The organism is Ruegeria sp. H3 (assembly GCF_056533095.1).
In genome coordinates this window covers 115344-204526 of sequence record NZ_JBQFOD010000007.1, presented here as the reverse complement: position 1 = coordinate 204526, position 89183 = coordinate 115344, and the positions used below count along the sequence as shown (strand labels likewise).

75 protein-coding genes and 1 pseudogene (1 of these 76 only partly in view) are annotated in these 89183 nt (G+C 56.9%); 28 read left to right on the top strand and 48 right to left on the bottom strand.

The annotated features are described in order from the left end of the window. Window positions 1-70: 70 nt before the first annotated feature. From ACR0JE_RS10720 to ACR0JE_RS10710, 3 genes are all read right to left on the bottom strand, one after another. A complete protein-coding gene (locus ACR0JE_RS10720; RefSeq protein ID WP_480864153.1) occupies window positions 71-448 on the bottom strand; it encodes a hypothetical protein in 378 nt (125 codons plus the stop codon). Further along, a complete protein-coding gene (locus ACR0JE_RS10715; protein WP_480864152.1) occupies window positions 448-1632 on the bottom strand; it encodes a tyrosine-type recombinase/integrase in 1185 nt (394 codons plus the stop codon). The genes ACR0JE_RS10720 and ACR0JE_RS10715 overlap by 1 nt, the downstream gene beginning before the upstream one ends. Before the next feature lie 219 nt (window positions 1633-1851). Continuing rightward, on the bottom strand, window positions 1852-3939 hold the full coding sequence (locus tag ACR0JE_RS10710) for a beta-propeller fold lactonase family protein (protein WP_480864151.1): 2088 nt from the start codon (window positions 3937-3939) through the stop codon (window positions 1852-1854). A gap of 190 nt (window positions 3940-4129) precedes the next feature. On the opposite strand from ACR0JE_RS10710, the gene ACR0JE_RS10705 reads away from it, so the two are divergent. The 5 genes from ACR0JE_RS10705 (at window position 4130) to ACR0JE_RS10685 (ending at window position 13602) form a co-directional block, all read left to right on the top strand. Next, a complete protein-coding gene (locus ACR0JE_RS10705) occupies window positions 4130-7960 on the top strand; it encodes an Ig-like domain-containing protein (RefSeq protein WP_480864150.1) in 3831 nt (1276 codons plus the stop codon). Window positions 7961-8021: 61 nt separating this feature from the next. Continuing rightward, window positions 8022-8846, top strand: coding sequence for a SapC family protein (locus ACR0JE_RS10700; RefSeq protein WP_480864149.1), 825 nt, complete (start codon window positions 8022-8024; stop codon window positions 8844-8846). 61 nt (window positions 8847-8907) lie between these two features. After that, complete coding sequence (locus ACR0JE_RS10695; protein ID WP_480864148.1) at window positions 8908-10167, top strand: TolC family protein; 1260 nt, start codon at window positions 8908-8910, stop codon at window positions 10165-10167. Further along, window positions 10164-12308, top strand: a complete 2145-nt coding sequence (locus ACR0JE_RS10690) for a type I secretion system permease/ATPase (RefSeq protein WP_480864147.1) — start codon at window positions 10164-10166, stop codon at window positions 12306-12308. The genes ACR0JE_RS10695 and ACR0JE_RS10690 overlap by 4 nt, the downstream gene beginning before the upstream one ends. Next, the gene (locus tag ACR0JE_RS10685; protein WP_480864146.1) at window positions 12292-13602 is read left to right on the top strand and encodes an HlyD family type I secretion periplasmic adaptor subunit; all 1311 of its coding nucleotides are present in this window, start codon (window positions 12292-12294) and stop codon (window positions 13600-13602) included. The genes ACR0JE_RS10690 and ACR0JE_RS10685 overlap by 17 nt, the downstream gene beginning before the upstream one ends. Before the next feature lie 34 nt (window positions 13603-13636). On the opposite strand, the gene ACR0JE_RS10680 is transcribed toward ACR0JE_RS10685, so the two are convergent. The 6 genes from ACR0JE_RS10680 to ACR0JE_RS10655 all read right to left on the bottom strand — a co-directional run bounded on the left by ACR0JE_RS10680 (window position 13637) and on the right by ACR0JE_RS10655 (window position 20306). Further along, complete coding sequence (locus tag ACR0JE_RS10680) at window positions 13637-14338, bottom strand: response regulator transcription factor (RefSeq protein ID WP_480864145.1); 702 nt, start codon at window positions 14336-14338, stop codon at window positions 13637-13639. Then, window positions 14338-16233, bottom strand: coding sequence for a hybrid sensor histidine kinase/response regulator (locus tag ACR0JE_RS10675; RefSeq protein ID WP_480864144.1), 1896 nt, complete (start codon window positions 16231-16233; stop codon window positions 14338-14340). The genes ACR0JE_RS10680 and ACR0JE_RS10675 overlap by 1 nt, the downstream gene beginning before the upstream one ends. A gap of 56 nt (window positions 16234-16289) precedes the next feature. Further along, the gene (locus ACR0JE_RS10670; protein ID WP_480864143.1) at window positions 16290-17822 is read right to left on the bottom strand and encodes a sulfatase-like hydrolase/transferase; all 1533 of its coding nucleotides are present in this window, start codon (window positions 17820-17822) and stop codon (window positions 16290-16292) included. Window positions 17823-17894: 72 nt separating this feature from the next. Continuing rightward, window positions 17895-19730, bottom strand: a complete 1836-nt coding sequence (locus ACR0JE_RS10665; protein WP_480544094.1) for a carbamoyltransferase family protein — start codon at window positions 19728-19730, stop codon at window positions 17895-17897. A 4-nt stretch (window positions 19731-19734) separates the two neighbouring features. Then, window positions 19735-19884: a DUF5989 family protein gene (locus tag ACR0JE_RS10660; protein ID WP_353011336.1), complete on the bottom strand. Its 150-nt coding sequence runs from the start codon at window positions 19882-19884 to the stop codon at window positions 19735-19737. Window positions 19885-19901: 17 nt separating this feature from the next. Beyond that, window positions 19902-20306 carry an SxtJ family membrane protein gene (locus ACR0JE_RS10655; protein WP_353011338.1) on the bottom strand — a complete coding sequence of 135 codons (405 nt, stop codon included), beginning with the start codon at window positions 20304-20306 and terminating at the stop codon, window positions 19902-19904. A gap of 206 nt (window positions 20307-20512) precedes the next feature. On the opposite strand from ACR0JE_RS10655, the gene ACR0JE_RS10650 reads away from it, so the two are divergent. Genes ACR0JE_RS10650 through ACR0JE_RS10635 form a run of 4 tightly spaced genes read left to right on the top strand, consistent with a single transcriptional unit; the run spans window position 20513 to window position 24429 of the window. After that, window positions 20513-21637 (top strand): ABC transporter permease, encoded by a 1125-nt coding sequence (locus ACR0JE_RS10650; protein ID WP_480547942.1) that lies wholly within the window; start codon window positions 20513-20515, stop codon window positions 21635-21637. A 1-nt stretch (window position 21638) separates the two neighbouring features. After that, on the top strand, window positions 21639-22454 hold the full coding sequence (locus ACR0JE_RS10645) for an ABC transporter ATP-binding protein (protein ID WP_480864142.1): 816 nt from the start codon (window positions 21639-21641) through the stop codon (window positions 22452-22454). A gap of 5 nt (window positions 22455-22459) precedes the next feature. Next, complete coding sequence (locus ACR0JE_RS10640) at window positions 22460-23776, top strand: MlaD family protein (protein ID WP_480864141.1); 1317 nt, start codon at window positions 22460-22462, stop codon at window positions 23774-23776. Next, window positions 23773-24429, top strand: coding sequence for an ABC-type transport auxiliary lipoprotein family protein (locus ACR0JE_RS10635; RefSeq protein ID WP_480864140.1), 657 nt, complete (start codon window positions 23773-23775; stop codon window positions 24427-24429). The genes ACR0JE_RS10640 and ACR0JE_RS10635 overlap by 4 nt, the downstream gene beginning before the upstream one ends. Window positions 24430-24434: 5 nt before the next feature. On the opposite strand, the gene ACR0JE_RS10630 is transcribed toward ACR0JE_RS10635, so the two are convergent. Next, entirely contained in the window at window positions 24435-26015 is a 1581-nt protein-coding gene (locus ACR0JE_RS10630) for an FMN-binding glutamate synthase family protein (RefSeq protein WP_480547939.1), read from the bottom strand. A gap of 235 nt (window positions 26016-26250) precedes the next feature. On the opposite strand from ACR0JE_RS10630, the gene ACR0JE_RS10625 reads away from it, so the two are divergent. Together ACR0JE_RS10625 and crcB are read left to right on the top strand one after the other, a co-directional pair. Continuing rightward, complete coding sequence (locus ACR0JE_RS10625; RefSeq protein WP_480864139.1) at window positions 26251-26622, top strand: FluC/FEX family fluoride channel; 372 nt, start codon at window positions 26251-26253, stop codon at window positions 26620-26622. Continuing rightward, the gene (gene crcB, locus ACR0JE_RS10620) at window positions 26615-26977 is read left to right on the top strand and encodes a fluoride efflux transporter CrcB (RefSeq protein ID WP_480864138.1); all 363 of its coding nucleotides are present in this window, start codon (window positions 26615-26617) and stop codon (window positions 26975-26977) included. The genes ACR0JE_RS10625 and crcB overlap by 8 nt, the downstream gene beginning before the upstream one ends. An 18-nt stretch (window positions 26978-26995) precedes the next feature. Here crcB and ACR0JE_RS10615 read toward each other — a convergent pair whose 3' ends face one another. Genes ACR0JE_RS10615 through ACR0JE_RS10600 form a run of 4 tightly spaced genes read right to left on the bottom strand, consistent with a single transcriptional unit; the run spans window position 26996 to window position 30990 of the window. Continuing rightward, window positions 26996-27322: a cytochrome o ubiquinol oxidase subunit IV gene (locus ACR0JE_RS10615; RefSeq protein WP_353011352.1), complete on the bottom strand. Its 327-nt coding sequence runs from the start codon at window positions 27320-27322 to the stop codon at window positions 26996-26998. Beyond that, window positions 27315-27947, bottom strand: a complete 633-nt coding sequence (locus ACR0JE_RS10610) for a cytochrome c oxidase subunit 3 (protein WP_480864137.1) — start codon at window positions 27945-27947, stop codon at window positions 27315-27317. The genes ACR0JE_RS10615 and ACR0JE_RS10610 overlap by 8 nt, the downstream gene beginning before the upstream one ends. After that, window positions 27944-30031 (bottom strand): cbb3-type cytochrome c oxidase subunit I, encoded by a 2088-nt coding sequence (locus ACR0JE_RS10605; RefSeq protein WP_480864136.1) that lies wholly within the window; start codon window positions 30029-30031, stop codon window positions 27944-27946. Before ACR0JE_RS10605 ends, ACR0JE_RS10610 begins: the two co-directional genes overlap by 4 nt. Then, window positions 30028-30990, bottom strand: a complete 963-nt coding sequence (locus ACR0JE_RS10600; protein WP_480864135.1) for a cytochrome ubiquinol oxidase subunit II — start codon at window positions 30988-30990, stop codon at window positions 30028-30030. The genes ACR0JE_RS10605 and ACR0JE_RS10600 overlap by 4 nt, the downstream gene beginning before the upstream one ends. A 189-nt stretch (window positions 30991-31179) precedes the next feature. Between ACR0JE_RS10600 and ACR0JE_RS10595 the strand changes: the two genes are divergently transcribed. The 5 genes from ACR0JE_RS10595 to ACR0JE_RS10575 all read left to right on the top strand — a co-directional run bounded on the left by ACR0JE_RS10595 (window position 31180) and on the right by ACR0JE_RS10575 (window position 38108). After that, a complete protein-coding gene (locus ACR0JE_RS10595; protein WP_480864134.1) occupies window positions 31180-32409 on the top strand; it encodes a lytic murein transglycosylase in 1230 nt (409 codons plus the stop codon). Window positions 32410-32620: 211 nt separating this feature from the next. Beyond that, on the top strand, window positions 32621-33514 hold the full coding sequence (galU, locus tag ACR0JE_RS10590) for a UTP--glucose-1-phosphate uridylyltransferase GalU (RefSeq protein ID WP_480864133.1): 894 nt from the start codon (window positions 32621-32623) through the stop codon (window positions 33512-33514). 72 nt (window positions 33515-33586) lie between these two features. Next, complete coding sequence (locus tag ACR0JE_RS10585; protein ID WP_480864132.1) at window positions 33587-35023, top strand: mannose-1-phosphate guanylyltransferase/mannose-6-phosphate isomerase; 1437 nt, start codon at window positions 33587-33589, stop codon at window positions 35021-35023. 204 nt (window positions 35024-35227) lie between these two features. Then, window positions 35228-36307, top strand: a complete 1080-nt coding sequence (locus ACR0JE_RS10580) for a DUF2793 domain-containing protein (protein WP_480864131.1) — start codon at window positions 35228-35230, stop codon at window positions 36305-36307. Window positions 36308-36803: 496 nt separating this feature from the next. Next, entirely contained in the window at window positions 36804-38108 is a 1305-nt protein-coding gene (locus ACR0JE_RS10575; protein ID WP_480864130.1) for a UDP-glucose dehydrogenase family protein, read from the top strand. A gap of 18 nt (window positions 38109-38126) precedes the next feature. Here ACR0JE_RS10575 and ACR0JE_RS10570 read toward each other — a convergent pair whose 3' ends face one another. The 4 genes from ACR0JE_RS10570 to ACR0JE_RS10555 form a co-directional block, all read right to left on the bottom strand. Then, window positions 38127-38996 carry a phytanoyl-CoA dioxygenase family protein gene (locus ACR0JE_RS10570; RefSeq protein WP_480864129.1) on the bottom strand — a complete coding sequence of 290 codons (870 nt, stop codon included), beginning with the start codon at window positions 38994-38996 and terminating at the stop codon, window positions 38127-38129. Between the two features lie 207 nt (window positions 38997-39203). Beyond that, window positions 39204-40283: a helix-turn-helix domain-containing protein gene (locus ACR0JE_RS10565; RefSeq protein ID WP_480864128.1), complete on the bottom strand. Its 1080-nt coding sequence runs from the start codon at window positions 40281-40283 to the stop codon at window positions 39204-39206. A gap of 45 nt (window positions 40284-40328) precedes the next feature. Continuing rightward, window positions 40329-41075, bottom strand: a complete 747-nt coding sequence (locus ACR0JE_RS10560) for an anti-sigma factor family protein (protein ID WP_480827163.1) — start codon at window positions 41073-41075, stop codon at window positions 40329-40331. Next, window positions 41072-41638 (bottom strand): RNA polymerase sigma factor, encoded by a 567-nt coding sequence (locus ACR0JE_RS10555; RefSeq protein WP_480544112.1) that lies wholly within the window; start codon window positions 41636-41638, stop codon window positions 41072-41074. The genes ACR0JE_RS10560 and ACR0JE_RS10555 overlap by 4 nt, the downstream gene beginning before the upstream one ends. A 54-nt stretch (window positions 41639-41692) precedes the next feature. Between ACR0JE_RS10555 and ACR0JE_RS10550 the strand changes: the two genes are divergently transcribed. Beyond that, complete coding sequence (locus tag ACR0JE_RS10550) at window positions 41693-42634, top strand: c-type cytochrome (protein ID WP_480864127.1); 942 nt, start codon at window positions 41693-41695, stop codon at window positions 42632-42634. Between the two features lie 992 nt (window positions 42635-43626). After that, a pseudogene (locus tag ACR0JE_RS10545) lies at window positions 43627-44533 on the top strand (IS481 family transposase). Here the strand turns inward: ACR0JE_RS10545 and ACR0JE_RS10540 are convergent. The 13 genes from ACR0JE_RS10540 to ACR0JE_RS10480 form a co-directional block, all read right to left on the bottom strand. After that, window positions 44530-46473 carry a vWA domain-containing protein gene (locus ACR0JE_RS10540; protein ID WP_480544765.1) on the bottom strand — a complete coding sequence of 648 codons (1944 nt, stop codon included), beginning with the start codon at window positions 46471-46473 and terminating at the stop codon, window positions 44530-44532. The pseudogene ACR0JE_RS10545 and the gene ACR0JE_RS10540 overlap by 4 nt on opposite strands. A gap of 10 nt (window positions 46474-46483) precedes the next feature. Next, the gene (locus tag ACR0JE_RS10535) at window positions 46484-47821 is read right to left on the bottom strand and encodes a serine/threonine-protein kinase (protein ID WP_480864126.1); all 1338 of its coding nucleotides are present in this window, start codon (window positions 47819-47821) and stop codon (window positions 46484-46486) included. An 8-nt stretch (window positions 47822-47829) separates the two neighbouring features. Then, on the bottom strand, window positions 47830-48090 hold the full coding sequence (locus ACR0JE_RS10530) for a hypothetical protein (RefSeq protein WP_170535048.1): 261 nt from the start codon (window positions 48088-48090) through the stop codon (window positions 47830-47832). Between the two features lie 17 nt (window positions 48091-48107). Continuing rightward, on the bottom strand, window positions 48108-49739 hold the full coding sequence (locus ACR0JE_RS10525) for a formylglycine-generating enzyme family protein (protein WP_480864125.1): 1632 nt from the start codon (window positions 49737-49739) through the stop codon (window positions 48108-48110). Continuing rightward, entirely contained in the window at window positions 49732-50922 is a 1191-nt protein-coding gene (locus tag ACR0JE_RS10520) for an ABC transporter permease family protein (protein WP_480864124.1), read from the bottom strand. The genes ACR0JE_RS10525 and ACR0JE_RS10520 overlap by 8 nt, the downstream gene beginning before the upstream one ends. Beyond that, window positions 50922-51653 (bottom strand): ATP-binding cassette domain-containing protein, encoded by a 732-nt coding sequence (locus ACR0JE_RS10515; RefSeq protein ID WP_480864123.1) that lies wholly within the window; start codon window positions 51651-51653, stop codon window positions 50922-50924. Before ACR0JE_RS10515 ends, ACR0JE_RS10520 begins: the two co-directional genes overlap by 1 nt. Further along, entirely contained in the window at window positions 51634-52836 is a 1203-nt protein-coding gene (locus ACR0JE_RS10510; protein WP_480544760.1) for a trypsin-like peptidase domain-containing protein, read from the bottom strand. The genes ACR0JE_RS10515 and ACR0JE_RS10510 overlap by 20 nt, the downstream gene beginning before the upstream one ends. Before the next feature lie 53 nt (window positions 52837-52889). Further along, window positions 52890-53978 carry a serine/threonine protein kinase gene (locus ACR0JE_RS10505; protein ID WP_480864122.1) on the bottom strand — a complete coding sequence of 363 codons (1089 nt, stop codon included), beginning with the start codon at window positions 53976-53978 and terminating at the stop codon, window positions 52890-52892. A gap of 14 nt (window positions 53979-53992) precedes the next feature. Beyond that, window positions 53993-55222 carry a PP2C family protein-serine/threonine phosphatase gene (locus ACR0JE_RS10500; protein WP_480827173.1) on the bottom strand — a complete coding sequence of 410 codons (1230 nt, stop codon included), beginning with the start codon at window positions 55220-55222 and terminating at the stop codon, window positions 53993-53995. 5 nt (window positions 55223-55227) lie between these two features. Continuing rightward, window positions 55228-55848: an FHA domain-containing protein gene (locus ACR0JE_RS10495; protein ID WP_480499025.1), complete on the bottom strand. Its 621-nt coding sequence runs from the start codon at window positions 55846-55848 to the stop codon at window positions 55228-55230. A gap of 32 nt (window positions 55849-55880) precedes the next feature. Further along, the gene (locus ACR0JE_RS10490) at window positions 55881-57398 is read right to left on the bottom strand and encodes an FHA domain-containing protein (RefSeq protein ID WP_480864121.1); all 1518 of its coding nucleotides are present in this window, start codon (window positions 57396-57398) and stop codon (window positions 55881-55883) included. 76 nt (window positions 57399-57474) lie between these two features. After that, entirely contained in the window at window positions 57475-57942 is a 468-nt protein-coding gene (locus ACR0JE_RS10485) for a hypothetical protein (protein WP_480864120.1), read from the bottom strand. 58 nt (window positions 57943-58000) lie between these two features. Further along, window positions 58001-58705, bottom strand: a complete 705-nt coding sequence (locus ACR0JE_RS10480; RefSeq protein ID WP_480544754.1) for a hypothetical protein — start codon at window positions 58703-58705, stop codon at window positions 58001-58003. Between the two features lie 162 nt (window positions 58706-58867). Between ACR0JE_RS10480 and ACR0JE_RS10475 the strand changes: the two genes are divergently transcribed. From ACR0JE_RS10475 to ACR0JE_RS10465, 3 genes are all read left to right on the top strand, one after another. Next, window positions 58868-59416: a hypothetical protein gene (locus ACR0JE_RS10475; protein ID WP_480544753.1), complete on the top strand. Its 549-nt coding sequence runs from the start codon at window positions 58868-58870 to the stop codon at window positions 59414-59416. Next, complete coding sequence (locus ACR0JE_RS10470; RefSeq protein WP_480864119.1) at window positions 59416-60159, top strand: FHA domain-containing protein; 744 nt, start codon at window positions 59416-59418, stop codon at window positions 60157-60159. The genes ACR0JE_RS10475 and ACR0JE_RS10470 overlap by 1 nt, the downstream gene beginning before the upstream one ends. A 134-nt stretch (window positions 60160-60293) precedes the next feature. Next, window positions 60294-63083, top strand: a complete 2790-nt coding sequence (locus ACR0JE_RS10465) for a bifunctional aconitate hydratase 2/2-methylisocitrate dehydratase (RefSeq protein WP_480864118.1) — start codon at window positions 60294-60296, stop codon at window positions 63081-63083. 52 nt (window positions 63084-63135) lie between these two features. Here ACR0JE_RS10465 and ACR0JE_RS10460 read toward each other — a convergent pair whose 3' ends face one another. Beyond that, the gene (locus tag ACR0JE_RS10460) at window positions 63136-64389 is read right to left on the bottom strand and encodes an aminotransferase class V-fold PLP-dependent enzyme (protein ID WP_480864117.1); all 1254 of its coding nucleotides are present in this window, start codon (window positions 64387-64389) and stop codon (window positions 63136-63138) included. A 263-nt stretch (window positions 64390-64652) separates the two neighbouring features. Between ACR0JE_RS10460 and ACR0JE_RS10455 the strand changes: the two genes are divergently transcribed. Further along, a complete protein-coding gene (locus tag ACR0JE_RS10455; protein WP_480549494.1) occupies window positions 64653-64907 on the top strand; it encodes a DUF1289 domain-containing protein in 255 nt (84 codons plus the stop codon). Between the two features lies 1 nt (window position 64908). On the opposite strand, the gene ACR0JE_RS10450 is transcribed toward ACR0JE_RS10455, so the two are convergent. The 8 genes from ACR0JE_RS10450 to ACR0JE_RS10415 all read right to left on the bottom strand — a co-directional run bounded on the left by ACR0JE_RS10450 (window position 64909) and on the right by ACR0JE_RS10415 (window position 73449). After that, window positions 64909-65379 carry a Dps family protein gene (locus tag ACR0JE_RS10450; protein WP_480864116.1) on the bottom strand — a complete coding sequence of 157 codons (471 nt, stop codon included), beginning with the start codon at window positions 65377-65379 and terminating at the stop codon, window positions 64909-64911. A 119-nt stretch (window positions 65380-65498) separates the two neighbouring features. After that, window positions 65499-65918, bottom strand: a complete 420-nt coding sequence (locus ACR0JE_RS10445) for a hypothetical protein (protein ID WP_480549498.1) — start codon at window positions 65916-65918, stop codon at window positions 65499-65501. 134 nt (window positions 65919-66052) lie between these two features. Continuing rightward, window positions 66053-66793: a maleate cis-trans isomerase family protein gene (locus ACR0JE_RS10440; RefSeq protein ID WP_480864115.1), complete on the bottom strand. Its 741-nt coding sequence runs from the start codon at window positions 66791-66793 to the stop codon at window positions 66053-66055. Then, on the bottom strand, window positions 66790-67857 hold the full coding sequence (locus ACR0JE_RS10435) for a pyridoxal phosphate-dependent aminotransferase (protein ID WP_480864114.1): 1068 nt from the start codon (window positions 67855-67857) through the stop codon (window positions 66790-66792). The genes ACR0JE_RS10440 and ACR0JE_RS10435 overlap by 4 nt, the downstream gene beginning before the upstream one ends. Further along, on the bottom strand, window positions 67854-69506 hold the full coding sequence (locus ACR0JE_RS10430) for a hydantoinase B/oxoprolinase family protein (protein ID WP_480864113.1): 1653 nt from the start codon (window positions 69504-69506) through the stop codon (window positions 67854-67856). The genes ACR0JE_RS10435 and ACR0JE_RS10430 overlap by 4 nt, the downstream gene beginning before the upstream one ends. Then, window positions 69506-71599 (bottom strand): hydantoinase/oxoprolinase family protein, encoded by a 2094-nt coding sequence (locus tag ACR0JE_RS10425; RefSeq protein ID WP_480864112.1) that lies wholly within the window; start codon window positions 71597-71599, stop codon window positions 69506-69508. The genes ACR0JE_RS10430 and ACR0JE_RS10425 overlap by 1 nt, the downstream gene beginning before the upstream one ends. 216 nt (window positions 71600-71815) lie before the next feature. After that, on the bottom strand, window positions 71816-72787 hold the full coding sequence (locus ACR0JE_RS10420; protein WP_480864111.1) for a pyridoxamine 5'-phosphate oxidase family protein: 972 nt from the start codon (window positions 72785-72787) through the stop codon (window positions 71816-71818). A gap of 38 nt (window positions 72788-72825) precedes the next feature. Beyond that, entirely contained in the window at window positions 72826-73449 is a 624-nt protein-coding gene (locus tag ACR0JE_RS10415) for a glutathione S-transferase family protein (RefSeq protein WP_480864110.1), read from the bottom strand. Between the two features lie 104 nt (window positions 73450-73553). On the opposite strand from ACR0JE_RS10415, the gene ACR0JE_RS10410 reads away from it, so the two are divergent. The 4 genes from ACR0JE_RS10410 (at window position 73554) to ACR0JE_RS10395 (ending at window position 76912) form a co-directional block, all read left to right on the top strand. Beyond that, entirely contained in the window at window positions 73554-74441 is an 888-nt protein-coding gene (locus ACR0JE_RS10410) for a LysR family transcriptional regulator (protein WP_480864109.1), read from the top strand. A gap of 140 nt (window positions 74442-74581) precedes the next feature. Next, window positions 74582-75250: a cupin domain-containing protein gene (locus tag ACR0JE_RS10405; RefSeq protein ID WP_480864108.1), complete on the top strand. Its 669-nt coding sequence runs from the start codon at window positions 74582-74584 to the stop codon at window positions 75248-75250. A gap of 13 nt (window positions 75251-75263) precedes the next feature. Next, window positions 75264-76352 (top strand): flavin monoamine oxidase family protein, encoded by a 1089-nt coding sequence (locus tag ACR0JE_RS10400; RefSeq protein ID WP_480864107.1) that lies wholly within the window; start codon window positions 75264-75266, stop codon window positions 76350-76352. Further along, window positions 76352-76912 (top strand): TetR/AcrR family transcriptional regulator, encoded by a 561-nt coding sequence (locus ACR0JE_RS10395; protein WP_480544737.1) that lies wholly within the window; start codon window positions 76352-76354, stop codon window positions 76910-76912. The genes ACR0JE_RS10400 and ACR0JE_RS10395 overlap by 1 nt, the downstream gene beginning before the upstream one ends. 20 nt (window positions 76913-76932) lie before the next feature. Here the strand turns inward: ACR0JE_RS10395 and ACR0JE_RS10390 are convergent, their stop codons facing one another. The 3 genes from ACR0JE_RS10390 to ACR0JE_RS10380 form a co-directional block, all read right to left on the bottom strand. After that, on the bottom strand, window positions 76933-77766 hold the full coding sequence (locus ACR0JE_RS10390) for an HTD2 family dehydratase (protein WP_480864106.1): 834 nt from the start codon (window positions 77764-77766) through the stop codon (window positions 76933-76935). A 99-nt stretch (window positions 77767-77865) separates the two neighbouring features. After that, window positions 77866-78969, bottom strand: a complete 1104-nt coding sequence (locus tag ACR0JE_RS10385; protein ID WP_480864105.1) for a mandelate racemase/muconate lactonizing enzyme family protein — start codon at window positions 78967-78969, stop codon at window positions 77866-77868. A gap of 1 nt (window position 78970) precedes the next feature. Beyond that, entirely contained in the window at window positions 78971-81457 is a 2487-nt protein-coding gene (locus ACR0JE_RS10380) for an FAD-dependent oxidoreductase (protein WP_480864104.1), read from the bottom strand. A gap of 154 nt (window positions 81458-81611) precedes the next feature. Between ACR0JE_RS10380 and ACR0JE_RS10375 the strand changes: the two genes are divergently transcribed. Further along, complete coding sequence (locus ACR0JE_RS10375) at window positions 81612-82700, top strand: aromatic ring-hydroxylating oxygenase subunit alpha (RefSeq protein WP_480864103.1); 1089 nt, start codon at window positions 81612-81614, stop codon at window positions 82698-82700. A gap of 79 nt (window positions 82701-82779) precedes the next feature. Continuing rightward, window positions 82780-83163, top strand: a complete 384-nt coding sequence (locus ACR0JE_RS10370; RefSeq protein ID WP_480544732.1) for a carboxymuconolactone decarboxylase family protein — start codon at window positions 82780-82782, stop codon at window positions 83161-83163. A gap of 12 nt (window positions 83164-83175) precedes the next feature. On the opposite strand, the gene ACR0JE_RS10365 is transcribed toward ACR0JE_RS10370, so the two are convergent. From ACR0JE_RS10365 to ACR0JE_RS10345, 5 genes are all read right to left on the bottom strand, one after another. After that, window positions 83176-85194, bottom strand: a complete 2019-nt coding sequence (locus tag ACR0JE_RS10365; RefSeq protein ID WP_480864102.1) for a CocE/NonD family hydrolase — start codon at window positions 85192-85194, stop codon at window positions 83176-83178. A gap of 128 nt (window positions 85195-85322) precedes the next feature. Next, on the bottom strand, window positions 85323-86330 hold the full coding sequence (locus ACR0JE_RS10360) for a LacI family DNA-binding transcriptional regulator (protein ID WP_480864101.1): 1008 nt from the start codon (window positions 86328-86330) through the stop codon (window positions 85323-85325). Between the two features lie 5 nt (window positions 86331-86335). Then, window positions 86336-87505: a dihydrodipicolinate synthase family protein gene (locus tag ACR0JE_RS10355; protein ID WP_480864100.1), complete on the bottom strand. Its 1170-nt coding sequence runs from the start codon at window positions 87503-87505 to the stop codon at window positions 86336-86338. A 4-nt stretch (window positions 87506-87509) separates the two neighbouring features. Further along, a complete protein-coding gene (locus ACR0JE_RS10350) occupies window positions 87510-87818 on the bottom strand; it encodes a Dabb family protein (RefSeq protein ID WP_480544728.1) in 309 nt (102 codons plus the stop codon). Next, a protein-coding gene (locus ACR0JE_RS10345; RefSeq protein WP_480864099.1) for a GMC family oxidoreductase crosses the window boundary here: on the bottom strand, window positions 87815-89183 show its 3' portion. It continues 224 nt past the right edge of the window; 1369 of the gene's 1593 nt are visible here — the last part of the coding sequence; its start codon lies beyond the right edge, outside the window — the gene reads right to left on this strand; the stop codon is at window positions 87815-87817. Before ACR0JE_RS10345 ends, ACR0JE_RS10350 begins: the two co-directional genes overlap by 4 nt.

The window sequence follows — 89183 nt, the reverse complement described above, 5'->3', positions numbered from 1 at the left end:
ATAGATTACTCATGTTATACCCCTGAAACTCAGGGGTTTGAATCACGCAGCCGAGATGACGGCAACCAAATTAATGGGTCCAGAACCTAGTGCCGAATTTAGACGCATGGTATTGAAGCCGACCCCGTCTCGTCTGAGTCTTCAGCCAAGCTCTTTCTTTCTGACGACGTGAGAGGCTTCGCACCAGACCCGTAGTGATGGAGAACAGTTCATGGCTCCTGCCATCAAATGTGAATCTGTACAACAGTTGCGGTCCAATACGAAACAAATTGCCGTTCGAGCGCAAAGCACCGGCGTCTTCTATTGAACCAACAAATGCTCTAAAATCACTGCGTGTTTTCTCGACAACCAACTCAGATACGGGTTCACCCTCTGAATCGATCCAATTCTGCTTGTAGAGGGCAACAAATACATCAGGTGCCGAAATCCAACCATCCGTGGCAAACATCAGCCGATCCTCACAATATCTGCTTGCTTTATTGTAACGAAATCTGCCCACCGCTGCATAAGGATCCGCCTTTGCTCCAAATGATCCGTGCGTCTATAGGCCCGTTCTACTGTACTTCCGACAACATGACCCAAGCAGGTTTCTGCAACCTCATGCGGTGTGTTTGTCGTTTCGGCTACCCAATCTCGGAAGCTCGACCGGAACCCGTGAGGTCGTGCATCCATCTCCCTGCGCTCCATCAAGCGGGACATTGTCGCGTCGGAGATGACGCCCTTGCGAACGCTTGGAAATAAAAATCCATCGCGCGACTGCTTCTTAGCTGCTTCGATCACGTCCAGCGCAGCATCCGATAAAGGCACCCGAAAATCCTTAGTTGCATCCCTACGGCCCTTTATGATTTCTGCAGGGATCGTCCAAACATCGTCCTTGAACTGGTCTTCGTGAGCCTTACGCACCGGACCAGAACGAACCGCCGTCAGGATCAACAAGCGCAATGCAAAGTGTGTGGTCGTGCCTTCGGTCAAGCTGGCATAGAAAACCGGCACGTCAGGCCAAGGAAGGGCAGGGATGTTCTTAGGTTTGTGGCGCTGCTTTCCCAATAGCGCCCTAGCTTTCATCGTCGCCTGCAAATCCACGTCTAAACCCAGAGCGGCGGCATGCTTGAGGCAAATGCCCAAGCGATCCATCGCCTTACTGGCGGTCTCCGCCTTTTCATGCCAAATTGGGGCTAGCGTGTCTCTGATGTCTATCTGGTCGATATCGGCAACCGGCACTTTCCCCAGCTTCGGCAAGACGTGCAGCTCCAATGGAGAAAACCAGCGCCCGGCCTTTCCATCACCTTTTAATTCGGCCTTGCGGGACTCGAATGCATCTAGAGCAATGTCTTTGAGTAGGTTCATATTGCGCTCTAGTTGTCTGCGTTCGCGTTCACGCTCTTTGATTGGGTCCAGGTTTCGCCGAACGACTGCCCGCCATCTTTCGGCTGCTTCGCGCGCTTCTTTCAGCGATACGTCTGGATAAGCACCAAGACCCATTTCCCTACGGCGACCGTGTACGGTGACCAGCAGCACCCACTTGCCTTGCTTGGCATCACGCTTGTGCAGCCACAGTCCGCCACCATCGCCGTACTTACCGGCTTGGGCGGTTCTGACTTTGGCTCCACTGAGCTTGTTGATTTGGCGCATGATTGGCAGGGGCTTTCTTATGGTCCAACTTATAGTCCCACTTCTATATCTTGTATATCATGGAGCGCTTCGGAACAACTTGGAAGGAAAATATTTAATATATACAGCTAACTACGACCTTTAGCAGATATGCTGGAGCAAATAAGCACGTTACGGAATGCTTGTTCAATGCCCTCCACCCGCACCAATTATATTTAACATAATCATCATTATGAGTATTTATACAGCCTCGAGGTTGCCCAAAAGGATGGATGTCATGTCCGCTTCGATCACGCCATCGATTGCGACAACATCTATTCCCGTATCATAATCGACATTGGACGCGGTGATCCCTGACAAATCTGCACTAGCGTCCAGAAAAACCCATTCGGCTTCATGTGTGGGCGTCTGCCCAACGGCCACTTGCAAGATTGCCAATGCGTCTAGTGCATTGATTCTACCGTCTTGCGTAATGTCCGCAGCGATAAGGTTTTCCGGCGCAGCGGGCCCGAAGGTCGGGTCCAACCCAACCGCGATCCGCAACACTTGCAATGCATCAAGTGCGGTGATCTCGGCACTTGCCGTCGAATAGGATTTGGTGATGTCGAGATGCCCGGAGTAAGTCCCCGAGGGCAGGCCGAGATCGAAATTTCCGTCTTCGTCTGCGGTTGTGGTAATCGGGCTGTTTCCGTCAGGTGTGAATTGAATTTCAGCATCCCCTAGACCCGGATTGCCGGTCTCGGAGCTGATCGAGATATCGCCTTGTATCCCTCCTGAACTGGGTGGTTCGGACACACCAAAATCACTGAAATCAACAGGGATATGGTCGGGGCCGCCAAATCCTGTGCCAAAGATCTCGGTGCTGGTCAGAGGCCCTCCGGTCGAAGAGGTGATGTGGATGACTTCGCCTCGATAGGTGATATCCGCACCGTCTGCCGTGCTGGTAACGATCAGCTGGGTCGGCGATCGCAGCAGCAAGTAGTCAAATAAATCAAGCCGGTCTGTTCCCGCCTCAAAATCTGTGATGGTTGTAACGCCGCTGCCGGATTGCATCACGAATATATCCGCCCCTGCCCCCCCCGTCATCGTAGTGGCTCCTTCCCCTGCAATCAGGATGTCATCCCCTGCCCCGCCCAGCAGGTTTGCATTCAACACGCCACCGCTGAGCATGTCGTCCAAAGCAGTGCCAGTGACGGTGCCGAAGCCTTCCCGGACATCGCCCAGATTTGCAACGTCGACGGTCAGAAGGTTCACGCCTGCATCAATCTGGCTGGTCGCCAAAATCTGCAGCTCACCCCCGACTTGGGCCACGCTCAGGTTTTCGACATTTTGCAACCCGCTCAGCACCGTGTCCGCGAAACTGTCCATATGGATCAGTTGTCCGTTTGGGCTCATGGTGAAAAGCGTGATGCCATCATCGCCTCCGCCAGCGACCACAAAGACCCGCCCGTCGACTTCTATAACCGCGATGTCTTGTACGTCTTGGAACCGGGTGTCCAACGTATCCAGCACATGATCGGACGGCGAAAGTGTACCATCACTGTTCACTCGCATAACGCTTAGCGAGTTGCTGCCCGATCCGGCGACCACGATCCAGGATTCGCCATACGCCTCGACAGTTTCAACCGCAGTTGGAGTCGAAATGCCAAGGGTTGCAATGGCGTCGCTGTTGTCGACCGCACTGAGCGTCCCGTTTGCCGGATCGATGTGATACACAGTGATGCCGTCGCCTGTTGCATCTGTTCCAACAATAAACTGCCCGGCACCAGACTGAATTGCCTGCATCGAATCGGCTGTTCCGGTGATGAGCCCGGCTAGCGACAAGCTGCCGTCACCGTTGACGATATAGGTTCCGATTTGGCCGGTATCTTCATGCGCGAGCGCCAGATAGTTGGACGATGCGACAGAAAACTGGGTCACGGCAGACAGATCGCCACCGCCGCTCAACGTTCCGGTTTCCTGCAAATCTCCGACCGTGCCGTCGGTGTTCAGATCATAACTGACAATCCCGGTGGCCGTATCGATATCAAGTACCAGATGATCTGTGCCCGCCAGCGAAACAGGCGTTCCTGTGCCGCCCACCTGAAACATGATCGACCCGCTGTAATACTGGGTATCCACCAGTTGTGGGATTGCGCCGTCAACCAGCCTCCATACCGCGATGCCCCCGGTTGGGCCGGTCAATGTGTAGAGATACGTGTCCCCGTTAAACGTTTTTAAAGCCGTATCGCCGATACCTGAATCGAGCGCCGTGCTTCCCGTTGCAACCAATGTTTCGAATTGCAGCATCATAGTCATCACCCCACCGCCACCCCTGGCGTTGAGCACAAAGATGATCCGATGCCCAGACCGAAACCATAGCAAGAATGTGGTGAAAACGAGGAGTTCGGCTTGAGTTTAGTTCAATTTTTTCGGGTCCGATCGCCGACGCAGTCAAAGGGTAAGACAGATGAGCAAAAGCCTAAACGGTGCGGATTGTCCCCCTTCCAAGATCGCCGGCAATACATGTGAGGGTAAGATGACCAAAGCACCTGAGACCAATACGAATCCTGCAGCGGATCAATCAGAAACGGACCGCTCGCGCCGGATTCGCCAGTGGATAGATGGCAAAATGGGCCGCTGGGTAGGGCGTGGTTTGGCAGGTGGGCTGGGGTCCTCTCTGTTGGCGCTGCCCGCGTTTGCTCAGGCCACGATTGAAGAGCTGTATGCCTACCAGTTCGCTGAAACCATTCCCGGCGTGCAATCGGCCAAGCTGCTGAAAAATGGAGATGTTCTTCTCAAGATGACCGACGGGCGCAGCATGATTGTTGCCGCCGAGAATATTCAGGTTCTGGACAGCGGCGCCATCATGATCGCCGAAGCGGCGGTTGCCGAGATCGCACAGTTCAGCCTGGCTGAAGCGGGCGCTGCTGCCGCAGGCGGTGTCAGTGGGGCTGGGGCGGCCTTGGGCGGTTTGGGCCTGGCGGGGGCTGCCGCCGCTGCTGGTGGCGGTGGTGGTGGCGATGATGCCAGTCCTGCGTCGACGCCAACACCTCCGCCAGCTCCAAGCCATCCGGGCCTGAACCTGGCTCAGTTACAGGGAACAACGCTTAGCAGTTCGACCATCAATTCCGTGGCTCCAGCGGGCACCGACAGTGTCGAGATTACCATTGGATCAGTGGTCAAAACCGTGACCCCGGACTCAGATGGGAACTGGAGTGTCTCTTTGACCCCGTCAGAGGCCAGCGGCGTGCCTCAGGGCGTGACGGATATCACCATTCGACATCTCGATGACATGGGGGATGAGCTGTCGGTTGAAACTGTTACATTCGACATTGATACAGTACCCCCGACCCTGGCTATCACCAGCTTCTCGGATGGGGCGGTGATGAACACTGCCGAACAAGCAACGGACTTGATCGTCACCGGAACAACCAATGCCGAGGACGGGCAAACTGTCACGGTATCGCTCAATGGTCAGACCTATACAGGCACTGTCTTGGGCGGCAATTGGAGCGTGACTATCCCGGCTGCTGATCTTGCCTCATTGCCGGATGGCACAACCATATCGGTAACTGCCGATGTTTCGGATGGGGCCGGCAACCCTGCCCCTCAAACAAGTAGCGGTTTCGATACCGATTTCAGCGCTCCGACCATTTCATTGGACCCGGTCGCTGGCGGTTCGATCGAGCTTATTGATGTCAGTGGCGATTTGATCCTGACCGGCAACACCAGTGCCGAAGATGGCCAAACCGTTACGGTTACGATGGATGGCCAAACCTATTCGGGCACCGCCTCGGGTGGCAGTTGGAGCGTGACAGTCCCGAACGCTGATCTTTCGGGTCTCACAACCGGAACGCCTGCGGTGATCAGCGTCACCGTTGAAGATTTGGCAGGAAACTCGGCGGTCGCTGCGACGGCTTCGGTACCTGTCGATCTGACAGGCCCGTCGATCAGCATCGCACCTCTTACAATAGGTTCGGTGCTGAATGCGGCCGAGGCCGGGTCGGATTTGACCATCTCCGGCACGACTGGAAATGTGCAGGACGGTCAAGCCGTCACCGTCACGCTCGATGGGCAAACCTACGCCGGCACCGTCTCGGGCGGCAGTTGGAGCGTCACTGTTCCAGCTGTTGATCTTGCGGCCCTTGCTGATGGAGGCAGCTTTTCTATCACGGCGGACGTTTCTGATGTTGATGGGCTTGCTGCTCCTCAGGCAGATACGCCTCTCACCAAAGATGCCAGCGCACCCACACTCAGCATCGATAGCTTCTCGGATGGCGCTGTCATGAATGCTGCCGAGCAAGCGACTGATCTGACGATTATCGGCGCAACGTCGGCTGAGGATGGGCAGGTCGTTGCGGTCGAGCTGAATGGTCAAACCTATACCGGAACCGCCAGCGGCGGCGTCTGGAACGTCACTGTCCCCGCTGGCGATCTGGCAGCATTGTCAGATGCGTCCACCATATCGGTGACAGCTGACGTGTCAGACGCTGCAGGCAACCCGGCCATTCAGGCAACGAACAGCTTTGATACCGATTTCACCGCACCCAGTGTCGCTATTACCAATCTATCGGATGGTGCGGTGATGAATGCGGCTGAACAGGGTACGGATCTGACCATTTCAGGCAGTTCAGATGCACCAGACGGGACGGTTGTAACGGTCGAGATTGCGCGGCCCGATGGAACGGTGGATGTCACTGGAACTGCAACCGTCTCCGGTGGCAACTGGACCCTTACCGCACCATCGTCTGACCTAAGCGGGCTACAGCATGACGTCACATATGATGTCACTGCATCCGTAGCTGACAGCGCAGGCAATAGCGGTCAAACAAATACCAGCTTTGACACCGACTTCTCCGCACCATCCATCACAATCGATGCCTTGCCTGTGGGAGCGGTTCTAGATGTCACCGAACGTGACAGCGACCTTGCAATCTCTGGAACCACAACCGCCGGGGATGGGCAAACCGTATCCGTCATATTCGGCGGGCAGACCTATGTCGCCACTGCCTCAGGTGGGACTTGGACAGTCACTGTCCCGACATCTGATCTGGCCGCATTGTCAGACATGACCAGCTATCCAATCTCGGCCACCGTTCCGGACAGCGCTGGAAACATTTCTCCTGCGGCAACCACTTCGGTTACGACGGATTTCCGGCCCACGCTGAGCATGCGCGCAATTGGAACGAATGAAGCGATAGCCCTAAGCGATGCGCAAAGCTCTGGCGTGGTTGTCAGTGGCAGCTCAGCGGGTCTTAGCACAGGCCAAGCCGTTGATGTTCTGTTGAACGGCAACTCGGTCGGTACTGCAACTGTTGGCCCGGATGGAACATGGTCGTTGACAGTTTCGGCGTCTGAATTTGCGGGTGCCGAAGCGGGTGATGATCTCGACTTCACGGCGCAAGCCACCGTCTCGGGTGGGCCAGATCCGCTGCCTGTCACAACAGAAACAGCAGCCTATGTGCCTGCAGCCTATGTGATTTCCGAGATTGCACAATCCGGCTCGACGATCACCTTCGCAATCCACGCGGATTCTGATCGGGACATCTCATCTGGTTTGGCCATGACAGCTGAGTTGGAATACGACTCCTCCGTGGTCACGTTCGATGTGAATTCTGACACAGAAAATGGCGAATTCGATCTCTTCTTAGCCAACACCGGACCTGGCGATGTCGTCAGTTTTGCGGGTGCGGCGACGACCTTCACAGACCTGTCCCAACCTTTGGTCACATTCACGATGACTGTACAGGATCCCAACCAGCCCATTGTTTTGACGATCAAGACTCCGGATGGAGGGCCAATGGTGCTGCACCTGGGAACGGATGATGATGACACGTTGACGGCGTCTGATGTCGATACGCTGGTGCGTGGTGGCGAAGGGGATGACGCGATTGACCTGAACACAGCCGGGCGCGATGTTGTTGTCTTCGAAGCTGACCCGACAACAAACGGCGTCGATACGATTACCGGGTTTACACTTGGTCCGGCATCAGATGTGACGGATGCGCTGATGTTCAGCGGGTTAGATGTCAGTACATTGCGAGGCGATGGAACCGGATTTGAAACCCTGGCGGTTGGTGATGCGTTGGGTCTCGGCACTGGTTTTGTCGGGTTGACGACGGTGCTGACCGATCTCACGGCAGCGTCGCTTGAAACGGCTGTCGAAAGTCTCACAGGCGCACAATCTGGCGATGCGCTCTATGTACTGGCGACTGACGGTACAGACAGTGCGTTGATCAGGGTGGATTATTCAGGATCGAGTGACGCGAGTGTTGAAACCGTGGCCATCTTTGATGGACTCGATGATCTAAGCGCGCTGTCCACCGACAACATCCTGCATACCGATCCAACGGGCGCGACGGCGTAACCCGCCTCGCGGTCATATACTTGGATTCGACTTCACAATCAGACAGCGTAAGGGGAACGCTATGCTACAGAACGGCCTGACACCGGTCTCTTTCGAACGGCATGGACATCGCTTTTGGCGGCGGTTCACATCTTTCGAGTTTGCTCGACATCTGACGGAGTGCGCTGTTGTAGAAGCGGAAATCCTGCAGGTCGCCGCCATGTTTCCGATCGCTTTCCGAATGACCCCGGTGGGTTGCCAACCCGTTGCTCTGCTGTCGATGCAGGTCGATTCCACTACACCTTTTGTCGCTGCAAACGGCACTTGGTTGGCGCGATATTTGCCAACTGCGCTACGTTGTCCGCCTTTTGGGGCGGGGCGCGCCGCTTCAGCGTCAGGACAACAGTTTCATTTGCTGGTTGATGAAGCGATCGGGCTGGTCACCGATAACCCCGATGATGTTCGTTTCTTTGACGACGCAAAGAGGCTGAACTGCGATCTCATCAAAGCAAAATCGTTTCTCTTTCAACGCGCCGCAGCTGAGCATGAAACGTTGGGGCTGTGCCGCCTGATCCGTGACTTGAATCTACTCTCGCCGCTGAGCGAGGTTTTGAAGGCTGATGGCCCACATGGTCTTTTTGGCATTCATCTGCAGGCGATACATGGTCTGCGGTCATCCCATCGGGCGCTTTTGACCAATAGTCAAGCTATGCGACTGATTCATGCGCATCAGGTTTCACTGTCGCACGTGCAGTGGTTGGCACAAATACAGGATCAACTGACCGATAGATCGCAGCTCCAAACCTCCTCGGATGTCTCTGGGTTTCTGGATGCTGTCGTGAACGCGCAGCTTGAAGAATTACCATTCAACTATGATAAGCAAGGGGGCGCTTATGCATATGCTTAAGGCTTTCGCATGCATTTTGGTGTTCGTGCTCCTGGTTTCAGGGTGTCAGCAACCGCCCGGGTTGTCCGGAATCCAGGTTTCATTCTCCAGCGGAACAGCTGGTGCCGGCGCAGCGCCGCCTGCTCAAACGCTGACACAAAGTGCATTCGGCCGCAAGATCCGTCAGGCCGTTGAAACAAGCCCGAACCTTGCTCAGAGTGAAACAAGATTGGAGGCTGCAGCGGCAGACCAGGATGCTGCCAAAGGCGCTTTTCTGCCGCAGGTCTCCCTGGGCATCAACGCCCGGTCTGAGCGCGTAGACTCCGATGTCTCAGATGTGTCGCCCTACCTTCGCGTTTCGCAACTGGTCTACGATGGCGGTGCGGCATCAGGTGAACTGGCTGCCGCCGAAGCCCGTGTTTATGAAAGCCGAGGGGATCAATTGCAGACTGCGGCCGCAACTGCATTATCCGCGATCGAAGCTTATGTCGTTGTGTTGGACAGACGCAAGATCCAAGGGATCAACGCGCAGAACGTAGCAGCGCATGAAAAGCTGGTACGGCAGATATCGGATCGAACTGCCAGCGGGGCAGGCTCAAATGCCGATCTGCTGACTGCACGCTCACGCATGGCGGATGCTCAAACCCGTTACGCCGATGCGATTGCGCAGGTCGACCGCGCCGAAGCGCGCTATCGCGAAGTGTTTGATTCCGCACCAGACGCCCTTCCGCAACCAATCCCTGCTCCGAACCTGACCCGAAGTGATGCCCAAATCGTCATGAGCAGCCCTCAGGTGCGTCGCGCTGATGCAAGCCTGGTGGCTGCAAAGGCTGAATGGAGCGCAGCTCAGGCCCGCAGGCAGCCTGATATCCGAGTGGCGGCTTTCGCCAATCAAGATACTGATCGGGATGCCAATTTCGGTGTGGACTTGTCGTTTAATTACGAACTTGACAGTACCGGCCAAAGACGCGCGGCAATCGCCGCCGCGCACGCGCGGGTGAAGGACGCCCAATTCTCCCGCGAGGCGCTGATCCGCGAAATAACCCGAGAGCTTGGGTTTATCCGTTCTGATCAAAAAGCCGGTGCTGAAAGACTTCGGGCCGCAAAATTGGCAGTGCAGGCCAACGCTGAAAGTGTCGAAGCCGCTCGTGCACAATTTACTATCGGGCGGCGCAGCCTGATTGAAATTCTGGACGCTCAACGGGACTTTGTGAACGCGCAGGAGAGGTTAATCTTGGCTGAACAGAGCTTTTTTCTGACCAACTATGCCGCATTGAGCCTGACAGGTGATATCCTTGATCTGCTTGGCTTGTCGGTCGGCACCTGGAGCGCCCAGCAATGACGGCAGGTTCCCCATCTTCCGATATTCAAATCTCAGCCTATGAAGCCTGTTTTTTGAACATCGCCAGCAGTCTTGAACGGCCCGTTACGCTCGCCACTTTGCAGTCTGCTCAGTCGGGTGTGGATGGAGATTTGACCGTTCGGGACATTCTTGCGTTGGCCCAACACACGGGGTTGCGGGCCGGATATGGCGCACGACCGTTGAAAGATTTTGACGATGCTCTGGTTCCCGCGATGCTTTTGCTGGATGGTAGTAAGGCCGTCACTTACCACGGGCGCGCACCCGATGGAGAGATGTTGATCTTTGATCCCGAGATCGGCGGTGGGCTTTGCGAGATGTCTGAAACAGAACTTAGCGAAGTCTATGCGGGCTTTGCGATCCTGTTTCGCCGAGATCATAAGGCCGAAGTCACTAATGATGGGCAAGTTCGAAGCGGCCACTGGTTTTGGTCTGCGCTATCCGCCAACCGCTGGTCCTATGTCCAAGTGGCACTGGCCGCCGCGCTTGCCAACCTGCTGGGCCTTGCGACATCCGTGTTCATTATGGTGGTTTATGACCGCGTCCTTCCGAACGAAGCAACCGAGTCTTTAATCGCTCTGACTTTTGGCGTTGGTATTGCTCTTGTCTTCGATTTTATACTCAAGCTTCTGAGGGCTGGCTTTATCGATCGCGCGGGTCAAAACGCTGATATGTTCATGGGGCGCCGTGTCTTCGATCAGTTGCTGAATATTCAGATGAAATCGCGCACCGGCTCGACCGGTGCGATGACCAGCACGGTACGTGAATTTGAAACCCTCCGAGAGTTCTTTACCTCGGCAACATTGGTTGCCATCGTAGATTTACCCTTTATCGCGCTGTTCATCTTCGTGATTTATCTGGTCGGCGACGATTTGGCCCTGGTCCCGGCCCTTGCTGTACCGGTTGTTTTGCTGGCTGGTCTTGTGGTTCAGCCGATCCTGTCGCGTATGGCTGAGAAAAGCCTGGCGGATGGTCAATCCAAACAATCGGTGTTGGTTGAGGCGGTTTCGGGCCTCGAGACGATCAAAACAACCTCTGCCGGTCGACAAATGCGCAATCGGTGGGAGCAGGCGATCGAACGACAATCCGCCCATGGCGCGCGCAGTCGCGCCGTGACCCAGTTTGCCTTGAATTTGACAGGCTTTACGCAGCAGGCAGCGCAGGTTCTGATAGTATTCTATGGCGTGTTTCTGATCACCGAAGGTCAGGCCAGCATGGGTGCGCTTGTGGCTTCGGTCATGCTGACGGGGCGTGCTTTGGCCCCGTTGGGACAGCTGGCCCAAACCCTGACCCGCGTCAATCAGGCACGCAGCGCCTATCGCAATTTGGATGCCTTGATGCAGGCTGAAAGTGAGCGTCCTGAAGGCCGAAGCTGGATCACGAGGGCGGGTTTCAAGGGGGCCATTTCGTTCAGCAACGTGCACTTCACCTATCCAGATCAGAATGAAGACACTCTGAACGGTGTATCTTTTACGATCAAACCAGGTGAAAAGGTGGCTATCCTGGGTCAAATCGGATCGGGCAAAAGCACAATCGCCAGGCTGTTGTTGGGGCTCTATTCGCCGCGGGTTGGGTCGGTTATGCTGGATGGGCTGGATATTCGCCAGATTGATCCGGGCGACCTGCGGCGTAATATCGGCTCAGTCCTTCAGGATATCTGGCTGTTTTCAGGCACTGTTCGGGATAATATTGTCAGCGGTGCGATTAGACCACGTGACGAGGACTTGATTGCGGCTGGGCGCGCCGCAGGCGTTGAAGATTTTGTTGCCCGACATCCCAGTGGCTACGATCAACAATTGGCTGAACGAGGCGAAGGGCTGTCGGGTGGTCAAAAACAGGCGATAGCGTTGGCGCGGGCCCTGATTGGTCGGCCTCCGGTTTTGTTGCTGGATGAACCAACCAGCGCGATGGATGTCAAAACCGAAGCGCAGGTGATCCAGCGTTTGAAGGCGGCAACGACAGACACCACAGTCGTGGTGGTGACCCATAGAACCAGCCTGCTGGAACTGGTTGACCGTGTCATAGTGATCGAAGGCGGGAAAATCGGTGCGGATGGCCCCAAAAGCCTGCTGACCCAACACGCGCGCAGATCAGGAAGGCATCTAAATGTCGCGGCATCCTGATCTGAGCCAGCTTGCACGTGAGATGCAGGGGCGGGCACCGCTGCAAGGTTCGCTGTTGTTGCTGGTTATTTTGGCCTGTTTGTTGAGCGCGGGTGCTTGGGCCTACCTTACAGAACTGGATGATGTTACCCGCGTGGATGGCCGGATTGTGCCGTCGGGCGATGTGCAAGTGATTGAAGCGACGGAACCTGGAGTTTTGCAGGTGTTGCATGTGCGCGAGGGTGAGTTGGTTGACCAAGGTGCTGTGTTGATGGAGCTGGATACCACCCAGATTGACAGCCAATTGAGCCAGGAACAACAAAGGGCCTACGGTCTCATGTCGCGGGTTCAGCGCTTGCAGGCTGAAATTGATGGAACGGAGCTGAGCTTTGACACAACTCTGATCAAAGGCGCGCCAAATGTCGTGCGTTCGGAAACTGCGCTCTATCAGGGGCGGCAAGCTGAACTCAGCGCCGAGATTGCAATTCTGGAGCGGCAGAGACAGCAACGGCAGCGGGAATATGAAGAGGGGTTGGTTGATCAGGTTACCGCTGATGAAACTCTGAAGGTGCTGGCTGAAGAGCGGGCCATTATGGCTCCGTTGGTTGAACAGCGCATGGAACCCGCGACCACACTGTTGGCCTTGCGCCGTAGCGAGGCTGAGTGGCAAGGCCACAAGGTACGTGCCGAGGCCGTGACCAACCGCTTAAAGACGGGCCTCGAGGAAATCGATGACCGTATAAAGGCCACACGCAGCCGTTTTCGGACCGCCGCATTGACGGATTTGGCCCTTGCGACCGCCGAGCTTGCGGCACTTGAGCCTGCCCTGCCCGCTTTGCGCGACCGCGCCCTCCGCGCGCAGGTGAAATCGCCGGTCCGGGGAATAGTGAATCGGATACATCGAACAACAATTGGTGGGCTGGCCCGAAGTGGCGAAGACCTGATTGAGATTGTGCCATTGGACGATAGTTTGCTGGTCGAAGCCTATGTCAAACCTGAGGATATCGCCTTCTTGCGTGCGGGCCAGCCGGTAAAGGTGAAGATCACAGCCTACGACTTTGCGCGTTATGGTGGGTTGGACGGAGAAATCCTACGCATCGGCGCAGATTCCATCACCCGGTCCGAAAGAAATGATGAAGAGGTATTCGTCGTTGAGATACGCACCAGCAATACCATGCTCGACGGGCAAGGAATTGCAGTTGAAATCATTCCAGGCATGATCGCAGAGGTGGATATCTTATCCGGCAAGAAATCGGTGCTGGACTATATCCTACAGCCCGTTGTGAAGATCAAAGACCAGGCCTTACGAGAGTAGCGGGGGCTACCTGATCGACCAACCCGTACGCAGCCTATTTCCAAGCGACATCGCCGAGAAAGATGTAGCCCGCCCCGTATATCGTCTTGATCAAGCGCGGGTTCTTGGGGTCTTCACCAAGCTTGGTTCGTAGCCTTGAGATGCGCACATCCATGGCGCGGTCGAAGCTGTCCCCGGCTGCGCCACCCAGAGAATCCTGCATTTGTGCGCGGCTGATCAGGCGTTTGGGGCTTTCCAGAAACAGGCGTAAAACCTCTCCTTCGGCGTGGCTGAACGGTGTTTCGGCCCCCGATTTGTCCTTCAGAAGATAACGATCAAAATATGCCGTCCACCCGTTGAACTCGGCGATATTGGTGTTCGAGCTTTGACCGCGCGGCGCGCGTAGCCGAGCACGAATACGCGCCACAACCTCGGTTGGATCAAAGGGTTTGGTGATGTAGTCATCCGCTCCCAATTCCAGACCGGCCACGCGATCCTGAACTTGCGCGCGGCCCGACACAATGATCACGGCCGCACCTTGTTCCAGCGCCAGTCGGTGTACCAGGGCCAGGCCATCCGTATCCGGCAGGGATAAATCCACCAAGCAGACGTCAGGTGTGATCTGGTTCAGTGCGGCCTCGAACTCGCGGGCCCGGGAATAGCTTTGGGTTCGAAACCCAGCCTCTTCCAAAGCATCTGTCAGGATATGCCGAATCTCGGGTTCATCATCCAATATGGTTACCAATGGCTGGGTCATCAGGCGGCCTCGGTTCGGACAAGGGCGGATAACTGTGCCTTGGAAAAGGGTTTGCTCAGCACAGGCGCCATGGCCAATGCCTGTCGGTGCAGAGGATCGGTATAGGGTAGTGATGTCATGAGTATGCAGGGCAAGCGAGATTTGAGTTGCGATAACAGATCAAGCCCGGTCGCCGTGCCCTCAAGTCGAATATCGGACAGCACCATGACAATCCCTTCCACGGTCTCAGTCAGAGCCAGTGCTTCATCTGTCGAGGTCGCCTCGATCACCGAAAAGCCAAGGTCGATCAGCATATCCCGAAATTGGCCGCGCAGATCGTCGCTGTCTTCGACCAATAGCACAAGCCCTTCTTGTGCGGGGGGCGCGGGGCGATAGGGCAAGCGCAAGATCACCGATGCGCCTGAGGGCGTATTGCGCAGGTTCAGGTCACCGCCCGCCAGCTTTACGGTGTCATAAACCATCGGCAAACCAAGGCCCGATCCATCACTGCCTTTCGTTGTGAAAAAGGGGTTCAAAGCCTTCTCCAGTGCCTCAGACGAAAAGCCAGAACCGGTATCGGAAACTGTGATTTCGATCCAGATATCGCCGATTGCATGTGCACTGATCGTCACCTGCCCGGTTGTGCCACAAGCATCGCGTGCGTTCAGAACAAGGTTCAGCAGCGCATCCTGAAGCATCCCGGGATCAAGCATAAGCGCCTGATCCGGCAAAGTATTCACAACAGACAGCCCAACGCCACGCGGTAAGGACGGGGTGGCCAATATCCGCAAATCCTCGAGCAAGCGGCGCAGATCGGTGGCTTTTGGTTGAGGTGTGCGATGGCCGGTCATATCCGCAATCCGGTTCAACAACTGACCACCACGCCGCGCTGTTTTTTGGGTTGCCGCGATCAGCGCGTGTGCGTCTTCTGGCAACGCCATCTTGTCGAGCTGGGATTGCATGCCCAGGATGATTGTCAGCAGGTTGGAAAAGTCATGCGCCAGGCCATTTGTCATCTGCGCAGCCATTTCACGGCGGCGGGTTTGTTGCAGGGCGACACGGGCTTGGGTTTCTTCGGTGATATCTACCGACATCACATAAACGCCCCCTGCCCCGTCAGGTGTGAAAGACACGCGGATGCGGCGCGAGTCTTGATCTTCAGTGAACTCGAACACCGATGTTTTGCCATTATAGGCGTTTTGCAGATGAGCACTGACCCGGGCAAAGGCGTTTGACCCCAGCGCTTCAGATATGTGCAGGCCCAAAATCTCAGATGGTCGCCCCGGCATGACAGAACTGAGCCGCCGGTTCGAATAATCGTATCGCCCCTCGCTGTTCAGATGCGCGATATGGGCCGGCATCATCTCGGTTGTCAGACGGGTCCGGGCTTCGATCTCGGTCAGCTCGCGCTTGGCCTCTTCCAGCGCGGTGATGGTTGCTGCCAGTTTCCGGTTGGTGGCCGAAAGCTCTTCGGCATGGGTAAGCAGCTGGCCTGACAATTCCTCAGATCGCGCGCGCAGCAGGTTTTCGGCGCGTTTTGCGCTGGTTATGTCTGTATAGACTGCCACCCAACCACCCTGAGGCAGCGGTGCGCCTTCGATCGAGATCACCTGACCATTTGCACGCTCGCGCTCCATGTAATGTGGCTCGAACGCCAGCGCCTGTTCGACACGCACTTCGACCATGTCATCGACACTTCCCTCGTCACCGTACTCTCCACGGCTCGCCAGAAAGTGGATCGTGTCCCGAAACAACGCGCCGGGTTGCACCAGTGCATCGGGAAGGTCGAACATTTCTTGAAACCGTCGGTTGCTAAGGACCAGGCGCAACTGGCTGTCATAGATGGAAAGCGCCTGGCCGATCAGGTTCAGCCCGGCGGTTGTCATCGCCTTGATCCGTTGTTCGGTGATGCGCAAATTCACCCTCCCCTATTCTACCCGTAGCACCTGACGACCAGCAGGTGTAGAGGGGATCAATGCCGCATGCGCATCTTGGGCCCATCGGGCGTATTGGAATGCAGTGACAGTGTGTGGTCCATGTTCCGCATCCGATGGCGCAACATCTGCCTACAAAGGCGCGCAAGGTCAGCCGCATAGGTGGGATTTTCTGCGACGTTCTCGAATTCACCTTTCCCTTGATGATCGAACAAAAGCGGCGGCAAATCGGCGGCAAATTCAACCAGGGTAAAGCGGTCATCGCGCAGGATACCCAGACAGGACTCGCTGTTTTTGGTGCCAAGACGTTGTTGCCATAGGGTCGGGTTTTCCGGCTCAGCAAAATCCAGTTCGCTGAATGAGTAACCCCTCCAATCTTTGGGCACTTCGCCTTGCAACAGGGGGGTCAGAGACCGGCCGTCCATCTCATTTGGGATCGATTGCCCAGCCCAATGCAGGATCGTTGGTGTGATGTCGATGGATTCCGTTGGCACGGTGATTTCGGCCCCAGCCTGCGCCTGATTGCCGGGCATCCGGATCATCAGCGGCGTATGATACGCCGCATCATAGACAGTCATCTTGCCCCAACTGTGACGGTCGCCCAGCATCTCACCATGATCAGCGGTGATAACGATCAGAGTGTCGTCATATTGCCCGCTGTCTTTCAGATACTGAACGACGCGGCCAATATGATGGTCGACCTCGGTCGCCAACCCAAAATAGATCGAGCGCAGGATCTGAATATTCTCGTCTGTCGACTCGACCTCATCGAAACCGTGAACAAAATCAACTGCTTTGTAGAGGTCGAGATTCGGATCAAAAAACGGGTGATGCGCTTTTTCGGCCTCGGGTGTCCCCAATCGCCGCGGCAAAGGCAAAGTGACGGGGTCATACATCCGATTGTAGGGTGCCGGTGCAACAAGCGGTGGATGCGGGCGGATATAGGTTAGATGCGCAAACCAGTTCTGATCTTGGTAGGGCGCGATGCCGTCGAGAAACGCGTCGGTCAGAAAGGCAGTGTCGCTGTCCTCAGCGCGATAGAGCGCTGGGTCATTCAGCTTTGGCGCCTCCCCAAAGGGTGAGACCGGTTTATAGACATCCATATAGGTGTCGAACGCATAGCCTTGTTTCATCAGATGCGCGCGCCAAGGATAGGATTCCTCCAGCCGCATCTCGATGACCTCAAGAAATCCATCCATTGATTGCTCATAGGATGTTAGCACGGGGTCATTCAAATCGTGAACACGTGGGTCTGCCGAGGTGTCGGTGTAGCCAAACAGCATTGGCATATAACCTGCTTTGCGCATCTCGGAGGCGATATTGGGAATGTCATGGCGCAACGGCGTGCCATTGCGGACGGATCGGTGGTTCATCGCATATTGGCCGGTCAGCAATGAAGCGCGCGAAGGACCGCAGGGATTTGTCACAGAGTAGTGACGTTTGAACGAGACAGATTCGTTCATGAACGCGCACAGATGCGGTAGATCAACATGATCTGCCAACGCGCCGAACAAGCAATCTGCCCGTAGCTGATCGATGATAATGAACAGAACTTTTCCGGCCTGGCCCATGTCGCGCACTCCGAATCCGCACCCGAGTTTCAGGTGCGGACTGTGTCGCGGAACGGCTACCCTCGCAAGGGTTTAGTCCAGTTCGTACTTGGTCTCGTAGTTTTCCTTGAGCGCGGGGTCCTGATCTTCTTTGCGCAACAGGCAGTTGCCGATCGACAGGACCTCGATATCGGTGCCCATGAAACAGCGGAACGCATCCGTGGGCGTGCAGACAATTGGCTCACCCCGCACGTTGAACGAGGTGTTCACCACCAGCGAGCATCCGGTCAGGTCTTTGAACTTCGAGATCAGCGCGTGATAGGCCGGGTTCGTGTCTTCATGCACTGTTTGGATACGGGCAGAATAGTCCACGTGCGTCACAGCCGGAATATCCGACCGTTTGACGTTCAGCTTGTCGATGCCAAACAGGGCATTTTCCTCATCCGTCATCTTGCGGCGGATTTTGTCCTGAACATCGGCCACGATCAGCATATAGGGGCTGTCGCCATCCAGCTCGAACCAGTCGGCTACGTCTTCGCGCAGAACAGATGGTGCAAATGGGCGGAAGCTTTCGCGGTATTTGACCTTCAGGTTCAAGGTCTTCTGCATCGACTCGGATCGTGGATCGCCTAGGATTGAGCGCGCGCCCAAGGCGCGTGGTCCAAACTCCATCCGGCCTTGGAACCAACCAACAGCCTTACCGTCCGCCAATGCCTGCGCGGTTTGGTTAACCAACTCACCGTTTTCGTAAGTGGTGAATTTGGCTCCGACACGGGTCAGTTCATCGGCGATTGCGCCATCTTCGTAACGCGGGCCAAGATATGACCCCTGCATCTGATCGCCAGGGGTGACCTGACGCGGATTGCCCAGCTCCTGGTGCCAGGCGGCATAGGCCGCCCCCAGTGCCCCGCCTGCATCACCGGCAGCAGGCTGCACCCAGACATTGTCAAACGCACCATCGCGCAGGATTTTGCCATTGGCCACGCAGTTCAGTGCTACGCCGCCCGCCATGCACAGATTACGGATGCCGTGTTCTTGCGCCAGATTGCGGGTGATGCGCAGCATGATTTCTTCGGTCACGGCCTGCACGGATGCGGCGATGTCCATATGGAACTGTGTCAGCTGATCGGTTTCAGGTTTGCGCACGGGATGGCCGAACAGGTCCTCCAGCGCTTTGTTGGTCATGGTCAGACCGGCTGTATAGTTGAAGTATTTCTGATTGAGGCGGAATGAGCCGTCCTCTTTCAGGTCGACCAGATGTTCAAGGATCAGGTCCTTAAATTGCGGCACGCCATAAGGTGCCAAACCCATGACCTTGTATTCACCGGAATTCACCTTGAAGCCGGTGTAGTAGGTGAAAGCAGAATAAAGCAGCCCCAGCGAGTGTGGGAAGTGCAGCTCTTTCACCATCGTCAGTTCGTTGCCGCGCCCAATCCCGACGGTTGTGGTGGCCCATTCGCCAACACCGTCTACGGTTAGAACAATCGCTTCGTCGAAGGGCGAGGGATAATAAGCGCTGGCGGCATGGCTGACGTGGTGTTCCGAAAACAAAATCTTGTCGACGGTGAAATCGGGATCAATCCTACGAAGCTGTTTGTTCAGCAAATCCTTCAGAAACAGCTTTTCCCGCAGCCAGACCGGCATCGCCATTCGGAACGAGTTGAAACCGCGTGGAGCAACGGCGATGTAGGTTTCGATCAGGCGTTCGAATTTTAGAAACGGTTTGTCATAGAAGACAACATTGTCCACGTCCGCCAGGGTGATCCCTGATTCGGCCAGTACGTATTCAATCGCCTTTTCCGGGAATCCAGGGTCATGTTTCTTGCGGGTAAAGCGTTCTTCCTGCGCGGCGGCAATGATCTTGCCGTCGCACAGCAGTGCTGCTGCGCTGTCATGATACAGCGCGGAAATGCCCAAAATGTAGGTCATGTGATCAGAACAGCGTATAGATGAACGGCGCGATTGCCGAACCTTGGCTGAGAACGATCAGGCCACCGAAGATGCCCAGCACCACAAGGATGGGCAGTAGCCAGAACTTTTTTCTGACCCTCATAAATGACCAGAGCTCGGAAACGAATGTCACGTCTGGTACTCCCTTCTTTAAAACTGTTGTTTCATGCTGCCGGGCTGATCCTTGCGAACAACCCAATAGCTTTCTGCGGAACTGTCTAATTTCTCAGACAAAAGATCTTTTCCCAACAGGCGCGCCACCAGTCCGAAGGGCACGAATGTCGTGATGAAAACCAGAAACATGACGATGGGTGCTACGATGGCCCCCAGCAACATTCCAAATTTGAACCAAAGCCGATTGGGCTTGGTCAGAACCTGCGGCGCAAGGAAGGTTACCGCAAGAATGGCCCCCGCGATTGCCAGGGGTATCCACCGCACAGAACCGCCGCCCCAAAGGGGCCAGAGTGCGATGATCAGAAAGACTGCCGTGAAGACAAAACCGAACCCTCGTTCAGACCCGATTTCGACATCAACATTGGCTTGATGGTCAGACATGAAACACAACCGAATAACAACAAACAATTACGTCCATAAAGATACCATTACCTTTGGTTGAAACAAGTGAATTAGGTCACTCACCTTCGGGAAATTCGCCCATTGGCGCTAACCAGTGTCACACGGGTGCCATTCCGACCGGTCAAATCAGGGCGCAAATACACAAACCCGTTGCAGCCGATCTTCTTTTTCCGTCACATGCAGGCATGACTCCGCCTCAGATATCGTCTTCGCAGGAAAGCGACCGTACGGTTGTGCATATCTCGGGCGCATTGCTCACGCAGTCAGTGGAACACGTTGAGCGTGGCTTTAGCGCCATTCAGCCCGTTGGCGGCGATGTGACGTTCGACCTGACCGAGATGGAAGCGCTGGATACCAGCGGCGCGTGGCTCGTGGCAGACTTGTCACAGCGGTTCACCGCTCAGGGCGCGCAGCTCCAGTTTCTGGGCCTTAAGCCTGCGCATGCCGCCTTGATTGATACTGTGTCGCATAGCATCCCCGAACAGCCCGGTCGGCTGGACCCGCCCAGAACCTTTGCAGATTGGGTCGAAAGTGTGGGTCGCGGCACATTCGGGGCGTGGCAGGACACAATGTCGATCCTTGGGTTCCTAGGGCTGACCCTGCACCGTCTGGCCCGAACCGTCGTTATGCCCTGGAGGCTGCGCCGCGCCGCGCTTGTGACACATATGGAGGAAACCGGCTTCAAGGCGTTGCCGATTGTGGCGTTAATGGGGTTCCTAATCGGCGTTGTGCTGGCTTTTCAAGGTGCCACGCAGTTGAAACAGTTCGGGGCCGAGATTTTTGTGGTCGAGCTGATCTCGATCTCGATCCTACGTGAACTGGGTATTCTGCTGACCGCGATCATCGTTGCGGGCCGGTCCGGATCGGCCTTTACCGCCTCAATCGGTTCGATGAAAGTTCAGGAAGAGATTGACGCCATGCGGACCCTAGGCCTGGACCCGATTGAGGTGCTGGTGATCCCGCGCGTTTTGGCCCTGTTGATCATGTTGCCCATTCTGGGTTTTGTGGCCGACATGGCCGGATTGTTCGGCGGCGCATTGATGAGCTGGATTGATCTGGGGATAAGCCCGGGCATGTTCCTGACCCGCCTGAACGAAAGCACGGGGGTTTGGCAACTGGCCATCGGTCTGATCAAGGCGCCGTTCTTTGCTCTGGTCATTGGTGTGATAGCCTGTTGGCAGGCGATGCAGGTCAAAGGGTCGGCCCAAAGCGTCGGGCAACGCACGACCGCGTCGGTGGTGCAATCGATCTTCATGGTAATCGCCATCGACGCCTTGTTCTCGATCTTCTTCTCGCAGATGGGGATCTGAGATGGACGGTACGGTGCAGCATCAATCAGCCCCGGCAGACACGCAGCGAGAGGCCGTGATCCGAGTGCGCGGATTGCGCAATCAGTTTGGCCCACAGGTGGTGCATGACGACCTAAACCTCGATGTTTGGCGCGGCGAAGTTCTGGGCATTGTTGGCGGCTCGGGTACCGGCAAATCTGTATTGTTGCGGACTATCGTGGGTCTGAACAAACCGGCTGCTGGCAGTATCGAGGTTCTGGGCGTTGATGTCTTGAACGGCCCCGAACAGGATCGCCGCCGCATTGAACGCCATTGGGGCGTGGCGTTTCAGGATGGAGCGCTGTTTTCATCGCTGACGGTGTTGCAGAACGTAATGGCCCCGTTGCGCGAGCATACGGGGATCAGCGAAAAACTAATGGAGTCGCTGGGCGGCCTCAAGATCAGCCTTGTGGGATTGCCGCAGCTGAGCTGTGGTAAGTTCCCATCGGAATTGTCAGGCGGTATGCGCAAACGGGCAGCGTTGGCGCGGGCTTTGGCGTTGGATCCTGAGATTGTGTTTCTGGACGAACCCACAGCTGGGTTGGACCCGATCGGGGCCGCCGCCTATGATGATCTGATCCGCGAATTGCAGCAGGCGCTGGGATTGACCGTTTTCATGGTGACGCATGATTTGGATAGTCTTTATGCGATTTGCGACCGGATCGCCGTGCTTGCAGAAAAGCGCGTGCTGGTTGAAGGTGCGATAGAAGAGATGACCAAGGTCGATCATCCTTGGGTGCAGGAGTATTTCACAGGCCCCCGTGCCCGCGCGGCGCAAGACAAAGGGCAGGACAGGTAGAGGCGATGGAAACCCGAGCGAATTACATTCTGATCGGCGCATTCACTCTTGCGGGGATATTGGGTGCTTTTGGCTTTTTCCTGTGGCTCGCGAAATTCGAAGTGACCCGCCAGTACGCATATTATGACGTGTTGTTCGAAAATGTGTCGGGCCTGTCTGCGGCGGGTGGCGTAAGCTACAATGGCCTTCCGGTCGGGCAAGTGATCTCGTTGAATCTTGATGAAGATGATCCATCGAAAGTTCGGGTCCGGATTGAGGTCGACGCCGACATCCCTGTCACAAAGGAAACCATCGCACAGCTGCAATCTCTGGGCGTGACCGGCGTTGGCTACGTGGAATTGAGTGGAGGGTCCAGCACGGCTGAGCGGTTGCCCAATAACAGTGTCATCAAAAGCAAACGCAGCACCATTCAATCCCTGTTCGAAGGGGCCCCAAAAGTTCTGGACGAGGCCGTCAGCCTGCTGCAGGAGCTGAACTCTATCGTTGATGAGAAGAACCAAAAGGCAGTCTCTGACATTTTGGCCAATCTGGCTTCGGCCACGGGACGACTGGACAAGACACTTTCAGACTTTGAATCCGTCTCAGGCAATATTGGAGAGGCCGCCAAGCAAATCGGTGATTTTACCACAAAGCTGGATCCGCTTATCAGCGCTGCGGAATCCACGTTGCAGACGGGTAGTGAGACGCTGAAATCCGTCAAATCAGCGTCCGACACCGCCAAAGAAGCGCTGGAAGAGGCCAAGGTGACACTGGCAACCACGAACCGGACCATCGAAGAAGATGTGCGCCCGTTTATTCAGCGCGGGTCCAACCTTGCGGATCATCTGACGCGGTTGTCGGAAGAAGCCAGCGTGTCACTGGGCGTGATCACAGAGACAGTTGTCAATGCGAACACAACGCTGGGTTCGATCACCGCTGCGATGGATTCAACCAAAGGGGTTTTGGCCTCGGCCGAGCGCGCCTTTGACTCGGCCAACCGTATAATAGAAACACAAGTCGGCCCGGTTGCCCAGGATATCAGCCGCGCTGCCAATCAGGTGACCGAAACCGTCTCGCGCATCACCGTCAAGATCGACCAGATTTCGGATGATGTGCTCAGCGCGTCGAACTCTGCGAAAGAACTGCTTGGAACCATCGACGGCATCGTCCGAGACAATCGTCGCCAGCTTTCGGATTTCCTGCGGGTCGGTTTGCCGCAATTCGTACGCTTTGTTGAAGAATCTCAGCGCCTGGTTATCAGCCTAGACCGCCTTGTCGACAAGGTTGAGCGCGACCCGGCACGCTTTTTGTTGGGCACCCAAGCATCGGAGTTCCGTCAATGATCAGGCCTTTATTTCTTACTCTGATCGCGGTGGCCCTTGGTGGCTGCGCGGGATTGGGTACATTGAAGCAAGCATCCAAACCCAATGACCTGTATCTTTTGACTCCCAAAAGTACGTTTGCGTCTACGTTGCCGCGTATCCAGATGCAGATCGTTGTTGAAGAACCCACAGCAACCGCCGCGGTGAACACCGACCAGATCGCAGTTCAGCCGACACCGCTACAGGTTCAGTATCTGCCTCGCGCCCGGTGGGTGGATCGCGCACCGCTGATTGTACAGGCTCTGTTGGTCGAAAGCTATGAGAACTCGGGCAAGGTGGCCGCAGTCGGGCGGTCGACCGTAGGCCTGCGCGCAGACTATATCATCGTGCCGGATTTGCGTGAGTTTCAGGGCATCGTGACTGCCGAGACTGAAAACTCAAAAACCGTGCGTGTTGACGTTCGGATGAACATCAAGATCGTCGATGCGTTCGAGGACAAGATCATCGCCTCCAGTTCGTTCCAGGAAAACGTGGTTTCAGCCAGCGATCAGACACCGGATCTGGTCAATGCGTTTGACCTTGCCCTGGGTCGAGCAATGCGGGATTCAGTGGAATGGAGCGTGCGTCGGATCAATACGCATGCCAATAGTCAGCCCCGATCGACGATCAATTGATGCCACTAGAAATGCGCGGCTGACGCGCGATCCCATTCTGCTGTGTAGTTGTCCGGCGCTTTGCCAGACAAAAGTGCGCCTTCGTCGACGAAAGTGTAGATTTCGGCATAAGAACGCTCAGTCTCATCTGCCATGCGACGGCGGATATCGCCGGGATGCAGATCCGAGACCGTGGCTTTGCCCATTGCGCCCAGCAGTTCCCGGAAGCTTTCGAGTGTGGCATCGTGATACCGGTGCACCCGCTGACGTTTTTGCGGTACGTTGACCGCCCTGCCCCGGATCGAGTCCTGGGTGGCCACGCCTGACGGGCATCGGTTTGTGTTGCAGTGCAAGGCCTGAATACAGCCAACGGCAAACATCATCGCCCGGGCGGCATTGCACATATCCGCACCAAGGGCGAACTTTTCGATCATGTCGTAGCCTGTGGCCACTTTGCCTGCGCAGATGATCCGTATTTTGTCACGTAGCCCAACCCCCAGAAGGCAGTTATTCACGAAGACCACTGCCTCATTTACGGGTAAGCCCAGGCGGTTGGTGAACTCGACCGGGGCGGCGCCAGTCCCTCCTTCGGCCCCATCGACGGTAATGAAATCGGGCAGAATACCGGTTTCCAGCATTGCTTTGCAGATCGCCATGAATTCGGATGGGTGGCCGATGCACAGTTTGAAACCAATGGGTTTACCACCTGACATTTCGCGCAAGTGCTGTACAAACTCCATCAGCCCGGTTGGACCGTCGAAAGCCGAATGAATGGGTGGTGAGATCACGTCCTGATGCTCGGGCACGCCACGGATTTCGGCGATTTCTTTGTCGACTTTTGCGGCGGGTAAAACGCCGCCGTGCGAGGGCTTCGCCCCTTGGGACAGCTTAATCTCTATTGCTTTGACAACATCCTTCTTGGCCTTTTCGGCGAACAGGTCTTTGTCAAAGCCTCCGTCCGGTGTACGGCAGCCGAAATAGCCGGTACCGATCTGCCAGATAATATCTCCACCCTCGGCGAGGTGATGTGGGGACAATCCGCCCTCACCTGTGTTATGCGCAAAACCGCCGTCCTTGGCTCCGCCGTTCAGCGCTCGGATTGCATTGGCGCTGAGCGCACCGAAGCTCATGGCCGAAACATTCAAGCGCGATGCGTTATAGGGCTTTTCGCATTGCGGGCCGCCCAGCATCACCCTTTCTTCGCTCTTGTCCACTTCTTTTGGGGCCAGAGAGTGGTTGGAGCGATGATAACCTACGGTCGTGATATCGTATTGAGTGCCAAACGCCTGTGTGTCGACCTGGCCCTTGGCACGGGAATAGACAAGGCTGCGAATGATCCGATTATACGGCCGCCCGCTTTCGTTGGTTTCGACGAAATACTGGCGGATTTCGGGGCTGACAAATTCCAGCATATAACGGAAGTGCCCCAGCACTGGGTAGTTGTTCAGCACGTTGTGCTTAGTAGTCAGCATGTCATACATCCCAACCACGGCGTAAGGGATCAGCAGAACCAGAAGCCAATGCGCGGGAGACCAAAAAAAGCCCCAGACAGCCACCAAGGGCAGACAGACGAAACTCAGAAAGTAATAAAGCCTGCGTACAACCATTTCTGATCTCCGTGGGTGAAGTATGTACCAAAGGTGTTGAAGCCAAAGTGAAACAGCTTGGCTTTTGATTGCAAGCCCTTCGGCCCATTGAAATCAAACCGGACGCGAATGTGAAACCTTGTTAAGGCGTTGATTGATCCCGCGTTTCGCAGGCGGTATTCGGATCATACCAAAGCAAAAGGCAGCTAACTTGACGAGACCAGACACCAAACGCGGACTACACGAACAAGCCCTGATGTTTTTTTCTGTGTTTGTTGGCGGCGCGCTGGGGTCGTTACTGCGTGAGGCGTTCGCATTCGAGGTCTCTGGCGCGCCTGTGCTGACCGCAACATTTGGCATAAATGTGTTTGCGTGTTTCGTGTTGGGCTGGCTCTATGCGATCCGCCACCGGGTTCATGCCCATGTTCTACATCTAGGGGCGGTTGGGTTTTGTGGTGGCCTTTCGACCTTTTCTTCTTTCGTGGCCGAGCTTGAGCGTTTGGCCGAAACCACGTTTTGGACTGCACTTGCCGCTGCGGGGCTGGAGATTGCATTCGGTCTGGCCGCAGCCTTGGCAGGCGAAGCGCTCGGCCGACGGTTTCATGCAGGAAGGAGCGGTAGTGACTGATCTCTACCTGCACGCAATGTTTGCCCTGGGTGGTGGTCTGGGCGCAGTGTTGCGCCATTGGCTTGCATTGCGAGTTACGCATGCGTTGCCACTGTCGACCCTGATGGTGAATGTAATCGGCAGCCTGTTACTGGGCCTCTGGATCGGCTATTTGGGCGGTCCTGTTGAGATGGGGGAAGAGCAGAGGCGCCTGGTTTTTGGCTTTTGTGGTGGGTTCACAACATTCTCAAGCTTTGCCTATCAAACGCTGGAATTGCGCCGCGAACGCACGCTTGCACTGGCGGCTGGCAATATCATGGTCAGTCTTGTTCTGTGCTGGGGTGCTTTGTGGCTGGGGTTGGAGCTGATCCGATAGCCGAACGGGCCACGTTTCCTACATCGGATGCATGTGCATGCGAACCGCGAGGTTGCCCAAAATCCAGACCGTGCCGAGGATGATGATCAATAAGACAAGAGTTGAGAACAGGATCAGGTCCAAATCCTCTCGGCTGCTGCGTCTGCGGTCGATATGTAAGAAATAGACCAGTTGAAAGATCAGCTGAGCGAGCCCAAGCAGGCCAATGGTTAGATAAACACCGGTTGTTTCAATCCCCCAGCGATAGGCCACTCCGAACATCGCGAAAGTCAGCAGTAACGAACCGCCATAGCCGATCACGTAACGCCGCCGCTCGCGCCGGTGCATTTCAGAGCGTTTATCCATAGGTTAGCCCTCCGAAATAGACGATCGTGATGATGCCAATCCAGATCAGGTCAAGGAAGTGCCAGAACAGCGCCAGCCTGACCACACGTGATTTGACGACATCGGTCATGCCCATAACCCGCAGTTGGATACCCAGCACAATCAACCACACGCATCCCCCAGCAACATGCAGACCATGTAGTGGCACGAGGCCGTAGAAGGCTGAGAGGAACCCGCTGCGCTGCGGGATGCCGCCCTTTTCGGCCATGGCCATAAAGTCTCGGATCTCCAATACAAGGAAACTGATCCCCAGCAAGAGAGTCACTCCAAACCAAAGGATGATCCGTGGTCGCGGCAGATTGTACTTCAGGGCCAGCATCGCCAATCCAACCGTCAGGCTGCTGGTCAGCAGGATCATGGTTTGCACAAAGATGCTGGTCAGGTCGAACAGCTCATGTGGCCCTGGCCCGCCTGCCTGAGCGTCGATCATGGTAATATAGATGGCGAACATCAGGCCGAAATAGACCAGATCGCTCATCAAAAAGACCCAGAAGCCGAAAGTTACGACCTCAGAAGCCTTATGGGCGCTGGCATGGCGGTCACCGAGATTTATGCCCGGATAGCTGTGGGTTGGAGCACGTTTCATGTCACCGCCTCCATGTCTGGGCGCGCAAGGCCGCGGTTTTCCGGGGCCGTCTCATGGTCGCGGTCCACAGCGGATTCGCTATGTACCAATGCCAGCCAAGCCTCATGTTCGCGCTGGACTTCTTCTGCCGGGATGGTGATTTCGGTACTGGTGTCGAAGGTCCAGAGGATGAAGGCCAGGATCATCACAACGGTCATCAGCGCGGCCAGCCACCAAATCCACCAGACCAATGCAAACATCCAAATTCCACTGGCCACACACAGGATAAATCCGATGCCGGTGTTGCGTGGCATTTCGATATCCTCATAGGCATCAGGGGCTGGATAGGCCGCGCCGCGTTCCTTAGCGGCAGCAAAGTTGTCGCGGTCAGTGACCTGCGGGATGATGGCGAAGTTATAAGGTGGCGGTGGTGCTGGGATAGACCATTCCAGCGTGCGCGCATCCCATGGATCACCAACGGGAACACGGGTTTTATCGCGGTTGCGGATGCTGACCCATAGCTGCACCAGAACTGAAAACAGCGCTGCGGTGATAACCAAGGCTCCGATGACGGCGACGATCATGTAAGGGTGAAAGCTTGGGTCCTCCCAGCTATAGGATCGTCGGGGCATGCCCATCAGGCCGACAAAGTAAAGCGGCATGAAAGTCAGCATAAAACCAATCGTCCAGAGCGCGACTGTTACCCTGCCCCAGCCTTCGTGCAAACGGAACCCGAAGGCTTTGGGGAACCAGTAGTTATAGGCGGCCAGCAAGCCGAACAGAACGCCTGGCAACAGGACATTGTGGAAATGCGCCACTAGAAACAGAGTGTTATGCACTTGGTAGTCAATGGTTGGATTGGCTAGGATCACGCCGCTTAGGCCACCGATAACAAACAGCATAAGGAAGGCGAGACCATACAGCATGGGAACTGAGAACCGGATGCGTCCCCGCCACAGCGTCGCCATCCAATCATAGACTTTCACGCCCGTCGGGATGGCGATCAGCATAGTTGCGATGCCGAATACTGCATTGATCAGCGCGCTTTGGCCCATGGTGAAGAAGTGATGCAGCCAGACAGTGAAGGACAGCACCGCAATCGACATTGTGGCGATGACCAATGAGGTATAGCCATAGAGCCGTTTGGCCGAGAAGGTCGCGAAGATCTCGGAATAGATACCATAGGCGGGCAGAACCAGCAGATATACCTCGGGGTGGCCGAACAGCCAGAACAGGTTGGCGTAGTTCATCATATTGCCGCCAAGGTCGTTGGTGAAGAAGTGGAAGTCGAGATAGCGATCCGCTGCCAGCAACAGCGCTGCTACGCCCAAGGGCGGCATGGCGAAGACTATCAGGATGGAACTGCAGATGATCGTCCAGCAATACATCGGCAGACGCATGAACGTCATACCCGGCGCGCGCAGCTTGTAGATCGTGACGGCGAAGTTAATCCCCGTCAGCGTTGTTCCGATCCCTGAGACAACGATGGCCCAAATCCAGTAATCTGGCCCAACACCGGGGTTGAACGCAGCCCCCGTGTAGGGCGGATAGGCCGTCCAGCCCCCGGTCGAGAACTCTCCGACCACCAGCGAGACCATCAGCATCATACCGGACGATACCGTCAGGCCGAGGCTGATTTGGTTCATCACCGGAAAAGCCACATCCCGAGCGCCGATCATCAGCGGAATAACATAGTTGGCGATTCCGAACACAAAAGGCACGGCGACGAAGAAGATCATGATCGTGCCATGGGTGCTGAACAGTTCGGCAAAGTGTTCGGCCTCGAGGAAACCGTCGCCCGGTCCGGCGGCTTGCTGGGCGCGCATAACAACGCCCTCCAGAACGCCCCGCGCGAGCATCACGATGGCGAAGACGATGTACATGATGCCGATTTTCTTGTGATCAGCGCTTGTTAGCCAATCGCGCCACAAGGGCCCCCAAAGCCGAAACCAGGTTAGCAAACCAACTACGGCGACTGCCCCTACGATGACAATACCTGCGGCGGCATTGGCTACAATCTCATTAGCGTTGGGATCCTGAATCAGGCCGGTGATCGGCAATGCATCCCAGCTCAGGCGACCAAAAAAACCGCTTTCCGATGTCATTGGTCGACCTCCTGCCCATATGCAGCTGTTCCGGGTTGTTGATCCAGTGGCAGTGCTTTGCCGCCATGGTATCGGTGGAGAATGGTATGGAACAGATCCCCGTCATCCAGTTTGAAATACACGGCACGGTCTGGCATCTCGGGCGTGCCAAGCGCGGCCTGAACCTCATCCCGGTCGGTGCGCATGGCAAGGGTTTTATACGTTTCCGCGTCAAGCACGATACCGCCCTGACGGACCTTGTTGACCCAGGTCTCGAAATCATCTGGGCTCATCGCAAGCGTTTCGAACTTCTGCTTGGTAAAACCGCGCCCGTTATACTGGGTGTTTTCGCCTTGCATTACCTCGGGTTGGTCCGCGACCAGATGCAGCTTGGTTGTCATACCCGGCATTGCATAAATCTGCCCCGCCAAAGCTGGGATCATGAAAGATTGCATCACCGTATCGGTGGTCAGTGTCATGGCGATCTGTTGTTTGGTGGGAATGCCAAGCTCTCCGACTGTGGCGATGCCAAAATCGGGATAGATGAACAACCATTTCCAATCCAGACCAACAACCTGCACTTGCACGGCAGGCTCGTCACCAAACGGGGCTGAATACGGATCAAGCCGATAGGTTGTTTTCCACAGATAGAAGGACAGGATTGCGACGATGGCCACCGGTACGCCCCACATCAGCATCTCAAGCCGGGCGGAAAAATCCCAATTGGGCCTGTACGCCGCGTTCCCTCCTTTTCGACGTCGATAGCGCAGTGCGATCAATGGAACCAAAACCAGGACAGGAATAACGGCAATGAGGATCAGCGCTGTTGCGCGCAGAAGATGCGTTTTCTGCACTGCCGCGATAGGGCCCTGGGGGTCCATGAAACTGTCACTGGCCCCTGCCATATGCGTCGACGCGACCAGAATTCCGAGGGCTACCAGAACCACATTTGCCACAAAGGACGCTCTGTTCGTGGTCATGCCTGCTCTCTTTCGCTGCTACATTGGTCACAACTATCGGCAGAGACCGCGCATTTCTCAAGGTTTTTCGACCGCAAGGCGACATGTCGCAGAGGCGATTCAATCCGATGGATTTTGATTCGGGTTTCGGTCATCCTCAGATTCAATGACAACGAATTACCCAAACAGGCTCAGAGCAGGTGATTTCAGATGCGCAGGGTGCTTTTTCTTCTATTTTGCCTAAGTTTGGCCAGCGGCGTGGCCGCACAGGATCGCGCATCAATCGAACGGCAGTTCCAATCCTGGCTAGATCAGACCGTTCGGCCACAGGCTCGCGCTAAGGGTGTGTCGCGCAAAACTATGAACGCGGCCTTTCACGGTGTAACATTGAATTGGGACCTGCCCGATCTTGTCCCGCCAGGAAGCAGAGCAAAGACACCCAAAGCCCAAAGGCAGGCAGAGTTTGGCTCTCCCGGGAGGTACTTTAATGTGGGGTCCGTTCAGGGGGCCACATCCGTGGGTCGGCAAATGGCGCGCCGCCATGCGGCTACCCTGTCTCGTTTCGAGGCGCAAACAGGGGTCCCAGCCCGCATCATCTTGGCGATCTGGGGCCGCGAAAGCGGGTATGGTCAGGTTCCAATTCGGCATGATGCGTTTCAGGTTCTGGCGACCAAAGGGTTCATGAGCACCCGATCTGAGTACTTCACAACCGAGTTGATCGCTGCGCTGCAAATCGCCGAGGCGGGTCATGTGCGCGAAATGAAAAGCTCTTGGGCTGGTGCTTTGGGGCAGCCACAATTTATGCCGACCAACTTCCTGACTTATGCAGCAGATGGAAATGGAGATGGGCGGGCTGATATCTGGGGCTCCGCCGATGACACGATCGCGTCGATTGCCAACTATTTGGACCGGCACGGCTGGGTCGCGGGCCGGGACTGGGGGTTCGAGGTGACGGTGCCAACCTCGCTATCCTGTGCGCTTGAAGGACCAGACCAAGGGCGTCCCATACAGGATTGGGCCGCACTAGGTGTCAGTCGCGTTTCGGGCAAACCCTTCCCGAACCATGAGCTCAAAGGTGAGGGTTATCTGATGATGCCAGCTGGTCGCAACGGTCCAGCGTTTCTTGTGACACCAAATTTCTACGTTCTGAAGGAATACAATAAGAGCGATCTTTATGCCCTGTTTGTGGGCCATGTCGGAGACCGGATTCAGTATGGTGTCGGAGACTTCCAGGGCCGTTGGGGCGCGGTCGGGGGCCTTTATCGATCAGACATCGTAGCAATGCAGCGAGCGCTGGAACAACAGGGGCACGATGTCGGCGGGGCCGACGGGCTGCCGGGGTTCAAAACCCGCCGATCAATCGGGCGATGGCAGGAGGCCACGGGCCAAGACCCTACCTGTTTCCCCGAGAAAACTATGAAATCGCGTCTGAAAAACTGACAGTGATCGGGATTTCGCCCATTCGGTGAACAGTGCGTGACAATTCAGCCAGATAGTAGATCGGATTTTGACTCTGCTTCCACAAGATGGCACGATTTGACCTATTAGTACCCGAATTGTTGGGCGTTATTGATTGATCCGGTTTCGCAGCATATGAGGACACACCGTTCGGGCTGCAATCTTCCGGGTAAGTTACGATTTGAGAGGCACCATGACACGCAAGGTCACCAAAGCGATTTTTCCCGTTGCCGGGCTGGGCACACGATTCCTGCCTGCTACGAAATCTGTTCCCAAGGAAATCATGACCTTGGTTGACCGGCCTTTGGTGCAATATGCCATCGACGAGGCGCGTGCCGCCGGGATCAAGGAATTCATCTTTGTTACCTCGCGCGGGAAATCTGCGCTTGAGGATTATTTCGATCACAACCTGGTTCTGGAACAAGAGCTTAAGAACAAAGGCAAAGATGAACTTTTAGAAACGCTGAACGCGACCAATATGGAAAGCGGTGCAATTGCCTATATCCGTCAGCACAAGGCGCTGGGACTGGGGCACGCTGTTTGGTGTGCGCGTCGTCTGATCGGAGACGAGCCCTTTGCCGTGATGCTGCCAGACGACGTGATCGCAGCCGACAAACCCTGCCTGCAGCAGATGATCGAAGCTTATGAGGAAACCGGCGGTAACATGGTTGCCGCGATGGAAGTTCCGCAGGAAAAAACAAGTTCCTATGGTGTGCTGGACGTGGGTGACAACGTGGGCACCGTGGTACGCACGCGTGGTATGGTGGAAAAGCCCAAAGCGGATGAGGCGCCTTCGAACCTAGCCGTCATTGGGCGCTATGTTTTGGGTCCGTCGGTGCTTTATAATCTGAACTCGATGAAATCCGGCAGCGGTGGCGAGATTCAGCTGACCGACGCGATCGCCGAAGACATTCAGAACGGTGTCCCGGTATTTGGTTACAAATTCGATGGTCAGCGCTTTGACTGCGGCTCAAAAGCTGGGTTCCTGCAGGCTACTGTAGCCTTTGCACTGGCGCGTGACGATTTGCGCGGCGATCTGAGCCAGTATCTGAATGACATCGTTGCCACGGGAAAAGCGGCTCAGTAGGCGCTGGCCCTTCCCCTTAACGGCGAATAAGGCGATACATTCAGATAGCTGAAGCTCAAAGGCATGCGCATCATGAATACCGTCTATCCCGTCATTCTCTGCGGTGGGTCAGGAACCCGTTTGTGGCCGCTGTCCCGCAAAAGCTATCCCAAGCAGTTTGTGCCGTTGGTGGGTGAGACCAGTTTGCTGCAGGATTGCGCGGTGCGGCTTCGCGGGCCGAAGGCTGCGCCCTATGCTAACCCCTTGATACTAACCAATGAAGCCTTCCGCTTTGTGGTGCCTGAACAGTTGATGGGCGTGGGTGTTGATCCTGGCCCGGTCCTAATCGAACCCGAAGGGCGCAACACCGCGCCTGCCGTTCTGGCCGCCGCCCTGCAGCTGTCAGACAGTGACCCAGAGGCCATCATGCTGGTGGCCCCGTCTGATCATGTGGTTCCAGACAAAACCGCCTTTCACGCCGCCGTTTCGCGCGGGATCGAAGCGATTTCTGCACGCAGTGATCTGGTCACGTTCGGCATCACGCCCGACCGACCTGAAACCGGGTATGGCTATTTGAAACTCAGCCAAACGCCGGACGCCTCTGGTGCGGCTATTCCCCTGGACCGGTTCGTCGAAAAACCCGATCTGGACCGCGCCAAGACGATGCTGGCGGATGGCAGCTATCTGTGGAATTCGGGCATTTTCCTGTTTGCCGTGCGAGACATCATCGGGGCCTTCGAACAGTACGCGGAAGAACTGATCGAGCCGGTCCGGCAAGCGGTGGAGCTGGCCCAAAGCGATCTGGGCTTTTTGCGCCTGGACGCCAGTGCCTGGGCCAAGGTCGATGATATCTCGATTGACTATGCGGTGATGGAAAAGGCGGCAAACCTGAGTGTTGTCCCCTATGCCGATGGCTGGTCCGATGTGGGCAGCTGGACCGCCGTGCATGAGCTGAGCGAACCCGACGCAAGCGGTGTGGCCACGACAGGTGAAGTTACAACCATCGATTGCCAGAACGTTCTGATTCGTTCGGAATCTCCGGCGCAAGAGGTGGTTGCCATGGGTTTGGAAAACATCATCGCAGTCGCCATGCCTGATGCGGTTCTGGTGGCGAGCATGGACCGGGCGCAGGATGTCAAACAGGCGGTAAGTGCGCTGAGGGCCAAAGGTGCAAGGCAGGCGGAATCTCTGCCTGTCGACCACCGTCCTTGGGGGTGGTTCGAAAGCCTGGTGATTGATGATCGGTTTCAGGTCAAGCGCATCCATGTAAACCCTGGTGCAGCGCTGAGCCTGCAGTCCCACCACCATCGCTCGGAACACTGGATCGTGGTCAAGGGCACGGCCAAGGTTACGATTGATGATGAGGTTCAGCTCGTCTCGGAAAACCAGTCGGTTTATATCCCGCTAGGTGCGGTTCACCGGATGGAGAATCCAGGCAAAGTGCCCATGGTTCTGATCGAGGTGCAGACCGGCAGCTATCTGGGTGAAGATGACATCGTCCGGTACGAAGACATCTACGCGCGCAATTAAACATAACCCGTCGCGCGGGGCGGGGAATCACGCCTGCAACCTCTGTTTCGTGAACGTGCTGCACCATATCGTACTATTGTCCATGTTTTGGCAACAAAGGCCTAACATTGGGTAAATCGGGCGATCTGCCCGGTCAGACAGGATTCATGCGCATGACGGCAGGGTGGCGCGCAACAGAAATGTCTGGCCGACAGCTACAGGAGGATGCGCCCCGTGTCACAGAACTCACCCCGATTGAACCTTCCTTTCCTGCAACCCTCTCAGGCGCAGAAACACGTCACCCACAACGAGGCACTACGCCGTCTGGATCTTGTGGTGCAACTGACTGTTGCCTCGACTGATGCAACCACGCCTCCGGCGGTGCCGGAACAGGGCGAGTTGTATGCATTGGGGGCAAGCCCATCCGGCGATTGGGCTGGTCACGGCGGAGAGTTGGCAGCCTGGCTGGACAATAGCTGGCATTTCGTCTCGCCAGATACGGGTTGGCGCGCCTGGGACTTGGCGGCTGACTTACAGAAGGTCTGGGATGGTGGGGCTTGGATTACCCCTGAGGTCCCGACGCAGAATCTGGATGGGGTTGGTGTGGGCACCAGCTCAGATGCTACCAATCGCCTGTCCGTGCGCAGTCCGGCCACATTGCTGAACCACGATGGTGGCGGTCATCAGTTGAAAATCAACAAATCCGGTGCTTTAGACACCGCGTCGCTGCTGTTTCAGTCCAACTGGACCGGTCATGCCGAGATGGGATTGAACGGTAGCACGGGTTTCTCGATTAAGGTTTCCACGGATGGCGGCAGTTGGACGGATGCGCTGAGCATTGACCCCGCCACCGGCACCGCCACAGGCGCGGCGGTCCAGACCAGTGCGGACGACACAACCGCCGGACGCCTGATGCGCGCCGATTATGGCTATGGCCCGGGCAATTTGTTGGGGGCTGTTTCCGAGGTTTCGGGTACCCCCACAGGGGCCGTGATCGAACGGGACAGCACCGCAAATGGCGACTACATCCGCTTTGCCGATGGCACGCAAATCTGTACCGCCGCCTTACCCGCAACGGATTGCACAAATGCCGAAGGTGCGCTGTTTTCAAGCGCCGTTGCCACCTGGGCCTTTCCTGCCACATTCGCTGATACCCCAGCCCTCAGCGGTAGCGGCGGGGCCACAGCGCGCTTTGTCGGATTTGATGCGCCGTCCACATCTCAGGTCAGCTATAAGATGCTATCGGCCACCTCTGACGCTTCGACACTATCACCGACGGTTACCGCGATAGGCCGCTGGTTCTGATTGAAATACCGGGCGCGTAGGCCAGATAGCGGAGGGCAAGCGCCGGTGTTTTAGAGCGTCAAAGACCAATCGGACAAGGTCCCGACGTCAGAGCGCGCCTTGTCCGGTTGCCGTTGCAGGCCGATTCGAGGCAGGTCAGCAATGTCCGCCGGATGGCGATAATACAGGCAGAGACTCAGGTTTGTTTCGCACGCTTCCTGAGAGATGCAACGCAAGCGGTTCGTGCCAAACGATGGAGCTTGCTATTTGAAACCACGCATCCACGCTTCTGTTCCAACGGGAATTTGGCCAGATGGGCCCTACCCTTCTGTATTTCCGCTCATTCACGCGAGCTGTCTACAGTGGCCAAAAGGGTCGCATTCTCAGATTCTGTCTCAAAAATCAGCAAGAAACTGTGCAATCCAGGCGTAGGCTCGAGTCAGGCATTGAATCCCTTCGCAGTTTCTTTGATTGTATGCGCGCCGCAGGCGGTAATTGGTGAGAAGGATTTTTTAGAATGCGTATTGCGATGATCGGCACTGGCTATGTGGGCCTGGTGTCGGGCGTGTGTTTTTCGGATTTTGGCCATGACGTGATCTGCGTGGACAAGGCCGAAGCAAAGATCGACATGCTGAAGGCGGGCGACGTTCCGATCTACGAGCCGGGTCTTGATGTGCTGATGGCCAAGAACGTGGCCGCCGGACGGCTGAGCTTTACCACCGATCTGGCGGCCGCCGTTGACGGTGCGGATGCTGTGTTTATCGCTGTGGGCACCCCGACACGGCGCGGCGATGGCCATGCGGATCTGACCTATGTGATGGCCGCAGCGGAAGAGATCGCTCAGGCCGTGACTGGTTACACCGTCATTGTCACCAAATCGACCGTGCCGGTAGGCACAAACCGCAAGGTGTATTCGGTTGTTTCCGCAGCCAATCCCGATGCGGATTTCGATGTCGCCTCGAACCCGGAATTCCTGCGCGAAGGGGCCGCAATCGACGATTTCATGCGCCCTGACCGCGTCGTGGTTGGCGTTGAAAGTGACCGGGCGGCTGAGGTAATGGCCGAAATCTACCGCCCCTTGTATCTGCGTGACTTCCCGATCCTGACCACTGATCTGGAAAGCGCCGAGATGATCAAATACGCAGCCAACGCGTTTTTGGCGACCAAGATCACTTTCATCAACGAAATCGCAGGATTGTGCGAGCGGGTTGGCGGCGACGTGAAAGAGGTCGCACGCGGCATTGGTCTAGACGGTCGTATCGGCAACAAGTTCCTGCATGCCGGTCCAGGCTACGGTGGGTCGTGCTTTCCCAAAGATACTGCCGCGCTGGCGCGGATCGGGCAAGAGCACGCGTATCCGATGCAGATCACCGAAACCGTCATTCGCGTGAATGACGAGATCAAAAAGCGCATGATCGAGAAAATCCGCGAAGCCTGTAGCGACAGTTTCAACGGTAAAACCGTTGCGATGCTGGGTGTGACGTTCAAGCCTAACACCGATGACATGCGTGATGCGCCATCGCTGACCATCGTCCCTGCCCTGATCGGCGGTGGGGCCAAAGTACGTGTGGTGGATCCTCAGGGCAAATCCGAAGGTGAGGCCCTGTTGCCCGGCGTTGAATGGTCGGATGATCCCTACGCCGCGGCTAAAGGCGCCGATGTGGTCGTTCTGCTGACGGAATGGAATGAATTCCGGGCGCTGAATCTAACGGATCTGGCAGAAGCGATGAACACACCCCACATGGTCGATCTGCGCAATATCTATACTGAAAGCAAAGCGCTGAAATCTGGCTTTAAGACCTATGTAGGTGTCGGGCGCTAAGCGCCTGACCCTCCTAGCTTACATCTTGATATAAAGCGGAACGGAGCTGTCCGCCCCTTCGGCCAACGCTTTGCTTTGGTCCAACCGCACTTGTTCATACAGCGCCAGGGCTTCAGAAGAAAAAAGTGCGTCTGGGGCCTGGATGGGTACGAAGTTGCTGTGCGCATCCGATCCCCGCGCCAACATGGCATAATCACGATCTGCCACCAGTTGCTGTGCCCCGGGGCTGAGATAGCGGATCGCCAATCCGATCCGCCGATCGTTTGATGCGTTCGGGCCAGAGCCATGGATTGTCAGCCCGTGATGCAGTGACATCTGGCCGGGTTTCAGTTCGATATGAGTTTTGTCGTCCTCAGAAACGTCGACGGCCACCTCCTGACCGCGCGACAACAGGTTTGTCTCGGAATAGGTGTCGGTATGCGGCAGGATCGGGTTCTTGTGGCTTCCACGTACGAAATCCATGCATCCGCTTTGAACGGTGGCGGGTGACAGCGCGATCCAGGCCGTCACCTGATCAGGCGTCTCGCCCATGCCCCAATAGGTTAGGTCCTGATGCATGCCAACCGTTTGCGTGGTCTGTGGCTCCTTGATAAAAAACTCGGCGGACCAGATCATGATATCAGGGCCCAGAACACCTTCGACCGCGTCCAGAATACGCTTGTCTTGAGCGATCCGGGCTGCCAGTGGGATCACCAGATGGGCGTTGACCCGTTTATAGGTGTTCAGCGGCAATGGCAGCTCTGCCGCCAGCCAGTCTTTTTCGATCTGTTCCAGTTCGGCGCGGAACTCCGCAGCTTCGTTTTCGGAAAAGACAGAAAGAGGGAACAGAAAGCCATCCTGCCAATACCGTTCAGACTGTTCTTGGGTCAGTTCATGCGCGTTTGACATCTAGGCACCTGTCGCTGTGTTTGGAAAGAAGCCACGCTGGGACATGGCCCAAAACAGTGCTTCTTGACTGTAAGGCTACGTTTGGTTTGGCCCATATGCCTAGCACTTCAGCGACATTAGTTTGGCTGTAACAACCACGTGCTTAGAACCGAAACTGTCTTTGTCACGGCGCGCAGTGGCCGCTTTCCGGCAGGAGTGGCTGTTGGATCACAGAGCCGCTGTCCAGACGCGATACCGCCCCTGCCCTGTCACTTCGCGCAGCAAACCGCGACGACTGAACCGGTCGATATTGCGTTGTACTGTTGCGCGCGACGCTTTTGTTAGTTCCTCGGCCAACGGGGCCGAAACCATAGGCCATGCAGTCAGGACATCAATCAGCAGAGGCGGGGTGCGACCTGATAAACCTTCTGTTGCTTCGCGGGCCCGCACCTCCCATGAATTGACCCGATCAAGATGCAGCAATGCGGCCAGGGCCGCCTGCCCCGCCCCGGTGATCCATGCCGCAAGTTTCTCTTCAGGTTCGCCCATCCCGCGCAGCGCGCCGGGCCCTGATAAAGCCAGTGGCATGAACATGGCCCCGCCACGACCCATTGAGGCCGCATGGCGTGCGGCGATAATCGCAGCTTCGGTATCCTGCCCGATCCCGTCCGAGACGGCGCGCCATGCGTGAAAGGAAATCGCGGCCTGTGTCACCGGATGCAAACCTTCGACATTGCCCATGACCTCGGCCAAATCGGCCACGGCCTCGGGTACCTCTTCGATCCCCTGCGCCATTCGGTCCAGAAATGCGCCTAACCCGGCCTGCCATCCACCAACCGACGGACCCGCGCCCGAAGTCAGGCGGCGCACGGCCCACCCCGCCCGGTACAGGGCTTGTGCGTCATCGCTGGTCGCCCCAATGCGCAAACCTGTCCACAGGGCCAGTCGGTCGACACCGATCCGGTCGCCCGTCCACCAGCCCAGATCCGAGACGTCCATCAATGCCAGACGGTGGGTCCACCCATCGGGTCCCGCCCGCAAGCGTTCATCTAGCGCGCCAAAGGTTAGGGCCAGATCGGCCAGCTCAGCGGAGAGTGCCGCCTGCGCCGCCCGCCAGTCGCGCGGGTCGAACAAAACCCGATTGTCCTGCCGGGGGCCGGGCGGCAGAAAATCCTCTGCTGCGTCCTCGTCGTCAGGAGACAGAAACCAAAGGTCATCTTCGTCGGATGGATCAGAGTCATAGATGCTTGGCGGTGTGGCCTCTTCGGCCTCATCCTCGGGCAGCGGTATGACAGACTTGGACTTCATGCCCGTATTCTTTGGACATTTCGGGCGGTTCACAAGTGGATTTTTCTAACCCGTAAATGTCTGGGACAGAGCGTCCAGTTCACCACTCAGATCGGTTTTTGGATTGCTGCCCAAAAGCATGTAGCCAAACCCATCCTGAGCCCATGTTACTGTGGCCAAACCGCTTAGAACCGCCGATTTGGCTGGTTTATTCGGGGCATCAGGTCCTTGACGGATCACGCAAAAGGCCAAGGGTTGCCCTTGTTCATCTGCAAAGACGATCTGGATCAGCGGCTTACCTTTGAACGACAACACCTGCGCCCGCCTCAGCTCAAGCCCCGGCAATGCCTCCAACGCATCTCGGTTCAAGGAACGGCCCAGCTGTTCTTCGGCCATCGCAAACTGCTTATCCAAAGTTTCGGTCGACGCATCCAGCGGAGCGATTGTGTCTGGCACATAGAGTGACTGATAAATCGCGGCCTGTTGCGCCCAGCCCAAAGGTGCGGGTCGCATGGTCCACCAGGTCGCAGACGCGGCGATAACCGCAACACTGGCTGCTACAGCGGCAAGCCGCATCAAACCTATGCCAGCAGGCCCGGAGGTTTGAGCGGCGAGCTCAGGAAGAACAACTTCGGGCGCTTGCGCGGGAATGGCTTCGAAAACCCCCTGCACCATACTGGCAAACGGGTCCAGCGCCATCACACGCTGTTCAAGCTCTGGGTCCGCCTCGACCGCCTGCTCGATCTGACGGGCCTCGGCCTCTTCCAAATTGCCTTCCAGATACGCCAGAAGCGTCTCGTCGGAAAACGTCATTTGCCACTCCGTTGTGCGGCGTTTGCCGCATCTTGCTGCATTACGGTTTTCAGTTTTTGCCGGGCGCTGGACAGCCGACTCATGATTGTGCCGATGGGAACCTCCAGCAACGCGGCGGCCTCGCGGTAGCTGTAGCCTTCGACAAACACCAGCATGACCGTTTCCCGCTGCGCTTCTGGCAGTTGCATCACTTGGGTAAACACTTCAGTGGCGAAAATATTCGTTTCTGAATCCGGACCTGTTGCAACCAGTTCGGATTCGGGCGTTACCGACAGCGCCTGTGCCTTGCGTACAGCGCGAGATCGGATCTCGTTCAACCAGATTGATCGGCAGATTGTCATTAGCCACGAATCCAGTCGATCGTGCGATGTCACCTGATGATGACGCTCAAGCGCGCGCAGGCATGTGGCTTGAACCAGATCATCGGCCACGTCCGACGCACCCGACAGCGCCAAAGCAAAACGCCAGACGCGTTTGGAATGCGTCTGCACTGCGGTTCTGACCGCCTGTTCCGAGCTTATTTCACCCGCCATCGAATAAAATACGACCTGTGTGTGTTTCATGTTCACGGACCGAGCCCGCGCGCTCAGGACTGGCATAACCCGAGGAGGAATGAAATGAAACATCTGATACATGCGGTCACGATCGCGTCGGCAATTATTGCAGGCCCTGCCCTGGCCGAAGGCTGGACTTTGGTTCCAGACGGCTCGCACCTCGCTTATGGTAGCATCAAGAAAGACAGCGTGGGTGAGGTCAACAGTTTCACCTCACTGAGTGGGACGGTTAACCCAGACGGCCAGGCAATGATTGAAATTGATCTGTCTTCGGTCGAGACCAATATCGATATCCGCAATGAACGCATGTTCGAATACGTCTTCCGCAAAGCGGGCACTGCGACATTGACGGCTGAGATCGACATAAGCGAATTGAGCGCGCTTGAGGTCGGGCAAACCGCAACGGTTGATAGCGAAGCGGTGCTTTCCCTGGCTGGTGCAGATGTTGAATTTGACGCTGAACTGTTCGTGGCTCGCCTGTCGGAAAAGTCGGTTTTGGTTACAACCAATGATATGGTCTTTATCAGCACCGAAGATGCTGGTGTGAATGCCGGGGTCGACAAGTTGATGGAACTGGCCGAGCTGCCAGGTATCACCCGCACCGTCCCTGTCACCGCGCGGCTTATGTTCGAACTGGAGGGTGAACAGGCGAGTGTGGCACCCGAGGCTGCAACCGAGGTAGCCGCAGTGGCCGTGGACGGAGATGCTAAGGCTGGTAAGAAAGTCTTTCGTAAATGCAGCGCCTGCCACAAGTTGAAAGAAGGGCGCAACGGTGTTGGTCCGACACTGTTTGGTATTCTGGGGGCGCAGGCAGGACAGGTCGAAGGATTCAAATATTCGGCGGCACTTAAGGACTCTGGTATCACATGGGACATCCAAACGCTCTCTGGGTTCCTTGCCGATCCACGCGGCACGGTTCCAGGCAACAAGATGCAATTCCCGGGCCTAAAGAAGGACGAAGACATCGTGAACCTGCTGGCCTTTTTGCAGGAAACGCATAGATAAGGGTCGAAAAACACCCGGCTTGTTTCAACTTGGGGCTGAAACTACCCGTCAGCGGCATTTTAATTATGTAGCTCAAATGGCGGAGAACTTGTGCCCAGCCAGTTTTTGGTCGGTCGCGCAAGGGGTGTAACGCACATAGCTCTCACGTCAGTTTGTCGAGGCAACGGCTGCTGTTGTGCAAAAACCGAATGACTTCGCTGACGAGGATTGCGATCAGTGTTGTCTTCCCTAGTATAGTCCCCTGAAAGTGGTCCACCAACTGGGATAGGTTATCACTCAAATTGGAGGATCAGCGATGGCTGGAAACCGAGAGAAGCCAGAGGAGATTGTGCTGAAGCTTAGGTAGATTGAAGTTCTGCAAGTACATGGCGAGACGATTGCAGAGGTGGTACGCCTGATTGGCGTGACGCACGAAACGTTTTATCGATGGCAAATGCTGTATGCTGGGATGCAGCGATTCCAATTGGCGCCAGCATTTCGGGATGATCTTCGGGACTTGCTCGGTCGGGCGATTCAAAGACTTCACTTAGAACGCGACAGGCGAATGCCACTAGCTCAGGCTGAACCGGTAATTGGAATCTTTTCTATGGGCTAGCCCCTCACATTCGCCGACAGGTGTTGCAGAGCCGATTGTGCGGCCTCTCAGAGTCGAAAATTTACAGTTCATGCAGGGTCTGCGTATGCTAATTCGCTGTTTCTCGAACCGATCCGCCGTCTTCAACGCGGTTTCTTCGTTCCAGTAAACTCGAGTAGTCTTTTGGCCGTTCACATAGCCAGCGAACGACAGCCCCGATCCCTTCACCTCAATCATGCCTGCTTCCTATTCTTGGTTTCCAGGTGTTTGATCTCACGGTTTGATGGTGCGATTCATTAGCTGGAATGGAAGGAAGCATTAAGGGATAAGCTCGTCATGGCAGCGCCACGTACTCTTACCCGGCAGGCTCTTGTCGTAAAAAAGGTGCCGGGAGGGCACGCACGCCGTCAGAGCAGCAATACAGCGATCGCAAGATTCGATCTCGGAACTGAGCAGAGTGCTTGGGATCAACCCCAAGACGGTCGCGAAGTGGCGCAAACGCCAATCTGTCAGAGGCCAGAAGACTGGGCCGCGAGAGCCGCGCTCAGCCATTCTTAGCCAAGACGAGATCGCTATGGTCGTTGTGTTCCGGCGGGCGCACCCTGCTGCCACTGGACGACTGTCTCTATGCTTTGCAGCCATCAATTCCACATCTCACACAGTCTTCTCTGCATCGCTGCTTGTAGCGTCACGGGATATCAAGCCTTCCAGACATGGATGGGGACAAGCCCAAACGGTAGAAGTTCAAACGATATCCCATTGGCTATTTTAATATCGATATCGCCAAAGTCAGAACCGAAGAAGGAAAGCTATTTCTTTTTGTGGCCATTGACCGATCCAGCAAGTTTGCGGTGGCGCAACTAGTTGAGAAGGCCAATCGTAAGACGGCGTGTGAACTCCTTGAGCATCTTCTGGAAGCCGAACCTTACCGTCTCCACACGATTATGACGGACTACGGTATCCAGTTCGCCGAGCAGCTTCGCAATCGCAACACAATCTATTCCCGGCCCATGCGGTTCAACATGATTTGTGAGGCCAACGGCATCAAGCATTGGCTGACCAAGCCAAACCATCCGTAGACCAATGGCCAGGTTGAGCGCATGCACAGCACGATCCAGGACGCAACCGTCAAACGATACCACTATGAAAGCCACGATCAGCTTCGCGCACATCTGGCCGACTTCCTCGATGCGTACAACTCCGCTCGTCACCTCAAGACGCTCTCTGGTCTCGCGCCCTAAGGATATATCTGCAAAATCTGGAAATCAGAACCAGATCGATTCATCTTAAGTCCGATTCATCAGATGCCGGGACTGAACACTTAGGGCAGATCGTCCAGCAACATGGGATACAACAGATTGCCCGCTTGTGGCCCAGCACCCAGATAATCGACCCACTGATCCGTCGATTCATTGTAGCGGCGATAGCGTTCGATCTTGTCATAAAGGCCATTTACGATGGTCTGCTGTTCCGAAATGGGCAGGCGCACCCAATCATCTTCGGTAATGGCCATGATCTGTGATTTATAAGGTAGGTCCGCCAGATACTCGTCCAAGGCCACAGCCTCGGCCAGGCTTGGATCTGACTGGCGTGACACCTGGTCGGGTCGACGGCTCATATCAGCGGCCACACCAAGAACCTGAGTAAAGAACTGATCAGGATTCACCACGTTCCGTTCAGCCTGATCCACGATGATCCGCAACGCCTCTTCCAGATTGCTCAGGTCGGCTTTGGAGATCAGTAGACGGATAGACAGTGGTTTCAAACCGGTGCGATCAAAATCCCGGTCGGCCACATAAGCCTCGAACAGATCGGGCGCCTGCGCGCCTTCGGTCCGGCCCAGATAGGCCAGTTGCATGGTGCGGCTGGCGGTATTGAGCCCGCTGAACAACCCGCCTTCGGCCTCATCGACGATGGCATCTTCATCCAATAGGGCGTCGCCGTCGCTGCCGCGATAAGACGACGCCTGTTGCGCCACGAACTGACCCAATTGGCGAGCTGTGTCCTTGTAGATGGTGGGATCGCCGTTCTCGATGGGAAAGTACAGCGGCGCCGAGTTCGGAAATGCTGTTAGTTGCTTATAGGCCGCCTCGGCCGAGGGGTGATCCTTGGCTCCGCGTGCGGTGCGCAGATGCATGACGGCCATAGCGCCCCCGATCCGCTCGCGAATAAGGCGGTTCAGGCTTTCAGCGCTTAGACCGGTCGAGGAATATTCATCATCAAATTCGCGCGGGCCCGCATCGGTTACCAGAACGATGAACCGGCTTCCGAAATCGCTCCAATCCATATCCTGCAGGGCATGTTCGATCCCGCGATAACTGTCTTCGCGGAAGTTCTTACTGCTGGCCTTCGCTTCCTGCATCTGGTCGATCCCGGCCAGAAAATTCTCGACATCCAGCCCCTGCTGCAAATCCACAAAGGTCTTAACGTCATAACCCAGATCAGGCGCGGCTTGCAGGCTGTCACGATAGCCCACAAGGGCAAAGCTGACCGCATCGGCTGCATCCGAGGAGGCTGCCTCGCGGTACACTTCCTGCAGCGCATCGCGGGTGGCGCGAATGTAGGGCTCCATGGAAATGGTCGTGTCGACGACAAAAACCACCCCAGTTTTCAGATCACCCGCAGCCTGACCACTTGGGGCGGCTGGTGGGTTCGGTGCGTTGGCGCTGGCGACGGCGACTTGCAATAGATTGACAAAGGGCCCGATGTCGAACACCGCCTCTTCGGTCGATAGGATCGGCATGACGTAGAGGTTCTGCCGTTGATCAATAGTCTCACGCGGGCCAAGGGCGATCACGGTTTCCGATGGGTCTCCCCCCTGCTCAGCCGCCAGCGCTTCATCCCGCGCATCCGCAGCCAGATCCGCGGGATTTTCGCTTTCGATGATGTCGTAAATCGGGTCGATATCGTTGAAGAACAAAACCCGGCCCACATTGTCACTGCCTTCTAGCGTCGCAACGATGTTTTGGTTCCAGTCGACCGTCGCGGCCTGAGGCACCCACATCAGGTCGTCTCCCTGATCAGTGGCGCCAATCTGCATCCAATCGCCATTGCGGTCATAGACAAAGAACACCTGTAGCGGAGACAGGGCCGTGCCGGGGCTTTCGCTTTCCGGCTCAGCGCGCGCTTCGATCCGTTCCCGGATCAGCACGCGCTGGAACAGGCTGGTTTTGCCCTCGATAGGCAATGGTGATTTCGATTGCGCCAGCAGCGGCCCGGCCAGCACCAGCGCCGTTACAAGAAGGAGTATCCGTCTCAACATCATATCCGTCTCCTCACTCGCCCAATCTGTTCAGGGCTTCGCGCGCCGGGTCTGATCCCAGATCAGCTGCGCGCTGATAGTATCGCCGCGCCGCCGAGGGGTTGGGGCGCGGAAAAGGGGAAGTCACTGTACTATGGGTTTCAGGGTCATACATTTCAGCAATCAGGATATTGGCGTCTGCCCGGTCCTGTTCCGACAGTTCTTGATCATTGCTGATGGCAATCAAAGCGCCCAGGGCCGCATCCAGATTCTGAGCCCCACCCGCCGCCAGCAAATCGCGCGCCGCGGTCAAGGGATTGTCTGCTGCGACCGCCTCTTGTGCAACGACAACGGATTCATTGACCTTGGCCGACTGACCACCGGGGCCGACAAGAAAATACCACGCAGCGCCTACTATGACGGCCAGAGCGACGATTCCAGCCGCGATCATGGGCATATTGTTGCCGCCAGAGCTTTCCTCGGACGGCACTGCATCTTTAGGCTGGGCAGCGCCTGCTGAGGGCTTCTTTTTTACCTCGCCGTTCAGCGCTTGACGGAACAATCCGGGCAGGTCGGAGGGGCGATCTTTTGGGTTGGCTTTCAGCAACTGCTCCAGCGCCCATTTCAAACCGGGTGCAACCTTGGGATCGGTGATTTTGACATCCGCCTTCCGGTCTTCAACGGCAGCGAACCCTTTGCCTTCACCGGGTAGCTCCAGCCCCGCGGTCCGCATTAAGACCAGCCCCAGCGCATAGGCGTCTGTGGCGGTAGACACCTCATTGCCGAACAGGCCCAACTGTTCCGGCGCGCAATAGAGCAGCTTACCTGCAAAACTGTCGCCGATGATGGACTTGTCCGTCCCAACACTGTCTGAGGCCAACCCAAAATCGATGAACTTGGCCTGATTGATATCATCATGCGAGATCATCACATTATCCGGCGCCACATCGCGGTGCACGATGCCCAGCTTGTGAATGGCTTCAAGCCCTTGCGACAGGCGCAGACCCAGTTTCAACACATCATCCGAGGACAGCCTTGCCCCCTTTTTCAGGTAGTGCGCCAATGGGTGACCGGGCACAAATTCCATCACCAGGAAAAGACGACCATCCTTGTCCAGCATCGAGGTTTCGAACCGTACCACGGCATCACTGCGCACGGTGCGCAGCAGGTTCGCTTCGCGCCGGAACAGATCAACGGCCTTTTGGTTCTTGGCAAAGCTGGGCGTCATGACCTTGATCGCTACCTCATGCCCGCTCGCCCGGTTCAGGCCACGAAAGGTGGCTCCCATGCCGCCCTCGCCCAGCAGGGATTTGATCTCGTACGTATCCTGCAGAACGCTGCCGGGTTTCAGGCCAAGTACCGAGTGTTCCATGGGTGTCCTTACCTCCGGTTTTTCAGGCTGATGGCGCTGTGCTTGCTAAAGGTGCGGATATCCATGATTTGAAAGCAGATGCCCGCAAATACCAGCGAGGATGTGATCCCGAACACCACCGTCAGGAAGGCGGCGATGATCGTGGTTGTATCCGGACCCAGCGGCGACAGGCGCAGCATGGTCACAGCGGTGAAACAGAAAAAGATAATCGACAGCGCGGTGGTGATCCAAACCAGAACCTCCAACGATTTGTTCAATACATCCCGCATTCTTCAACCTTTCCAAGTCAGTCTTCCATGAACGATAGAGCCAGCCCCTGAATATCGTCCGCGATTTGATCCAAATCCGAATATCCCGCGACGCTGCGCGCGCCGATGTGATCTTGCACCAGCGCCAGACAGTTTGCTCGCTCGCGCCCCCGGCTTTCTTCAGTGGGGTAAATGAAATCGATCTGTTTGCGCAGCAGCACGGGCGAGTATTGATCGACCAGCCCCTCGATCAGATTGGCATATTCAACCACATCCGCCTTTGCTTTCTCTTCGATTTCCTTGAGTTTTGCGGCGGCCTCTTGCCGGGCAATCTCGATTTCTTTCAGCAGTTCCTGATCCCCGGCGGCGCGCGCCTCGCGCTCGATGGCATCAAGCTCGGGTTGGATTGTCAGCATCGAGATCAGAGCGTTCAGATAGCGGCGCAGAGCTTGACCGCAGACCAGAACGCCCGAGGTGAGGATCAGGCGGACCGACTGATCCCTTTGTGCGTTGCGCTCAACTCGCCCCCGGTTCAGCGTGTCCTTGATCACCGCCAATTGCGTCTTGGTGCGGTCCGACAGGGTTTCCGCTGAAATCTCATCCAGCAGTTCCATCGCCTCTTGCTCGCTGGCGGCCGAGGCCAGCCCTTCATCTGGGCGCGCCAGTTGGTCCAGCCCATCCTTCAGTGCCTGATCCTGATCAGCCGAGGTGATGGCCAGGCCTTGAAGTACCAACCGAGTACCCGTGAACCGATCCGCCGAGGCGGTATTGGACAGGATGTCAAAGGGCGGAACCTCGAACCGGGTCGAGGATGTGATGTCTGCTAAGGGCGTCCGCGCGTCGCCACCGCGTTTCACGAACCCCCCTGCCTGACCGTGCAGTCGCCCGTGACGGACCAGAGCGAACGGATCTCCTACGATCTCGGCCGCGTTGCCTAGCATGTCATGCAGACCCAACGGGTTGGGCTTCAGAGAACCAACCACCTGCAATTTCCCCCCCGCAGAAGCCGTGCCGCCATGGGCAATGTATTCGTCCTGTGGCGTACCCTCTGGCACCGGTGGCATTGGGGCACGGAACAACGCTTGGTCCACCGCCAGACCACCACGGGCGGAATACTCCCATTCCTCCTCGGTCGGCAGGCGCAGATAGGCCCGCGTATCGCCGACGCGGGGCAGGCTGTCGGGTGCATTCTCCATCAGCCACAGGGTGTAGGCCTCTGCAAAGCGCTGATAGTCCAGTTTGGTATTCCCAACCGCCGGAACAAAGCCACGGCGACGCGGCTCCTTGTCGGGGCAGCCAACCATGACCACATCCCACTGTGCCTGCGCCAGCTCATACTTGGCCATGTAGAAATAGCCCTTGGCCGCACCTTCGGGATCGGCAAACGCGCCCGAGACAAAGGCGCGGCGCAGGCCGTTCAGATAGGGTTGATCGCTGCCCTCCTGCCCCAGCACGACCGAGACATCTCCGATCACGCCATCGGTGTTGGGCGTCGCCACCTTGCGGAAGGTCATCGCCCCACCACAGGGCATTGGCAGGGACAGATCGCCATCCGCAGGCTGCGGATTATAGTATTTCTCGCGCCATGTGATCTCCTGCGCCTGTGCGGTTGCGGACAAGCTCAGAAGACCAATCAGCGGAGCCAGGGCAAGGCGGGTCAGTTTAGGCATGGGTCAAGACCTCCTGAGGTTCGACATTGCGCACGGCAAAAACAGCCCAGATCGCTGCGGTCACCGCCGTCACGGCGCCCAGAACCAGTGTTGCAAACACATCGCCCGCATAAAGGCGCGCAACAGATTCCCCGGGAGCGGTTTCGAACGTGGCGTTGATGGCCAGCAGGAAGGGCAGGATGATGATCAGCGTTGCGATCACGCCGCCCAGCACCAACGCAAGACTTTGGACCACCGGGATTACACAACGCTGCCGGTCGGGCATGGTCAGCATGGAGAACAGACTGAAAATAACCCGCTGCCGCTCGACCATTCCGCGCAGGTTTGCAGACATCGCCGCCCAGAAGCCAAACATGGCCAGCGCTGCGATGGCGGTGAACAGAATGTTCAGGTTACGTCGGAAGGACAGCAGCAGGGCTGCGTTTTCAGCTCGAGGACGCGATTGCAGCCCCTGTTCAGCTAGATGAGCTGACAAGGTTCCGATATCTTCAAGCGAACGCGCATAGAGGCGGAAACTGGCATAGGTTTCGGGCTCGGCAACCGGATCGGTCCAGTTTGCGGGGTTCGAGGTCAGATCGTCGCGAAACCGCTCGACCGCCAGAAGATCGGGCAGCGACAGAAAGATGGCAGGACGCGGCCAAATTTCGGGGGGCAATACGCCAATCACCTGCAGATCGCGGCGGGCGTTTTCGCGTTGCCCATCCACTTCGCGCCCGATGATCATGTCAACTGTATCCCCGGCCGAGACCGAAAGGTCCTGCGCCAGCTTGTCCGAGACCCACACGCGACCCGGCGCAACCGCTTCGCCGTCGATCAGCGGATCACCCGCAGCCGAAGGGATCAGAGGCACCGCACGCTCCAACTTGCGCTGCGCCTCATGTCGCACCGCGTTGGCTGATGTGTTGATCGAGCGCGTAGCAGGCACGATGAACCCGACATCTTGCCGCGCGCCCAGGGCGGCGAAGAAGGCTGCATCATGCTGCTCGGCCCCGATGGCTAGGATTTCGCGGTTCGACGGGTTCTCGATCAATCGGCCTACCATGGTGCCGATGATCCCGTTCTTCAGCGCCAGAATGATCAGCAGCGGGCCCAGAACGCCCGCCAGCGCGGCGACAAAACACAATGCCGACTGCCAGTCATGGCGCAATTCGCGCAGGGCCAACATGGCTGGTATCCGAACCATCACGCCACCCTCGCCGCCGCGCGGCCCGCTGTTGAGAAGATCGAATAGGATTGCCCCTGATGATCCAGAAGTCGGTGATCGGCACGTGGGGTATCCGCAAACTCACCCGTTTGCGCCTGATGGCTGGCAAGCACGACGGCCGACCCGGCCTCGGCAGCAAGATGTACGATCAACCCTTCGACCTCGGCTACATTGGCGGGATCGAGGGCGGAAACCGGCTCGTCCAGTAACAGCAACGCGGGTCGTCCCAGCAAGGCTCGAGCGACCGAGGCGCGTTGGCGTTGACCCACCGATAACTGACCCGGTTTGCGGGCGGTCAGGTCCCTTAGCCCCATAGCGCGGATCAGGTGATCCTGCCATTCTGCATCCGCCACCTGCCCGGCGACACGCACGGGCAGTTCAATATTCTCCTGCAAGCTCAGATACGGCACCAGCGTATTGGTTTGCAGTACAAAGCCCAGCTTGTCGGGCCCGGCAAATTCGGCCCTCGGGGTGTCCGGCGTGACCGTCACCCCGCCGATCACATGCAGCATATCCGGCAGGTCCGTCAGCGGCAGCGCTCCGGCAATCAGCCCCAGCGCTGTGCTTTTGCCCGCCCCGCTGACCGCATCCAGAACGATAGTTTCGCCTGCGCTTAGCTCCAGCTCTTCGATCACCACGAAGAAACCGGGCGCGCGTTCGATCCCAAGGTTGCGGATCGACAAGACCGTATCACGGGCGTCTGAGGACAAGCGCAACCCCCCCAAGTTCGACCTTCGATTTGGTGTTGATCTGCACCGGTTCATTCGGTTTCAGACGGCGGCCATCGACCTTGGTGCCGTTGGACGAGCCAAGATCAGTCAGCATCATCTTGCGCCCCTGCAATGACAGGCTGGCATGGCGGCGGCTGAGATTGCGATCGGTGATGGTCAGCGTGTTCTCGCTGGCGCGCCCGATCGTGACACCCGATTGGAGTTGTGCGGCGCTGAACCGTTCGGATTTTCCATCCATGCTGACGGCCAGAATGGCCCGGCCCGAAGATTTGGCCGACCCACCCCTGCGCGCGGATTTTGATCCGCCATCGGCTTTGCTTTGCGAAACTACGAAATAGATACCGCCGATCACCGCTGCACTGGCGCCAGCCAGTACGGCCAGGATGATCAGCAGGCTGTTGTCTTTCGCACCACCGCCTACAAAGTCCGGGTTGTCTGGATCACATTCCTGCTGGTGCGCGTTAAAGGGAATGCCCGCATCCCGCAAAAAACCGGATATTGGGTTCGCTGACGAGGCCCAGAATGTGTTGTTCGTTGGCGTGCGACCATCCGAGTTCCAGACCGAGATGACGGTGTTGATACCCAGTACCGATCCGCAATAGTCGATCAATGGTCCGCCCGAATTGCCGGGATTGACCGATGCTGTGTGCTGCACAATTTCGAGGGTCCGCCCCGTTTCATTGAATGATCCCGGAGCAACCTTACTGATCGCACCCTGGGTCAACGTCGTTTCAAAAAAAGGCAACATATCCCGCCCGGCATTGATCTGGTCCGAGGAACCGGGATAGCCGATGGCAGCCACCTGTTCACCTTTCAGTGCCTTGCCTTCGCGCAGAGACAGAAATCCGGGCCTATGTCCGCTGGGTTCCTGCGGGACGATGCGCAGTACGGCCAAATCCAGTTCGCGCGAGGCATGCAGAACCTTTGCATCATATAAAAAGACCCGGTCATCCTGTTTGAACCCGACCTGTATGTTCAGGCCACCGTTAATCACATGATGGTTGGTGATGTAGTAGTAACCGCCACCTTCGGGCAGTTCTGACAGGACGAATCCTGATCCAGTTGCTTGCCCGCCGCTGACGTCCACGACCGCTCGTCCAACCGCCTTGTCGGTTTCTGCAACGATATCCGGCGCGATTTGCGCAGTGGCAGCGCAGGCCATACTGAACAGCCAGGCGGCTTTAAAACAAAGGGAACGAGTTAAATTTGCAATCTTCACATCAGTATTCCATATGCAATGACGGCCGCTGCCACGATCAGGATTAATAGCAACACCAGTATCGAAGCCTTGCGGCCTCCGGGTTTTTTCTTTGGGCGCGGCCTCGGGCGGCTAACAGGTTTAGCACGGGGCTCTCGTTCTGGCCGGTCAGGACCGGGCACTGCACCGCGCAGATCAATGCCCGCGAGCCGCGCATAGTCACGCGCTGTGCGGATGCGATCACGCGGCAATAACCTGCAGCCAAGATCGATAGCATTTAGCAAGGCATCATCATATTTTTCCTGAACACGATTGCGTTTCAGGTTGTGGCGCACCGGGACGTAAGGGTCACGACCTGTCGCCCGTTTTTCTTTCCAGCGTTCTTCGGCGTTGGGCGGAAGGCTTTGCGAAACCATTTCATACAGGATGACCGAAAGGGCAAACAAATCGCTCCACGGGCCTTCCTGCACACTGCCGGTCAATCCGGTTTTATCCGCCGGAAACTGCTCAATCGCCGCGTATTTGCGTGTGAACATTGACGCCAGACCGCTGGATTTGCCCATCAGGCGAGCAGCGCCAAAATCGATCAGAATGGGCTGCCCGTCTTTACGGATCATGACATTTGCCGGTTTCATATCGCGGTGGACCACACCGACATCATGCACGGCATCCAGCGCATTCAGCATCGAGTGCAGGAAAGTGGAGACCAGATCAGGCGGCACCGATCCGCGGGCATCAATCATGCGCGCCATCATCCGGTCCAGTGGATCGCCGTGAATATACTCCATCACGCAATAGGCTGTGCCGTGTTTGCGAAACGCAGCCCGTACGCGCATCAGGCCCTGTTGCTGTGGTAGATCACGCAACAGATTGGCTTCTTGCAGAAAGGCCTCTAATCCCATGTGAAACAGCTGCCGCCCCTCGGACCTGGGCGAAACAGCGTTGTTGGGACCTCGGTCCGCATAGTCAGCGGGGAAATACTCCTTGATCGCAAACCGCTCGCCGGTTTCGCGGTTGCGCGAACGGTAGGTGATGCCAAAGCCCCCCTGCCCCAATACGTCCCCGAGAACGTAACCGGCAAAGGTTTCTCCTTTTGGCAAATGCACCGACACCGTCAGAACTACCTTCCTTCGCCACTAGGATTTTCTACAGAAACATCATCTTCTTCCGGAGTTTGCGCAGGCGTTGCCGGCTCCACCGGCTCTGTGCTTTCTGGTTCTTCGGGCGCAGACGGTTCGGTGGGTTCTGGGGTCGTTTCCTCGGGTGCAAGGGGTTCTTCTGGCTGCGATTCTTCAACTTCTGGCACCTGGCCTTCAGGCTCTGTTAACGGCTCCTCGTCGCTATTGGGGTCGGACGCAATTGGGTCATCATCGACAGTGCTGTCACCAATACTGCGTTCTTCTTGTGATGGCGGATTTTGGACGGGCTCAGGCTCTGGCGTGACTTCGACTGGATCAGGCCGCAGCAGCCATGCGCCAGCTGCCGCAACAAGGGCCAAAGCTCCAAGACCAATCGCTGCAAATTTAAGCGTATTCCCATTGCCGCCGGTGTTGTGAAACGCCCATTGGCTTCCCCGCAGCATGCTGCTCATGCCGTCCTGGACATGAGCATAGGCGACGACGGTGGTGTTGTCTTGTTTCGGCTTTCCTTTCGCCTCGACCGCGTTCAACAGATCCGAGGCGACACCGCGCATATCGCGGCTTTTGCCACCTTGCAGGATATCCCGGATTTCAGGCTGCGACAGTGTATCCAGCCCGTCCGAGCAGGATAGAACCACATCGCCGGGTTTCAGGCTGATAGCGTTGACATCGGTCAGAGAAATCCGATCCCCCATCAACGCCGAGCGCAAGGCATTGCGACGCGGGTGGCTGTCCGCTTCTTCCTGCGTGATCTTGCCCGCAGCAACCATCTGCAACAACTCACCGTAAAGCGAGTGATCTGCGTTCAGCTTTTTCAAGCGTCCGTCGCGCAACAGAAATAGGCTGCTGTCACCAACTGAAACCCAAACCAGCCGATCCCCCAGCTTGAGCGCTGCGATCAGAGTGCATCCCATGCCTTTCAGGTCGGGCTGGCTGGCAATGCGCTGGCGTAAAGCATCATTTGCTGCCGTCAACGACTCCTGCAACCGGTCCCGCGGGCGCGGCGCCTCCGAGCCCCCGATGAAATGCTTCTTGAACGCCGACAGGGCCAGGTTGGATGCAACCTCGCCCCCTGCATGGCCGCCCATCCCATCGGCCACCAGCATCAGGATGTCGGATTTCGGGTCGCGTTCGTTTTGATAGACGAGATCGAACGCGTCTTCCTGATTTTCGCGCTGGCCCAGGCTTTGTTTGCCGCTGATGATTGTCATCGGGATCAGTCGTCAGAGCTTTCGGCCAGCTCCGACCAGTCAAAATCCTCGTTACAGAAGGCAACAAAGCGCACATGCGTCTGTTTCGACAGCTCGATCAGTGCGTAGTTTTCCAACGGCATGGTGGTGGCCACGATCTGACCGTTTATACGGCTGATATTGCGCCCCGTGCCGGGGGCAGCAAAGAACACGCGGTTGGCATCGTCAAAGATCACCCGCAGATGGTCCTTGCCGGAAATCATCTTGTCACCGAAATCCAGCGAAACACGCTCACCGCTGTCGCGGCCTAATGTGTTCATGCCCGAGCCCAGATTGACCGACTGGCCCAACCCCGGCCCTTTGACCACAACCAACCAGCCGGTAATCGGGTCGACCATCGGATCAAACTCGGCCTTGTCCGAGAAATTCTTGGACATCCCGCCATGGTAAATCTGTGTCTTTTCGTCTTCGACATATTCAGTCGGCGCTTCACTGAAGGATGATCCGCTTGGCATGGCATGCGTCGCCTCGTCATCCGAGGGCGAGATGCTTTCGGTGAACCCGTCATCTGCTCCAAAATCCAGATCGTCGTTCAGCTCTTCGTCGTCCTTGTCGAACAGCCAGCTTGTCTTGTTGTCGTTGCCCATGTCTTCACCTTTCCTGTGTGTATGGTCCCGGATTATGCCCGGACCAGTTTCAGGCGAACGGACCCAAGGCCCACTGTGTCACCCACATTTACTCTCTGCGCGCCTTTGATCTTGCGCTCATTGATCAGCGTTCCGTTCAGACTGTCCAGATCGCTGATGGTGAATCGTCCGTCTGGCGCGCCGCTGAGTTCCGCGTGCACACGCGACACACCGCCATCGGGGATGACCACCCCGTTTGTACTGCTACGCCCGATGGTCGAGCGTCCCGCGGGCACCGGGAAACGATGCCCGTTATCCACCCGAACCAGAAAGGCAATCGGGGGAGGGGCGGTTGCCACCGTACGTGTCTCATCTTGCGGTGGTGGCATACCTGTTGCGTCGCCATCGTCGAAATCGCCAGCCTCCAGATCATCCTCGGGCTCACCCCCCGAACCGCGCCGCGCCAGCAGCACCGCCAGCAGCAGAAGCAGCAGCAACAGAACGCCACCCGCGATGTAGACATAAAGCGCCGGGAAACCGAAAATCTCATCCTCCGGTTCTGGCGCGGGCTCTGGTTCCGGTTCTGGCGTCGGATCAACCACTGGCTGGAACTCGGCGGAATAGCTCTTGGTTTGGGTTTGTCCCGGTTGGCCGACAACCGGTTCGATCATTTCGATAGTAATGCGAGCGGGTGCTGGATCCCCGACCGGCACAATCAGGCCCGAGCCTTTGACAGAATTTCCATAGGATCGGATGAAATCTGACACCACGGTATTGGCGTCAGACTGATTTTGCAAAAAGACCTCTTCCATCAGGCCATTTTGCGGGTCCGTCAGTCGTTTCAGTACGTCAATGCCGCGCGTGGTGCGGGCGTTGCCCTGTGCCCGCCAGAACATTCCAAGGGCTGAGACCGAAACGCCTTCGCGCTCGGCGGCCTCGGTGATTTCTTCAACCGTGGCCAATCCCTCCTCATCCCCATCGGTGATCAGGATCAGGTTCTTTAGCAGGACATCATCTTGCTGGCTTAACAATTCGATCGCTCGGGTCGCGTTGGCGACCAGACGGGTGTTCTGTTCCTTAATCTCAAGATCCTCAACCACGTCTTCGGCCTGGGCCCGACTGGTCGAAAAGGGTGACAACTCAACGATGTCATTGCCGAACCCATAAATCGCGACTTTTTCATCCGTCGGTAGATTGGTCACGACGCGCGCAATCAGCTCACGCTCACGGTTCCAGCTGCGCACACGCGCGCTGCGCTCACCGACGGACAAGTCAATCAGAACCATTGTTGCCGAAAGGGTCAGGTCGCCTGGGATGTCGTCCAGAGATTTGACAAACTCGAAATCGGCCTGCGCGTCACCAAGCGAGCGGAAGCTCATATCGCCACGCTGATTACCGGACGGAACGCGAACGAGGCAGCTGTCCTCAGGTGCGGGATCGGCGGGCGCACAATCCAAGATTGCCAGCCCGGTGGCTGGCGCGCGGGTTTTCCCCTCTTGTGCGTGGGCTACGCCCGAAATGACCAAAGCGGCAGCAAGCGCCACCAATCTGCGTGAAAATCCGTAGGTCACGATCCCAAGACCCCCCTCAGGCAAGACGTCCCGGTCGTCGCATGTGCCGACAAGCGCCGACCTGACGTGATTAGAATTATATGGACAGCGCGCGATACGCCGACTTGATCCGGCTCAGTTCGGACGAGATGGCGGCGGAACTTGCACCGCTGTTAACGTCACGCTCGACCGCGTTCATCTGATTGTCCAGCGCCTGAACCTGCTGCAGTCTTACAGGGTCCGAGGCCGAGGCGGCACGCGCCTTCGCACCCTGAGCCTTTACGTCAGCAATCTGCCTGCGCAGCGAGTCGATTTCGGCTTTGTTGGCATTGCTTTGCGCCGCCAATTGCGCATTGCGCTGCTCGGCCGCTTTGTTCTGTGCAATAATAGCGTCCGCCTGCGCCTTATTATTTGCGATCTGGCGGTCGTATTCACCGGAATTCAGGTTAGCAATATTGTCAAACAAAGTTGCCGTTGTTGGATCTGTTGAACCAGTACATCCGGCAACAGTGGCAACGGCGACAAGGGCGAAAGGTCTTGAAAAACGAAGAATATCTGAAGTCATTTTCTCACTCTTACCAATTGAAAACCCGCGCCCAAGGTCAGGCGCGGGTTATTGAAACTTATAGCAGGTTGATGGATGCCCGCGTCCGTGCCAGCCGGTTCTTGTTGCTGACCGCTGCATTTGTTGCTCCGCCCAAGCCGGGTTGGCCTTTGCTTGAGGCTGTCTTCAGCTCCGAAATGGTGTTGTCCATGTTGTTTTCGCTGCGCTTCAGCTCGTTCGATACAACCTGACGATTGGATTTGATCGCGTTGACGCGCTGATTGTAAGCCGACTGAGACAGTTGACCGCCGTCCAGCTGACGGCGCAGCGATTTCAGTTCTGCATTTTGCGAGGCCAATACCGAACGCAGGTTTGCTTCGACCGAGCTCAGCTGTTTGCTGACATTCGACAGGTTTGCCAGAACCTGCTTGCTGTTGACGATTTCAACATTCTTAGCAGCGGCCTGACGGCCGACCTGGTTGCCGCCGACACCACCGATCAGGCCACCTGCGGCGGCACCAGCCGCACAATCCCCGGCGTCGCCGCCCAGCAACAGGCCGAGACCACAACCGACAACTGCGCCAGCCAGCGCACCCTGAACCGTATTGTTAACAATGATGTCCTTGGACACCTGATCCAGGCTTTTAACCTGCTTTTCCAGCTGTTTTTCCTGTTGGGTTTTTCCAGCTACTGAAGATGATGACGCAGATTGGAAAGCCTCATCGGTACATGCTGTCAGTAGAAGGGAAATAGCAGCAAAAAATGACACTGCAACTGTACGCATCTCGTTACTCCGTAAAACAATTTTTCTTCTTAGTTGATTAAGAACTCACATATTTTTTATTTTCAATCAACGATTCGCAAATGACCTGCAAAGATAGAATACTGATTCGATTGGCATTCGACCAAATACTTTTGAACATTCGATCATAGGATGAGTTTTAAGATGAGATTACCCTTTGGTTTACGGGACAAGATGGTTCTGGCGAATGAGGTTTTTGCATTTGCCGGAAATATCGGCGCCGGTATTGGCGCGTTATTGGCTATTCTGGGTGTTAGTTCCAATTTCGCGAACAATACCTCCAGGGTGGTCTTTAATGTTGAGGTGGCAACACTTTCGCTGCCCGTTCGTATGATTTTGGTGATTCTCATCGCCGCCGCATTGGGCTGGGGTTTGGGGGCGTTGGTAACTTGGCTCAGCCGTTCCCGGAATGAGGCGTTGAGCTTTGCTGTCTATGTTGTTGCCATTCTGTGGGGTGGATTGATTGTGGGTGCTGCCGACTGGTTGGCGGTTGCCATGAACCGGCAAATCCTGTCCGAGACCTTGCTGTTCACCATTGTCGGTATGGGTCTTGCCTTGTGGGTCGCCGGGTTTCATTTTCGCAACTCTAACGCAGCCGGGAAACATGCGCTGCGGCTTCATTGTGATGCGCTCATGCTGTGCTCAATCGGAGCAGCGCTGTTCATGATTCTGACGATGCTGGGGGCACGGTGATGGCGATCGGGGGCCCTTTGGACGACAAAAACGCCGCCCGCCTGCTCAGCGCGGCTGCGCTGTTCGATTTCATGTTTCTGGCATTTGTTTGCGCTACTATCGAACCCGTGTTGCGGCAAGAGCTTGGGCTGCTGCGTGCAGGCCCTGCCCTGACGGCGGGGCTTTATCTGGCGATGGTCCTCATCTACTGGCTGATCTGCGAAGGCGTGCTGAGCGGCGCAACTCTGGGTCGCTTTGTTCTACGCCTGACAATGCGCGACAAAAGAGGCAAGCCGGTTTCACCCGTGCGACGATCCACACGCGCCATGAAGAAGATCATGACGCTGGGAATGACGGGTCTGAACCCAAACACCGCCGCACGATATGACAGGGCTGCTGAAATCCGCTGGTTCAGCCCGATGGCCCCGCGACCGGTGCCTCTGTGGCGATTGGTTGTGCAATCCGGACCGGATCGTGGCAAGAGCCTGGTGTTCAATCAGGTCAAGGGTCTCAAATCCTCGCGGCAGATCAAAATCGGGCGCGATTCTGGCTGGGCCGATCTGGCATTGACACGCAGCAAGGGGGCATCTGGCAAGCACTGCATCTTGCAGATTGCCAAGGGCAACCAGCTTCAAATTCGGGATATGGGGTCTTCGAACGGAACCTGGGTGCGCGGGCGGCAAATTGCACCGGATAAACCAATGCGGCTTGGCTCTGTCAGTCAGTTCCGTGTTGGAGATGTCTGGATCGCGGTCATTCGTTAAACGACAAAGCCGAGACATGGCGCCACACCTGCTACTCTTGCAACTTGCGCGCTTTTCGTATACCGCCGCATACAAATTGAATGGCGAGGTAAAATTCACACCTCGCGCTCTCGCCCCAATCGTCGGAAAACGCCATGAGCCTCTATACAGATTACCTGAGTGAAATCGAAACCCGCAAAGAGCAGGGCCTTAGCCCCAAGCCTATTGATGATGGCGCATTGGCGAAAGAGATTATCGATCAGATCCGCGACCCTCAGAACGAATATCGCGCCGATTCACTGAACTATTTCATCTACAACACACTGCCTGGCACAACCAGTGCCGCCGGTGAAAAGGCCGGCTTTCTGAAGGAGATCATTCTTGGCGATGCGGATGTCGAAGAGATAACGCAGGAATTTGCGTTTGAGTTGCTGTCGCATATGAAAGGCGGCCCCTCGGTCGAGGTGCTGCTGGATCTGGCCTTGGGCGAAGATACAAAGATTGCTGGAGAAGCGGCTGAAGTTCTTAAGACGCAAGTGTTCCTTTATGACGCTGATACCGACCGTCTGAAGGCCGCCTTCGAGGCCGGCAATCCGATCGCGAAAGACATTCTTGAAAGCTACGCCAAAGCTGAATTTTTCACTAAGCTTCCCGAGATCGATGAGGAGATTGAGGTCGTCACCTATGTTGCCGCCGAAGGTGACATCTCGACCGATTTGCTGTCGCCCGGCAATCAGGCGCATTCGCGTGCTGATCGGGAACTGCATGGCAAATGCCTGATTTCCGAGGCAGCGCAGCAGGAAATCGAGGCGCTGAAGCTGCAACACCCAGGCAAGCGGGTGATGTTGATTGCGGAAAAAGGCACGATGGGTGTGGGTTCGTCCCGTATGTCGGGTGTGAACAACGTGGCGCTATGGACAGGCAAGCAGGCCAGTCCTTATGTGCCATTCGTTAACATAGCGCCGGTTGTGGCGGGTACCAATGGCATCTCGCCGATCTTCCTGACCACCGTGGGCGTGACTGGCGGCATTGGCCTTGACCTGAAGAACTGGGTCAAAAAGGTCGACGAAGACGGCAACGCGATCCTGAACAATGACGGCAATCCGATCCTTGAAGAGAAATACTCGGTTGCCACAGGTACGGTGCTGAAGATCAACACCAAAACCCACAAGCTGCTGAGCGAAGACGGTGAAGAACTGGTCGATGTGCCGGCATCCTTCACGCCACAGAAGGTCGAATTCATGAAGGCCGGCGGCTCTTATGCCATTGTCTTTGGCAAAAAGCTGCAGACCATCGCGACCGAGACACTGGGAGTCGAAGCCCCCCTTGTTTTTGCGCCGTCTAAAGAGATCAGCCACGAAGGTCAGGGCCTGACTGCAGTTGAAAAGATTTTCAACAAAAACGCACTCGGCACCACGCCGGGCAAGACCCTGCATGCCGGGTCTGATGTGCGCGTCCGGGTCAACATTGTTGGCTCACAAGACACCACCGGTTTGATGACCATGCAGGAACTCGAAGCGATGGCTGCGACAGTGGTCTCACCCAGCGTGGATGGGGCATACCAATCGGGCTGTCACACAGCTTCGGTGTGGGATGCCAAGGCACAGGCCAACACCCCGCGCCTGATGAAGTTCATGAATGATTTCGGCCTCGTCACAGGTCGTGACCCTAAGGGCGTTTATCATTCGATGACCGACGTGATCCACAAAGTGCTGAATGATATCACCGTAGATGACTGGTCGGTCATCATTGGCGGCGACAGCCACACCCGTATGTCCAAAGGCGTGGCTTTCGGGGCGGACTCGGGCACTGTGGCGCTGGCGCTGGCCACCGGTGAAGCCTCGATGCCGATCCCTGAATCGGTCAAGGTGACCTTTAAGGGCAACATGGCCGAGCATATGGATTTCCGCGACGTGGTGCATGCGACGCAGGCTCAGATGCTGGACCAACATGGCGACAACGTCTTCCAGGGCCGTGTGATCGAGGTGCATATCGGCACGCTGCTAGCAGATCAGGCCTTTACCTTCACCGACTGGACGGCTGAGATGAAGGCCAAAGCTTCGGTCTGCATCTCAAATGACGAGACCCTGATCGGTTCGCTGGAGCTGGCCAAGTCGCGCATCCAGATCATGATCGACAAAGGCATGGAGCATGAAAATGGCATGCTGCAAAAGCTGATCGATATCGCGGATGCACGAATTGCCGAAATCAAGTCGGGTGAACAACCGGCGCTGCGCCCTGATGACAATGCGAAGTATTTCGCTGAAGTTGTTGTCGATCTGGACCAGATCGTTGAGCCGATGATTGCCGACCCGGATGTCAACAACGCCGATGTGTCCAAGCGCTACACCCACGATACGATCCGCCCGATCTCGTACTACAATGCCGAAAAGCATGTGGATCTGGGTTTTGTCGGGTCGTGCATGGTGCATAAAGGCGACATGAAGATCGTCGCGCAAATGCTGCGCAACCTCGAAAAGGGCGCGGGCAAGGTTGAGTTTAACGCGCCACTGGTTGTGGCCGCGCCAACTTATAACATCATTGATGAATTGAAAGCCGAGGGAGATTGGGAAATCCTTCAACGCTATTCCGGGTTTGAATTCGACGATCTATTCCCCAAAACACAGGCCCGTACTGAATACGAGAACATCCTGTACCTTGAACGTCCGGGCTGTAACCTCTGCATGGGCAATCAGGAGAAAGCGGCCAAAGGCGACACGGTTCTGGCCACCTCGACCCGCCTGTTCCAGGGCCGCGTCGTGGCGGATGCGCCCGACAAGAAGGGTGAGTCACTGCTGGGCTCGACTCCGGTTGTCGTACTGTCCGCCATCCTTGGCCGGACCCCGACGCTTGAAGAATACAAGGCGGCTGTCGAAGGCATCGACCTGACCAAATTCGCCCCGCCGGTGCAAGCGCCAGCCGGAACGAAATCGGCCCACTTTTAAAGCCGCGATCCGATCAAACCAAAAGCCCGGCCTTCTGGCCGGGCTTTTTTGTTCAGGCGGCCATGTCTTTCACGGCAGTCAGCAACTGCGCCACCTCCTGCTCGGTATTGTAGTGGCACAGCGAAATGCGGATGCAATCCGACAGCCCCAGCGGCGTCAGCACATTGCCCGAGTAATGATCTGCCTTGCGAGTATGGGTGCGGATGCCCTGCTGGTTGAGTGTTTCGACGACTTGCTCGGATGGGACGCCATCCACCACAACCGACACCAGACCTTCGCGCGCCGCGTTGTCCGTTCCGGCCAGAATGCGAATGTGGTCCATATCACGTAGACCCGGCAGGTTGCCGACCCCGTTGATCATCGCGTTCGTCAGGTGGGTCTCATAGGCGTGGATTGCGCGGCCTGCCGCCTCGATCCGTTTGCGCGGCTCGGTTTCGTCGGACACCGCGCCACCCAGCCAGACGAAATAGTCGATCACATCAGACATTGTGGCGTAGGAACCGGCATCACGGGTGCCGAACTCCCACCCCGTCGCGGGCGCGTCGATCAGCATGTCATGGGGCAGCGCGCTCAGCTTGTCGGAAATCCACGCGATGCCGTAGCCATGGCGCGAGAACACTTTGTAAGGTGAGATCGCATAGCCATCGACATTATATGCGCCCAGATCCAACTGCCCGTGCGCCGCGTGCTGGATACCGTCAACGATGATCAGGCAGTCGGGCGAAACGGCCCTGATCGCAGCAGAGATCGCCGCGACATCCATCCCCATCCCCGTCACGGGCGAGGCATGCAGGATCGTAGCCACTGCCACATCTGGGGTCATCAGGTCGGTGTAGTCTTTGGCCGTGACCAGCCCGCTTGCATCGTCATGCTGGACGTTCACGTAGTCTAGCCCAGCGATCCCAGCCCAGCGACGCGCGGCACTGCGGGTGGCGGGGTGTTCGATCGAGGACCCGATCACCTTCGCTCCTTTCGGCGCAACCAAACAAGCAGTGCGGATCAGCCGGAACAGCAACTCGGTCCCGCTTTCCCCGGCAAAGAACTGACCGGTTGAGGCATTCATGAATACGCCCAGATCGGCCTTGGCCTTGTTGATCACATTCTGCGTGCCCTGCCCGGCCGGATTGATCCGCCCAGGATTGTCAGGGATCGCAGCATAAAACGCAGAGGTCTCAGCCACTTTTTTCAAAGTCAGCGCACCGCCTGCGTTTTCAAAGAAGATACGCTCTCCCTGAAACGGGCAACTCTCGACATGGGCGAAATGGTCGCGGATGGCCGCGATCAGATCGGGATTGTCTTTGATCATTTGGGGTTCCTGTCGCTGCTCATCGGTGGGCCCACTATGAACTAGCACACCAGACTTGTTTTAGCGGTTTATTCCACGACATTTTGCGCGGGGAAAGGGCCGCAATCAGTCTTGGATCAACTTAACAACAATGCTGATTGCCCGTGAGGCGCAATTTTGAACTGCATCTCTCGAAATCTGGAGCAGATCGCCTTATTTGGAACGTGACAACCACAAATCCAGCTAGGGGCGATTCCTTGGCCCCTATTCAATGAGTAGTCTTGATGAGCAAGAAAGTCCCTTCGCCCTGTATCGACGTCTGCAAATTCCGGCGCGAGGGTCATTGCATCGGCTGCTCGATGACCAAATCCCAGAAGAAGCTGTTCAAATCGATTAAACGAGCGGATCAGCAAGAGGCTTTTGTGCAGATGCTTGTCTGCCAGCAGGAAAAAATGGGCCGGTACACCCATTGGGGACCGGCCTATCTGAAAAAGCTAAAAAAGAAGAAGGCCAAGGTTGGTATTCCCCTGGCCAACTAACTTAGCGCAGCATGGCGCGCAGGAACCACGCAAATTTCTCGTGTGTCTGACCACGACCGATGCACAGATCCTCGGTCAAGGTGTCACCGTGCTCGGCCGCCAGTTCGCCTGCACCGGCCAGAGTGGCCGCCAGTGTTTCCTGAGCGTCCAGCATGAGCTTGATCATTTCTTTGTCGGTGGCCTGGCCGTCATGTTCTTCAACTTTCGAGCGCCTGAGCATCCCTGCCAGCGTGCCTTCGGCATGGGCATCCAACGCCTTTACACGTTCTGCCAGATCATCTTGTGCAACAAAGTGATCTTCGTAGATTTTCTGGAACAGTTCATGCAGCGGGCTAAAGGCCATGCCGGTTACATTCCAATGAAAATTCTGCGCCAACATGGTTGTTACGGCTGTTTCAGCAACTGACTGGTTCAACGCATCTGCGATGGCGGTGCGGGCGTCGGTGGTCAGATCAACGGCTGTTTGTGTCATGGAAGTCACCTTCTTTCCTGGGGTTCGAAATGTTTTTGTCGATCAAGAACAGGGATCTTACCCCTATCTAAAGGATCAGGCAGAGATTCCAAGACTTATTTAGAATAATTCTAAAAAGGTTAAAACTGGTCCGAGACAGCCCGAACCAGAAAAGCCAAGTTTCGTTGCCGCCAACGGGAAACGCGGGACTGGATCAGAAACCGGAAACTGTCATCATCCTCGCGCTCGATGGCATCGAACAACCGCGCCAGCCAGGCCTCATCAAAGGACAGTTCGGACGAACCCGGACGATGAAAGATGGGGCGTTTTTCAACCGCTTGACGGAAGCCACGCATCAAAGTTTCCGCATGCCGCATCTGTGCATCTGCAGGATCAGCCAACAGCAAGGCACAGGCCTGATCCAGATCGACCCGCGCAGCAGAACGGCAGCGCAGCGCAACCATTCGCAAGTGGTTGATGATCGCCAAGGGCCGATCCGCCATTTGCTGGGCTGGCGCAAGGTGCTGTTCTTCAACCGCATTGTAAACGACTGCGTGCATAGTTGCCTGAAACCTGTTCGTCTGCGTGAGTGAGTTGCAGATTTAAACCTGACAATAGTAATAAGGATTGCCGATCACAAGAGGTCCGACACTGACTTTTTGCCACATCTGCGTCAGAGTCGTCGCGTTTCCAATCAGATGAGATCGAACAAACGACCGGGAAGGCCGTGATGCCGTGGCAAATCCAATGCCCTGACAAGCGCAAACATCATCGCCTGGTTCGATGTGACCATTGGTTTGCCCAGTCGGTCTTCGATCCGCTCAACCGCCTCGACCGCGCGCATGTCGGTGCAGCTGAGCACGATGGCTTCTGCTTCGGGGTGATCTGCGCGACAAGCAAGATCATAGACTTCATCTGGCGTCAGCTCACCCTGACCATAGTTTCCCAACGCCCGCCCGATATCTGCAGAATGCACCGTCGTGATGTCATTCTGCGCCAGAAAATCTGCAGCCTGCGCGTTGATCTCACCCAAATAGGGTGAGGCGAACCCGACTTTGCCCACACCCAGTGCTTTGATCGCCTGCACCAGTGCCCCGGCTGCGGTGAAGGTGATAGCACCAGACGCGGCCTTGATATCGCGCACCAGTTGCGCGTCAAAAGATGGCCCATGGGTCAGCGTGGCCGAGGTGCAACCGTACAGAACCACATCAGGCCGAACGCCAGCGATCATTCTCATGTCATGGCTTATATCCGAGGCCCCCAGCCCCGCCATCTGATCAGAGCCGGGGATTTCGTCCACGTCATACCCCCCCATGCGCTGAAAATGCACTGTCGTATTCGGGCACCGCATCAGCATCATGTCAGCTTCCAGATTGGTGTTGGTGAAGGGCACCAAGACACCGATCTTTGCTCGTGTGCGGGTCTCGTGGGTCATGACGTTATCTTTCTGAGCACGGCCAAACAGCGATCCATTATCTCCTGCGGGCAGATCGTTGCCCGTAGACAATCGCCCAGCCCATAGCCGCCCATGCCCCGCATTAGCAAACCTTCGGCCAGTAGGGCGTGATCAACTTTCTGAGCGGTTTCGACATCTGCGAACCTGATCAGCACAAAATTCGTATGGCTGTGTGGCACAGCCAGGCCGAGCGCCCTGCACTCATTGGCAAAGCGATCCCGGATCGCAGCCGTTCGGTTCACCGTTTCCTGCATATGCGCCTGATCCCGCATCGCTGCCGCTGCCATGGTCTGAGAGGGAATCGATACGTTGTTCGGGTTCAGGACTTTCCGCACCTCAGATGCAATCTCTGGGGGAAAGAGCCCCCAACCCGCACGTGCACCCGCTAACCCATATGCTTTTGAGAACGTGCGCAAAACCACCGTATCACCACGTTTCGCCAAGGCGAAAATTTCAGCCGGGTTGTGGTCTGCATCCGCAAACTCTGCATAGGCCTGATCGATCACCAGCAGCACATCGTTTCGCAGGGCGTCGCGAAGACGGATGATTTCAGCATTCGGGATCAGAGTTCCTGTGGGATTGCCCGGGTTGCAAACAAAAACAATCCGCGTTTTGGGTGTGACAGCGGCCATGACATCATCGACCGAAACGGTCAGATCGACCTCACGTGCCTGCACATAATCCGCCTTCACCTGCGCCGTAGCAGACGCCACATAAGCATAGCCGTAGTCCGTGCCCAACACCTGATCCCCTGAATCAACATAAGCACTGATCAAGCAACTGATTAGTTCCATGGAACCTGCCCCACACAGGACCATTTCAGGGTCGAGGTCATGCACCTCGGCAATGGCTGCACGCAAATCAGACCAGTCCGGATCAGGATAAAGCGGCATCCGATCCATCGCCGCCTGCCCCGCTGCAACAGCCATTGGGCTGGGCGGAAAGGCGCTTTCATTCTGTGCCAGAGAAACGGTGCCTGCATTCCCAAGATCGGCCAAAGCGTAAGGAGCCATCGCACGGATATGATCGACCGCCCGGATCATGGCTTAACACCGTAGGCCTTGGCCCCTTCGGGTGTTATCAATCCGCGCTTTAGATCCAGCGCCAGCGCGTCCGGGTCCCGATCAGCCGGGTCTCCAAAGCCGCCGCCGCCGGGCGTGTCGAAGATCAGATAGTCTCCGCCTTCAACCCGTAGCTCGCCCTTGCCGGGGATGTCGCTGACCCCGTCCCGAAACCGGATACGCCCCGGCGCGCCGGGTTGGCCGCCCATCCGGCCCAAGGCGGGGAATTTCAGCCGCTCAACCGACAGGAACACGATGAACGGCGCACCATTGGACGAGGTCATCTCGATCCTCTGGCCCAGCCCGCCGCGATATTTGCCTGCACCGCCCGAATTCGGCAGCAATTCGCGTCGCCATATGATCACCGGGGCCACGCTTTCGGTGATTTCGACCTGAGAGCCAAAGACGCCTGACGGATAAGCCGTGGCCGATAAGCCGTCCGCGTGGGGTCTCGCGCCTGTACCTCCATTGTGCACGGGTTCAATGGCAAATTCGCGCCCGCCATTTGCCGCAACCTCGGGCGCGTGGCGCATGGGCAGGTCGAACATGCAGCTTGCACCCTCGGCCGGAACCTTATCGGGCAGCGCCTGATGCAGGCACCCCAATACCAGATCAGGCGTCACCTGCCCCAGCGTATGGCGCATCGCCACCGGCACCGGGCGCTGCGCATTGAGGATACAGCCCTTGGGACCATCAACCGTGAACGGTTCCAGCGACCCCGCATTGTTGGGAATATCCGGCCCGACGATGCAACGCAGGGCAAAGACCGTATAGGCCGTGGCATAGTTCAGCGGTACGTTGATGCCCTTTTTCGAACAGCCCGATGTGCCGGTGAAATCCACATGCATGCCGTCCTTGGTAACGGTCAGCGTGGCGTGTAGCTCTAGCTCATTCTCGTACCCGTCCATGCGCAGCACGTTCTTGTAGACGCCTTCGGGCACCTCGGCGATGGCCTCCAGCGCGCCTTTGCGCGAGGTGTCGATGATGTAATTGCCCAAACAGTCTAGATCGTCGATCCCGAACTCATCCATCATCGCCATCAGCCGGTTCACCCCAGCCTCACAACAGGCGATCAGGGCGTAGATGTCCCCCTCATTGGCAATCGGCTCGCGCGAATTGGCGCGGATGATGTCCATCAGCAGCGCATTTGGCGTGCCTTCTTCGACCAGTTTGCAAGGAGGGATCAGTAGGCCTTCGTCGTAAACATCCGATCCTTCTGGCCCCATGCCCAAGCCCCCCAAATCCACCAGATGAGAGGTGCAGGAGGTAAAGCCAACCACCCTGCCATCCTTGAACGCGGGCATCATCAGCAGGAAGTCGTTAAGGTGTCCCGAGGCCAGCCAGGGGTCATTGGTCATGTAGATGTCACCGGGCCTCATGTCTCGGATGGCAAAGCGCTGACACAGATGTAAAACCGCCTCGGCCATGGTGTTGATGTGGCCGGGTGTGCCGGTTACTGCCTGCGCCAGCATCCGGCCATTGACGTCGAAGATCCCGGCAGAGATATCGCCGCATTCTCTTACAATGGGGGAAAAGGCAGCGCGGATCAGGGTCTGTCCTTGTTCCTCGACGACGGCCAGCAGTCGGTTCCACATGACTTGCAGGCGAGCGGGAGAAAGCTCGGTTTTCATCATACGCCTCCTTTCTGATCTTGGATCAGCACTAGATTGCCAATTGCATCCATATGGGCTGAGAAATCTGCGGATACGAGCGTGGTGGTCTGAGGCTCATGGATCAACGCCGGGCCGGATACGTAGTCACCGGGTTCCAGATCGGCACGCGCGATGAATGCCGCGTCTTTTGTCGTGCCGTCCACATCGCAGGTGATCGGGCGTGTCTCGGTTGCGTTGAACATGGTGCGTTCGGGCGTATCGAGCACAGGTGCAACTGTGTTGTCCAACGACGCTACCCTAACGGCCCAGTTCAAGATCTCGATCTGCATCCCAGGTACGGGGCGCGAGAATTGCTTGCGGTACTCCTCCTCAAACGCGTTGGTCAGCGGGGCAATGTCTTCGAGCGTCACCGCACGGTCCGGCAGAGGAATTTCGATCTCATGACCTTGCCCGTGATAGCGCATGAATGCTGTGCGCCGGGTTTGAGTTTGCGCATCGCCCGCCCCTTTGGCCACGACTTCTTCCGCCTCGGAAATCATCGCATCAAACAAGGCGTTCACCCCATCCAGGTCCATGCTGTTCAGCAGCGAATAGTGTGAGCGCACAATCTCGAACGAGACCGGCGCGAACAGGAAGCCTACCGCCGATCCGACGCCCGGATTGGGTGGGATCACGATGCGAGACACGCCGGCAGAACGGGCGACGCGACCGGCGTGCAACGGGCCGTTCCCACCAAAGGCTATCATCGTGCGTGGGCCGAGGTCTTTCCCCGACTCGACCGCATGCATTCGCCCGGCGCTGGCCATGCTTTCATCGACAATGCGGCTAACCCCATCCGCGGAACCGACCGCATCCAAGTCCAATCGCTCCCCAATTGTACGGGCCAACGCTGCCTTGGCGCTAATCGCGTCTAACTGGATATGCCCTTCGGCAAAGGTATCCGGCACTATGTAACCCAATGTAATATCACTGTCGGTTACCGTCGGTTCCGTTCCACCACGCATAAAAGCCACCGGCCCGGGCTCTGACCCTGCAGATTGCGGCCCAACAGTCAGGCGGCCCAGACGATCCACCCCGGCAATCGAGCCGCCGCCCGCGCCAATCTCGATCATCTCGATCACCGGAATTCGCACCGGCATACCCGAGCCTTTGATGAAACGCGCGGCGCGCGCGATTTCGAAAGAACGTGAAGTCTGCGGCCGTGCATCGTCTATCAGGCACAGCTTGGCGGTCGTGCCGCCCATGTCAAAGGATAGAACTTGATCGAGTCCCGCTTGCGCGGCGATGCGTGCGGCCAGAATGGCCCCTCCTGCCGGGCCGGATTCGACCAGACGGATTGGAAAGCGGGCTGCGGTTTCGACCGTACACATGCCTCCGCCTGCCGTCATCATCAAGATCGGGCATGTCACACCTTCGGCTGCGAATTTCTTGGCGAACCGGGCCAGATAGCTTTGCATCAGGGGTTGGATGTAAGCGTTTGCGACCGTGGTGCAGAGCCGGTCGAACTCTCGGGCTTCGGGGCTAACATCGGATGAGATCGAGACGGTTAGGTCTGGGCGGCGCTCAGCCAGCAGATCCCGCAGGCGCCGTTCATGCGCCGGGTTGGCATAGGCGTGCATCAGGCAGATCGCCACCGCCCCGGCCCCACTTGCGTCCAGTTCGGCCAGCAAGTCATCGACCTGCGCCTCATCCAATGGGATCAGCACAGCGCCTTCGGCGGACATACGTTCGCGGATCACAAAAGACCGCTCTCGCGGGACAAGAAGATCAGGCTTTTCCAGATTGATATCGTATTGGGAATAGCGCCTCTCATACCCGATATCGAGGATATCACGGAACCCCTCGGTGCAGATCGTCGCCACCACGGCCCCGCGCCGTTCGATTAGCGCATTTGTTGCCAGCGTGGTGCCATGGATGAACCCCGTCACCTGCGGCAGAGATCGCCCGCTTGCGGCCATCACCCGCCGCGCGCCCTCCATCGCCCCATCTGCCGGGTTCTGATGGGTCGTCAGGGTTTTGGCCGAGGCCAGTATGGTCTCATCGCCTTCGACCAGAACCGTGTCGGTAAAGGTGCCGCCAATATCTATGGCCAGGCGCAGCGCATATGTCATGTTTCATCTCGTTTTGCATGTGACTTCGACCAATCAAATGCCCTGTGGGCTTCTATTGGCACATCACAACGAGATCACAGCCGGTTGCCCGGCGGTCCAATGGGTTGGTTAACAAAACACTGCGCATATCTATTTGTTGCGCTGGACAACCGTCAGAACTAGCGCGTTTGCGACATATCAGACCCGGAGCGACATTCCCAACGGGGTATCCTCCCCTTACCTTGCTGCTGTTGTCCAACTCCCCGTGCTGAGGCTGTTCGGCGAATATTCGGTCAATTCCGCACGAAACGGCAACGCGTCATGTATCCGAATGCCGCTGACCAACTCAAACCGCCAGCCACCTTGTGCACCATCAAACCCCGCGATATCTGGATGCTGTTCCTGAAGAACGTCTACCTTTCCTGTCAGCATCAGCACATCGCCGGTTTGATAGTCAGGAAATAGTAAACCTGCACGCGGCGTGACCAGAAAGTTGCCCAGCGTGTTGAAGAAGTTGTTTCCTTGAAAGTCCGGCACCAGAAGGCTGTTGCCTTGCACCTTCACAAACCCCGACCGCCCACCGCGATGCGAAACGTCAACGCTGCGCCCCGTATCGGTGTCTGCATAGCTTGTGACATAGAATGCGTTGGCTGAAGCGACCATGTCACGCGCGGCAGTGTCCAGTTCATTGAACCGCTCGATTTTCGAGTGCTTCGCTTCGCTGCCTGGCTCTCGGATGAAGTCAACGACATGCGTTTGAATGTATTTCGGACAGTTCCCGAAAGACTGGGTCACATCCAACAGTATGTCGGTTTCTGATACTTCGCCAATTGTTGCATTCAGACGATTTCGTCGCCGCGTAGATAGTTCGAGCCCCAGCAAACCCAGTGGCGTGTTGTGTACCAGAGCGTCAGCCAATGGATCGTTGGGATGAGGCCTGGCCTGTACCCTCAACTGTCTTTCATTTGGTGAGGACAAAAATCCAGGCTTGCCGGCCAGGATCGATGCCCAGGGCCAGCCATCCTGATCGACACTGCCCAGAAAAACAAAGGGCAACTGTGCAAAGAATTCACGATGCTGGTCCGGCATGAACGGGCGGATCACCGTCCGACCTATCTTCTCCATTCTGTCTTGTTTTCCGATGCGGCGCTGCATTTCGCGCTCGCCGCGGTGAAACGGAGAATGCTCGGTTTGAAGGGGCGCGTTCATGGCGGACCTCGCGGTGTCTTTTGGGTTCAGATGCTGCTTTAGGCGGCGTTTAGCCCGGCTGCGGTTTTGGGCATTGGTACAAACCCTTCCAAAGCTTCGATATTGGCTAGCAGGCGCCGCACATTCGGGTAGGGTTCCAACGAAACATCGCCTTCGGGAGCATGGGCGGTGTAGCTGTAGATGGCCACATCAGCGATTGTGGGCCGATCACCGACAAGCCAATTACGCCCGTCCAGATGTGCATCGAGCTTGCCCAAAACTTTGGCTGCCGTTGCATGGGTAAACGCCTTGTCCAAAGGTGCGTTGAACACATTGATCAACCGGGCGGCTGCGGGGCCAAAGGCGATCTCGCCTGCGGCAAGGGTCAGGAATTTCTGAACCTCAGCCTCAAGCACCGGATCATTGGGCAGATAGTCTGGGGCGTATTTGCGGGCAAGGTAAACAAGGATTGCGTTGCTGTCGCACACGACAACATCGCCGTCCTCTAAAACCGGCACTTGCCCTGCAGGGTTCAAGGCCAGAAATGCGTCCTGTTTATGCGCCCCGCCCGCCAAATCCACATTGACAACGTCATGAGGGATATCGGCGAGACTGGCGAACAAAACTGCCCTGTGGGCATGGCCAGACAGTGGAAAGCTGTGAATGCGGAGAGGATGTGTCATAAGATGGCTCCTTCTTTTCGATTGCATTGGCGCTAGAGATAACTTGCTGACAGTTAGGCGATAATATACACACTTATTGAATGACTATGAACGTGGCGTAGATAATGGACACCATCGCAGGAATGCGGGTTTTTGTGGCTGTCGCAAGCCACGCATCGTTTACAGACGGTGCCCGACAGATCGGCATCAGCACGAAACTGGCCAGCAAATACATAGGGCAACTTGAGCAGCGTCTGAATGCTCAGCTTCTTCATCGCACCACCCGCAGCGTCACCCTGACCGAGACTGGCAAGGCCTATTTCGAACGCTGCCTACCGCTATTGGAACAATTCGATGAGTTGGAAGGGCTGGTTCAGCAGCGGCAGACCGAATTGGCTGGGCGCATCCGCATAACGGCCCCAACCGGTTATGGATCGGCCGAGTTGGTCCACCTGCTCAAACCCTTTCAGGATGAACATCCCGGCGTTCTGATCGAACTGCATTTGTCTGATCACCATGTGTCCTTGGTGGATGAAGGGTTCGATCTGGCCATTCGCTTTGGAGTTCTGAAAGACTCCTCGCTGGTCGCGCGCAAGTTGACCGATATGCGTATCGTTTGCTGTGCTGCGCCGGACTACCTGGATCGCATGGGCCCTCTCGAAACACCAGAAGATCTGTCACAGCACAATTGCCTGCTACAAACGACGGGCAATGTGATCGACAGTTGGGATTTCGAAACCTCGGATGGAAAGCTCTTTGTGCCAGTCTCGGGCAATTTCCGCGCCAATTCGCCCCGCGCGGTTGCCAACATGGCCGCTGATGGGTTGGGAATCGGGCGGGTGCCTTTGTACACTGCTAAGCCGTTCTTGGCGGACGGACAGCTCAAATTGATCTTGGAATCTTATGAAACCCGAGTGCTAGGCCTGTACGCAACCTACCCGCCGAACCGGCACCTGACCGCCAGAATTCGCGCTTTGATCGACTATTTGGTGACCGCTCTGGCGCGTTCATAGCGGTTTCGCATCGGACTATACTGGCGGCACATCTGTCAAAATAATTGTTTGAAGCTTGGTATTGAAATTTACCTACCTAATAGTAGATATATGATAAGAGACTGATATACTATTCTACCTTTCCCGAGAAGGAACCTCTTATGGAACTGAACTCTGATTTCTCCGCCCGCGTCGTTGTCCACTCGGATCAGTTAGACTGGTTGCCCTCGCCAATGAAGGGCGTTGACCGTCGGATGCTGGACCGGATCGGAGGCGAAGTGGCCCGTGCCACCACCATTGTGCGTTATGCACCGGGCAGTTCGTTCTCGGCCCACACCCATACCGGAGGCGAAGAATTCATCGTACTGGACGGGGTATTTCAAGACGAACACGGCGATTTCCCTGAAGGTACCTATGTGCGCAATCCACCAACCTCGTCTCACACACCCGGTTCAGAGCCGGGATGTACGATCTTTGTCAAACTCTGGCAGTTTGACATGGAGGATCGAACGCAGTTTCGCAAAACCATGGCGGAGGAGCTTAGCGCACCAGTGAAGGGCGTTGCGACAGCGCTACTGTACGAAGATCCCCGCGAACGCGTCACCTATAGCCATCTTGATCCGGGTGCGGAACTGACCTCGGATGCAGCTGGTGGGCATGAGCTGTTGGTCATAGGTGGCCAGATCACTGCGGGCGGGGATACTCTGGCTAAAAACGCATGGCTTCGGTTGCCTGACGGCGAAAACCTGACAGCTGTAGCGGGCCCTGATGGCGCAAAGGTCTGGATAAAGACCGGCCATCTGCCCTATGCCAAAGCGCCTACGGCTTGATCGCGCCGTGCACATGAGCTCTCGACCCAGACAACGGACGCAGACCCTGATCATCGGGGGCGGTCTTTCGGGCCTGAGCCTTGCGGCAGAGCTGGCGCGACAAGGGCATGACTTTGTTCTGGTTGAAGCTCGGGATCGCCTAGGCGGTCGTATTCTGACCCGGCATCATGGCGATACCGGCTATGATCTGGGTCCTGCCTGGTTCTGGCCCGGTCAGCCAAGGATTGCAGATTTGATCGGCCAGCTTGGTCTATCCTGGTTCGAACAGCATTATGCAGGCGAGCTGACCTATGAGGACGAACAAGGCCGCGTGTCGCGGGGCCTTGGGTTTTCATCCATGCGGGGATCACTGCGATTGGACGGCGGTTTTGGTGCGCTGATCGACGCTTTGGCGGCAAGCGTCCACCCGGACAGGGTTCACCTGTCGATGCCAATACAACAGATCGCGCGGGGCGAAGATAGCGTGATTGCAACAGCTGCCGACGGCCGGACCGTTCACGCTGACCGGGTTGTGCTCGCCCTGCCCCCGCGGGTTGCTGCGCAGTTGTCTTTTGTGCCCGCGTTGCCTGACAAAGCGCTGAGTTCGATGCTAGCGGTTCCCACTTGGATGGCGGGTCAGGCCAAGGCCGTTGCAATATACGCATCACCCTTCTGGCGCGACGCCGGACTGTCCGGCGACGCGATGAGCCGTCGGGGACCGATGGTTGAAATCCACGATGCCTCGCCCGCCCAAGACGGGCGCTATGCGCTATTCGGTTTTGTCGGATTGCCGCCGCAGGCGCGCAAAGACCAAATTCATCTGCGTCAGTTGGTCTTGGATCAACTCGTGCGGCTATTCGGGCCAGAGGCTGCACAGCCGCTGGACCTGTTTGTCAAAGACTGGGCCGATGACCCGTTCACGGCAACATTGGAAGATCAGCAACCGCTATTCAGTCACCCAACCAATGGCCTGCCCTCACCCCTGAAGGGTCTTTGGGACCAGGCGCTGATTTTCGCTGGGACCGAGGTTGCCCCCCAGTTCGGTGGATACGTTGAAGGTGCATTGGAAGCCGCGGAGCAGGCCGCAAGGCTTATCATCTACCAAAAGGTTGAGTTGTCATGATGACCGATACGAAGATAGCCCTTCTGAACGTCGCCGAGCAGGCAGCGCGCACCCGTGGGTTTGACGGGTTCAGCTATGCAGATCTGGCCGATGCGGTCGGCATTCGCAAAGCATCGATCCACTATCATTTTCCGACCAAGGCAGCACTATCTGCCGCGTTGATGGATCGATACCATGACGCGCTGAAGGCCGATTGTGATCGGATCGATGCCGCCTGGCCAACTGCGGGCCAGCGTCTGCTAGCGCTGATCGATATCTACCGGGATGCGCTAGGCGGTGGCAAAACGTTGTGTCTGTGCGTGGCCTTGATCGGCAGCCGCGAAAGCTTGTCGGATGAGGTGATCCAAAAGATATCTGAGTTCCGAGCTATGATGGTGAACTGGCTGATCCGAGTGTTCGAACTGGCGGCGCAGGATGGGTCCATTTCATCTTTGGGTGCCGCCCCAGCCGAGGCCCGCGCGGCCCTTGCCCTGTTGGAAGGGGCACATTTGACCGCACGGGCCGAGGAAAACACCTCGAGCTTCAATCAGGCTGTTGAATTGCTTGAGGCGCGGTGTTGAGTGCGGTTAACAGCTGAGGATCAGAACGTCGCGCGGGCCTGCATCGCGTTGACCCCATCATGGCGGCGGGCCCAAAGGTTCAAACCATCTTCACTCGCCCTGCCTTGAAGTTGAAATGGCGCCACCCCTGTGATGGGAGACAGGCCTTTGAATGCGAATGTTTTCAGCGGTTTGTTGACGCTCCGACTGGCCAGATCGGCCAACAATGTCGCTGTCAACGGGCCGTGAAAAACCAGCCCACTGTACCCTTCGACGGTGCGGGCATAGTCCACGTCGTAGTGGATGCGGTGGCCATTGAAAGTCAGGGCCGAATAGCGGAACAGCATGACCTCGGACGGCGTAACCATTTCCGAAACCTCTGCGTCGGCAGGCGCGATAGGTTGCGCGGGTTTTGATGCGTTGGGCTTTGGGTCTTCGCGATAAACGATGTCATGTTCTTCGGTCAGGGCAAGCGTGCCATCTTCGGCCAGAACCTCATGCACCACCGTGACAAAGCAAAGCTCCCCGCTGCGCCCGCTTTTTTCAGTGATGGCTTTGATGGTCGAGCGTTTCTTGATACGCGCCCCCAGCGGCAAGGGTGTATGAAACGTAAATCGACCCCCTGCCCACATGCGCCGAGGCAATGCAACAGGCGGCAAAAAACCGCCCTTCTTCGGGTGCCCGTCCCGCCCCAACTGATCCAGAGGTTTGGCATCGAGAAAGTAGAGCCAATGCCACAGCGGGGGGAGCGGATCGCCAATGCCCAAGCCGGGCTCTTGCCCCAGCGTGGCCTGCATGAACCGCGCTGGTTCGGGGCGCAGGATGTCACCGTGGCTTTCGCTGCGCCCGATCCAATTGTCGAAAGTATTTGGCATACTACGCCCGAAGTTTACGCCACTTACGATCCGTGGCAGTTCGGGGCAGCCTAGGATTGCTCAGTGCCAACGACAAGCCGAACCGCGCGAAGATTTGGATCAATCAACAATAGAAATTGGCTGGCCCAGCGTGTCAGCATCGGGCGTGATACCCAAACCGGGCCCCTCGGGCGGAGTGATGCGGCCATTCTGACGCACGGGGCAATCCGGAGCCAAGCGAGGTCCGACATAGTGGCTTAGGTCGCAAGTATTCATGATGCCTCGCGCGGGTGTCGATGCCGCCAGATGCAGCACGGCCGCCGTTGTGATGTCACTACCCCAAGTGTCCTCGATACACATCTGGGTGCCCAGCGTCAGACACAGGTCGCGGATTTGCCGCATCGCGGACAGGCCACCCATCTTGGACAGTTTCAACGCCGCGGCTTGCATGCAGCCCAGTTGGTGCGCCTCAAGCACCGAGGTGATGTCATGAGCGTTTTCGTCGATTTTCATCGGCAGGCCTGTTGCGCGCTGGACATGGGCGCATTCCTGCAGGGTGGCGCAGGGCTGTTCCAGCATCACGTCCAGATGGGATGCGGCCCGCCCGACCCGGATCGCCGTCAGCGCATCGCTACCGCAGTTCCAATCGCCGTACACCAAGGGACCTGTCCCAACGGCTTCGCGCACCCTGGCCAGACGTTCCACATCCGCTTGCCAGTCGTCGTCCGCGCCTAGCTTCACTTGAAACTGGCGCATGCCGTTGTCGTAAGCGTCGCGTGCCATTCGGGCCATTTCACCCGGCGCGACGCAGGTGATCGAGTGATAGAGCGGCATGTCCTTGACCTGTCGCCCGCCCAACAGACAGTACAGTGGTAGGTTCGCCACCTGTGCTGTCAAATCCCACAAGGCCATATCGATGGCCGATTTGGCATAGCCATGGCCATACAGGTAGGCGTTCGCGCGCTCCATCAACGCCTCGGGGCCAACCGGGTCGGCTCCGATCAGAACCGGGGCCAGTTCCATGACGGCAGGCACTACGCCCTTGGCATAAGCAGGCAGATAATGGGGAATGGGGCAGACCTCACCCCACCCTTGTAGTCCGGTATCGGTGTCGATCCGCAACACCACCGAGGTGGTGGTGTCGCAGGTTTTTCCGTCTGCCATGTAGTAGGTCTCATGGCTGGTCAGGGGGACTTCCCACAGCGCGATGCGCGTGATCTTCACGTCAGGCTTCCTCTACTCGCTCAAGCTGTGGGGCGTCAGTGCGCGGCAGCAGGCTAGCCGGGTCATAAGCGGGCTCACCCAGAATACGCCCTTTGCGCGGCTTGCCCGCTATGATGACTTCGATCTCGGTGCCGGGCAGATGCGCGTGCGGTTTGATATAGGCAAAGGCCAGGATTTTACCGACCGTGTGACCATAAGCGACCGAGGCTGTGGTGCCCACGATTTCACCATTCACAACAACGGCTTCGCCGCCATGCCCGTCCTCGACCCCGTCCGGTTCGATCTCCAGATAGGCACAGATCCACAGCATTTCGCCCGTCTCGGCCTGTTTCGCACTGACACGGGTGGCCTCGACGCCCAGATAGTCTTTGTCCAGCTTCATGAAGCGGCCCACATTGGCCTCGGGCAGCGTGACCTCGTTGGTCAATTCACCTGCACCGGGGAAAGCTTTCTCCATCCGCATCGCGTTCATAGCGAAAGAACCATAGTTTACGATGTCATATGGCGCACCCGCGGCCCAAAGTGCGGTGTAGACGTCAACACAAGCCGCGTCAGGCATGTGTAGCTCCCAACCCAGCTCACCTGCATAGGACATCCGGAACGCCCAGACCTTATGGCCCGCAACGGTGATTTCCTGCGCCGACAGCCAGCGGAACCCTGCATTGGACAGGTCCGCATCAGTGCATTGCGCCAGAACATCGCGTGATTTCGGACCGTTCAGCGACAGGGCCGACCATTCGGCAGACAGCGCCGTGATGGTTACATCCTCATCGGCGCGGTTGTGGTTCAAATGGTCCAGCAGGCGCTGCTCGAAGAAGGCGGCGCAGACCAGATAGAAGCGATCATCCGCCATGCGCACCAGCGTGGTCTCCAACTCAACCCTACCCCGGCGGTTCAGCATATGGGTCAGCGTGATCGAGCCGGTTTTCTGCGGCATCTTGTTGGCGGTCAGACGGTCCAGCAGAGCATAAGCGTCCGGGCCAGACACTTCGACCTTGGTGAAGGCGGTGACGTCCATAATGCCAACGCCTTGGCGCACGGCTTTCACCTCGGCCCCGACCACATCATGCACCACGTTGCGGCGGAAGCTGTAATGATCGCGCTGCTCGACGCCCTCCGGCGCAAACCAGCGGGGGCGCTCAAACCCATAAACCTCTTCGTAGACAGCGCCTTTGTCTTTGAGGATTTCATAGAGCGGCGACGGCTTGATCGGGCGACCTTCCAGTCGGTTGAAATGGGGGAAGGGAATCTCGTGGCGCAGCTTGTAATCCTCATGCGCTTTGATGACCTGCCAGTCCTTTTGGGCATAGCTGCCAAAGCGGCGTGGGTCGTAGTCGCGCATCGAAATGTCAGCCGCTCCGTAGACCATCCACTTGGCGAGTTCGCGGGTCAGGCCGGGGCCCCAGCCGATCCCGATCTGAGTGCCGCAGCAGCACCAGTAGTTCTTGACGCCCGGAGCAGGCCCAACCATCGGGTTGCCATCCGGCGGGTGGCTGATCGCGCCGTGGACCTCACGGGTGATGCCCAGTTCCGCAAAGATCGGCATGCGTTCCAGAGAATTCTCCAGCCATGGCATGACACGGTCATAGTCGGCCTCGAACAGCCAGTTCTCGTAGTCCCACGGGCATTCGTCATGCCAGACCGAGTTCGAATTCTCTTTCTCGTAAATCCCGATCAGGCCCTTTTTCTGCTCCATCCGGATATAGCCCGAGACCATCTTGTCATCTCGGATCACGGGCAGTTCAGTGTCCAGATCCTGAAACTCGGGCACATTCTCAGTGACGAAGTAGTGGTGGGTCATCGAGGTCATCGGCAGTTGCAAGCCCGACCATTCACCCATCTGGCGCGCGTAGGTGCCACCGGCATTGACCACATGCTCGCAAATGATTGTGCCCTTTTCGGTTTCAACCACCCATTCGCCCGCATCGTTCTGGGTGATGTTGGTGGCGCGGCAATGGCGAAAGATCTTCACGCCCTTCTGACGCGCACCGGTGGCCATCGCCATGGTCACGTTCGACGGATCCACATGGCCATCATCCGGGGTGTAAAGCGCGCCCAGAACGCCATCCAGATTATAAAAAGGGTGCTTTTCTGCGATGAACTCGGGACCGACCAGCTCGATATTGAAACCCAGCGAACGGCCGACGGACAGGGTGTGGCGCAGCCAGTCCATCTCATCCTCGCTATAGGCCAGCCGGAACGAGCCGCAGCCATGCCAGGTGACTGCTTGCCCGGTCTCTTCCTCAAGCGTCTTGGAATACAGGCCAATATTGTAGTCGACCATCCGCCCCAGCCCATGGGAACTGGTGGAATGGGTGATCTGTCCGGCCGCGTGCCATGTTGATCCGCTGGTCAGTTCGGCCTTTTCCAGCAGGATCGTGTCTTCGCCCCAGCCTTCATGCCCCAGATGATAGGCCAGGCCGCAACCCATGACGCCGCCGCCAACAATGACGACCTTCGCACGCTGCGGCAGTTCTTTTTTGGACATCACAAAATTCCTGTTCGAGAGTCGCAGATTTCTGTGGATTTGATATTCAAACAAATGTACCACGGTCAATGATAAATGATACAAATGATTGCGGCACAGGTTTTTGAGACCGAACTGTCTGCTTATCGCTAAGGCTTTGTTACGAGGTCAGGGAATGAATAAACCGCTCACCCATTCGCTGGAGGCCAGCTATTACATCGATCCAGCCGTCTTCCAGAATGAGATGAACGGGCTATTGTCTCGTACCTGGCAATTTGCAGGGCATGCGGCAGACATCCCGAATGTGGGCGACTATTTTGCCTTTCAGATCGCCGGGCAGAACCTGTTTGCCATTCGTGGCCGGGATGAGGTGATCCGCACGTTCTACAACGTCTGTCAGCATCGCGCACATGAGATGGTGACTGGTACAGGCAACACTCGCGTGGTCGTTTGCCCCTACCATCAATGGACCTATGAACTAACCGGCGGGCTGCGTGCAGGGCCGAATATCAAGAAGGTTCCCGGATTTGATCGTGAGAAAATCTGCCTAACTGAGGTTCGGACCGAAATTTTCCTGGGCTTTATCTTTGTCAATTTGGACACAAACGCCGCGCCAATGGATGATTGGTATCCCGGTGTGCGGGAAGAGATTGCCGCGTTTGTTCCCCAGATTGATGAGTTGGCACCGTTGGAGTGGGTTGAAATCCCCGAGAACTGTAATTGGAAGGTCTCGGTCGAGAACTACTCGGAATGCTACCACTGCCCGACCAACCACCCGACATTTGCAGAAGGCGTAGTGAAACCCGAAACCTACGATATTCAGCCCGATGTGGGTGGTGGTTATGTTTTGCGCCACACGACCGAGTGTCAGAGCCTAGAAAAGATGACTTATCCCATCGACATGTCAGTGCCACATGCGGGCGACTACCAGTCATGGTTCCTGTGGCCGATGTTCTCGTTCCAGTGTTATCCGGGCAATGTATTGAACACCTATCACTGGCGCGCTGAATCCGTTGATACCTGTACGGTCTGGCGCGGCTGGTACACGGAGGGCGGGCATGAAAGCGATGTGATCCGCGGGCTGGCGGTTCAGGATCGCGAGACAACCGTGGCCGAAGATATCCGCCTGGTCGAATCCGTGTATCGCGGTCTGAAATCCAAGGGATATGTTCCCGGGCCTCTGGTTCTAGACCCCGATGGCGGGGTGATGAGCGAGCATTCAATCGCTCGGCTACAGCAATGGATGCGCGACGCGGTCGATTGATCTATGTGAAAATCTAGAATTGTGATCTGGTTGCGAGCATAAGGTCGCGCCATCATCAAAGTATTGAAACAGGAGAGTAATGATGGATGAAGATCTGTTCAAAAAGGGGTTAGAGCAGCGTAAAGCGACGCTGGGGGCGGAATATGTCGAAAAGAACCTGGCCGCCGCCGATGATTTTACCCGCCCTTTTCAAGAGGCAATGACCGCCTGGTGCTGGGGTTTCGGTTGGGGTGACGACACCATTGATGCCAAGACCCGATCGATGATGAACTTGTCTATGATCGGCGCGCTGGGAAAGATGCACGAGTGGGAAATTCACTGCAAAGGCGCTTTGAATAATGGTGTCACCAAAGAAGAGATTCAGTCCATCATCCACGTGATTGGCATCTATTGCGGCGTGCCGCAATCGCTGGAGTGTTTCCGCGTTGCCCGCAAGGTGCTAGAGGAGCGCGGCCTTCTCTGACCTGCCGCCAGTTCAGTTCAGATTGCGCGGCAACTCTTCAGACCAATGTTGTTCATGGACAGATTCGGTGCCTTCAAAAGCGCGCAAGGTTGCGGTGATCTGCCAGTTCTTCGGCGTGGCGGTCATGCAAACTTCGGTTTCGGTTCGGATCGACCAATCGCCGCGTGACATCTGGTAGACCCAACGCGTCTTGCCTTCTGCACCAGCTGGGTTTTGAGCGGAAGCGCTAAAGATTTCGCGGCCTTGCACCTCGATCTCAAGGCCATTTTGCACGATCCTGTAGCGGCCTGTCTCATGTCTTGTGTCGACGGTCACAATATCGCGGACCACATCATGGGTGATGCTTCGGCCGCCTTCACCTTCCGCCAACATCACTGTTTCAAGCGGTGCGGCTTGCTCGGGCCCAGGATAGGCGTGAAGCGTTTCATCTAGCGGACTTGGTTGCCGGTCTGGCAACGTCAAACAACAACGATCCAGATTGAGCGTCAGGGTCGCGGCTTCGGGTGTGGGCCAGATCAATGGGAAATAGCTGGTGGAAAGCGCAACACGGATGCGATTGCCGACGCCGAACCGGTGGGCGATGGCGCGTAATGGAACCTCGATCTCATAGTTCTGTCCTGGCACCAAAACCTCAGGCGTTTCGTGGCTATTGCGGTGGGTCAGGTTCAAAACGGCATAGGTCACGCGAGATGATGACCCGCTGGGTAAAACTTCGTTCAAGCGCACGGCGATTTGTGCAACGGGCTTGTCAGATGAAAAGGCCAGTCGCAGCACCGGTTGGCCGACAATGTCGAATGAATCCGATAGCGGTGCGCTGTCAAAGCAGGCCGACAGCGCATCGTCGCGCCGCTGATCGCCGGGCAAATCCCCATCGCTGGCAAAGGCGCACCAAAACCCAGCATAGCCACCCGACATGACAGGTGAGTTCACCGATACTGTTCCCGATCCGGGGGCACCGGTCGCCAAGGTACCTTCGGCGCTTGGGTACCAGTCAGATGATCCTATGGTGGGTGATGGCCAGTTGCTTTCTCCCACCCAATGCCCGTCGCGATGGGTCATCGCCTCCTTCGGCTCGGCGCTGTGCTGCATATAAAGGCGCAGCATTGGCTCATCCATGATGCCGGTGTCATGCCCTTTCAGCCAATGATCCCACCAACGCAGAACTTCTTGCAGGAACCCCATCTGAGGACCGGGCAAGCCGGCATTTGGCATCAGATGTGCCCAAGGCCCGATCAGCCCTTTGCGCGGTCCCTGCAGATGTTCCATCATGCGAAACACCGCCGGATAATACCCGTCCGCCCAGCCTGAGACTGCAAAGACCGGGATTTTGATGCGCGAGAAATCCTCACACACCGATCCGTGTTTCCAGAACGCATCGCGGGTTTGGTGCTGCATCCAGGTTTTCAGCCAAAGCCCCGAGCCACGCAGGCGGTCCAACCACATTTCGCGCCAGCGTTCACCCACATTTGCCGGGTCTGGCGGCATGGTGTTCTTGCCAAACATGATCGAGGACCACGTCAATTGCTCGCCCAGCACGCAGCCCCCAGAGTAGTGGATATCATCGGCATAGCGATCATCGGTTGAACACAGGGTCAGGACGGCCTTCAACGCAGGCGGTTGCAGAGCCGCGATCTGCAACCCATTGAACCCGGACCACGATTTCCCGGTGATCCCTACCTTGCCATCGCACCAGTCTTGTTCAGCGATCCAGGCGATCACTTCGCACCCGTCTTGCAGCTCCTGAGGGGTGTATTCATCGGTCAGAATGCCTTCGGAATCGCCGCTGCCGCGCAAATCGACACGAACAACCGCATAGCCGTGCCCCGCGAGATAGGGGTAAAGCGTCACATCCCGTTCGGCCATGATGTCATTCTTGCGATAGGGCTGAAACTCGAAGATCGCAGGCACCGGCTGTGACGGGGCATTTTTGGGCATCCAGATGCGCGCACCCAGTCGGCAGCCATCCGACATTGGAATCTCGACGTGATAGATTTCTTCAACAGAATTGGGGAATTGCGAGACAATCTTCATGTGTGAACCAGCCTATCCGAGGATGACAGAGGCAGCATAGCCGCGGTTGATTCATTACAATCCGATATACGTTGGCATGTCATCCCAAAACCTGTGCCGGGTTCTGGCCAAACGCCTTCGTAGTGCTGTCAGCCGAGCGCTTTTGTCGTTTGTCGTTGTATCAGGCGGACATCTGTTCGGGTTTCGGCCTCGGGCATCTCGTCCTTTTGCAGCCAACATAAGATCGTATCTGCCACTTGTCGCCCAAAGGCCTCGACGCCGCAGTGAACCGAGGATAACGCGGGCCAACACTCTGAGGCCTCGCGAATATCGTCGAACCCGATGATCTGAAAGGAATTTCCGATCTCAACGCGGGCCTCGTGGCAGGCGTTGATCATTCCGAAGGCCACCAAATCGTTGAAACACAGTGCCGCATCGCAATCGGGGTGGTCCCTGAACAGATCAATCGCTGCCGAATGCCCAAACGCACGACTAGTTTTGCCCGTCATGACAATCGGGTCCAAACCGTTTTCCTGTATAACCTCAAGATAGCCCGAGATCCGTTCCTGCGTGACTTGCCTGCCTTCCAGCCCGCCAACAAAGGCAATCTTACGCGCGCCGGTCTCCAGCAAATGACGGGTCGCAACCCGTCCGCCCGCGCGGTAATCGGGGGCGATGAATGGGTACCTACCGTTATCACCTTCCACCTGACGCAGGACTTGCATCATCGGGATGCCGGCACGCTCGACCGCCTTAAGGGTTTTCGAGACATCCCCGTAAGCAGGCGACAGGATCAGGGCCGAGACCCCGTGTTCCAACATGGCCGTGACCACCTGATCCTGAATCGCGGGGTCTTCATTGGTGTTTGCGACCACCACCGCATAGCCGCGCGACCCCAATGCCATTTGCAGCGAGGTGGCGAATTCGGTGAAAAACGGGTTGGTCAGATCGTTGATCACCAACCCGATCAGGGCGTTCCCGGTTGACCTCAGATTGGCTGCGGATCGGTTATAAACATAACCGATCTCTTTCATCGCTGCGTGAACCAGCGTTCGGGTTTCCGCTTTGACCTGCGCGCTGCCCTGCAACACAAGGCTGACCGTGGATTTCGACACCCCCGCCTTGTTGGCGACATCTATGATCGTCGGTCTGCGCATTCAGTCTATTGGTCTACCCCGTGCAGGTTCAGCAATGTTGTCATCCGCGCTGTAGCCCGATCCGGGTCCGAGAGCAAACCTGCCTGATCTGCAAGCCGGAACACTTCGGCGTAATGACAGATGTCGCGGCTGGATTGGAACCCGCCGGGCATGATGAAATGGGACTGCGCCCCGTTCAGCCAGGCCAGATAGGCGATCCCGGCCTTGTAGAACCGCGTCGGGGCACGAAAGATCTCGCGGCTGAGCGGCACGGTCGGGGCAAACAGCGCGTGGTAACGATCCATGTCGTCCTGCGCCAGGGCCTCAAGCGCCTGAGAGGCCGCCGGAGCAATCGCCGCAAAGATGCCCAGCAAGGCGTGGGAGTAATGGTCCTCGTCCCCGGCAATCAGATCGGCATAGTTGAAATCATCCCCGGTATAAAGGCGCACACCGTCCGGCAGGCGCTTGCGAAACGCCTCTTCATGCGCCTGATCGAGCAGTGAGATTTTGATGCCATCGACCTTGTAGGGGTTTTCAGAGATCAGAGACAGCACAAACTCGCTGGCCTGATCCACATCCGTGCTGCCCCAATAGCCGGTCAGGGCCGGGTCGAACATATCGCCCAGCCAATGCAGGATCACCGGTTCCGCCGCCCCGTCGATCAGCGCGCGATAAACGTCGTGATACGTGCCCGGCCCGGCATTGATGGCCGGAAAGGCGCGTGAGGCCATTAGGATCAGTTGACCACCTGCGGCCTCTATGGCCTCGGCCTGATGCTCGTAAGCCGACAGGATTTCCCCGGCTGTGTTCAACGCGCTCATCGGTACATGATCCGTCCCGGCCCCGCAGGCAACGCGTGGCGACAGAGGGTGCGCTTTGGCGGCCACCATTGTACGTCGGATCAGTTCCAGCGCTGTTTCCCAATCGACACCCATACCGCGTTGGGCGGTGTCCATCGCCTCGGCCAGCCCAAGGCCCTGATCCCAAAGACCCTGCCGGAAATTCAGGGTCGCGTCCCAATCCACCGCCGGACGGCCATCCCATGGGTTTCGTTCGGTCAGCGGGTTCGAGACGACATGTGCCGCTGCAAAGGCGGTGCGGGTGAGCGGCACCAGCGGCGCGCGCGGGACCAAAGGCGTTCCGGTCAGAGCATAAGGTTCCAACTGGCCGTCGCGGTTGGGCAATACTAATTTCATTGTCTCAGACCTCCAGATCCAGAACCAGAATGCCGTCGATTCCACCCACGGCGTTTGCGACCAGTTGCGCCCCGCACGCCTTGTGATCCTCGTTCGCCTGATAGGTCGCCAAGGCGTCCCAATCGTCGAAATCGATTACGAAGCCGTGCATATATCCGCGCTCGATCTGTTCCGGGCTTTGGCTGCGGCCCCCGGTGAAACCTTTGGCACCGGGCAGAGCTTCAGCCACCTTGGCCAGCCCGCTGTAGATTTGGGCGACCGTCTTCTCGGTCACATCCGGGCGGAATTTCGTCAGAACGATATGACGGATCATTGCGTAAATCCTTGATCTTGCTTGATCATGTCGACGGCTTTCTCACCGATCATGATCGTGGGCGCGTTGGTGTTTGAAGAATTAACCGTTGGCATGATCGAGGCGTCGGCCACGCGCAGACCCTCGATCCCGTTGAAGCGCAGGCGCGGGTCCAGAACGGCCTCGGCGTCATTGCCCATGCGGCAGGTGCCCGCGCAGTGGTGCGAGGTTTTGGAATGCACGCAGATGAAGTCGAAATACTCCTGCTCGGTCTTTACAGTCGGACCGGGCAGGCGTTCCGCCAGAACATATGGCTTCAACGCATCCTGTGCGAGGATGCTCTGCACCAGTTTCAGACCCCGGATCGACATCTCTCGGTCATAGGGATCGGCCAGATAGTTCGGGTCGATCAAAGGCATTGCTGCGGGATCGGAACTTTGCAATCGCACCGTCCCCCGAGACCGGGGCCGCAGGAAACAGGCGTTCAGGGTGACGCCGCCATTGGGCATCGCTTCGACCCCGGCCTCGATCCCCGTACCCAGCCCCAGATGCATCTGAATGTCGGGTGAACGCGCATCGGGGTCGGCGTACCAGAAGCCGCCGGTTTCAAACAGGCTGGACGCCACCGGCCCTTTGCGGGTGAACAGATACTGCAGCCCGGCCCAAGCCGACAGGTGCAGCTTGGCGAAGCGGTCGTAAGTATGCGGGCCGGTGACCTCGCAAATCGAATAGAGATCGAGGTGGTCATGCAGGTTCTCACCAACCTGCGGCTGGTCATAGACCGGTTTGATCCCGAGGCTTTCCAGATGAACCGCCGGTCCGATCCCGGACAGTTGCAGCAGACGGGGTGAGCCGATAGCTCCGGATGACAGGATCACCTCGCGCGCGGCAGTGATCTTTTCGCCGCTCATCATCTCAACGCCGGTGGCGCGGCCTTTCTCGACCGTGATCCGACGGACCTGAGCACCCATACGCACGGTCAGGTTCGGACGGTTCCGATTGGGTGCAAGAAACGCCATCGCCGACGACGACCGTCGCGCGTTGCGTTGGGTTAGCTGGTAATACCCGGCCCCGTCCTGTTTCGCACCATTCACATCCCGCGTTTCGGGAATACCAACCTGCCCGGCGGCCTTGATATAGGCATCGCAGATCGGCAAAGGCGCGGCGGGCATCGACACACCCAGCGGGCCGCCTGTGCCGTGGTATTGATTGTCGTAACTATCGTTGTCCTCGGACTTCTTGAAATAGGGCAGGACATCGTCATAGCCCCAGCCTTCGCACCCCATCTGCCGCCAGTCGTCATAGTCCTGCGCAGCACCGCGTGTGTAGATCTGCGCATTGATTGCCGACCCGCCGCCGATCACCTTGGCCTGGGTGTAGTTGAAC

Excerpts from the sequence above, each read along its gene's own strand:
- ACR0JE_RS10720 (WP_480864153.1), bottom strand. The coding sequence starts at position 448 with ATGTTTGCCACGGATGGTTGGATTTCGGCACCTGATGTATTTGTTGCC.
- ACR0JE_RS10715 (WP_480864152.1), bottom strand. The coding sequence starts at position 1,632 with ATGCGCCAAATCAACAAGCTCAGTGGAGCCAAAGTCAGAACCGCCCAA.
- ACR0JE_RS10705 (WP_480864150.1), top strand. The coding sequence starts at position 4,130 with ATGACCAAAGCACCTGAGACCAATACGAATCCTGCAGCGGATCAATCA.
- ACR0JE_RS10700 (WP_480864149.1), top strand. The coding sequence starts at position 8,022 with ATGCTACAGAACGGCCTGACACCGGTCTCTTTCGAACGGCATGGACAT.
- ACR0JE_RS10690 (WP_480864147.1), top strand. The coding sequence starts at position 10,164 with ATGACGGCAGGTTCCCCATCTTCCGATATTCAAATCTCAGCCTATGAA.
- ACR0JE_RS10685 (WP_480864146.1), top strand. The coding sequence starts at position 12,292 with ATGTCGCGGCATCCTGATCTGAGCCAGCTTGCACGTGAGATGCAGGGG.
- ACR0JE_RS10680 (WP_480864145.1), bottom strand. The coding sequence starts at position 14,338 with ATGACCCAGCCATTGGTAACCATATTGGATGATGAACCCGAGATTCGG.
- ACR0JE_RS10670 (WP_480864143.1), bottom strand. The coding sequence starts at position 17,822 with ATGGGCCAGGCCGGAAAAGTTCTGTTCATTATCATCGATCAGCTACGG.
- ACR0JE_RS10665 (WP_480544094.1), bottom strand. The coding sequence starts at position 19,730 with ATGACCTACATTTTGGGCATTTCCGCGCTGTATCATGACAGCGCAGCA.
- ACR0JE_RS10655 (WP_353011338.1), bottom strand. The coding sequence starts at position 20,306 with ATGTCTGACCATCAAGCCAATGTTGATGTCGAAATCGGGTCTGAACGA.
- ACR0JE_RS10650 (WP_480547942.1), top strand. The coding sequence starts at position 20,513 with ATGACTCCGCCTCAGATATCGTCTTCGCAGGAAAGCGACCGTACGGTT.
- ACR0JE_RS10645 (WP_480864142.1), top strand. The coding sequence starts at position 21,639 with ATGGACGGTACGGTGCAGCATCAATCAGCCCCGGCAGACACGCAGCGA.
- ACR0JE_RS10640 (WP_480864141.1), top strand. The coding sequence starts at position 22,460 with ATGGAAACCCGAGCGAATTACATTCTGATCGGCGCATTCACTCTTGCG.
- ACR0JE_RS10635 (WP_480864140.1), top strand. The coding sequence starts at position 23,773 with ATGATCAGGCCTTTATTTCTTACTCTGATCGCGGTGGCCCTTGGTGGC.
- ACR0JE_RS10630 (WP_480547939.1), bottom strand. The coding sequence starts at position 26,015 with ATGGTTGTACGCAGGCTTTATTACTTTCTGAGTTTCGTCTGTCTGCCC.
- ACR0JE_RS10625 (WP_480864139.1), top strand. The coding sequence starts at position 26,251 with ATGTTTTTTTCTGTGTTTGTTGGCGGCGCGCTGGGGTCGTTACTGCGT.
- ACR0JE_RS10615 (WP_353011352.1), bottom strand. The coding sequence starts at position 27,322 with ATGGATAAACGCTCTGAAATGCACCGGCGCGAGCGGCGGCGTTACGTG.
- ACR0JE_RS10610 (WP_480864137.1), bottom strand. The coding sequence starts at position 27,947 with ATGAAACGTGCTCCAACCCACAGCTATCCGGGCATAAATCTCGGTGAC.
- ACR0JE_RS10605 (WP_480864136.1), bottom strand. The coding sequence starts at position 30,031 with ATGACATCGGAAAGCGGTTTTTTTGGTCGCCTGAGCTGGGATGCATTG.
- ACR0JE_RS10600 (WP_480864135.1), bottom strand. The coding sequence starts at position 30,990 with ATGACCACGAACAGAGCGTCCTTTGTGGCAAATGTGGTTCTGGTAGCC.
- ACR0JE_RS10595 (WP_480864134.1), top strand. The coding sequence starts at position 31,180 with ATGCGCAGGGTGCTTTTTCTTCTATTTTGCCTAAGTTTGGCCAGCGGC.
- galU (WP_480864133.1), top strand. The coding sequence starts at position 32,621 with ATGACACGCAAGGTCACCAAAGCGATTTTTCCCGTTGCCGGGCTGGGC.
- ACR0JE_RS10585 (WP_480864132.1), top strand. The coding sequence starts at position 33,587 with ATGAATACCGTCTATCCCGTCATTCTCTGCGGTGGGTCAGGAACCCGT.
- ACR0JE_RS10580 (WP_480864131.1), top strand. The coding sequence starts at position 35,228 with ATGCGCCCCGTGTCACAGAACTCACCCCGATTGAACCTTCCTTTCCTG.
- ACR0JE_RS10575 (WP_480864130.1), top strand. The coding sequence starts at position 36,804 with ATGCGTATTGCGATGATCGGCACTGGCTATGTGGGCCTGGTGTCGGGC.
- ACR0JE_RS10570 (WP_480864129.1), bottom strand. The coding sequence starts at position 38,996 with ATGTCAAACGCGCATGAACTGACCCAAGAACAGTCTGAACGGTATTGG.
- ACR0JE_RS10565 (WP_480864128.1), bottom strand. The coding sequence starts at position 40,283 with ATGAAGTCCAAGTCTGTCATACCGCTGCCCGAGGATGAGGCCGAAGAG.
- ACR0JE_RS10560 (WP_480827163.1), bottom strand. The coding sequence starts at position 41,075 with ATGACGTTTTCCGACGAGACGCTTCTGGCGTATCTGGAAGGCAATTTG.
- ACR0JE_RS10555 (WP_480544112.1), bottom strand. The coding sequence starts at position 41,638 with ATGAAACACACACAGGTCGTATTTTATTCGATGGCGGGTGAAATAAGC.
- ACR0JE_RS10550 (WP_480864127.1), top strand. The coding sequence starts at position 41,693 with ATGAAACATCTGATACATGCGGTCACGATCGCGTCGGCAATTATTGCA.
- ACR0JE_RS10540 (WP_480544765.1), bottom strand. The coding sequence starts at position 46,473 with ATGATGTTGAGACGGATACTCCTTCTTGTAACGGCGCTGGTGCTGGCC.
- ACR0JE_RS10535 (WP_480864126.1), bottom strand. The coding sequence starts at position 47,821 with ATGGAACACTCGGTACTTGGCCTGAAACCCGGCAGCGTTCTGCAGGAT.
- ACR0JE_RS10530 (WP_170535048.1), bottom strand. The coding sequence starts at position 48,090 with ATGCGGGATGTATTGAACAAATCGTTGGAGGTTCTGGTTTGGATCACC.
- ACR0JE_RS10525 (WP_480864125.1), bottom strand. The coding sequence starts at position 49,739 with ATGCCTAAACTGACCCGCCTTGCCCTGGCTCCGCTGATTGGTCTTCTG.
- ACR0JE_RS10520 (WP_480864124.1), bottom strand. The coding sequence starts at position 50,922 with ATGGTTCGGATACCAGCCATGTTGGCCCTGCGCGAATTGCGCCATGAC.
- ACR0JE_RS10510 (WP_480544760.1), bottom strand. The coding sequence starts at position 52,836 with ATGGCCTGCGCTGCCACTGCGCAAATCGCGCCGGATATCGTTGCAGAA.
- ACR0JE_RS10500 (WP_480827173.1), bottom strand. The coding sequence starts at position 55,222 with ATGACAATCATCAGCGGCAAACAAAGCCTGGGCCAGCGCGAAAATCAG.
- ACR0JE_RS10495 (WP_480499025.1), bottom strand. The coding sequence starts at position 55,848 with ATGGGCAACGACAACAAGACAAGCTGGCTGTTCGACAAGGACGACGAA.
- ACR0JE_RS10485 (WP_480864120.1), bottom strand. The coding sequence starts at position 57,942 with ATGACTTCAGATATTCTTCGTTTTTCAAGACCTTTCGCCCTTGTCGCC.
- ACR0JE_RS10480 (WP_480544754.1), bottom strand. The coding sequence starts at position 58,705 with ATGCGTACAGTTGCAGTGTCATTTTTTGCTGCTATTTCCCTTCTACTG.
- ACR0JE_RS10475 (WP_480544753.1), top strand. The coding sequence starts at position 58,868 with ATGAGATTACCCTTTGGTTTACGGGACAAGATGGTTCTGGCGAATGAG.
- ACR0JE_RS10470 (WP_480864119.1), top strand. The coding sequence starts at position 59,416 with ATGGCGATCGGGGGCCCTTTGGACGACAAAAACGCCGCCCGCCTGCTC.
- ACR0JE_RS10465 (WP_480864118.1), top strand. The coding sequence starts at position 60,294 with ATGAGCCTCTATACAGATTACCTGAGTGAAATCGAAACCCGCAAAGAG.
- ACR0JE_RS10460 (WP_480864117.1), bottom strand. The coding sequence starts at position 64,389 with ATGATCAAAGACAATCCCGATCTGATCGCGGCCATCCGCGACCATTTC.
- ACR0JE_RS10455 (WP_480549494.1), top strand. The coding sequence starts at position 64,653 with ATGAGCAAGAAAGTCCCTTCGCCCTGTATCGACGTCTGCAAATTCCGG.
- ACR0JE_RS10450 (WP_480864116.1), bottom strand. The coding sequence starts at position 65,379 with ATGACACAAACAGCCGTTGATCTGACCACCGACGCCCGCACCGCCATC.
- ACR0JE_RS10445 (WP_480549498.1), bottom strand. The coding sequence starts at position 65,918 with ATGCACGCAGTCGTTTACAATGCGGTTGAAGAACAGCACCTTGCGCCA.
- ACR0JE_RS10440 (WP_480864115.1), bottom strand. The coding sequence starts at position 66,793 with ATGACCCACGAGACCCGCACACGAGCAAAGATCGGTGTCTTGGTGCCC.
- ACR0JE_RS10435 (WP_480864114.1), bottom strand. The coding sequence starts at position 67,857 with ATGATCCGGGCGGTCGATCATATCCGTGCGATGGCTCCTTACGCTTTG.
- ACR0JE_RS10430 (WP_480864113.1), bottom strand. The coding sequence starts at position 69,506 with ATGAAAACCGAGCTTTCTCCCGCTCGCCTGCAAGTCATGTGGAACCGA.
- ACR0JE_RS10425 (WP_480864112.1), bottom strand. The coding sequence starts at position 71,599 with ATGACATATGCGCTGCGCCTGGCCATAGATATTGGCGGCACCTTTACC.
- ACR0JE_RS10420 (WP_480864111.1), bottom strand. The coding sequence starts at position 72,787 with ATGAACGCGCCCCTTCAAACCGAGCATTCTCCGTTTCACCGCGGCGAG.
- ACR0JE_RS10415 (WP_480864110.1), bottom strand. The coding sequence starts at position 73,449 with ATGACACATCCTCTCCGCATTCACAGCTTTCCACTGTCTGGCCATGCC.
- ACR0JE_RS10410 (WP_480864109.1), top strand. The coding sequence starts at position 73,554 with ATGGACACCATCGCAGGAATGCGGGTTTTTGTGGCTGTCGCAAGCCAC.
- ACR0JE_RS10405 (WP_480864108.1), top strand. The coding sequence starts at position 74,582 with ATGGAACTGAACTCTGATTTCTCCGCCCGCGTCGTTGTCCACTCGGAT.
- ACR0JE_RS10400 (WP_480864107.1), top strand. The coding sequence starts at position 75,264 with ATGAGCTCTCGACCCAGACAACGGACGCAGACCCTGATCATCGGGGGC.
- ACR0JE_RS10395 (WP_480544737.1), top strand. The coding sequence starts at position 76,352 with ATGACCGATACGAAGATAGCCCTTCTGAACGTCGCCGAGCAGGCAGCG.
- ACR0JE_RS10390 (WP_480864106.1), bottom strand. The coding sequence starts at position 77,766 with ATGCCAAATACTTTCGACAATTGGATCGGGCGCAGCGAAAGCCACGGT.
- ACR0JE_RS10380 (WP_480864104.1), bottom strand. The coding sequence starts at position 81,457 with ATGTCCAAAAAAGAACTGCCGCAGCGTGCGAAGGTCGTCATTGTTGGC.
- ACR0JE_RS10375 (WP_480864103.1), top strand. The coding sequence starts at position 81,612 with ATGAATAAACCGCTCACCCATTCGCTGGAGGCCAGCTATTACATCGAT.
- ACR0JE_RS10370 (WP_480544732.1), top strand. The coding sequence starts at position 82,780 with ATGATGGATGAAGATCTGTTCAAAAAGGGGTTAGAGCAGCGTAAAGCG.
- ACR0JE_RS10365 (WP_480864102.1), bottom strand. The coding sequence starts at position 85,194 with ATGAAGATTGTCTCGCAATTCCCCAATTCTGTTGAAGAAATCTATCAC.
- ACR0JE_RS10360 (WP_480864101.1), bottom strand. The coding sequence starts at position 86,330 with ATGCGCAGACCGACGATCATAGATGTCGCCAACAAGGCGGGGGTGTCG.
- ACR0JE_RS10355 (WP_480864100.1), bottom strand. The coding sequence starts at position 87,505 with ATGAAATTAGTATTGCCCAACCGCGACGGCCAGTTGGAACCTTATGCT.
- ACR0JE_RS10350 (WP_480544728.1), bottom strand. The coding sequence starts at position 87,818 with ATGATCCGTCATATCGTTCTGACGAAATTCCGCCCGGATGTGACCGAG.